Genomic DNA, 109,497 nt, shown 5'->3' with positions numbered 1-109,497 from the left:
TATCGCCGCGATCCGCAAGGCGGCGGAAGCCGCGCGTGGCGATTGGGTTTGAGATTTTTGGACTTGAGATAGCGGCCGTCATCCCGGCCGTAGCGAAGCGGAGTGCCGGGATCCATCGTAGGGCTCAGCGCCCTACGATGGATCCCGGAGCGACCTGCGGTCGTCCGGGATGACGGCGCGCATTGTGTGAAAGGCTTGCGATGATCCCGCGCTATTCCCGCCCCGAGATGGTCGCCATCTGGGAGCCGCAGACCAGGTTCCGCATCTGGTTCGAGATCGAGGCGCATGCGACCGACAAGCTCGCCGAGCTCGGCGTGGTGCCGAAGGAGGCCGCCGCCACGATCTGGGCCAAGGCGAAGGACGCCGTCTTCGACGTTGCGCGCATCGACGAGATCGAGCGCGTCACCAAGCATGACGTCATCGCCTTCCTGACACATCTGGCCGAGATCGTCGGGCCTGAGGCGCGCTTCGTCCACCAGGGCATGACCTCGTCGGACATCCTCGACACGACGCTTTCGGTGCAGTTGGCGCGGGCCACCGACCTGCTGATCGCCGATGTCGATGCGCTGCTCGCCGCGATCAAGCGCCGCGCCTTCGAGCACAAGATGACGCCGACGATCGGCCGCTCGCACGGCATCCATGCCGAGCCGGTGACCTTCGGCCTCAAGCTCGCGCAGGCCTATGCCGAGTTCGATCGCTGCCGGGCACGCCTCGTCGCGGCGCGGGCCGAGATCGCGACCTGCGCCATCTCCGGCGCGGTCGGCACCTTCGCCAATATCGACCCGCAGGTCGAAGCCTATGTGGCGCAGAAGATGGGGTTGGCCATCGAGCCCGTCTCGACGCAGGTGATCCCGCGTGACCGGCACGCGATGTATTTCGCGACGCTCGGCGTCGTCGCCTCCTGCATCGAGCGCCTCGCCATCGAGATCCGGCACCTTCAGCGCACCGAGGTCTACGAGGCGGAGGAGTATTTCTCGCCGGGCCAGAAGGGCTCCTCGGCGATGCCGCACAAGCGCAACCCGGTGCTGACCGAGAACCTGACGGGCCTCGCCCGGCTGGTGCGCGGCATGGCTGTGCCGGCGATGGAGAACGTGGCGCTCTGGCATGAGCGCGACATTTCGCACTCCTCGGTCGAGCGCATGATCGGCCCCGACGCCACCGTGACACTCGATTTCGCGCTGGCGCGCATCACCGGCGTCGTCGACAAGCTGCTGGTCTATCCGCAGAACATGCGCAAGAATCTGGACAAGCTCGGCGGCCTGCATAATTCGCAGCGGGTGCTGCTCGCGCTCACGCAGGCCGGCGCCAGCCGCGAGGACTCCTATTCGATGGTCCAGCGCAACGCGATGCGGACCTGGGAGCATGGCGAGGACTTCCTCACCAACCTGCTCGCCGACAAGGACGTGGCTGCCAAGCTTTCGGCGTCCGAGCTCAAGGCGATGTTCGACGAAGGCTACCACTTCAAGCATGTCGACACGATCTTCCGCCGAGTGTTCGGGGAGGCCTGAACGACGATGCGGATCGCGGTGCTCGCCGACATCCACGGCAATTTCGATGCGCTGTCGGCAGTTGTCGAGGATCTCGAGACCGTTCGGCCCGATCTCGTGGTCAATCTCGGGGATAGTCTCTCGGGACCGTTGAAGGCGCGCGAGACCGCGGATTTCCTGATGGCGCGGGACTGGCCGACGGTGCGCGGCAATCATGATCGCTACATCGTCGAGAAGGCGATCGACGAGATGGGGGCGTCGGACCGGGCCGCGGCGGGCGAACTCGAACAGCGCCATCGCGACTGGCTGGGCCGGCTGCCATTCAACGCACGCGTCGATGATGACGTCGCGATGTTCCATGCGACCCCGACCGACGACAACCGCTATCTCACCGAGTGCGTCGTCGATGGGCGCGTGGACATGCGGCCTGTGGATCTGGTGCAGGCCGAGACGGCCGGTATCGACGCCAGCCTGATCCTGTGTGGGCACTCGCATCTGGCGCGCGTGATGGAGCTGCCGGACGGGCGCTGCGTGTTCAATCCGGGCAGCGTCGGCCAGCCGGCCTATGACGACGTGCTGCCCTCGCCGCATGTGATGCAGGCCGAAAGCCCGCATGCCCGCTACGGCATCGCGGAGCGCTGCAGGGCAGGGTGGCGCTTTTCCTTTCGCGCACTACGTTACGACTGGCAGGCCGCCGCAGCGCTCGCCGCCTCGCGCGGCCGTGCCGACTGGGCGCATGCGCTCTCCACCGGTTTCGCGCTCAATCCCGACTGATCCAGCCATGAAATCCTCCGACACCGATATCCTCATCATTCCGGGATGGGGGGGCTCCGGGCCCGACCATTGGCAGAGCCGTTGGGAAGCCCGCCTGACGACCGCCCGGCGGGTCGAGCAGCCCGATTGGTACAAGCCCTCCCGCCATGTCTGGGCCGATCGCATCATCGCGGCGATCCGCGGCGCGACGCGGCCGGTCGTCCTCGTCGCCCATTCGGCGGGGGTGAGCGCGGTCGCCTATGCCGCCGAGCATCTGCACAAGGGGGAGGTGGCCGGGGCCTTCCTGGTCGCGCCGGCCTCGGAGCGAGCCAAGCGCGCCGTGCCCGGCATGGGGCCTGATTTCATCGAGCATCGGCGCGAGAAGCTGCCCTTTCCCTCGGTGCTGATCGCCAGCACGGACGATTCCTACTGCACGCAGGACGAGGCGCGGGAGCTGGCCGCGGCCTGGGGCTCGGAGTTCGTCGATGCCGGCGAAAGCGGCCACATCAACAGCGAATCCGGGCATGGCCCCTGGCCGGACGGGCTGCTGCGCTTCGGCGGGTTCCTCAAGGGGCTGACGGCGAGCTGAGCCGGGCGACGGCCTAGGCCGACAGCGCTTGGTGCTGCAGCCTTTAACGCTTTCATCGTGGGGTTCCCTTAGGATACCGGCGGTATCGTTCGGCTGGGGGGCCCAATGCCATGCTGACTCGTCGCCTGTTCTGCGGATGCCTGCCGCTCGCCGCCGGCTTCATCTCGTCCGAATGCGCTGCACAGGCCCAGCCGCCGGCCTGCGAGGTCTTTACGAAGAGCCGCCAGCAAGCGGAAACGACCGAGACGGCGCTCGCGCGGTTGCGCGAGGGCCATGCCCGCTTCCTCGCCGGCAAGACCGTGAATTGCGACCTGCTGGCACAGGTGAAGGCGACCGCACACGGCCAGGCGCCCTTCGCGGTTGTGGTGAGCTGCATCGACTCGCGCGTGCCGGTCGAGATCGTGTTCGACCAGCGGATCGGGGATGTCTTCGTCGCCCGTGTCGCCGGCAACTTCGTCAATACCGACATCATCGGCAGCCTCGAATTCGCGACCAAGGTCGCCGGGGCCAAGCTCATCGTGGTGCTGGGCCACAGCGAATGCGGCGCGGTCAAAGGCGCTATCGACGACGTCAGGCTCGGCAACCTCACGGCCACGCTGGCCCATATCAAGCCGGCGGTGAAGGCTGTGACGGCCGCCGGAGGCCCGCGCTCGTCGAAGAATGGCGGGTTCGTCCAGGCTGTTGCGGAAGAGAACGTCCGGCTCGCGGCGCGCCAGCTCGTCCGGCGCAGCGCCGTGATCAGCGAGATGGTCCGGAAGGGCGAGATCGGCATCGCCACCGCCATGCACGACATTGCGACTGGCCAGGTTTCCTTCGCCGCTCAGGCCTAGAGCGTCGATATTGCTCAAGAAAAACCCGCCCCGGATCGCTCCGGGGCGGGTTCCTCATGCAGGGCTGAGATCAGCCTTCGAGATCAGTTCTCGATATAGGTGATCTTGCCGTCGGCACCCTTCTTCCAGGTGTAGACGGTGTAGTCCGGGCGGGTGATGTCGCCCTTCTTGTCGAAGCCGATGTCGCCGATCACGGTCTTGACCGGAGCGCCACCCTGCAGGGCGGCGGCGATCTTCTTCGGATCGGTCGAGTTGGCGCGCTTGGCGCCTTCGGCCATGACCTGCACCGCGGCGTAGCTGTAGAGGGTGTAGGCCTCGGGCTTGAAGTTCTTGGACTCGAACTTCTTGACGATGGCGGCCGCCTCCGGGCGCTTCTGCGGGTCCGGCGGGAAGGTCATCAGCGTGCCTTCGACGCCGGGGCCTCCGATCGTGGCGAACTCGTCGGTGGTGATGCCGTCGCCCGAGATCAGCACGGTCTTGAGGCCCTGGTCGCGCATCTGGCGCACGATCAGGCCGCCCTCGGTGTGCAGGCCGCCCCAGTAGAGGTAGTCGGCGCCGGCAGCCTTGATCTTCGAGACGAGCGCCGAGAAGTCCTTCTCGCCGGCGTTCACGCCTTCATAGAGCACGTCCTTGATGCCGGCCTTGGTCAGGCCCTTGCGGGTCTCGTCGGCCAGGCCCTGGCCGTAGGTGGTCTTGTCGTGGACGATCGCGATCTTCTTGTCCTTGAAGTTCTTCGCGATGTAGGCCGCTGCGACCTCGCCCTGCTGATCATCACGGCCGCAGACGCGGAAGGTGTTCCAGAGCCCACGCTCCGTGATTTTCGGGTTGGTGGCGGAGGGCGAGATCATCAGGATGCCGTTCTCGGCATAGACCTCGGAAGCCGGCATGGTCACGCCGGAGTTGAAGTGTCCGACCACCCACTTGACGCCGTCGCCGACGAACTTGTTGGCGACCGAGACGCCCTGCTTCGGATCGGAGACGTCGTCGCCGACCGAGACGGTGAGCTTCTGGCCGAGAACGCCGCCGGCGGCGTTGATGTCCTCGACCGCCTGCTCCGTGCCGTTCTTGAGCTGCGCGCCGAAAGCAGCGTTCGGGCCCGTGATGGGGCCGCCGACGCCGACCTTGATCTGGGCATTGGCGGCGCCCGAAAGGGCGATGACCGCGCCCAGTGCAATGCCGCCCAACAGCAGTTTCTTCATGAGATGCAACTCCCCTCTATGGTTTGACAACGGGCTGGACGGACCGCCCGTCTCGGCGCGTTTTCGCCACCCTAAACCGCAGTCTTGCGCTTTTTCGGTGGTGTGTCACGCGACAAGCTCGTGAGCCTTTAGACCAGTTCGGGCCTGATGGCGGCGCCCTCGCGGGGCTTCCAGCCGAAGGGTCCGGCCCGCTCGAAAAGCCAGTGATACTGCCTCGTCATCTGCCTGGCGCGGTTGTAGCGCCAGCCGGCGAAGCCGAACGCCATGAGGATGACGGTGTCGACGATGTAGTAGTGCAACGTCAGCAAGGTCGCCTCGAACAGGGCGAAATGGATGAAGCGCACGAACAGGCCCAGCACCAGCATGTAGATGACGAGCTGCCAGTTCGGCCGCCAGGTCAGCGCGATGGCGCGCCCGGCCATCCAGGCGAGCCAGCCGCCCATCACGACGGTGACCAGCAGGAAGAGCCAGATGGTGCGTTCTTCGTGGAGGATGCCCTGCATCACGGAACTCCTAATGCTTCCCGCCTTCCAGATAGGCGGACTGCACCTGCGGATTGGCGAGCAACTCCTTGCCGGAGCCGCTCATGGTGATGACGCCGTTGACCATGACATAGCCGCGATGGGCGAGCTTGAGCGCATGGAAGGCGTTCTGCTCGACCAGGAAGACGGTCAGCCCCTGCGTCCTGTTGAGCTCGCGGATCGCCTCGAAGATCTGCTTCACGATCAACGGTGCAAGGCCGAGCGAGGGCTCGTCGAGCAGCAGCAGCTTCGGCCTTGCCATCAGCGCGCGTGCGATCGCGACCATCTGCTGCTCGCCGCCGGAGAGCGTGCCGCCGCGCTGCTGCAGGCGCTCCTTGATGCGGGGGAAGAGCACGCAGATCTTGTCCAGATCCTCGTCGAAATGCGCGAGGTTGCCGACGGCCGCGCCCATCTGCAGGTTCTCGAACACCGTCATGCGCGGGAAGATGCGGCGTCCTTCGGGCGACTGCGCTATCCCCAGGCGCGCGATCTGGTGGCTCGGCATCCGGGTGATGTCCCGGCCCTCATAGGTGATCGAGCCTTCGCGCGCCTGCGGGTTGCCGAAGATCGTCATCATCAGGGTGGATTTGCCGGCGCCGTTCGCGCCGATCATGGTGACGATCTCGCCGGCATTGACGTCCAGGTCGACGCCCTTCAGCGCGATGATCTTGCCGTAATAGGTCTTGACGCCGCGGACGGCGAGGAGAGGCTGGGCCACAGTCACGAGATGCCGACCTCCGCTTCAACCTTTTCGACCTCTTCGTCGTCGACGCCGAGATAGGCGGCGATGACCTTCGGGTCGGCCTGGATCTCGGCCGGCGTGCCGTCGGCGATCTTGGTGCCGTAGTCGAGCACCACGACGTGGTCGGAAATCTCCATGACCACCGACATGTCGTGCTCGATCAGGAGCAAGGCCGTGCCGATCTCCTTGCGGATCGAAAGCAGCAGCGTGTTGAGGTCATGGCTCTCGCGCGGGTTCAGGCCCGCGGCCGGCTCGTCGAGGCAGAGCAGGACGGGGTCGGTGCACATGGCCCGCGCAATCTCCAGCCTGCGCTGGTCGCCATAGGGCAGGTCGGCGGCGGGATCGTCGGCGCGGTCGATCAGGTTGATCTTGTCGAGCCAGAAGCGGGCCTTCTCGATCGCCGCCTTCTCGCTCTCCTTGTAGCCGCCGATGCCGAGTACGCCGAGAAAGGTGAAGCCTGAAGCCAGCATCAGCGGGTTGTGCTGGGCGATGAGCAGGTTCTCCAGAACGGTCATGCCGCCGAAAAGGCGGATGTTCTGGAAGGTGCGGGCGACCTTGGCCTTCCAGGAGATGCGGAAATCCGGCATGCGCTCGAGCAGGTAGCTCGCGCCGCCCTCGTGGTTCAGGGCGACCAGCCCCTGCGTCGGCTTGTAGAAGCCGGTGATGCAGTTGAAGACGGTGGTCTTGCCGGCGCCGTTGGGGCCGATGAGGGCGGTGATCTCGCCCTTGCGGGCCTGGAAGGAGAGGGCGTTGACGGCGGTCAGCCCGCCGAAGCGCATGGTGAGGTGCTCGACCTCGAGCAATGGCCGGGTCTGCGGAGAGGTCGCGGTCATCAGCCGTGCCCTTCCTGGACGAGATCCGAAGAGATCGCCTTCTTCTCCTTGAGGAAGGCGGTCGGCTCGCGCGTCGAGATCAGCCCGCGCGGCTTCCAGATCATGATGACCACCATGGCGAAGCCGAAGATCAGCATGCGGTATTTCGTCGGGTCGAAATCGTTGCCGAAGATCTGCTTCATCCATTCGAGCTCGCGCAGGAGCTCGGTGCCGCCGATCATCGCGACCGCGGCGATGGCTACGCCCCAGAGCGAACCCATGCCGCCCAGCACGACGATGGCGAGGATGACCGCCGATTCCATGAAGACGAAGGATTCAGGGGAGATGAAGCCCTGGCGTGCCGAGAAGAAGGCCCCGGCGAAGCCGCCGAACATGGCGCCGATCGAGAAGGCGGTGAGCTTGGTGTTGGTGGTGTTGATGCCGAGCGAGCGGCAGGCGATCTCGTCCTCGCGCAACGCTTCCCAGGCGCGCCCGACGGGCAGGCGCCGCAGCCGCAGCGTGACGAAGGCCGTCAGCAGGGCCAGGCACAGGATCAGGTAGTAGAGGAAGATCGTTCGGTAGATCGGCGAGAATTCGAGCCCGAAGACGGCCGCGAAGCCGTTGTCTGCCGCTGTGAAGGGGATGCCGAAGAAGGTGGGGCGCGGGATGCCGGAGATGCCGGCATAGCCGTTCGAGAACTCGGTCCAGTTGACGAGGACGAGGCGGATGATCTCGCCGAAGGCCAGCGTCACGATGGCGAGGTAGTCGCCGCGCAGGCGCAGCACGGGGAAGCCGAGCAGCATGCCCCAGAAAGCGGCGAGGATGCCGGCGAGCGGCAGCAGGACCCAGAAGGAGAGGCCAAAATTCTTCGCGAGCAGCGCGTAGGAATAGGCGCCGACCGCGTAGAAGGCGACATAGCCGAGGTCGAGCAGGCCGGCGAGGCCGACGACGATGTTCAGCCCCCAGCCGAGCATGACGTAGATCAGGATCTGGACGCCGAAATTGTCGATCCACTTCAGCGCGCCGCCCCAGCCGGCGAGGCCGATGGCGATGGCAGGGAAGGTGGCCAGGAAACCCAGGCCGAAGAGCGAGAACAGACGCGAATGGCGCTGGAAGAAGGCGAAGGTGCCGTGCGGAAGGATGCGCACCAGCGTCTTTTTCTCCGTGCGGTCCTGCTTGCGCAGCACGACGAGGAGCCGGCCGACGAAGACGATGGCCACTGCCCAGGCCACCGCGTCCCAGCGCGGATCGAGCACCAGGACGTTGTCCATGTTCTGGCGCGTGCCCCAGGCGACGATCGGGATGCACAGGCCGAGCGTGACGAGGGCGGCGAATCCGGCCTCCTTCAGCGCCGCCTTGATGTCGTAGCGGGCGGCCGCGGCGGGCGAGGCCGTTGCCGTGGTTGCGGTCGGGTTGCTCGCCATGCCCTCAGACCTTCTCGACCTCGGGCCGGCCCAGGATGCCGGATGGCATGAAGACCAGCACGATCGCCAGGATGCAGAAGGCGGCGACGTCCTTGTAGTCGATGGTGAAATAGGCCGACCACATGACCTCGATCAGGCCGATCAGCAGCCCGCCGATCACGGCGCCGGGCAGCGAGCCGATGCCGCCGAGGACGGCCGCAGTGAAGGCCTTGACGCCCGGCGTGAAGCCGTCGGCGAAGTTCACCACGCCGTAGAGGACGAGGTACATCACGCCGGCGACGGCAGCGAGGGCGGCGCCCATGACGAAGGTGATCGAGATGGTGCGATCGACGTCGATGCCGAGCAACGAGGCCATCTTCCGGTCCTGCTCACAGGCGCGCTGGGCGCGGCCGAGCGGCGTCTTCTGGACGATGTACCAGAAGGCGGCGAGCAGGATCGCCGTCGTGAAGATGATGACGATCTGCTTGTAGGAAATCTGGACCGAATAGGTCGTGCTTTCGATCAGCGTGATCGATTTGTTGAGCAGGGGCGGGATCGACTTGTTGCGCGGTCCCTGCACGACCTGCACGAAGTTCATCAGGAAGATCGACATGCCGATCGCCGAGATCAGGGGGGCGAGGCGGAAGGAGCCTCGCAGCGGCCGGTAGGCGACACGCTCGATCGCCCAGTTCCACAGCGAGGTGAAGAACATCGCCAGCCCCAACACCGCGATCAGCGCCAGCATGACCATGCCGGCGCCGGTGCCGACGACCGCCGTGATGAGCATGAAGAAGATCAGCGCGATGAAGGCGGAGAGCATGAAGATGTCGCCGTGGGCGAAGTTCACCATGCCGATGATGCCGAAGACCATCGTGTAGCCGATGGCGATGAGACCGTAGATCGATCCCAGTGTCAGCCCGTTGATGAGCTGCTGCAGGAAGACTTCCATTGACGACGCCGACCCCTCGAACCAGCTCCCGTTCTCGTCAACGGCATGACGCCGATGCATGCGGGATGCGATTGCCATGCAGAGCTACCAACGCCTTGCACCAGCGACAATCGCTCCGGGTCATTTTTCTGTCAAAAGCAATTCCGAACGAACTGCCTCGAAACTGTGCAGAATACTCTGCCAGGCAGCGCTCATTTCACGCATGATGATTGCGTTTTGCGCGGGTGATCCGGTCCTGTCGGGTTGTGGATTGCGCTCAGCACATGGCGAGTTGCGCCTTCCGTTCCCGCGGGCGGGAATAGGGCGCAGCCCACGCGCTGATGGATGAGGGCCTCGCGGTCTTCCCCGTCATGCTCGCTCTTTTGGCGAGCATCCACGCCTTGGGCGCCTCATCGATCAAGGAAGAAAGCCGTGGATGGTCGGGACAAGCCCGACCATGACGTTGGACAGGCGGCGCGCTCAGGCCTTGTCCGTCACCAGGAAGCCGTGCGCCAGGGGGTCGCGGTCGTCGATGAAGATGGTGTTGTAGCCGGTCATGCGGGCCCAGCCCTCGATCGAGGGGATGATCGCGTCGTGGTTGCCGACCTTCGCCGCCGCCTCGACCCGGCCTCGGAACATCGTCCCGATGATGCTCTCGTGGACGAAGTCGTCGCCGACCTTGAGCTTCCCCTTGGCGGCCCATTGGGCCATGCGCGAGGAGGTGCCGGTGCCGCAGGGCGAGCGGTCGATCGCCTTGTCGCCGTAGAAGACCGCATTTCGAGCGTGGGCTTCGGGCTTGGTTGCGGCCCCGGTCCAGAGGATGTGCGAGAGGCCGTTGATCGCCGGGTTCTCCGGGTGGACGAACTCGTATTTCGCATTAAGCGCGGCGCGCAGCTTGGGGCTCCAGCGCTGGATGTCCGAGGGGTTGATGTCGGCCACGTCCGAGAAAGCGGGCTGCGGATCGACGATCGCGTAGAAGTTGCCGCCGTAGGCGACGTCGACGGTAACCTCGCCGAGCTCGTCGATCTCCGCGCTAAGGCCGGTGGCGTGCAGGTAGGAGGCGATGTTGGTGATGCGGACCGCGTCGACATAATCGCCATTGCGGGTGTAGCGCGCTGTGACGAGGCCGGCGGGTGTGTCGATCTTGAGAACGCCTTCTTCACGCGGCTTCACCAGCCCGCGCTCCAGCGCCATGGTCACGGTGCCGATGGTGCCGTGGCCGCACATCGGCAGGCAGCCGGAGGTTTCGATGAAGAGGAAGGCGATGTCGGCATCGTCCCGCGTCGGCGGGTACAGAATCGAGCCGGACATGACGTCATGGCCGCGCGGTTCGAACATCAAGCCGGTGCGGATCCAGTCATATTCAGCGAGGAAATGCGCACGCTTCTCGATCATGTTGGCGCCTTTGAGCTGCGGAGCACCGCCCGCGACCATACGCACCGGATTGCCGCAGGTATGTCCGTCGACGCAGAAGAAAGTGTGTGTGGTCATGATGTTGGGCTCGGGGGCTTCGGATCTGATTCAAGCGCCGTGGCGATGTGCCGGCTGAGTATGCCGGCGGCCTCGGCAGGCGAGAGTTCGGAGACGTCAAGCTCGACCAATGGCAGGCCGGTGGCGCGCAGGAGCCGGTGATTGGCGCGCAGCGCGGCGAGGATCTTTGGGTTGGTCAGCTTGTGCCGTTCGGAGCGACCGACGGCCGTGAGGCGCTCGAGATTGCGTTCGGCATCGATGTCCAGCACCACCGCGACGAGGGGCGCCGCGCGGTCGCCTGCAAGCTGGCGATACTCGTCGAAGACGGCGACGTCATGCGCGTCTTCGGAGAGGGCATCGGTGAAGAGCAGGGCCGTCTGCGGCTGCATGCGGCGCAGATGGTCGAAGACCGCGGCGCGCAGGGAGCGCCGCAGCGAATGATGCAGCGGGTCGCGCCGGTCGAAGAGCGCATGGGCCGGGTCGAGGATGCTGTGGTTGTCGAGCAGCCGCGCGTCGAGCAGGCGAGCGAGTTCGCGCGCTATGGTCAGCTTTCCGGTTCCCGGCCAGCCGTTGATATGGACGATAGGGCCTGCCATGGCCGTATCAGAACCGCTTCGGGCTGAACGGCGCAAGATCGATGGCAGGCTCGCGGCCGGCGACGAGTGCGGCAACGAGATCGGCGGTCGCGTGGGACTGCGTCATGCCGTAGTGGCCATGGCCGAAGGCGTAGAGGACGTTGGGGTTGCGGCTGGCCCTGCCGATGACCGGCAGTGAATCGGGCAGCGAGGGGCGGAAGCCCATCCAGAGCCGGCCGCTCTCGAAGGGCGGGAGCCCGTCGATCAGGCTGGACGCCTTGTCGTAGAGCCGGCGCGTGCGCGCATGATTGGGCGGGGCATGCAGGCCGGCGAATTCGACCGCGCCGCCGATGCGGAAGCCTGAATCGAGGGGCGTGGCGACGAAGCCGTGCCCCTCGAAGGAGACGGGGCGGGCGAGGATGCCGGAGACATCCGGGAAGCTGACATTGTAGCCGCGCTCGGTGTCGAGCGGCACGGCGTCGCCCATCGCAGCCGCAAGCGGCTTGGCCCAGGCGCCGGCCGCGACCACGACACGGTCGGCGACGCGCTGCCAGCCGTCACGTCCGATGAGGGCAGGGCGGTCGCCCAGCGAGATGTTGCTCACCTCCGCCTTCTCGAAGACGGCGCCCCTCGCCAGAGCCGCCTCGAACAGCGCGAGCGTCAGCTGGTGCGGATCGCTGATATGGGCGGTGTCGGGATGCCAGGCCGCCCCGGCGAAGCGGGGCTTCAGGGCGGGCTCGAGCTCGCGCAGGGCGTCGGGACCGATGATCTCGACCCGGATGCCGAAGGAAGCCTGGCGCTTCGCAATCGACCGCGCGCCTTCCAGGACGTCGGTGTCGCCAAAGACGTAGAGGCCGCCATTATGATGGATGTGGCGGGTGAGGCCGGTTTTTTCGGCGCGCGCCTGCCAAGCGGGCAGGGCGCGTTGCTGGAGGGCGCCGAGCCCAGCGATCGAGCGCTCATAGGCATGGGGACGGGCGGCGAGGACGAAGCGGACGAGCCAGGGCAGGAGCTTCGGCAGATAGGCCGGGCGGATGCTGAGCGGGCCTAGCGGATCGGCCAGGAACTTCGGAACCTGCCGCAGGATCTTGGGGCTCGCGATCGGGAGAATGTCGGTATGCGCGATCCAGCCGGCATTGCCGCGCGAGGGGCCGAAGGCCGGCTCCCGACTCTCGACCAGCAGCACCTCGTGCCCCTCGTCGAGGAGCGCGTGAGCGACGGCAACCCCGACGATGCCAGCCCCGACGACCGCGACCTTCATGACAGGGACGATACCTCAATCTGCCGAGCAATTACCCAGCTTGATATATCTCAATTGATATATCAAGCTGGCTGAAGAGATGGTTGCCGCTGTGCGGACGGAGGGAGCATGAGCCGGAAGGGCGCGGCCGATCCGGTAAGGGCAGGCGATGGGGCGGGCACGGCCGGCCACAGCCTCGCCGAGATCGCCTATCGCCGGCTGGAAGAAGCGATCGTGACGCTCTCGCTGCCGCCTGGCGGGACGCTGACAGAAGCGCAGCTCATAGAACTCGTCGGATTGGGCCGCACGCCCGTGCGCGAGGCTTTGATCCGACTGGCGCAACACGGCATGGTCGAAATCCTGCCGCGCAAGGGCATCCTTGTCGCCGACATCAACGCCATCGACATCATGGCCGCGCTCGACGCGCGTCAGGTGCTGGAGCGGCTGGTCGTCAAGGAAGCCGCGTTGCGGGCCAGCCCGTCGGAGCGGATCGCCATCGTCGAGGCCTCACGGGAAATGCGGCTGGCGGCCGACTCGGGCGATGCGACTGCGTTCATGCGCGTCGACAAGGAGCTCGATGCCGCCGTGGCGGCGGCCGCGCGCAGCCCCTATGCGACGCGGGCTGTCGAGCCGCTGCAGGTCCTGATCCGCCGCGCCTGGTATCATTTCGAGCGCCGGGACGATTTGGGGCCGTCGGCGCTCCATCACGGAGCTCTGGCACAGGCGATTGGAGCTGCCGATCCGGAGGCCGCCGCGGCGGCCAGCGACACGCTTATGCTGCATTTGCGCAAGGGGCTGCTCGCCGTCGTGACAAGTTGAACGTCGATCTCGGGCAAATTGATATATCAGTGGGATATTGCAGTGCCGTGTTCGCGGCCGGTGGCCGCTGGCATTCGCCGCTGCGAGCCTCTACATGGTCGGATAAGCTGCGGAAGCCCGCCGACGTAGTCCGATCGAGCCGATGACCAAGACCGTTCACCCTCTGCCGCCGGTGCCCGAGCGCCCGGAGCCGCCCGCGTTTCGCGATGCGATGGCGCAGGTCGTCAGTGCCGTCCATGTCGTGACGACGCTGGGCCCTGCAGGGCGAACGGGGTTGACCGCGACGGCCGTGGCCTCTGTGTCGGACACGCCGCCGACCGTGCTGGCCTGCATCGCCAGGTCGAGCCGGACGCTGGCCGCCATCGAGGCGAGCGGCATCTTCTGCATCAACACCTTGCCCGGCGACGGCGCCGATCTCGCCGAGATCTTCGCCAGCCGGCGCGGCATCAATGGCGAGGCCCGTTTCGCGACGGCGCCCTGGGGCCAGCTTGCGACCGGTGCGCCGGTTCTACTCGATGCTGTGGCTGCCTTCGACTGCCGGCTCGTCGCGACGCATGACATCGCCAGCCATCGCATCCTCATCGGCGAGGTCGTCGGCCTCGGCGGGACGGGGCAGGGCGGCGGCCTGATCTATCGCCAGCGGGTTTTCGGGGCGGTCTAGGGGCCGGGCGTCATGGTCGGGCTTGACCCGACCATCTCTGAAACCAGCGCGCTCTGATCATGAGATTCTCGGGGCAAGCCCAAGAATGACGCCTGATGAATCGCTCACTCCGCCCGGATTACACCTTCCGCCGAGATCGAAAGCCTCTTCCCCGCGAGCTGCTTCTGCTCTGTCGCCGGCAGCCGATAGGCGGGTGGGGTCGGCCAGCCCATTTCGCGGGCGACGACGAGGCCGAGCAGCAGGATGGCGTCGGGTGCGTCCATCAGCAGCGCCGCCGGCGCCCGTCCGGCATGGACCAGCTCCAGCAGCACGGCTGAAGCCGAGGACGAGCCGATCGTGCCGGGAAGGGCGAGGATCGTCCCGGCAATGTCGCGGCCACGCTCGGGGTGGCGCGCATCGATGATGAGGCCGCTGCGGGGATCGACGCCGCCCCAGAAGCTGATCGGCGCTGTCAGAGCCAGGCACTCGCCGCCTATCGGGCCGCCGGGCAGGAGGATTTCAGCTTTCAGCTCCCACGTTGCCTTCAACGCCATGCCCGGGGCTCCCTGACGAGGCGGCCTGCCACGGCGCTCTCGACGCATTCGCCGAGCGAGCCGTAGGTCACCGCATAGCCGGTGTTGCCCGGTGCGTAATGGGCGAACTTGCCGGAGTTGGTCATCAGCACCGCACCCTCAAGCTCAGGGAGAATTGGCGTGACGACGATGCAGGTGTCGACGACGAAGACGATTCCGGCCTCTTCCAGCGCTCGCCTGCGGCCCTGCGCCTCCAACGGGCCGACGACGTGCCGGCCGGTATTGGCATAGAGCGGGATCTTCAGGCGCCGCCCCGCCATGCGCTGCTCGACCTCGTCGATCTCCGCCAGCGACAGATGCGGCGAGCCGACGGCGACCGCATCGACGCGCTCGGTCTCCCCCGCGGTCGACAGCCGGGCGAGGGCGGCTTCCACATCGGAGGCGGTGAGCGTGATGCGTTCGCGCGGTGGGGCGCCTCCGAGCGCGGTTGCCGCATCAGGCGCCTCCGGCGTCACGCCGGCGACGTGGAAGAGGCCGACGCCACCGGCCGAGGCCGCCGCGGCGCCCAGCGCCTTGAGCCTATCCTCAGTGGTGCAGCCCTGCAGGCCTTCGATCACGGCGACGGCGCCGCCGGCTGCGCGGCCGAGGATCGTGCCGAGCACGGGATAGAAGACGTCGCTGCGGCGCAGGCCCGGCGAGAGACCGCTCAGATCGATCAGCAGCGTTGCGAGACGGTTCTCGGGCCGATGCAGGCCGTAATCCGGCGCGCGGCCGGCGATGGCGCAGGCGATATCGAGGAAATCGCCATAGCGGTTGGTGCGCGCGCCGAGGACGGAATTGCAGAACACGACAGCATTCGACTCGCCCCAGGCGACATCCGTGCCCAGCGCAGGGCGGTGTCCGGCCTGATAGGGCGCGCAGGTCCAGCTCGGCTCGCAGCCCATCGCCTCATAGGCGCGCATCATGCGGCGCGCCATGTCCCGTTCATGCGGGGGCAGGCGGATCGCGGCGCAGCCGGCGGGCGCGAGCGAACCGACATTGAGGCTCGCACGCACTGCCACGCGGGCACCGCCCTCCACCAGCTTCTCGGCGAAGAGCGTGCCGGAATCGCCATGGTAGAGCGCGCCGTCGATATGGGCGGAGGCGACGGGAATCAGACGCGGCGCCCCCATCAGGCGGGCCGACTCGGCGACGATCCGCATCGCCATGGCCGCGCCTTCGCCGCTTTCCCCCGCCGCGGCGGCGCGTTCCTCGGCGGTGAGATCGAGCATCGGGTCTCCTTAGATCATCGCGCGTCCTATCGGACGCGATCACGATGATCGGCCACATTGATATCGCATCGGATTCTCCCGAAAAGTGGATTCCACTTTTCGGTCCGATGCTATAGCCGGCCGCATGAGACCGGGGCGCTTCCCCTCTTGTGCCGGCGGAAGCTTTGCGATCATGGATAGGGAATTGGATAGCCTTCGAGCCGCGCCGGCTGCAACCCGCGCCGTGCGGCCCTTCAGTGCGGGAGATGCCCATGGCGATGACGATGACGGGCGAGGCCACGCTGCCGGCCGCCAAGGAAGTGGTCTGGGCCAAGCTGAACGACCCCGAGGTGCTTAAGGCCTGCATCCCCGGTTGCGAGCAGCTCACCAAGGACGACGATACGCATTTGTCGGCGGTCGTTAAGGTCAAGCTCGGCCCGGTGAAGGCGACCTTCAAGGGAAAGGTCGAGCTCAGCGAAATCGACCCGCCGAATGGCTATCGCATCTCGGGCGAGGGCGAGGGTGGCATCGCGGGCTTCGCCAAGGGCGGGGCCAGGGTGGCCCTGAGTGACGCCGAGGGCGGCCAGACCCTGCTGCGCTACGATGTCGAGGCGCAGGTCGGCGGCAAGCTGATGCAACTCGGCGCGCGGTTGATCGATTCGGTCTCCAAGAAACTCGCCGACGAGTTCTTCGCCAATTTCGCCAAAGCGGTCAGCGAAGGCTGAGCCGCGTCTGCTCGCAACGGCCCGTCAGTAAGGGCTGAGTGCGCTCACGACGCCCGGCGCAGCGCGTCGAGGGCGTTGCCGACCGCGGCTTCGGCCGAGCCGACCTGAAGGGCGATGTCGGCAGCGGCTGCGTTCGCCCGCTCGAGCGCCATCTGGGTGCTGGTCAGGCTGTCGTTGACGGCGTTGGCGCTTTCGATCGCTGCATCGGAGGAGTCGGCCACCAGGGCGGCATCGTGAGCGATCATGGCCGTGACACGGCTCTGCTGCATCACGGCCTCCGAGATCGCCTCCGAATCGAGGCGGATGGCATCGACGGTCGCGGCGATGGCGGTTGCATGGCCACCACAGGCCTCGGTGCTGGCGGCGAGGTCGGCGATCTGGCCGCCGATGTCCTGCGTGGCACTGGCGGTCTGCGTCGCCAGCGATTTGACCTCCGCCGCGACGACGGCGAAGCCACGGCCGGCCTCACCCGCGCGGGCGGCCTCGATCGTGGCGTTGAGCGCCAGCAGGTTGGTCTGCGCCGCGATATCCGCGATCATGCCGACGACCTTGCCGATGCTGCCGGTCACCTCGCGCAGCCTGACGATTGCGTCGTTCATCTGCCCGGCATCGAGCACGGCCTGATGCGTGATCGTCAGGCTCTGCCGTGCACGCTGGCCGATGTCGGCGATGTTGGCGGACATTTCTTCCGTGGCCTGGGCCGTCTGCGCCGATTTTTCGCGCACGACGATCGAAGCGTTGGCGACCTTGCCGACGGTGTCCTTGATGAAATGCGTGGCGCGGCTGGTCTCGTCGGCGGTGGAGACGAACTGCTCGACGGCGCCGCTGATCCTCGAATCGAGCGTGCCGATCCGCGACTTCAGCATATGAGCGGCGGCGTCGAACGCTTCGCTGCGATGCCTCGCTTCGGCCGCCTCGAGCGCCTGGTCCAGCGTGATCGCGGTATTGATGTCCATGACGAGCACGTGCTCGACGATCTGCATGTCCTTGGCGAAACGGCGACGGAACACAAGAGAACTCAAGCGGGATTTCGTCGCGATGACCCTGAACAAGGCGGCCGCAATTGAAACGCGGGAGCGCGTGCCGACCTTGACCAAGCGCTCCAGCGTACACACCCGCTCCATCGACTTGACGTATGGCTCGTCGAAATCTCCCTCGAAGATCAATCTGAAATGCTGTTCGGTCGCTTCGCGCAGTTCATCTGTCAGCGACGCAAGCTGGTCCTTCAATCCAGTATGGATCTGGCGCCCGTAAGCGAATGACTCGGCGACGATGTCCTTGATGACGAGATTGACATCAATGCGATAGGACCGCAGCGCGCTGCGCTCCCGCGCGCCGTAACCTGTCGAGCGCAGGCGTCGCTCGACCTGATCGGGAATCGACGTCAACGACCGGCCTCCGCGCCGACAAAAGCGCTCTGTCGAGCCGGATGACTCTAGGGCAGCTCTGTTAAAATTCCGGCAACGGGACCCCGGCACGGCCTTCTCGGCACCAATCGGGTCGCCGATGCGGCGAAATCGGCCAGAAACAACGCCAAACGGCCGGTCTCATCCCGCCGTCTCTAGCTTGACCCCGCAAAACTGCGGGTCCACATTCGATTTTGAGCTTTTCCAAGGAAGGGCTGCCCGATGGGGCGGCGCATTCCGAAAGGGCTCGACCCGGCCGAAACCCAGGGAGGGCGGACGGGGGGATGGAGACGGGTCACAGGAGATGTGCTCATGACCACTGTTTCGCTGACAGTGAACGGCAAAGCCGTCACCGCCAATATCGATCCGCGCACCCTTCTGGTGCAGTTCCTGCGAGAGAATCTCCGACTGACCGGCACGCATGTCGGCTGCGACACCAGCCAGTGCGGCGCCTGCCTCGTCCATCTCGACGGCAAGGCGGTGAAGGCCTGTACGCTGCTCGCCGTCTCGGTGGACGGCGCCAACGTCACCACCATCGAGGGGCTGGCCCAGGACGGCAAGCTGCACCCGATGCAGGAGGCCTTCCGCGAGCATCACGGCCTGCAATGCGGCTTCTGCACACCGGGCATGATCATGTCGGCCGTCGATATGGTGAACCGGCGCGGCTACGAACTCGACGAGAAGACGATCCGCGAGGATCTCGACGGCAATATCTGCCGCTGCACGGGCTACCACAACATCGTCAAGGCGATCGCGGCCGGCGCCGAGGCCATGGCCGGCGGCTCTCTGAAGGACCGCGAGCCTCCTCGCCACGCGGCCGAGTGAGGCCGCGAATCCCGCGTGCCTGAGCAGCTTTTCGAACCAGGTTCCATGCAGTGAGGCGCCCGCCAGAGGCGCCGTGCGAGGGAGGAACATCATGTCCGCAACCGGAATCGGCGCCGCAGTCCGCCGCAAGGAAGATCATCGTTTCATCACGGGGCAGGGTCGCTACACCGACGACGTGAATCGTCCGGGGCAGGCCCACGCCTATTTCCTGCGCTCGCCCCATGCGCATGCAACGCTCAAATCGGTCGATACAAAGGCCGCCGCCGCCATGCCGGGCGTGCTCGGCGTCTTCACGGGGGCCGATCTCGCCACCGACAAGATCGGCGGGCTGATCTGCGGCTGGATGATCCACAACAAGGACGGCTCGCCGATGCGCGCCGGCCCGCATCCGGCGCTGGCGCAGGGCAAGGTGCGCTATGTCGGCGACCATGTCGCCGTCGTCGTGGCCGAGACGCTGGCGCAGGCGAAGGATGCGGCCGAGGCGATCGTCGTCGACTACCAGGAACTGCCGGCCGTGGTCGACACGGGCACGGCCGCAGGTGCCAAGACCGTCGTCCATGACGAGGCGCCGGACAATACGGTGTTCAACTGGCATCTGGGTGACAAGGACGCGACCGAGAAGGCGTTCAAGGCGGCCAAGCACATCACGAAACTCGACCTCGTCAACAACCGGCTCGTGCCCAACGCGATGGAGCCGCGCGCCGCGGTCGGCGACTACGATGCGGGCGAGGGCGTCTTCACGCTCTTCACCACGAGCCAGAACCCGCATGTGGCGCGGCTCGTGCTCTCGGCTTTCATCGGCATCGCGCCGGAGAACAAGCTCAGGGTGATCGCGCCTGATGTCGGCGGCGGCTTCGGCTCCAAGATCTTCATCTATGCAGAGGAGACGGTCTGCGTCTGGGCGGCGAAGAAGGTCGGGCGGCCGGTGAAATGGACCGCGGACCGCACCGAGGCCTTCCTGTCCGACGCGCATGGCCGCGACCATGTCACCCATGCCGAACTCGCGACCGACGCCGAGGGCAAGATCCTTGGGCTCAAGGTCCACACCACCGCCAATCTCGGCGCCTATCTGTCGACCTTCTCCTCGTCGGTGCCGACCTATCTCTACGCGCCGCTGCTCTCCGGCCAGTACGACATCCCGGCGATCTATTGCGAGGTCGACGCGGTCTACACCAACACCGCGCCGGTCGATGCCTATCGCGGCGCGGGCCGGCCGGAGGCTACGTTCGTGGTCGAGCGGCTGATCGAGGTCACGGCCCGGCAGCTCGGCAAGGACCCCGCCAAGTTCCGGCTGCAGAACTACATCCGGAAATTCCCGCACCAGACGCCGGTCATCATGGCCTATGACACCGGCAACTATGCCGCTTCCATGAAGAAGGCGCTGGAGATCATCGACTACAAGGGCTTCGGCAAGCGCAAGCGCGACTCCGCGCGGGCCGGCAAGCTGCGCGGCATCGGGTTCTCCTCCTATATCGAGGCCTGCGGCATCGCCCCTTCGGCGGCGGTGGGTTCGCTCGGCGCGGGCGTCGGCCTGTGGGAATCGGCAGAGGTGCGGGTCAATCCGATTGGCACCGTCGAGGTGCTGACCGGCTCGCACAGCCACGGGCAGGGCCATGAAACCACCTTCGCCCAGCTCGTCTCGGACCGGCTCGGCATCCCGATCGACAATGTCTCGATCATCCATGGCGACACCGACAAGGTGCAGATGGGCATGGGCACCTATGGCTCGCGCTCCGGCGCGGTGGGCATGTCGGCGATCTACAAGGCGATCGACAAGGTGATCGCCAAGGGCAAGAAGGTCGCGGCCTATGTGCTGGAGGCCGACGAGGCCGATATCGATTTCTCCGACGGCAATTTCACGGTGAAGGGCACGGACCGGAAGCTCGATTTCGGCTCCTGCGCGCTGCAGGCCTATGTCGCCCACAAGTTCAACGGGCAGGAGCTGGAGCCGGGGTTGAAGGAGGGGGCGTTCTATGACCCGACCAACTTCACCTTCCCGGCCGGCGTCCATATCTGTGAACTTGAGATCGACCCGCAGACCGGTGTGACCTCGATCGAACGCTGGGCGGCGGTGGATGATTTCGGCGTCGTCATCAACCCGATGATCGTCGAGGGGCAGGTCCATGGCGGTATCGCCCAGGGCGTCGGCCAGGCGCTGCTGGAAGGCGCGCGCTACAATGGCGATGGGCAGCTCGTGACCGCGAGCTTCATGGACTACACCATGCCGCGCGCGGACGATCTGCCATCCTTCGATGTCGGCATGACGGTGACGCCCTGCCCGTCGAACCCGCTTGGCATCAAGGGCTGCGGGGAGGCCGGCGCCATCGCCTCGCCGCCCGCCGTCATCAACGCCATCACCGACGCGCTCGGCCATGAGGACATCGCGATGCCGGCCACGCCGCAGGCGGTGTGGCGCGCGGCGCAGAAGTCGATCAGCCGCATGGCGGCAGAGTGAGCTGAAAGGAAGAGCACATGTACGCCTTCACCTATCACAAGCCCACGAGCGCCCGGCAGGCGGTGACGCTGCTCGCCAAGAAGGAGGACGCCAAGCTGCTCGCCGGCGGCCACACCCTGCTGCCGACGATGAAGCAGCGGCTGGCCTCGCCTACCGCGCTCGTCGATCTCGGCGCCTGCGCCGATCTCAAGGGCATCGCCGCAAAGGGCCGCAACATCGTCATCGGCGCGATGACGACCCATGCCGAGGTCGCCGATTCCGCCGTGGTCCAGGCGGCGATCCCGGCGCTCGCCTATCTCGCCAGCCATATCGGCGATCCGCATGTGCGCCATCGCGGCACGATCGGCGGCTCGGTCGCGAACAACGACCCGGCGGCGGACTATCCCGCGGCGCTGCTGGCGTTGGGGGCCACCGTCATCACCAACAAGCGCAAGCTCACGGCGGAAGAGTTCTTCACCGGGCTCTACGAGACGGCGCTGGAGGAGGGCGAGATCGTCACCAAGGTCTCCTTCCCGCTGGTCTCCAAGGCGGGTTACGCCAAGTTCCGCAACCCGGCCTCGCGCTATGCGATGGTCGGCGTCTTCGTCGCCAAGCGCGGATCGGAAGTCCGCGTCGCGGTGACCGGGGCAGGCGAGGGCGGCGTGTTCCGCTGGCCGGAGGCCGAGGCTGCGCTCAAGGTCCGCTTCTCGCCGAAGTCGCTCGAAGGCTTCAAGCATGGCTCGAAGGGCATCAACGGCGACATCCATGCCGACCCGGAATATCGCGCCCATCTGATCGGCGTGATGACCAGGCAGGCCGTCGCGCAGGCGACCGGGAAGTAAGTCTCCGGCGCATGGAAGGGACGTCATGGCCGGGCTTGACCCGGCCATCTCTTCCACGCCTAGCTCATGGCTCATTCCCAAGAGATGCCCGAGTCAAGCCCGGGCATGACGTGTGTCCTGATGTCCTCTCCCGTTCCGACCTCCATCGACGCCACGCTCGCCCTGCTGCAGGCGCAGGGTTATGTCTCCGACCGCGCGCTGGCGACGGTGCTCTTCCTGGCGCTCAGGATGAAGCGGCCGCTGCTGCTGGAGGGCGAGGCCGGCACCGGCAAGACCGAGATCGCCAAGGTGCTGGCGGCAGGCCTCGGGCGGCGGCTGATCCGGCTGCAATGCTATGAGGGGCTCGATCTCTCCTCGGCCGTCTACGAATGGAACTATGCCGGGCAGATGATGGCGATCCGCCTCGCCGAGGCGGGCGGGGCCGCGGCAGACCGCGAGCGGCTGGAAGCCGGCATCTTCTCCGAGAAATATCTGGTGAAGCGGCCGCTTCTGCAGGCGCTGGAGCCGCAGGAGGGCGGGGCGCCGATCCTGCTGATCGACGAGCTCGACCGTACGGATGAGGCCTTCGAGGCCTTCCTGCTCGAAGTGCTGGCCGATGCGCAGGTGACGATTCCCGAGCTTGGGACGATCAAGGCGGCTGAGCCGCCGATCGTGATCCTGACCTCGAACCGCACGCGCGAGATTCACGACGCGCTGAAGCGGCGCTGCCTCTATCATTGGGTCGGCTATCCCGACGCGCCGCGCGAACTCGCCATCCTGAAGGCCAAGGTGCCGGATGCGCCGGCCAAGCTCTCAAAGCAGGTCGTTGGCTTCGTGCAGGCGATCCGCAAGGAGGAGCTGTTCAAGGCGCCGGGCGTGGCCGAGACGCTCGACTGGGCGACGGCGCTGGTCGAGCTCGACGCCGTGGCGCTCGACCCGGCCATCGTCTCCGATACGCTGGGCGCGCTGCTCAAATATCAGGACGACATCCAGGCGATGCAGGGCTCGAAGGTGCGGGAGCTTTTGGAGCAGATCAAGGCGGACACCAGACTCTGACGATAGGTCATAAGGCGGGCGGCTCGAGGGCCGTGCCTAAATGACCCGGGAACAGGACGATCGAGCGATGAACAACGACATCAAGGCCATCGAGGCCGTGACGCGCACCTATCTTGACGGGCTCTATGAGGGCGACGTCGCCAAGCTGGCTCACGCCTTCCATCCGACCAGCGCGCTGACCACGGTCAAGGACGACGGCCTGATCCAGATCGTGCCGCGCGAGCAATGGCTGGACGCTGTGCGCAACCGGCCGTCGCCGAAGGCGGCCGGGATGGCGCGGGAGGATCATATCCTGACCATCGACCTGGTCGGGCCGACGCTGGCTCTGGTGAAGGTCAAATGCCAGATGCCGCCGCGCTACTTCACCGATCTGCTCTCGTTCCTGAAAGTCGAGAGCCAGTGGCAGATCGTGCAGAAGGTCTTCATGACCGATACGGCCGGAGCGTGACCGGCAAGCTCGCCGAGAACGTCGCCTATTTCGCGCGCGCCCTGCGCGCGGCGGGGCTGCCCGTGGGGCCGGGCGCGGTGGTCGAGGCGGTCGAGGCTCTTGCCGAAGGGGCGCTCGGCGGGCGCGACGACATCTATTGGGCGCTGCATGCGATCTTCGTGAAGAAGCATGAGGACAGCGCGGTCTATGATCAGGCCTTCCGGCTGTTCTGGCGCCGGCGCAACCTGATCGAGAAGATCATGGCGCAGATGTCGCCGGTCTCGCCCGGCGCCGACAGCCAGCCTGAGAAGGCCGAGGCTGGGGCGCTGCGCGTCGCGGAGGCCTTCCAGCCGCCTCCGCGCGAGGAGGAGCCTCCGGCCGAGCTCACGGAGCTGACCGCGCGTCTCACGGTTTCCGACCGCGAGACGCTGCAATCGCGCGACTTTGCCCAGATGACGGCGACAGAGATCGCCCGCGCCAAGCAGCTCATCGCGGAGCTGCGACTGCCGGACGACAGCGTTCCGACGCGGCGTTTCATCGCTGCGACGCGGGGCCTGCGCATCGATCCGCGCCGCACCTTCCGCCGTTCGCTCAGGGGTGGGGGCGGCTCGATCGACCTCGCCTTCCGCGAGCGGCGCGAGGTGCATCCGCCGATCGTCGCGCTCGTCGATATTTCGGGCTCGATGGCGGAATATTCGCGCATCTTCCTGCATTTCCTGCATGCGCTGACCGAGAGGCGGCGCCGCGTGCATTCCTTCGTCTTCGGCACGCGGCTCACGAATGTCTCGCGCATGCTGAAGGCGCGCGATCCGGACGAGGCGCTCGCGCTCGCCGGCAAGGCTGCGCCGGACTGGGAGGGTGGCACGCGGATCTCGACGGCACTGCACGAGTTCAACCGTGTCTGGTCGCGCCGGGTGCTGCCGGGCGGGGCGGTTGTGCTGCTCTTCACCGACGGGCTGGAGCGGCATCTCGACGACAGCCTCGGTTTCGAGATGGACCGTCTCCAGCGCTCCTGCCGCAAGCTCGTCTGGCTCAATCCGCTTTTGCGCTACGACGCCTTCGCGGCGCGCGCCAGCGGGATCAAGGCGATGCTGCCGCATGTCGACAGCTTCCGCCCGATCCACAACCTCGCGGCGATGACCGATCTCTGCGCCGCCCTTTCGCACGACGCAGGGCGGGAGAGCGATCCGCGCCTGTGGTTGAAGAAGGCGGGTTGAGGCATGATGTTTACCGCCAGCAACAGCGGTGATCGTCATTGCGAGGAGCGCAGCAATCCAGGGGGCTGGGTTGGATACTTCCGCCCAGCCCCCTGGATTGCTTCGCTCCGCTCGCAATGACGGCTATCATCCATTAGCAAGCGGAGCTTCGACCATGATCAGCACGGACACCGACATCCTGCGTGCGGCCGAGGAGTGGAGCCGCTCCGGGCGGCAGGTCGCGGTCGCGACGGTGGTCGAGACCTGGGGCTCGGCGCCGCGCCCGGTCGGCTCTCATCTCGTCATCGATGCGGATGGCAATTTCGTCGGCTCGGTCTCGGGCGGCTGCGTCGAGGGCGCGGTCGTGACGGAGGCCGCCGACGTGATCGCCGACGGCAAGGCGCGCATGCTCGAATTTGGCGTCGCCGACGAGACGGCCTGGAAGGTTGGGCTTTCCTGCGGCGGGCGGATCAAGGTCTATGTGGAGAAGGTGAGCTGACATGCCCTCCTGGGAGACGCTTGTCGCTTTCGCGACGGTCACGATGCTCGTTGCTTATTTTCCGGGGCCTGCGCTGCTCTACACTGCCGCCCAGACGATCAGCCATGGCCGCAAGGCCGGGCTGATGGCCATGCTCGGCATCCATCTCGGCTGCTATCTGCATGTCTTCGCCGCGGCTTTCGGCCTTTCGGCCGTGTTCAAGCATGTGCCGGAGCTCTATATGGCGGTGAAGATCGCCGGCTCGCTCTACCTGATCTGGATCGGCATCGGCATGATCCGCTCGCGCATGGTCACGACCGATCAGCCGCTTGCGCCGCACAAGACGGTGAAGCGCGCGCTGGTCGATTCCTTCATCGTCGAGGTGCTGAATCCGAAGGTCGCGTTGTTCTTCATCGCGCTGCTGCCGCAGTTCGTTGATCCAGCGGCGTCGCTGCCGGTCTGGGCGCAGTTCCTGATCCTCGGTACCATCGTGAACTTCGTGTTCTCCTCGGCCGATCTCATCACGGTGCTCGGCGCCTCCGCCATCGTCGGCGCGATGAAGAAGAGGGGCGCGAGCTTCGCCTTCGGCCGCTGGCTTGGCGGCTCGCTGATGATCGGGCTCGGCCTCAAGCTCGCGACCGACAAGGGCTGACCGCTATGGATCTTTCCGTTCTCGCGACGCTCAACGCCGAGCGCGAGGCCCGGCGGGCGACCGTGCTGGTGACGGATATCGCCGCCGGTACGCAGCGCCTCGTGAAGCAGCAGGACATCACCGCCGATCCGCTGTCGGAACTGCTCGAAAAGCAGCTCCGCATGGGCAAGAGCGGCATGGTCGAGGCGGCGGGCCAAGCCTGGTTCCTGACGGTGCAGGCGCCGCATCCGCGCGTGGTCGTGACCGGCGCGGTGCATATCTCGCAGGCGATGGCGCCGATGGCGAAGACGCTCGATCTCGACCTTGTCATCATCGATCCGCGCACCGCCTTCGCCACGCCGGAGCGCTTCCCGGAGGTGACGCTGCTGCCGGAATGGCCGGAGGAGGTGATCCCGCGCATCGGCCTCGACGGCTACACCGCCTTCGTCGCACTGACGCATGATCCGAAGATCGACGATCCTGGGCTCGATGCGGCGCTGCGCTCGAACTGCTTCTATATCGGCGCGCTCGGCAGCCGGAAGACGCATGCGAAGCGTGTCGAGCGGCTGACGGCGGCGGGCTTCGATGAAGAGGCCATCGCGCGCATCCACGCGCCCATCGGCCTCGACATCGGCGCCGTCTCGCCGGCCGAGATCGCACTGTCGATCCTCGCCGAGATCGTCAACACGCTGCGCGGCCCGCGCCGCAAGCCGGCCTGAGGCGACCATGAAGTTCGGACCGGTCGCCATCACCGAGGCGGTGGGTTGCATCGCGGCGCACAGCATCCGCGCCGGTGCGACTATCGTGAAGAAGGGCGCGACCGTGACGGCTGAACTCGCCGCCGGGCTGAAAGCGGCCGGCATCACCGAGATCGTCGCGGTTCGGCTCGAGCCGGACGATATCGGTGAGAACGAGGCGGCGAAGCAGCTCGCCGCCCGGATGACCGGAGAGGCGATCAGGGCCGAGGTGCCCTTCACCGGCCGGGTCAATCTCTTTTCGACCGCTGCGGGCGTCCTGAAGGTCGACGTGGCGGCGATCGACGCCTTCAACGCGATCGACGAGGCGATCACGGTCGCGACGCTGCCAGCACTCAAGGCGGTGGTGGCGGGCGAACTCGTCGCCACGGTCAAGATCATCCCCTATGCGGTGCCGGCGGCGCAGGTCGCCGAGGCGCTCGCAGCACTCGGACCGGACTCGCCGATCGCGGTCGCGCCCTACAAGCCCTCGCGAGTGGCCGTGATCTCGACGCTGCTGCCGGGGCTGAAGCCGAGCGTGGTCGACAAGACGTTGCGCATCATGGAGGAGCGGCTGGCGCCGGCCGAGGCGGTTCTCTCTTCCGACCGGCGCGTGCCGCACGAGCCGGAGCCGCTCGCGGCGGCGATCGCCGCCGAGGCGAAGGCGGAGGCCGACATCATCGTCGTCTTCGGCGCTTCCGCCATTACCGACCGGCGCGACGTCATCCCGCAGGCGCTGGTGGAGGCCGGCGGCACGGTCGAGCATCTCGGCATGCCGGTGGATCCGGGCAATCTCCTGATGCTCGGACGGCTTGGGGGCAGGCCGGTGATCGGTGCACCGGGCTGCGCCCGTTCGCCCAAGGAGAACAGTTTCGACTGGGTGCTGCAGCGCAGCCTCGCCCGCATCCCGGTCGGCAAGGCCGATGTCCAGCGCATGGGCGTCGGTGGGCTGCTGATGGAGATCGTTTCCCGACCGCAACCGCGCACGCCGGGGCATGAGGGTAGCGGGGCGGTCGCCGGCATCGTGCTGGCCGCCGGGCAATCGACGCGGATGGGCGCGCGCAACAAGCTCACCCAGCCGCTGCGCGGCAAGCCGATCCTGCGCCATGCCGTCGAGGCGCAGCTGGAAGCCGGACTCTTCCCCGTCATCGTCGTCACGGGCCACGAGCGGGCGGCCGTCGAGGCGGCGCTGGCGGAGTTGCCGGTCAGGATCGTTCACAACCCCGATTATGCGTCGGGGCTTGCCGGTTCGCTCAAGGTGGGCGTCGCCTCTTTGCCGCCGGATGCGCCTGGCGCCGTGGTCTCGCTCGGCGACATGCCGAATGTGACTCCAAAGGTGATCGGTGGGCTCGTCGAGGCTTTGAAGCGTCAGCCGGAAATGCTTGCCGTCGTGCCGACATTGTTCGGCCAGCGCGGCAATCCGGTTCTGCTGGCGCGGGAGATATTCCCGGCCGTTTCGCTGCTGACGGGCGACCGCGGCGCGCGCCGCCTGCTCGACGAGGCCGGTGAGCGCGTCGTCGAGGTGTCCTTCGAGGATCCCTCGATCGCCATCGACGTCGATACGCCGGAAGCGCTCAAGGCGCTGCAGGGGTAGGCGGATCAGGGCGCTCTCCAGCGTCATTGCGAGGAGCGAAGCGACGAAGCAATCCAGGAGGACCGGGCGAGCGGTGCGGCCCAGGCCTCCTGGATTGCTTCGCTGCGCTCGCAACGGCGATGCGGGGACACGCGTCAGCGAAGCCAGTGTAGGCCGAGCGTGCCGTAAGCCTCTGACGGGCGGTCGCTCGTCGTCTGCCAGCCGCCGGAAAGACGCCATTCGACGCCGAGCAGGCGCAGGCCTGTGAGATGCAGGCCGAGCCGGAGCTTGCTGTAGTCGCGCTCGCGATAGGCCTCCAGCTCCGGCCCGAGATAGAAACCCATCGGCGTCTGCCAGCCGTGCGCGACGCGACCCCAGAGCCGGCCGTTGATCGAGGAGGCGTAAGCGCTGGCCTGGAGCATCATGCCCTCGGCCGGCGTCATCCAGAGATCGCCCTGGAGGCGTGCGCCGTAGCGCGTCGACACACATGAGCAGAAGGGCCCGATCCGCTGCTCGCTTTCGGCATCGGAACCTGCGTAGACCGCAAGGAAGGTGTCGCCGATGCGCCACTCATAGCCGAGCATGGACTGGCTCTCGGCCTTGTACGTGGTGCCGTGCGGCTTGTGCACGCGCGTATCCTCGCGCGAGCCACCCGCCTTCAGGAGCAGCCGGAAGCCGCTTTGAGCCAACCCACCGCCGATGGCGCGCTTCATGCCGACGGCCGCGAAGCTCTTCGTCGGCCCGGCCTCCATCGAGCCGAAGATGACCATGGAGATAGGGGAGGGCTCGGTTTCCTCCGCCTCTTCGGCCAAAGCCATGGGGGAGTGAGCGGCGGCGACGACCATCGCCAGCCCGGCCAGACCGGACCTTCTCCACCCATACGCCACGCACGCCCCCCAGCGCCGGCCATGCCAACGAGCCCGCAGGCCCCGACATGTCTTGGGATTTCAGCAGTTTGGCGTTAGACTTGCAAGCTTTCGTTAACCAAGCAGGAGCAGCCTCAGCATATCCGGCAAAGCTTTCATTCCGTGACGGGAGAGGAGGTTTCGATGGTCTCGACAGACTTCATCAAGCAGCTGGAGGGCTACGGGCTGACCACGGCGACAATCCTGTACCGGATGCCGGATCACCTCAGCGTCCTGCAGACCTATATCTGGCAGCAATACGACCTGGCGCCACGCTTTCCGGTGCTGCACGATTTCCTGGAGTTCTGGAAGCGGGAGCTCGACGGGCCGCTTCATTCCGTGACGGTCGCCCATTCGCGGCTGATCCGCCCGGCGGAAATCCGCAGCCTGAACGGTGTGCTGACGCTGCACTGAGGTCTGGCTCCCGCCGCGACTGCCGCGGGGCGCCGGTCCCGAGCCCCGGACATCTTACGCCTGCGCCGGGCGCGCTTGTTGGTAGCTGTCCGGGCGTGCTAGGCGGGCGCTCCTGTTTCGGCTCGATCTGGCTCCCTTGTCATCGTCCCTGCGCACCTCCGGACTTCTGACGGCGCTCGCCGGCCTTCCCGGAGAGCGGCTCGCGGTCGGGACCATCATGGCCGCGCTGCAGGACAGGGCCTATGCGCTGCTGGTCGTCCTCCTCGGCCTGCCGAACTGCCTGCCGATGCCGCCGCCGATCCCGCTTGTCTGCGGTTTCGTGCTCGCCTTCGTGGCCTTGCAGATGCTGATGGGCCGCCGCATCCCATGGCTGCCGCAGGCGCTGCTGAAGCGCAGCATCGGAAAGCCGGAACTCAGCCGCGCCATCGGGAGGGCGCTGCCCGCGTTGACATGGCTGGAGCGCTTCTCGAAGCCGCGCCTGACCATGCTCGGCGGGTCCTATGCCGTTCCGATCCTCGGGCTTGTCATCCTGGTGCTGGCGCTGGGCCTGATCGTCGCGGCGCCCTTCATCGGGCAGATCCCACTCGGCCTCGCGGTGTGCCTCGTCGGGCTCGGGCTCGTCGAGCGCGATGGCGTATTGATCATCGTGGGAGCGGTCTTCGGCGCGGCAGGGCTCTTGCTCAGCGCGGGCTTCGCCTACGCGATCTTCAGCGGCATCCAGGAACTGTTCTTCTAGGTCGCTTCAGGCTGCCGAGAGCACTTCGGCGAAGGGGTTCTCCACCGAGAGCAGGCGGTCGATCTGCTCGGCCGGAACGCCGCGGGAGAAGAGGAAGCCCTGGAGTTCGTGGCAGCCGATCGCCTGCAGGAAGCGGTGCTGCTCGGCGGTCTCGACGCCCTCGGCGCAGACACGCAGGCCGAGCGCCCGGCCGAGATGCGCCATCGAATGCACGAGGATGGCGGATTCGCCCGTCGCCTCCATATATTCGAGGAAGGAGCGGTCGATCTTGATCTTGTCGAAGGCGAAGCGGCGCAGATAGATCAAGCTCGAATAGCCGGTGCCGAAATCATCCAGCGCCAGGCCGACGCCATGGGCGCGAATGTCCATCATCGCGGCCTCCGCCGCATCCGCATCCTCGATCAGGACGCCTTCGGTGAGCTCCAGCTCCAGCCGCGTCGGGTCGAAATCGGTTTCCTGGATGATGCGGATGACGTTTGCGACGAAATCCTTGTGGCGGAACTGGATCGGCGAGACGTTGACGGCCAGCCGCACGCCTTCCCAGCGCTTCGCCTCAGTGCAGGCGCGACGCAGCACCCATTCGCTCAGCGGCACGATCAGGCCGCGTTCCTCCGCGATGGCGATGAAGTCCGAGGGCGGGATCATGCCGTGCTCGGGATGCGGCCAGCGCACCAGCGCCTCGACGCCGACGATGGTCGAGCCATCGACCGAGACCTGCGGCTGATAGTGCAGGGTCAGCTCGTCGTTCTCGATGGCGCGACGCAGGTCGTCCTCGACCATCCGCTTGAGTTGCAGCGAGCGGTTCATCTGCGGCTCGAAGAAGGAATAGCGGTTGCGGCCGCCATTCTTGGCTTCGTAGAGAGCGGTGTCGGCGAGCTTGAGCAGGGTCAGGCGGTTCGTGGCGTCACGAGGGGCCATGGCGATGCCGATCGAGCAGCCGATCGTGACCTCGACGTCCATGACGATGAACGGCTCGGTCAGGCAGGCGAGGATGCACTCGCCGAGGGCAGCGCAACCGGCTGGCGTCGCCACATGCGTCCTGATGATGCCGAACTCGTCGCCGCCCAGGCGCGCGACCGTATCGCCAGGCTGTATCGCACTGGACAGGCGCGACGCGACCTGACGGATCAGCTCGTCGCCGGCGTTGTGTCCATAGGTGTCGTTGACGGCCTTGAAGCGGTCGAGGTCGATCAGCATGACCGCGAGTGACGAGTCGTTGCGTTCGAGCTCGGCGAGGCTCTGGTCGAGCGTCAGGTCGAAACTGCGGCGGTTGGGAAGCAGGGAAAGCTCGTCCTGGCCGGCGAGCCGCTGAATCTGCCGCTCGCGCAGTTCGATCTGCTCGGCGGCAGAGCGCAGCCGCTGGACGACGAAGACGAGTATCGCGGAGAACAGCAGGGCGACGAGAATCAGCGCCCAGAGGAAGCGGTGCAGCATGGCATCGCCCGGACGCGCCGGGGACCAGGTCAGCCAGCCGCCGACAGTGCCGTCCGGAGACCGCAGCGCCAGCGCCGAGGACGGATCGGCCGGAGCCGACGGGCCGAAGCGGATGTCGGCGACCTGATAGCGTTCGGCCAGCTCCGTGAGGAGGCTGGCCGTGATGTGCCGATAGGCCATGAGCCAAATCGGTTCGCCTACGTTCGCGATGTCGATCGGTGCGAGGCGCGAGAGGTCGGTGACCGTCAGCAGCACGCTCTCGCCGTCGTCGTTGAACATCATCGTGCGTGTCGGCCCGGTCTGGGGCAAGGCCTCCCCGCCGATCACGACCGAGACGGCGGAGCTCTTTGCGCCATGCAGGAAGACGTCCAGATGCCGATGCCCTTCGGGCCTTTCCGCGCCGACCGGCACCGTATTCTCGATGCTCGCGAAAACCGTCCCGTTCATCGAGACGATATGCGCGCCGTCGAATTCAAGCATCTGGCTGCGCAGGCGCTTGAGAGCATCCTGCAACGTCTGGTGCTGCTTGGGCTGATGGAGCGCGTCGGTGAAATCGCCGCCGGCCGCCAAACCTTCGAGCCTGAGCTCATTCAGCCTGATTTGTCCGTTGAAGGCCGCCTCGATGCGCTCAGTCTGGCGCTGGGCCTCGAGGCGGTTCGCCTCGCGCGTCAAGGCGATCACGACTGCGACGCCTGCCGCCATCAATACGACGAACGCGAAGCCGAGGGTCACCACCGTGCTCGCGAACATGCGAGCGGAGGAACCCGCGTTCGTCATCTTCGCGGCAAAAGGTTGCGACATCGGTTATCCAAGGCAATACCTAGAGACCCGACTTAACAGCGCAATTATTGACATCCCGTTGCATCGATCGAACACATGATCAATTGTGCGATCAGCTTTCGGCCGGTCCGTAGGGTGGGCGGGGGATCGCCATATGCGCGGCCCGAAGCGCCGCCGACCAGCGCTCGCGCAGGTCGTGGAAATAGGGCTCGCCGGCCTCGATCCGGCGGTTTAGCTCAGGCTCCGGGGCGTCGCGCCGCATCACCAGCAGGTCGATCGGCAGGCCGACGCCGAGATTGGAGCGCATCGTCGAATCCATCGAGATCAGCCCGACCTTGAGCGCATCGTAGAGATGAGTCTTGAAGGTCACGGCGCGGTCGAGAATCGGCTTTCCGTATTTGTGCTCGCCGATCTGCAGGAACGGCGCATCGACACCGCATTCGATGAAGTTTCCGGCGCTGTAGATCATGAAGAGCCGCATCGGCTCGCCCTTGATCTGCCCGCCGAACAGCATCGAGATGTCGAACTTCACTCGCGCTTCGTCCAGCGCCGGGCCGTCGATCTCCCGGACATGGCGGATGCAGCTTCCGACCAGTTGGGCGGCGCGGAACATGGTCGGCGCGTTGTGGAGCGTGTCGATCTCGCCCGTTTCAGGGTTGGGCAGCCCTTCGTGCAGGAAGCTCACGACCGACTGGGTGATCGAAAGATTCCCGGCCGTCATCAGGCCGAAATTGCGCTCTCCGGGCCAAGAGAAGACATGGAGCTTGCGGAAGGTGGAGATGTCGTCGAGCCCGGCATTGGTGCGGGTGTCGGCGATCATCACGAGCCCATCCTGCACGAGGATTCCGGCGCAATAGGTCACAGTTTCCGTCCCTTGTAAGTCTTGTCGTTTGTAAGTCTTGGCGTCCTCCCGCGGGGAGGCGCGGTCACTGGTTGGCGAAGCGATTTTCGCTCTCATGGGCGCTGACGGCGACGTTGAGGTTCTCGCCCTCTCCGCCCTGGCGCGAGCCGCGCACCGGCGCGGCGTCAGCATAGTCCAGTCCTATGGCAACGCGGACATGGGTGTCGATCGGGCACAGGCCATTGGCACAGTCGAAGCCGATCCAGCCATAGTCGTCCAGATGCACCTCCGCCCAGGCATGGGCGCCGTTGGCATGGGGCAGGCTGTTCGACTGCGCGACATAGCCGGAGACGTAGCGCGCCGGCAGGCCGAGATGCCGGGCACCGGCCATGAAGACATGGGCGATGTCCTGGGCAATCGCCTCGCCCGCCGCGAAGGCTGCGGCTGCGCCGACGCCTTGCCGGCCGCTCGCCTCGACGCAGTCCATGCGGTCGCTGACGGCGGCCATCAGCGCATGCATCTGCGACAGCGGCGTGCCTGCGCCCGCCACGGCCGCGTCGGTGAAGCCGCGCAGCGCGTCGTCCTGCGCCGTCAGCAGCGTATCGCGCAGATAGACGTCGCAGGGCACACGCTCGGTGCCGCCACGGACCGCGCCGGCGAGATCGAGCGTCTCGACCAGTCCGTCGATGCGGATGGAGAGCGTGGAGATCGGCCCCTCCACGTAGAAGCTATGGACGATATTGCCGTGGGCATCCTTCGAGGCGCGCAGGCGACCGTCGACGCTCGGCTCGATGCGCCAGGACATGACGTGCTGGCCGTCATGGTCGCGCGGGGTCAGCCGCAGGATCTGCGTGATGTGGCGCGCCGGCTCCGCATATTCGTAGCCGATGGCGTGAGAGATCCTGATCCGCATGGTCCGGTCCGGGCGGTTACGGCAGGGATGCTCGGCCGGCAGGCCGCTTCGCAAGCCAGCCGCTCATTGCAGATACTGCTCTATGATGGTGTTGCCGAGGCGGTTGTTCTCGGTGATGAACTCCTCGATGAACTCATGCAGGCCATGGACGAAGATGTCGTCGATCTTGGTGTTGCTGAGGCCGCCGAGCGTCTTGCGGGCCTGCCGCTGGGCAGGGCCTTGCCGGCCATAGGCATCGCCGAGCAGATCGAGAAAGCGCGAGATGTTCTCGTAGCAGGCGGCCAGCGAGCGCGGCATGCGCCGATTGAGGATCAAGAGGTCGGCGACGAGGATGGGCTTCACCGCCTCGCGATAGACCCAGTGATAGGCCGTCAGCGCCGAGACCTCGCGCAGCACCGTGGTCCATTGGAAATAGTCGAGCGAGCCGCCGACCTGTTCGTCGGCCGGCAGCAGCACATGGTATTTCACGTCGAGGATGCGCGCGGTGTTGTCGGCGCGTTCGAGATAGACGCCGAGCCGCGAGAACCAGTAGCCGTCGTCGCGTAGCATCGTCCGATAGGCCGAGCCGTCGAAGGCCAGCGAGACATTCTTCACCCAGTCGAGGAAACGGGCGAATTCCTCGCGATCCATGCGCTTCTTCTCGAAGCGCTGCAGCTCCAGCCAGGCGCTGTTCAGCGCGTCCCACATCTCCGAGGTCAGCGCGGTGCGCACGGCCCGCGCATTGGAGCGCGCCTGGGCGAGGCAGTTGCGGATGGAGGAGGGGTTGTCCGGGTTGAAGGTCAGGAAGTCGCAGACATTGCGCTCGTTGGCCTCGCTATAGGCCTGTGCGAAGCCCTCCTCGCAACCGGCGGTCGAGACCGCGCTATGCCATTCCGTGCCGGCGCCGCCATAGGTGGTCGGCAGGTTGGTGAGGCGCGTCGTGGCGTCGAGGATACGGGCGAGGTACTCCGCCCGTTCGACATAGCGGGAGACCCAGTAGAGGCTGTCGGCGGTACGCGAAAGCATGGTCAGCGAATGCCTTTCCGCGACAGGAGCAGTGATTTGGCGGGCAGCGGTTTCATGGGGGGCGATATCGAGGCCATCATGCGTCGAGCACCCAGGTGTCCTTGGTGCCGCCGCCCTGGCTGGAATTGACGACGAGGGAGCCCTCCTTCAGTGCCACGCGCGTCAGTCCGCCCGGCACACAGGAGATGCCGTTGGCGCCGGAGAGCACATAGGGCCTGAGGTCGACATGGCGTGGTGCGACGCCGGACGCGACGAAGGTCGGGCAGGTCGAGAGCGCCAGCGTCGGCTGGGCGATGAAGCCTTCGGGCTGGGCCTTGAGCTTGCGGCGGAAGGTCTCGATCTGCGCCTTGTTGGCGTGGGGGCCGACCAGCATGCCGTAGCCACCGGAGCCGTTCACTTCCTTGACGACGAGCTTCTCCAGATTGTCGAGCACATAGGCGTTGGCCTCGGGCTCGCGGCATCTGTAGGTCGGCACGTTCTTCAGGATCGGCTCCTCGCCGGTGAAGAACTTCACGATCTCCGGCATGTAGCTGTAGACCGCCTTGTCATCGGCGACACCGGTGCCGACTGCGTTGCAGAGCGTGACGTTGCCGGCCTTGTAGGCCCCGATGATGCCCGGCACACCCAGAACCGAGTCGCCGCGGAAGACCAGCGGGTCGATGAAATCGTCGTCGATGCGCCGGTAGATCACGTCGACGCGCTTCGGCCCCTGGGTCGTGCGCATGTAGACGACGTCGTCCTTGACCAGCAGGTCGGAACCCTCGACCAGCTCGATGCCGAGCTTGTCGGCCAAGAAGGAGTGCTCGTAGAAGGCCGAGTTGTACTGGCCGGGCGTCAGCAGGCAGATCGTCGGGTCGGAGGACGCGCTGCGCGGCGCCACCGAGCGCAGCGTCGCGAGCAACTGGTCAGGGTAGTTATCGACCGGGGCCACGCGATGCGTGGCGAAGAGCTCGGGGAAGAGCCTGAGCATCACCTCCCGGTTCTCCAGCATGTAGGAGACGCCGGACGGCGTGCGGGCATTGTCTTCCAGCACGTAGAAGGTGTCGGCGTCGACGCGGACCACATCGATGCCGGCGATATGGCAATAGATGCCGTGCGGCACCTTGAAATCGACCATTTCGAGCTGGTAGCAGGCGTTCCGGTAGACCAGATCGGGCGGAATGATGCCGGCCTTCAGGCATTCCTTCGGCCCGTAGACATCGGCCAGGAACATGTTGAGCGCGGTGACGCGCTGGCGCAGGCCCTTCTCCAGCTTCTCCCATTCCGGCTTGATGAGAACGCGCGGGATGATGTCGAAGGGAATCAGCCGCTCGGTCGATTCCTCGTCGCCATAGACCGCGAAGGTGATGCCGATCCGGCGGAAGAACAGCTCCGCCTGGCTGCGCCTGAGCGCCAGCGTCTCGGCCGGCGTTTCCTTCAGCCAGCGGTCGAGGGCGCTGTAGGCCGATCTGAGTTCGGCCCCCGAGCCGGTCATTTCATCGAACGCGACCATGCAGCCCTTTTCCCCTTTTCGGCAGCCTATGCGCATTCGCCAGCGTTCGGGAAGAGGGGAGATGGTCAGGGAAAAATACCCATGTGCCTCATTGTTGGGCAGTCGCTCGGGTTTGCCGCGGCATTCCGCTGCGAGCCCTGAGGAAGCGGCCTGCCTATGCGGCTCAGGCGCGGTGGTTCCGCTGCTCTTCAAGCCAGAGCCGGAGAGCCTCTGCATTGTTGCGCTCCTCGTCCTTGGCCGCATAGAGCAGTGTGACGGGGCCGGCTTCCATCTTCGTGTCGAGGACGGCTAGCGCTGCCTCCGCCGCGGCGTCGCCAAGCTCGGCGGCATAGGCTGCGCGAAATTCCTCCCAGCGATCCGGCTTGCCGTGGAACTCCCGCCGCAGCGCGTCGCTGGGCGCGATGTCCTTGAGCCAGAGCCCGATCCTGTCCTTCGAGACGCCGCGCGGCCAGAGTCGGTCGACGAGGATGCGCGTGCCGTCTTCGGGCGCGGGCGGATCGTAGACGCGCTTGGTCGAAAGCTGCGCCATGACCGGAGCTAGATCAGCCCGAGGCTGCGGAAGCTCGCATGGCCGTCGCGGCCGACGACGATGTGATCGTGGATCGCGATGCCGAGCGGCTTGGCGATGTCGACCAGCTCCCGCGTCATCCGCATGTCGGCGCCGGACGGGGTCGGGTCGCCGGAGGGGTGATTGTGGACGAGGATGATCGCCGAGGCCGAAAGCTCCAGCGCCCGGCGCATCACTTCGCGCGGATAGACGGGCGTGTGATCGACTGTGCCGGTCTGCTGCACCTCGTCGGCGATCAGCGCGTTCTTCTTGTCGAGGAAGAGGATGCGGAACTGCTCACGCTCGGCGAAGGCCATCGCCATGCGGCAATAATCCAGCACTGAGGACCATGAGGACAGCACGGTGCGCTTGGCGACGGCGCCCCTGGCCATGCGTTGCAGCGCGGCTTCGACGACCTTGAGATCCAGCGCCACGCCTTCGCCGATGCCCTTGACTTCGGTCAGGCGATGGATCGGCGCGGCCAGCACCTCCGCGAAGGAGCCGAAGCGCTGGAGGAGCTCCTTGGCGAGGGGCTTGACGTCGCGCTGCGGGATCGAGCGGAAAAGCAGCAGCTCCAGCAGCTCATAGTCAGGCAGAGCCTCGGCGCCAGCATCCAGGAAGCGGGCGCGCAGCCGGTCGCGATGGCCGTGGTAGTGGGGCTGAGGGACGGAGGCCTCGGCAAAAGCCGCGGGCGAGGGCGCTTTGCGCGTTCCCTTGCCCCCAGCCTTGCCGACGGCGTCGCTCATCTGGCGGCGAGCGGATTGAAGAGCCCGGCGGGCGAGGCGGTGAATATCTCACAGCCCGTCTCGGTGACGCCGATCTGATGCTCGAACTGGGCCGAGAGCGAACGGTCCCGCGTCACGGCCGTCCAGCCGTCGGAGAGCACTTTCACGCCCGGCTTGCCGAGGTTGATCATCGGCTCGATCGTGAAGACCATGCCGGGCTTGAGCTCGACGCCTTCGCCGGGGCTGCCGTAATGCAGGATGTTCGGCGCGTCGTGGAAGAGCTGGCCGATGCCATGGCCGCAGAAGTCCCGCACCACCGAGCAGCGTTCGGCCTCGGCATAGCGCTGGATGGCGAAGCCGATATCGCCGGTGGTGGCACCGGCGCGCACGGCCTTGATGCCGCGCATCAGGCTCTCATGGGTAATCTCGACCAGCCGCTCGGCCTTCCGCGAGACCTCGCCGACGCCGTACATCCGGCTGGAATCGCCGTGCCAGCCGTCGACGATCAGCGTGTAGTCGATATTGACGATGTCGCCTTCGCGCAGCGGCTTGTCGTCAGGGATGCCGTGACAGACGACATGGTTGATCGAGGTGCAGATCGACTTGGTGTAGCCGCGGTAGAACAGCGTCGCCGGGTAGGCGCCGTTGTCCATGGCGAACTGGAAGGCGAGGTCGTCGAGGCGCTGCGTGGTGACGCCGGGCTTGACGTAGGAGCCGAGCATGTCGAGGCCTTCGGCCGTGAGTCGACCGGCCTTGTGCAGGGCCGCAAAAGCCTCGGGACCATGAATCTTGATAGCGGGCTCGCGCGAGCGCGAACGCCCCAAAGTTTCTTCAAATGTCATTGTGCGCGGAAAACTCCTCCGGCCCCTTTATCTATTGTCTTTGGCCGCTCGCGCAAGCGGGTTGCGCGAGCGGCTGGCGCAGGGGCGCGGCGAGGTGTATCAGGCGGCTCATGGCCATCACAGAACAGTCCCAGGCGGAAGAACAGCCCTTTGGCAGCTTCGCGCCGAAAGCCTATCTCTCCCGCATCATCGGCTGGACGCGCTCGGCGTCAGACAGCTTTCTCGGGCGCAAGGTCGCCTATGCGCTGCGTCGGATCGGCCTGCGCGCGCTCGACGGCGCGCCGGTCGACATCGAGTCGCTGGGGGCCCGGATGCGGCTCTATCCGGATGGCAACGTCTGCGAGAAGCGCGTGCTGTTCACGCCGCAATATTTCGATGCGACCGAGCGCGAGATGCTGGCCGCGAGGCTGCGCGAGGGCTTCACCTTCATCGATGTCGGCGCGAATATCGGCGCCTACTCGCTTTTCGTCGCGGCCCGCGCCGGGCGCGGAGCCCGCATCCTGGCGGTGGAGCCGCAGCCGGAAATCTTCGCGCGGCTTGCCTTCAACATCGCCCAGAACCCGTTCGGCACGGTCAAGGCCGTCGCCTGTGCGCTCGCCGACAAGCCGGGCGAGCTGACCCTGTTCATCGACACGGCCAATCGCGGCGAGTCGAGCGTCCGCATCGTCAATTCGAGCACGGCCAAGCCTATCAAGGTTCCGGCGATGACGCTGCTGGCGCTGGTCCAGGGCGAGGGCTACCAGCGCATCGATGCGATCAAGCTCGATGTCGAAGGGGCGGAGGACATCATCCTCGAGCCCTTCCTGCGGGATGCGCCGGAGTCGCTCTGGCCGGGCTTCGTCATCATCGAAGATTCGCGCCAGCGCTGGCAGAGCGATCTCGTCGGTCTGCTCAAGCGCAACGGCTACGAGCTCATCAAGCAGACGCGGCTGAACCTCGTCTTCGAGCGCAAGAGCGCCTGACTATCGCCTGAGAGGGGCACCGCCAATGACCGCCACGAAAGACAGCCTCTCCACAGCCATCGTCACGGCCGCCATCCTGGTCATCGGCGACGAGATCCTGTCCGGGCGGACCAAGGACAAGAACATCGGCTACATCGCCGAATACCTGACCAATATCGGCATCGAGCTGCGCGAGGTCCGGGTTGTGCCGGACATCACCGATGAGATCGTCGCGGCCCTCAACGCGTTGCGCGCCCGCTACACCTATGTCTTCACCACAGGCGGCATCGGGCCGACGCATGACGACATCACGGCGGATGCGGTCGCCGCCGCCTTCGGCGTCAGCATCGACCACGATCCCAGGGCGGTGGCGATGCTGGCGGAGCGCTTCTCGCCGGCCGATCTGAATGAGGCGCGGATGCGGATGGCGCGCATTCCGGCCGGCGCCGACCTCATCGCCAATTCGGTGTCGAAGGCGCCCGGCTTCAATATCGGCAATGTCTATGTGATGGCGGGCGTGCCGGCGATCATGCAGGCGATGCTCGACGTGGTCGGGCCGACGCTCAAGACCGGCCGCAAGGTGTTGTCCGATACGGTCCGCGCCGGGTTGCGCGAAGGCGATATCGGCGGGCCGCTTGCGCTGATCGCCGAGGCGCATTCGGGCGTCTCGATCGGTTCCTACCCGTTCTGGTCGGAGACGGGGCCGGACACCAACATCGTCGTCCGGTCGCGCGATGCGCAGAAGCTCGAAGCCGCCATGGCCGACGTCAAGGTCATGGTCGAGGCCGAGCGGGCTAAGCTCCTGAGCTGACGCCATTGCCCTGCAGCAGGCTGCGCTGGGGATTGCGAGCGCGAATCCTCTTGCCAGCCGCGCGCCGATAGGGTTTTCCGACGCGAGCGGCGATGCCTGTGCCGCGAGCATTCCGGAGCGCAGCGCCATGGCCGAACCGACCTCCAACAAGGCCTTCCCGGTCTCCTGGGACCAGTTCCATCGTGATGCCCGCGCGCTCGCGTGGCGGCTCGCCGAGAAGGGGCCCTTCGAGGCGATGGTCTGCATCACGCGCGGCGGCCTGGTGCCGGCGGCGATCATCTGCCGGGAACTTGGTCTGCGACTGATCGAGACGGTCTGCGTCGCGAGCTATCACGACTACAAGAACCAGTCCGAGCTCAAGGTGCTCAAGGACGTCGCGCCGAACATCAAGGAGATCGGCGACGGCATGGGCAAGGGCGTGCTCGTGGTCGACGACCTGACCGACACCGGCAAGACCGCCCGCGTGGTGCGCGAGATGCTGCCGAACGCGCATTTCGCCACGGTCTATGCGAAGCCCGCCGGCGTGCCGATGGTGGACACCTTCATCACCGAAGTCAGCCAGGACACCTGGATCTATTTCCCCTGGGACATGGGGCTTTCCTATGTCGAGCCGATCGCCAAGGGGCATCAGGGCTGAGGCAACCGCCCAAGGGGCCGGCGTTCACCCCGCCGAGGGCGAGCGGAAGGCGATCGCCATGCCCGTCACAGCCACGGCCATCCCGATGAGTTCGGCCGGCGTCGGCGTTTCGGCCAGCAGCATTGCGCTTGCGGCCGTGGTGACAACCGGGACGAGAGGCAGAAAGAGCGTCGCTCTGGCGGCGCCGAGAAGTTCGATGGCGCGGGCATAGAGATAAAGCGCGACCACGCCGACGAGCACGCCCTGATAGGCCGCCTGCAGCGCGATCTCGGCCAAGGGTACCCGCAGCAGGTTGACCGGCAGGGCCAGCACGAGCAGAGGCAGCAAGGGCACCGAGAGCAGGCAGGAGGCCGCGGTGACCTCGACCGAGCTCACCTTCCAGCGTTTTGCCAGTAGCCCGAAGATCGACCACATCAGCGCCACGAGCACGAAGAGCAGATCTCCGATCCAGGCATCGGGCCGGGACGGAGCCGCGGCGAGCGCGTCGCGGGAGAAGATCGCGATGCCGAGGATGATGACGCCGAGGCCGACCATCCGCATGCGCCCGGCGCGCTCGCCCGTCACCAGGAACACCAGCACGGCCGTGAAGACCGGGATCAAGCCGGGCGAGATGACCGCGCTGTGCAGGGCCGGAGCGAAGACAGCGCCGCCGACGAGGACGAGGCTGTAGGGCGGCCCGACCAGCAGCACCACGACCCAGGCGCGCCGCCAGCCGAGAGAGCCTGTTGGGAATGGGCGCATGTTCCACAGGGCCCAGGGCAGCAGCGCGGCCGCCGCTGCGACAAAGCGCAGAATCGTCACGTCCGCTGGCGCGAGCCCGATCAGCATGGCGTGGCGCGTGACGACCGATTGCACCCCCCAGATGAGCGCGGTCGCGAGCCCACAGAGGAGCCCTAACCATTGCGTGCGGGAGGTCATGATGTCGTGAGGCTTTCGGAGGGCGATAAAGCGGGAGGGAAGAGGCCCGCCGCTATGCCCGTGCCGCGAAAGGCCGGCAACCCGCCTCGGAGACGAGGCCGGAATGCTTCTGCCGCAGGCGGCTCGCGCCTGAAAATGACGCAACGTCAACATTCGCGATGCTTGCCGGCCCGGCTTTCCGATGATGCAATGCAGCGAAGCCTTGCCGTGAAGGCGCGAGCCGCGGCCATGGCCGGGCGGAGCGTGGAGGCTGGCGATGACCGGAATGACCGCGAAGAACAAGGCTTCCGTCCCTGACATTGCTACGCTCGCCGAGGAGTTGCTGATCCGCATCGAGAAGGCGCGCCGCGATTCCCGCGACGACCCCTTCGGCAACCCGATCCTGCGGGTGACGCTCTGGCTGACCCGGTTGATGGATCGCGGCGAGCTGACGGCCGAGGGCGCGGGTGAGCTGGTCCGCCATCTCGGACGGCAGGCTCTGCGCCAGCGTGCGGGCCGCGTCTCGCGCTATGTCGGGCTCGACAGGAACGAGGCCGGCGTCTTCGCCACCTTGGCAGCCGAGGCGGCCTCGACGGCGGGCTCCTTCGAGGATTTCCGGCAGGCGACGGAGCGCACGCGTTTCGCCGCCGTGTTCACCGCCCATCCGACCTTCGGCATGACGCGCCAGCTCTGCCATGCGCTCGCCGATCTCGCTTCGGGAGGGACGCAAGGCGAGGCGGTCTTCGAAGCGCCGGAACTGACCTTCCGCCCCGATGGCCGGATCACCTTGCAGGACGAGTTCGAGCAGGCACGCTACGCCGTGCGCCATGCCCGCGATGCCATCGACCGGCTCAACGCGGCCATCTTCACCGAGGCGCGCGAGCGCTGGCCCAAGGAGTGGACCGCGTTCGCGCCGAAGCCGGTGACGCTCGCCTCCTGGGTCGGCTGCGACACGGACGGGCGCACCGATATCGGCTGGTGGGACACGTTGCGCTACCGGCTGGAATCGAAGCGCGGCCAGTTCGCCCGCATCCTCGAAAAGCTGCCGCAGGTGCCGGCCGCCGATGGCGTGCGCAGGCTGGTCGGTGAGGCGCTGGCGGCCGTGGAAAGCCAGTTGGCTTTGGCGCCAGCGATCGGCACGCAGCCTTCGCTGCCGGCTTTGCAGGCTTTCGCCCTGTCGCTGGTGAAGGAGCGCGCGACGGCGCTGCCGGAGGCCTCTGGCCTGATCGCGGCGCTCGACAAGGCGCTGGCGGAAGCCCCGGAGGATGCGAAGCTCGATCTGGCGCTGATCCGGGCGGGCTGCGTCGCCCATGGCGTCTCGATCGCGCTGCCGCATTTCCGGCTCAACGCTTCGCAGCTTCATAATGCGCTGCGCAGCGTGATCCCGCTCGAAGAGGAGCCGGAGCAGCCGGCGCAGCGGCGCGCTTTCCTGGCCGCTGCCAACAATGCACTGGCACAGGTCGAGCCGGTGGCGGTGGATTTCGGCGCGCTCGCGGCCGAGCGCGCCTCGGCCACGCGGATGATGATGACGATCGCGCAGATCGTGAAGCATCTCGACGGCTCGAAGCCGGTGCGCTTCCTGATCGCGGAGACCGAGACCGGCTACACGCTGCTCTGCGCGCTCTGGCTCGCGAGCCGCTTCGGCATCGCCGACCGGATCGAGATCTCGCCGCTGTTCGAGACCTCGGATGCGCTGGAGCAGGGGCCGCGCATCATCGACGAGGCGCTGCGCAGCCCGCATTTCCGCGAGTACCTGAAGCAGCACGGCCGGCTCTGCATCCAGTTCGGCTACTCCGATTCCGGCCGCTATATCGGGCAGGTGGCATCGACCTTCTGGGTCGAGCGGTTGCGCATCCGCATCTGCGAGCTGCTCGCCCGCTACAAGCTCCAGGATGTCGAGCTGGTCATCTTCGACACCCATGGCGAGTCGGTCGGGCGCGGGGCTCATCCCGGCAGCCTGGCGGATCGCTTCGCTTATCTCGACCCTGCCTTCGCGCGGCAGGCCTTCGCCAAGGCCGGTATCCGGACCGTGCGCGAGACGAGCTTCCAGGGCAGCGACGGCTATCTGCTGTTCGGCACGCCGCAGCTTGCGGGGGCCACCGTCGGGCGCATCGCGGAAGCTGTCTTCGCCTCGTCGGAGAGCGCGCCCGATCCGATCTATGACGAGCCGGATTTCGCGAGCGAGTTCTTCCAGACCGTGCGCGAAGAAATGAACGTCCTCGTCGACGATCCGGGCTATGCCGCGCTGATCGGCACCTTCGGCCCCTCGCTGCTCGACAAGACCGGCTCGCGCCCGGCGGCGCGGCAGAGCGATGCCGGCGGGCCGACGCGTATCCGCCACCCGCGCGAGCTGCGCGCCATCCCCAACAACGCCATCCTGCAGCAGCTCGGCTGGATGGCGAACAGCATGCACGGCATCGGCCATGCCGCCTCGCGCTCCCCCGACCTGTTCCGCCAGATGCGCGACCGCTCCGAGCGCTTCGACAGGGCCTATCGCCTCGCCGCCGCCGCCATGGCCAACAGCGACCTCGACGTGCTGCGCGCCTATCTCGACTCGCTCGACCCCGGAAGCTGGTTCGACCGGGCGCGGCGCACGGTGCGCGATGGACGGCGGGAGGAACTGCTGGCGGTGGCGGAGGCGCTCTCGCGGCTGGAGCTGGCGCCGGCGCTGCGCCGGCTGTTCTGGCGGCTTTCGGCCGATGCGCTGAAGCTCAAGGCCGTGGCGGAGGACGTGCCCGAGATGCCGGTCAGGCTCGCGGCGCTGCATGCGCTGCGGCTGGCGGCCATGCACCGCATCTGGCTCGCCTTCGCCCATATCCCGGATTTCCGCCCGCATGCGGGGCTGACGCGCGAGGCGCTGGTCGAGCGGCTGCTCAGGCTCGACGTGCCGGCCTGCCTCGCGCTGATGGCCGAAATCTTCCCGCAGGCGCCCGATCCGACCGTGGGGCTCGATTTCGGCGAGCCGCCCGGCCCGCGCGAGGGTGGCACCTATGAGGGGCTGCATCGCGACATCTTCGCGCCGATGCTGGCCCAGTTCGAGCTGATCCGCGAGATTTCCGGCGCGATCCAGCATGAGATCGGGGCGTTCGGGTAGGGGTGAAGCAGGTGTTCAGCGCGTCATGCTCGGGCTTGACCCGAGCATATCAGGCCGGAAGAGGCGCCTTATGCTGCAAGAGATTCTCGGGTCTACGCTTCGCTTCGCCCGAGAATGACGGCTGCTCTCCGTTGAAACCCGCGCCGATCTCATTAGGTTGACCCCCGAGGAAACGCCGACCCGGAAGGGGCACCGGACATGGCCGTCAACAGCTTCGACGCCGCAGCGTCGCGGATCACCGTCTTCCGCGCGCTGCTCCAGACCGTGGCGCGGCATGGCCGCGGGCGCATCGCGCTTGAAGATCCGGAGCGCAAGCCGGTCAGCTACGGCAATCTCGTGCTGGGCGCTCTGGTGCTCGGCCGCAAACTCGCGGCGCTGACGAAGCCGGGCGAGCATGTCGGCGTGCTGCTGCCGAACATGCAGGGCATGGCGGTGACGCTGTTTGCGCTCTTCGCCTACGGCCGCGTACCGGCCATGCTCAACTTCACGGCGGGCGTCCGCAATCTCAGGGCAGCGGGCGAGCTGGCGCAGCTCAAGATCATCCTGACCTCGCGCCGCTTCGTCGACCAGGGCAAGCTCGACGACGAGATCGCGGCGCTGGGGGAGGGGCGGCGGATCGTCTATCTCGAAGACATCCGCAAGCAGCTCACCAGCCTCGACAAGGCGCTCGGCGCCCTGATGAGCCTCGCGCCGGGGCTGGCGCACCGCGCCTATGAGGCAAAGCCCGACGATCCGGCTGTTGTCCTCTTCACCTCGGGCACGGAGGGCAGGCCGAAGGGCGTGGTGCTGAGCCATGCCAATCTCGTCTCGAACGCCAGGCAGGTCTTCGCCCATGCCGGCGGGGCGATCTCGGAGCGGGACGTGTTCATGAACCCACTGCCGGCGTTTCATTCCTTCGGCCTGACGGCGGGGATGATGGTGCCGCTGCTGCACGGGATGAAGGTCGTGCTCTATCCGAGCCCGCTGCACTACAAGCAGGTGCCGAAGCTGATCGGCGAGACGAAGGCGACCTTCCTGCTCGCGACCGACACGTTTTTGCAAGGTTATGCTCGCGCCGCGGATGCCAACGATCTCGGCAGCGTGCGCTACGTCGTGGCCGGGGCCGAGCGGGTGAAGCCCGATACGCGCCGGATGTGGGAGCCCTATGGCACCACCATCCTCGAAGGCTATGGCTGCACCGAATGCTCGCCGGTGCTGGCCGTCAACACGCCGGCTGCTATCCGTGAGGGAACCGTCGGCAAGCTCCTGCCGGCGATCGAGGCGAAGCTGGAACCGGTCGAGGGCATCCATGAGGGCGGGCGGCTCACCGTGCGCGGGCCGAACGTCATGCTCGGCTATCTCGACCCCGAGCAGCCCGGCCGCGTCGTCCCGCCCGAAGGCGGCTGGCACGATACCGGCGACATCGTCGTGCTCGACGATGGCTTCGTCGCGATCCGCGGCCGCGCCAAGCGCTTCGCCAAGCTCGGTGGCGAGATGGTCTCGCTGGCGGCGGTGGAGAGCATGGTCGCGAAGGTCTGGCCGGACCAGAACCATGTCGTCGTCGGTCTGCCCGATCCGCGCAAGGGCGAGCAGCTTGTCCTCGTCACCGAGAAGCCCGATGCCGATCGCGCGGCGCTGCAGGAGGCAGCGAAGGCGGAGGGCTTCCCTGAGCTCTGGGTGCCGCGCGCGATCCTGGTGACGCAGGCGATCCCAGTGCTGGGCAATGGCAAGATCGATTATGGCTCGACGCGGGAGTTGGCCGCATCACGCCGCGCGCTGCTCTAAAGCATAGGACCGAATACCGTATTCGGCCGATGCTTCAGCTCTTTGATTGTGCATCGATTTTATCCGAAAACCGCATTCCACCTTTCGGGGCGATGCTTTAAAGCCATAATCATCATGCTCTTACGCGCCATGATGATTCCGGCTTCGATCCTCGCCACGCTTCGCGTCGCCACGCTCGCGCCCGTCCTTTCTCTCGCAAACCCGGCCGATCTCGCCGCTCAATCGCCGGCTGCGACCTATGTGCGCCGCGACGAATGCATCGAGGCGGGGCGGCTGACCGCCGAGCAATGCGAGTTCGCCTATCGCAACGCCAGGGCCGAGTTCGAGCAGCGCGCGCCACGCTACGCCTCGCGGGCGGCCTGCGAGCGCAGCCACAAGCGCTGCGGGGCGCAGATCGTCTCCTCCGGCGGCTGGGAATCCTTCGGCAAGGGCGGGGCGAGCTATGTGCCGCGCTTCATCGGCGTGAGAGTGACGGGCGAGGGCGCCGCGCGGCGGGCGCTGCCCGTGGTCGAGGGCAGCGCCAAGGTCGCCTTCGTCGGGCGGCCGGTGACGGAGCTGCAGGACAAGGTCGCGGGGCGGGCGGGTGTCGTCGGGCTCGCCAGCAGCGCCGGGCGCGGCGGTCATCGCCATGCCGGCCAGCCCTCGGGCACCTATGTCAAGCGAGGCGACCGCGACGACACGGTGCCGGTGCCGATGGAACAGAAGGCGATCGGCTCCGACGTGGCGCCCGGCCTCTATGTCGATCCCGACGGGGTCGAGTGGTACAAGCCGGCGCATCGGCGCTGAGCTTTCGCTGACGACGCTCTGCGGCGCTTGCACGTCGGCCATCCGGCCGCTACCGCTCTCATCCACGCGGACGTGGCGAAACTGGTAGACGCAAGAGACTTAAAATCTCTCGCCCTTTGGGTATGCGGGTTCGATCCCCGCCGTCCGCACCATTGTCTGTCAGCGCTTTCTGAAAATCAGGCTGAGATTGTTCGCCGGCATCTCGATGACCTGCGCGGCATTGAAGCCGTTGTTGGCGGCGAGGGCTTCGACGGCTTCGAGATCGCGCAGGCCCCATTCGGCATTGCGGCTGCGCAGGCTTTCGTCGAATGCGGCGTTGCTCGGCTCGAGTGGCTGGCCGGGGCGGCGGTAGGGGCCGTAGAGGTAAAGCGGGCTTCCGGGCTTCAGCAAACGCCCTGCCTGGCGGAAGAGGCCCGCGGTCGCGCGCCAGGGCGAGATATGGACCATGTTGATGCAGAGAACGGCGTCGGCGGCTGCGATCGGCCATTGCGGCATTCCGGCGTCGAGCAGGAGCGGTGGCAGGATGTTGGGAAGCCCTGATTCCCCTATCCAGGCCGCGATGCTCTCGATCGCTTCGGGAGTGGGATCGCTCGGCTGAAAGGTCAGGGCCGGCAGGGCCGACGCGAAATGGACGGCATGTTCGCCGGAGCCGCTGGCGACCTCCAGCACGAGCCCGGCCGCCGGCAGAACGTCGCGCAGGACCGCCAGGATCGCATCGCGGTTGCGCAGGGCGGAAGGCGCGCGCAGGCGCGGATCGGCGGCGGATCGCTCGTCCTGCGTCGGCTGCCAGAAGCTCGGCTTGCTCATCATTCGCTCACGAAATCTTTCGCCCGCCCCATCGCGTTAGGGCAGCGATCCGCTATAAGGGGCCTGGAAGTGGGCTGCCATATGTCGCGGCTTCACAGCAAGCAGGCTGGTTTTGTTAACCGAAATCCTGATCGTCGTGGCGCTGACGATCGTCAATGGTCTCCTCGCCATGTCGGAACTCGCCGTGGTCTCTTCGCGCCCGGCGCGCCTCAAGGTTCTTAGCGATCAGGGAAGCAGGGGCGCCGCGACCGCGATGCGCCTCGCCAATGATCCCGGTCGCTTTCTCTCCAGTGTCCAGATCGGCATCACGCTCGTCGGCGTGCTCTCCGGCGCCTTCTCGGGCGCGACGCTCGGCACGCGCCTGTCCGAATGGCTCGGCACCCAAGGCCTTTCGCCTTCGGTCTCCGACACCCTCGGCGTCGGTCTCGTCGTGGTGGCGATCACCTATCTTTCGCTGATCCTCGGCGAACTGGTGCCCAAGCAGGTCGCGCTGCGCGATCCGGAGCGCGTTGCGGCGCGTGTGGCGCCGGCCATGTCGCTGGTGGCCAAGATCGGCGCGCCGGTCGTCTTCCTGCTCGATGTCTCGGGCAAGGCGGTGCTGGCGCTGCTCGGGCAGAAGGGCGAATCGGAGGAAAGGGTCACCGAAGAGGAGGTCCGTACCATCATCGCCGAGGCCGAGACGGCCGGCGTGCTGGAGCGCGACGAGCGCGAGATGATCGCCGGCGTCATGCGACTGGCCGATCGCTCGGCGCGCGCGCTGATGACGCCGCGCCGTGAGGTCGAGGTCATCGATCTTTCCGACAGCCTGGAGCAGATTCGCGAGGAGCTTCGCGCAACGCGCCGCTCGCGCCTGCCGGTCCAGGACGGCGAGGCGGACTCGATCACCGGCGTGGTCCTTGTGAAGGACCTGATCGATTTCCTCTCCGCCAGCGATGGCGACCTGCAGGGTCTGCGCGCGCATGTGCAGGAGGCGCCGATCGTGATGGACACCGCCGACTCGCTGCATGTGTTGCGCGAAATCCGCGCGAGCCGCGTCCACATGGCGCTGGTCTTCGACGAGTACGGCCATTTCGAGGGCATCATCACGCCGGGCGACGTTCTGGAGGCGATCATCGGCGCCTTCCAGGAGGAGGAGGAGAGCGAGCAGGCCATCGTCACGCGGGCAGACGGCTCCTATCTCGTCGCCGGCTGGATGCAGGTCGACGAGTTCTCGCATGAGCTCGGCATCCAGATCCCGCGCGATGCCGATTTCCAGACGGTCGCCGGCTTCGTGCTCGCCGAGATGAACCACCTGCCGAATGTCGGCGAGACTTTCGACAAGGGGCATTGGCGCTTCGAGATCGTGGATCTCGACGGCCGCCGCATTGACAAGATCCTGGTCAGCCGGATCGATTGAGCCAGAGCGCGCTGACGTTGCGCGGAAACACGACGTCATCCCGGATCTTCGCTTCGCTGCGTCCGGGATGACATGCGGTTCCGTGATGGGGCAGCAGCCTCTTGATCGCCGGTGTTGACGGCGGCGGATCACCCATGGTGTAAATCCCGCAAGGGGTTCATCGCGACAACCCCGTGAGGCCACGGCCAAACGATCGCGTCCAGCTTCCTAATCTTAGGATGGACGCCATGTCTTCCAACGAACAGATCACTGTTGCTCAGCTTGCGCGGCTCGTCGGATTGCCTGACGCGCCGACGATCATCGATGTCCGGATCGACGAGGATGTCGATGCCGATCCGACCTTCCTGCCGGCGTCACAGCGCCGCAGCCATCGCGACGTCGCCGACTGGGCGCCGCTCTACGGTGACCACAGGCGCGTGGTCGTCGTCTGCCATCGGGGGCAGAAGCTCAGCGAAGGGGTCGCGGCCTGGCTGCGGCACGCAGGCATTTCGGCCGAGACGCTTGAGGGCGGGCATGTCGCGTGGCGGCAGGCCGGGGGGCTCGTGTTCTCGCCGGCCCTTCTGCCGCCCCGCGGGCGATCCGGTGGCAGCGTCTGGGTCACGCGGGCGCGGCCGAAGGTCGACCGCATCGCCTGTCCCTGGCTCATCCGGCGCTTCGTCGACAGCGAGGCTGTCTTTCTCTTCGTCGCGTCTCCAGAGGTGCAGGCGGTTGCGGAGCGCTTCGATGCCACGCCCTTCGATGTCGAGGGCGTGTTCTGGAGTCATCGCGGGCCTCGTTGCACGTTCGACATCATGATCGAGGAGTTTGGGCTGAAATCGCCGGCGCTCGACGCGCTGGCTCTGATCGTCCGGGCGGCCGATACCGCGACGCTCGAGGCCGAGCCCCGCGCCGCAGGGCTGCTGGCCGCATCACTGGGACTTTCGCGGATGTTCAAGCACGATCTCGATCAGCTGGAAGCCGGGATGCTGCTCTATGACGCCTTCTATCGCTGGTGCCGGGATGCGAGCGAGGAGACGCATAACTGGCCGGCCGCACGCCCTACGGGGGAGGCCCGGTCATGAACATCGCAAGCAAGGTCGCCGTCGAGCGGGCGGACGAGCGCCTGCCGAGCTTCGGTGAGGCCACCCGCGTCTGGGCGCGCATCGGCCTTTTGTCCTTCGGTGGGCCTGCGGGGCAGATCGCGCTGATGCACCGGGAGCTGGTCGAGGAACGGCGCTGGATTGGCGAGGAGCGCTTCCTGCATGCGTTGAACTACTGCATGCTCCTGCCGGGACCGGAAGCGCAGCAGCTCGCCGTCTATATCGGCTGGCTGCTGCACCGCACGCTGGGCGGGCTGATCGCCGGCCTGCTGTTCGTCCTGCCCGGCGCGCTGGTGATGCTGGGGCTCAGCATTCTCTATGTCACGCTGCGCCATGTCCCGCTGGTCGACGGGTTGTTCTTCGGCGTGAAGGCGGCGGTGCTCGCCATCGTGATCGAGGCGGGTGTCAGGATCAGCCGCCGGGCGCTGCGCAACGGCGCGATGGTGGCGGTCGCGGCGGCCGCCTTCATTCTGCTCTTTCTGTTCAAGGTGCCGTTTCCGGCGATCATCCTGGGCGCCGGTTTCGTCGGCTGGCTCGGCCACCGCATCCGGCCGGACTGGTTCGGCAACGGCTCTCGCCACGGCGCGGCGGGGCCCGCGAGCGTCGGGCTCATCGACGGGCTGCTGGCGCGAGGCGAGCTGGCGCATGTCCGGCCGAGCGCGGCGAAGGCCATCGCGGTCCTCGCCGTCTGGCTGCCGCTCTGGCTTGGCCCCGTGGCGCTGCTGTGGCTCTTGACTGGGTCGGGCAGCGTCTGGACGCAGATCGGCAGCTTCTTCAGCACGATGGCGGTGGTGACCTTCGGAGGCGCCTATGCGGTACTGGCCTATGTCGCGCAGGCGGCGGTCGACGGTTTCGGCTGGCTGAAGCCCGGCGAGATGCTGGATGGGCTCGGCCTCGCCGAGACGACGCCGGGGCCGCTGATCCTCGTGCTGCAATTCGTCGGCTTCCTCGCCGGCTTCCGCGCTCCGGGGAGCCTGCCCCCGCTCCTGGCGGGCAGTTTCGGCGCATTGCTGACGCTCTGGGTCACCTTCGCGCCCTGCTTCCTCTGGATCTTCCTCGGTGCGCCTTACGTCGAGGCGCTACGCGGCAACCGTGGCCTTTCGGCTGCACTGGGGGCGATCACGGCGGCGGTGGTCGGCGTCATCGCCAACCTCGCGCTCTGGTTCGGCTTGCATGTGCTGTTCCACGAGGTCCGCAGCATGGCGATCCTCGGGCTCGAGCCGGACCTGCCGGTACTGGCCTCGCTGGACTGGCGCGCCGCGCTACTCTCGGCTGCGGCGGCCATCATGCTGCTGCGCTTCAAGCTGGGCATGATGCCGGTGCTGGCGGCCTGTGCGGTCGCTGGCGTCCTGCTCAAAGGCGGACTTGGCTGAGGTTCAACGACGCGGCGGCTCGCCGGGCTCGATGATGCGGTATTCGGCGTCGATGACCTCGACGCGCCCGGCCTGCTGCGGCTGACCGGCAAAGGGGTCGGCGGGATCGATGCCCGCTGCCTTGAGCTTGGCCTTGAACCGCCAGACCGCGATGGCGCCCGCCACCGCCACCACGGGGATCAGGATCAGCGCGAGGCTCGCGGCGACAAGGAACAGCGCGACGCCGACGACGAAGCTCGCCGCCATGGCAAGCCATGTCGCCCAGCGCGGCATGGTGCGGACGCGGCCGTTGAGCCCCAGCAGATTGACGCGGATCATATGGTCTCCATCCCTTCCCGGAGAGAAAGATAGGGACGCATTGCGGCGATCACCAGATCAGTTGTCGTCGCACCAATCATAGAGCCAGTCGTAACGCCTGCGCAGACCCTCGGCGCCCATCCGCTTCAGGGCGAGGTCGCGGGCGAGGCTGAGCGGCCAGCTCATATGGTAATTGCGGCCGTTGCCGCGGCTTTCGGCCTGCACGCGGGCGACACGGGCGGCGCGGAGCTTCGCATAGTCGGCCATGGCGGCCGGCACGCCGGAAGCCCCTTCGCTGCCGAGCTTTTCGGCCAGGAGCCGCGCCAGCACGGCGGCATCCTCGATGGCGAGCGATGCGCCTTGCGCGAGAAAGGGCAGGACGGGGTGGGCCGCATCGCCGATCAGCGCGATCCGGCCCTTCGCCATCGCGGCCGGCTTGCGGTCGAAGAGCGACCAGACCTGCCAGTCCGTGGCAGCGCCGGCGAGCTCCCGCAGGGCGGGGGAGGCGCCGGAGAGATGCTCGGTCACGATGGCGCGGTCGCCTTCGCGCGACCAGCCCTCACGGGCTTCCTTCGCCTGGCGCACGACAACGAGGTTGATCTCGCGGCCGGCCGCGACCGGATAATGGACCGCATGGCGGCCGGGGCCGAGATGGAGCGTCACGCCGGGCTTTTCGCCGGGGCGGGCGGGCACGGTGGTGCGCCAGGCCTCATAGCCGGTGAAGACGGGTGGCGAGGCATCGCCGGTCAGGTCCCGCACGCGCGACCTGACTCCGTCCGCTCCGATCAGGCCGAGCCCGGCGATGGTCTCGGCGCTGCCGCTTTGACCGGCGAGGCCGACTGTAACGCCGTTCTCGTCCGCGCTGAGGTCCTCGACGCCACGCCCGACCACGAGGCGGATATTCGGCATGGCGCGGACGGCGTCGAGCAGGACGGTGTGGAGGTCGTTGCGCTTCATCAGCCGGAAGGGCGTCGGCATGCGCTCAGGTTCGTAGCGCATCTCCAGCAGCTGCGAGCCGTTGCCCCAGCGCCTGACGACTAGCCCCTGCGAGGAGACGGCGACGCGCTTGAGCGGCAGGGTGAGGTCCAGCGCATCGAGGATGCGGCCGGAATTGGCGCTGATCTGGAGGCCTGCGCCCAGCTCGCCGAAGCTCGTGCGTTTTTCCACGACGGTGACGGCGATGCCCCGGCGGGCGAGGCTGAGCGCCATGGCCAGACCGCCGATGCCGGCGCCGGCGATGACGAGATGAGGAGCGGACACGCTGGATGCCTTCGATGAAGAACGGGGGCGCGGCGGCCCCTGATCACTCCGCCGGCGGGATGGCCTCGGATCGCTGCCGCATCGGATCAATCCGAAAAGCGGATTCCATTTTTCGGTCCGATGCTAGCCGTCGTCAGGCGGCCTTGGCGGCGTCCTGATAGGCGCATTCCGGCGGGTTGCACTGTGCGCCCTTCAGCGACGGCTCGTATTTGAACAGCGTCGAGCAATAGGGGCAGACGATCTCGTGATCCGAGCCCATGTCGAGGAAGACATGCGGATGATCGAAGGGCGGCTTGGCGCCGATGCACATGAATTCATGCGCGCCGACATGGATGACCGGAACGCCGGGCTCGTTGTGGAAATGCGGGATGGCGTGGTCGGCCATGATCTTCGTCGCTCTTCGCAGGTCTGAATTCGGGCGCAACCTATCCGGTCGGGCGGCCGGACGCCAGTGCGCTATTGCCGCTCCCGCTCGCGCAGGCAGCTTTGGGCCAGCTCCGTCATCCGGAGGGTTTCCTGCGGTGCGAGCAGCCCGTCGAGCGCTTTTTGCCAGAGCTTTTCGCGCTTGAGGCTTTCGACCGTGCAGGCGCAGACCGCGCGGCAGACCTGCTGGGGCAGGTTCGGGCTGGCGCAGCTCAGCTGGCAATCGGTCCGGAAGGTGCGCTCCTCGGGCGAAGGCGTCGGCACGACCAGGGTCGCGAGCATCAGGCCGCCGATGAAGAGCGGCTGGTGGAGCAGGTAGATCGGCAGGCTGTGGCGCCCGCCCCAGGCGATGATTCGCGCGGGGAGCAGGTGGGGCTGCCAGCTTGCGAGCCTGGTATCCGCGAGGCGCGGCAGCAGCAGCCGGGCCAATGCGATACCGCTCAGCACGAAGCCGAACCAGGGAAAGACCGGTACGAAATCGGCCGTCTGGAGCGGCACATGGGAGAGGCCGAGCCAGACCGCCCAGGGTTCGTCGAACGGCGGCAGGTCGACGAAGCGGGGCAGGGCGAAGGCGATGATTGCCGCCAGCGCGACAAGGACCACCGGCAGGCGCAGGAAGGGCAAAGCGAGCACGCTGGCGACCGCGATGTGATGCAGGATGCCGAAGAAGATGAAGTTCCCCGGCAGGGCGAACCATGTGCCGAGTGAAACCAGCGCGGCGGCCCCCGCGACCATGGCGAGGCGCTTCAGGTAAGCTTTGCGATTCAGGCCCTTGCGCGTCGCCAGCACGAGGCTGAAGCCGACGATGGTCAGGAACGAGCCGGCGATGCAGCGCGCAAAGAGCCGCCAGCCCGGCTCGATGACGACGTCGGTCTCGATCAGCCTGAAAAAGGAGAGGTCATAGGCGAAGTGGTAGACGAACATCGCCAGCAGCGCGAAGCCGCGGGCGAGGTCGACCAGCGCGAAGCGGGACGACGAGGGCGCGGTGGAGGCGGTCTGGCCGGCGAGAGTCTGGCTCATGGCCTCGGCTTCATCATGGCCGCGGCTCATAGGCAAGCTGCATGGCCGCAGCTATCCAAGGCGGCCCTGTCATGGCAGGGAAGGGCAACTCGTTCATTCCCTGCCTTTCGGGGCCTCGTTGCCAAGATCCGCATGAAGAGCTTCTCCTCCGACGGCGTGAGCCTCGCCTATACAGACCTCGCCCCGACCGGGGAGGTGGATCAGCACCGCGCCGTGGTTCTGGTCCATGGCTTCGCTTCCAGCATGGCGACGAACTGGATCAATACCCAGTGGACCAAGACGCTGACCCATGCGGGCTATCGTGTCGTCGCGCTCGATAATCGCGGCCATGGTCATAGCGAGAAGCTCTACGATCCCGCCGCGTATTCCTCCCATATCATGGCCGAGGATGTGCGTCGGCTGATGGACCATCTCGACATCCCGCGCGCCGCGGTGATGGGTTATTCGATGGGCGCGCGCATCTCGGCGCATCTGGCACTGGCGCATCCGCGCCGACTCGATGCGTTGCTGCTCGGCGGGCTCGGCATCCATCTGGTCGAGGGGGTGGGGCTGCCGCTCGGCATCGCTGACGCGATGGAGGCGCCCTCTCTCGAGGTGCTGACCGACCCGATGCAGCGGATGTTCCGGGCCTTCGCCGAGCAGACCAAGAGCGATCTAAAGGCGCTAGCCGCCTGCATCCGCGGCTCGCGCCAGACCCTCACCGCCGAGCAGGTCGGAGAGATTTCGATGCCGACGCTCATCAGCGTGGGCACGAAGGATGATGTCTCAGGCTCCGGCCCGGAGTTGGCGAAGCTCATCCCCGATGCGGAATCCTTCGACATCGAGGGGCGCGACCACAATCTCGCGGTCGGCGACAGGAGCCACAAACAGGCCGTGCTCGACTTTCTCGCGCGTTTGTGAGAACGATCTGGCTCCCGAGGGGCGCACTGGAAAAGCGGGCGACGCCAATGTGTTGTCGACGTTCTCTGAAAAACTGAGTCCGCCGCCTCCTCTTTCGATTCAAAATCCGTCCGCATGAAATTTTGGCGCGGCCGCCCGCTTCGGGCTAGGCTGTCCTTCCGCCGACGGTGATCTCCGGAGAACGAACATGCCTGCAGGGCGCTCCGCCGTGGAAGCACGCGCTAACGTCGCTGGCCTCGAGCTGGTCGATTCCGTCTGGTCCAGGCTGCGCCGGGAGGCCGAGGCCGCCGTCGCGGCCGAGCCTGCTCTGGGCACCCTCATCGTCTCCTCGGTGCTGAACCAGCCGAGCTTCGAAAGTGCGGTCGCACATCGCGTCGCCGTCCGGCTCGGCCATCCGGCCGTGACCTCGGACCTGATCGAGCAGGCCTTCACCGAGGCGATGGCCGATGACGAGACGATCGGGCCGGGCATGCGCGCCGATGTGCTGGCGGTGCTCGACCGCGACCCGGCCTGCTATCGCGTGCTGGAGCCGGTGCTCTTCTTCAAGGGCTTCCACGCCCTGCAGTGCCACCGGCTGGCGCACTGGCTCTGGCGGCGGGATCGGCGTGACTTCGCGCTCTACCTCCAGACGCGCTCTTCCGAGGTGTTCCAGACGGACATCAACCCGGCTGCGAAGATCGGCAAGGGCATCTTCCTCGACCATGCGACCGGCCTCGTCGTCGGCGAGACGGCCGTGATCGAGGACGACGTCTCGATGCTGCATGGCGTCACGCTGGGGGGCACGGGTAAGCAGGGCGGCGACCGCCATCCCAAGATCCGCAAGGGCGTGCTGATCGGCGCCGGTGCCAAGATCCTCGGCAATATCGAGGTGGGCCAGTGCAGCCGCGTCGCCGCCGGCTCTGTGGTGCTGCAGCCGGTGCCGCGCAACATGACGGTGGCAGGTGTGCCGGCGAAGGTCGTGGGCCAGGCCGGCTGCGCCGAGCCCTCGCGTTCGATGGACCAAATCCTCGAAGGCGATTGCGGCGCCTATATCTGATCGGACGCGCCGGTCGTCCCTCCAGGGTCGTCCTGCTCGCCCTTGTGGCGAGCATCCACGTCTTGAACACCGCGCTGGCCGAAGGGAGACGTGGATGGTCGGGACAAGCCCGACCATGACGCGAGGGGCTTTATCGTCTCAGGAGTCGCCCGCAGGGGCGAAGAAGCAGAGAAATCCGCCGAGGGCATCGATGCAGAGATGCCAGTGTCCGTCCGGTGAGGGCTGCACTCTCTGATGGGGAACTTCGATAACCAGCGGCTCGCGCCGGGTGGTCGGCCACATGGGATGCCCGCCGGGGACGATCGTGACGATGAAGCCGGCCGGGTTCTCGCGCACGTCCTCGGGCTCGATCTGCGCGCAGTCGATACCGGTACAGCACAGCGGCGGGTACTCCCAGCGGCTCGGTGCCTGATGGGAGTGGGCATTCGTCGCTCCCACGGCCAGCAAAGCCGCCATGGCGATTGAAGCGGTCAAGCGCATCGGCCAGCCCTCGGGAGGACGGTGCGGTGGGATCGAGGCGAATGCGTGGCGGGAGGGCGGAAACGGCAGGCGCGCCCGCTCCCCTTTTTCCGCAGTGGATTGAAGGTGAGCGGGCTTAGCGGTGCTTTCGCTACGATGCCGCTCCGCTGTAGCGCTCCAGCATCTCCCCCTTCATCTCCTCTTCGCCGACGAGCCGGGCGCCGCCAAGCTGGACCGAATTTACGGTGCCGGTGCCGTCGCGCTTAAGTTCGGCGGGCTCGCCAGGGCTGTTGAAGCCCGAGGCGCGGGTGATCTGGCCACGGTCGGGACTTTCCAGCGTGATCTCTGCGGCGTCCAGCAGGGGCGTGAAAAGGGCGGGGCTGGCGACGAGGACATGCTTGCCAGCCGGGACGAGATCGCTGGCGGACCAGATGGTCCACCAGCGGCCGGTCCAGTCCTTTGCCTCGGGTAGGGGCGCTCCGCGCTCCGAGAAGGCCTTGAGGATATGGGCGATGCCGTCGAGCCACTGATGGGCCAGGCCATCGATGCCGTTTGTCAGTACACAGACGGTGAGGCCATGCGCCGGGAAGACGGCGGTGCGGGTGATGAAGCCCTGGAAGCCGCCGGAATGGCCGAACCAGCGCCAGTCGCCTTCGCCGCCGGAGATGGTGCCGAGCCCGTAATGACGGCCGACGCTCGCCTCGTCGTCGGGCCAGAGCCGGCGCGTCATCTCCCGCCGGCTCAGCGGGGAGAGGACGCTCTTTTTCGCCTTTGGCGAGAGCTGTGCGAAGTAACGCGCGACATCCGCCGCCGTGGCGACGAAGCCGGCGGCCGAGATCATGGCGTTGCCGAGATTGTCGGCGGGGATGACAATGCGCCGGCCGAGCGGATGCATGCCGCTATGGCCCTTCGCCATCGGGCGCTCGCCCCAGAGATTGATATCGGGCTTGGTCTCCAGCAGGCCGACCTTGGAGACGACCTCGTCGGTGATCCATTCGCTGTAGCTCAGCCCCGTCACCGCCTCGATGACGAGGCCGAGCAGAGCAAAGCCGTGGTTGGAGTATTTGAAGCGCTGCGAGGCGGGATAGACCGGCGGCCTGGCGAGGTCGGCCAGCAGTTCGGCCTTGCCGCAATAGGGCTTGCGGTCGAGGAACTGGCCGTTGTCCGGCCCGTCCCGGGTGAGGCCGGCGCTGTTGGAGAGGACCTGGCCGATGGTGGCGGCGGCGATCTCGGGGTGCAGCCCATCGACGAACTGGCCGACCTTGTCGTCGAGCTTCAGGCGCCCGTCCTCGACGAGGCGCAGGATGCCGGCGCTGGTGAAACTCTTGGAATGGGAGGCGATGCGGAAGCCGTGGCGTGGCGTCAGCGCCTCGCCAGTCTCCAGATTCGCGCTGCCGAAGGCGGCTTCGAGCACGATCTCGCTGCCGTTTGCGATGGCGACGGCGCAGCCCGGCTGGCCGTGAAAGCGGCGCTGGAATTCGAGCCAGCTCGCGACATAGGCGAGGGCGGGGGCAAGCCACGGCTTCATCAGGGCGGTCCGTCACGTTCGAGGGGCGGAGAGCATCGCACGATTCCGCGGGCGACAGGCAAGCGGGATGAGAGGGGGGCCGTCATGTCTACCCGGCTGCTTTCGCTTGCCCTGATGGACGTGCCGTGGCATCGCTCCCGGCCAATCGAAAGGATCCCGATCGTGGACAAGCAAGAACTCGCCAAGCTCGAAGCCTATCTGCGCCGCACCTTCAACAACCACGCGATCAGCGTGCGCGCCCGCATGAAGAAGACCGACTCGGCCGAGGTTTATCTGGGCGAGGAGTTCATCGGCATCATCCATGTCGACGACGAGGACGGCGACCGCTCCTTCAACTTCACGATGGCGATCCTCGACGTCGATCTCGAGGATTGAACCTTCGTTCCGAGGCGCCTGCCGAAGCCGCGTGACAACCTCCTCTCCCCCTGAGGGAGAGGGTTGAGGGGAAGGTGCGCCGCCCTGAATCTGCGCATTTCAATCCACTCACGATTCCGACTTGAGCGACCCTCATCCGTCAGCACTTCGCGCTGCCGCCCTCTCCCGCAAGAGGAGAAGGGAAGCCAGCCCGAGAATGACGACCTGCCGTTAGCGGATGAGCCCGTCGATCGTCCGGCGCACGCCGCCGAGCATCAAAGCCCAGTCGGCGATGATGGCGCGGGGGAAGCGGATGTTCACGTCCATGCCGCGATGCTGGAAGGTGATGCGGCAAGGCTCGTCGAGATTGGCGGCGGTCTCGATCGGACAGCGGGCGGCGAAGCCCCTGCCATCCGGCACCGAGACATAGAACTCGTCGCCCTCGAAGGGCGAGCCCTTGCGGAAGCCGCGCACCACGAGCCCGCCGGGATTGGACCAGACGGTCGAGGTCAGGAAGCGGGCATAGGTGGCGAGTTGCCGCGCCGGCTCGTTGACCTTGTCGGGCGGGCTCAGCGTGATCAGCAGGCGCTTGCGGCTCTGCGGCTGCACGGGGCCGGGCTGAACCGGGCCGAGGCTCGGCCAGTCCAGCCGCAGCCGGGCCATGCCGACGAGACGGCTGGTGTCGTCTTGCTCGCTCGGTCCGGTCAGGTCCTTCGGGATCATCAGCGCGACATGGCCGACGCGGGCCGCCTGCAGCACCGAGGGCTGCTCTTCGCTGCCATGGGTAAGGTAGAGGGCAAGCGCCGTTGCCAGCATTCCCGCGATCATGATCCCGAGCGCGACCTTGAGCAGGGCGCCGTCGGCGCGCGGCAGCGGCGCCGGCACGCGCTGCTGCAGGCGCATCCGCACCATCGAGGCCAGATGGGCTGCTTGATGTCCGGGCCTGTGATGGGACAGCGACGCGGTCATTCCGGATACCTTCGCCAGACGGCCGGGGATGGGTTCCGCGCTACTGAATCACCGCCGCCTTAACGGTCCGTAAACCATAAGCCGGCGGATCGCCGTTGGTCTGTTCAACTCAGGTCACCTGGCCCGCCGAACACGGGAACGAGCGAGATACCCCAGCCCGAATCCCATCAGTGCGACGGCAAGACCTGAGCATACCAGCCCCGCCGGCGTGATCCGGGCCTTGCCCTCCAGGGTGATGGACTTGCCCACCCTCAATTGGAATTCCGATCTGATCTCTTCAGGGTGCGCTGGCGCGGCATCGAAGATCGCAGGCTTTGCCTCGGCGTCAGTCATGTCGCCCTCCGGAAATATTCGACGATCGTGCCATGAAGACCCTCTAAATCGCCAGCTCTGCCGAACTGTGCCGGATGGGGGCTTTAGCGATTTGGCGTTAACCATTTGTTAAGCCTGTCCTTCACAGGCGGCCCGTCCTGCGGCAGGTTCCGGGCGCGTCGTTCGGGGAGGATTGCGCCCGTGACCATTCAGCCCGCCGCGCTCGAGGCGCTCCAGTCGCTCTTTCTCGGCTTCGCGTTCGCGGGCCTGCTGGCCAGCGCCTATGAGCTGTTCACCACCCGCCGGGCCGACTTCAAGCTGCTGCAGGCGGGCGGGCTCGCCGCCGTCGCCAGCGTCCCGGTCGTCGTGTTCAGCGCTCCGTTCCTGATCCTGCGCAACACGGTGCGCGGCCGGCGGATCGAGGGGCGGCCGCTCGTCTTCGTGATGCTCGCCAGCATGATCGCGGCGGTCTGGAGCATGGCCTCTGGCCGGATCGTGCTCGACCTGCTGATGTTTCTCGGCGCTTGACGGGAGGCACCGCTCGTCTGCAATCCTCGGCTAGAGCGCGCGCCGATCGGAACACGCGTTCTCTATCAATAATCGAGAGGCGGATTCGCCGATCAGGTTGAAGCAACCTGATTGGATCCGGCTCCAGGGGAAGCCCAAGGATAGCGCGATGCCACTTTACATACTGGATGGGACGCGGCCCGAGACGCCGGACGCGGGGGCATGGTGGCTGGCGCCGGACGCGCATGTCATCGGCCGGGTGCGGCTCGGACGCGATGTCGGGATCTGGTTCGGTGCCGTGCTGCGCGGCGACAATGAATGGATCGAGATCGGCGAGGGCAGCAACATCCAGGAAGGGTGCGTGCTGCACACCGACATGGGCTCGCCGCTCACGGTCGGCGCCAACTGCACGATCGGCCATCGCGCCATCCTGCATGGCTGCACGATTGGCGAAAACAGCCTCGTCGGCATGGGGGCGACCGTGCTGAACGGCGCGAAGATCGGCCGCAACTGCCTCGTCGGCGCCAATGCGCTGGTCACGGAGGGCAAGGAGTTTCCCGACAATTCGCTGATCGTCGGCTCTCCCGCGCGCGCGGTCCGGACGCTGGACGAGCAGGCGGCAGCGGGCATCACCGCCTCGGCTCGGGGGTATGTGAAGCGCTGGCGGCAGTTCGCGGCCGGGCTCGAAAGGCTCGACTGAGCGCCTGGCCGGCCCGGCCCATTTCAAAAGAAGCGGGCCGACTCCCCGCTGGGAAGCCGGCCCTGGCGAAACCCGATCCTTTGGGGACGGGTGTGGGGACGTGACCGAGCCTCGCCTGTCCCGCCAGATTGTCGAAGGAGCCAGGCCTAGCGCTGCACCGAGGCGACCGTTGGCGTCTGCGCGCCGCCGAGCGAGGTCCAGCCCGTGCGGTACTGCGACTCACGCTTGACGTAGACGTAGCCGGTCTGGCTCCAGGGCAGGATCGCGTTGCGCTTGTTGTCGAGCACGAAGTCGCCGCGGTCGGTGCGGATCATCAGCACGGCGTGGCCGGCATTCTCCTCGTCGATCACCACGGTCATCAGCATGGCGCGGCGCGGCAGCCCGGCCTCGGCGAGGCGCTTGCGCTTCAGCAGAGCGTAGTCCTCGCAGTCGCCCTTGCCGTCGGTCGGCAGGTCCCAACGATCGACGACGCCCCAATGATCCTCGTCGGTGATGGCCGAAATCTCGCGGTTCACGCCGTTGTTGACGCCCAGGATGGTCTTCCAGAGCTTCGGCGTCAGCGCGACCTGATCCGGCTCGCGTGTATCCGTGCGGCACTCCGCCGGCGAACGCTTGCAGAAATCCGTCCAGGCATAGGGCGCCCGCGCATCGCCCGAGGCGTCGGCCGGGGCGCTCGCGACCGGAATGCCGGCCATGCTCTGGGCGTTGGCGGAAGAAGCGCCCGTCACGGCGACCAGCGCCACGAAAGCTATCCCGGTCAGACTGCGATGAATTTGGAGCATGTCGTCCCCTTTCTGTCCCGGGGAGACGATGCCGGCAGGTCGATGGATTCGACCTGAAATGGAAACGAACAAATTTATGTATTCGGGCGCCTAAGGCCCCAAGTAAATATCAAGATCAACCTTGATCAAACTGGACAGTAACGATTCGCAACGATTGCGGAACGATCGATTAACCATTGCTATTTCGTTATGCTGAAACGGGTGATTAACCTACGCGCGCGTTGCGCAAGGAAATCGCTCGAGCATGCAGGGGCTTCTCGAAGGTCTGCAGGCCCACCGGAGAAGCTCCGGCGGCGTGGGCAGTGAAGCCTCATCCGGGAAAGATGCTCGGATCAAGCCCGGGCATGACGAATCGACTGCGGCGGAGGGGGAGGTTCGACAGCGCGGCGGGCGCCGTCAGCCCGGCCTCAGAGTTCGATGTTCTCGTCGAGGACGTCGGGGGAGAGCGGGAAGCGGAACTCGGCCGCATAGCCGCCGTCGAAGCGGCGGATGAGCTGGGCCGGGGTGGAGCCGATCCGCACAGGCGTGCCGAGCGGGAGGTCGAGATCGCTCGAGAAGGCCGTTCCGGACAGCGAGATGTCGATGAGGCGGATCACATGCGCCGCGCCGTCATCCATCGTCAGCACCGCGCGCGGGTTGCGCGGCACGATGCGCTCGTGACGACGATCCTCGGGCAGGCCGAGTTCCTCGCGATTGGCGAGCCATGTCAGCTGTGCGGTGAATTTCTCGCGCTTGCGGCTGGTCGCGGTGATCGTCATCGCGAAGCCTTCCATCGTCGTGCGGACGCAGGTTCCTTCGATCCGGCCGAGATGGTCGAGATAGGTGATGACGCGGTCGCCGGGCTTCGCCTTCGCCGGCGCGGCGAGATGGAGGCCGCCCGGCGAGATGTCGATCGTCTGGCAGGGATATTCCATGCGGTTGGGCAGCATGTAGCGGCCCAGCAGCACGACCTTCATACGGTGATGCCGCCTGCGCTCGACAGGGAAAGCAGCCGTACGGGGCGTTTGGAGCGCGCTCAGCATTGAATGACCGACCTGGGAATTCCGGTCCGATCCTAGGTGGCGGCTGGTTAACGGACCGTTCCGGCCGGAGCGCGGACTTTAAGATTCAGGCGCGTCCGCCAGGCAGGACGATGAATCGCGGCGGATCGGCGCGCTGTGGCATCGGCGCCGGGCGCGCGGCCTCGGCGGGCCAAAGCATCCGGAGCGAGATCATTCGCATCGATTCGACCGTGTCGAGGCCGAGCCAATCCGGCGAGGCGGCGGGCGAAAGCGCGCCCAGAACGCGGGCGTGGGTGCGTCCGCGATAGCGCAGCGGCAGCAGCAGGAGTTCGAGATAGAGCGGCGTGCCTGTCGTCGATTCGCCGGATAATCCGGCGACGGCGCCGGCGCTCTCATCCATCACGGTCTGGACGAGGCGGCGCATGTCGCCCTGCGACTCGATATCGGGCCAGAGCGCGGAGAAGGCGCGGCCGCGCAACTCCTGGCCGACGAGGGCACAAAGCCTTGTGCCGGCCAGGCGAAACACCGGCCCGATCGGCTCGTTCTCCAGGATGAAAGTATCGGTCAGCGCAGGACGCAGCGCGCCGGGCTCGATCTCGCCACGCTCCGGCGCGGCCCGTTCGCCGCGCAGCGCGTCCCAATACTCGAAGACCAGACGGGTGCTTGCGTTCTTCATCCTGTGCCCTTGTAACCGGCTGCCTCCCTTTGGAACGTGCTTGCGTTCAGTGATGACGCATATCCGTTCAAGAAGGGGACGAATTGTTCTTCGGAATTTCCAAAACGCATTCGCCATGCCGTTTTGCCACTCCCGGTCCGGCGGGGGGAGGTAACGCGGGCCATTAGGGTTAACCAAGTGTTACCTTTGTGGATGACCGCTAAAATGCATATCAAATGCCACCGAATTCGCGAATGAGAGCCATCATTGGCCAGGCGAGGCGGGGGGGGCGTGACACGCCGCGCGGCATGGCTGCGCGGTGACACAGCCGGCGAAGGGAGGGGGCGAAAGCTCTCTCCCTTTTTCGTGCCAGGGAGGCTGCGGCGCTTGCGCCGCCCTGCCGCTTCGGCAAGTGTGGCGCCCACATGGCATACCCTGAATCCCATCCTCCGGCGCGCGAACCCGCCTTCAACCTGCCCTCAGCGGTCGTTTGGCTCCTGGGCATTCTGGCGTTGATCCAAGCCGGCCGCTCGCTGCTGTCGGACTATGACGACTATCTGCTGATGTCGTGGCTCGCCTTCGTGCCGGCGCGGCTGACGTTATGGATAAGCCCCGAGCGGATCGACGATGTCGTCGGCGCCCTGTCGCAGGCGGGCGGGTCGGATGTCGTCGAGCGGCTGCAGCTCGTCAGGCTGCTGCTGGCCGATGGCGGCGTCAGGCTCTGGACCGTGCTGACATACGGCTTCCTGCACGGCTCCTGGCTACATCTGGTTTCCAACGCCGTCTGGCTCGCCGCCTTTGGCAGTCCGGTCGCCCGGCGGCTCGGCAGCTGGAGCTTCCTCAACCTGATGGCGCTCTCGACGATCGGCGGGGCGCTGCTGCACTGGTGGTCGCGCGAGCTCGAGGTCCTGCCGCTGGTCGGCGCCTCGGCCGGTGTCTCGGGGGCGACGGCCGCGGCGGTCCGCTTCGTCTTCGCGCCCGGCATGCGCTTCGGCGAACTCGGCAACGATGCGGTCGTCCGGGCGATTCCCGCCGAGCCATTCGGGCAGCTGTGGCGCAATTCGCGGGCCCTGCTCTTCATTGCCATCTGGTTCGCGACGAACATCCTGTTCGGCGCCGGGATGGTACCGATCTTCGGCGAGGAGACCAGCATCGCCTGGGAGGCGCATATCGGCGGGTTCGTCGTCGGCCTGCTGCTCTTTCCGCTTCTCGACCGCGGCGCGCAGAGGCGCTGAGCGCTGGACGGCCAATTTGCCGGCCTTGCGCGCGCCCAACTCTTCCCACACACTCATTTCATCGCGAAGCACTCCTCGAGCCGCCCGGGCATCGTGCGTTTGCCGGCGGCCCGCGGGAGGCGCAAGCCAACCTGCGCGCCGGCCAAGGCGCGCCTTCGAGGAGGAGACGTCCATGAATGTCGAGCAGCTCCTGAGCGGCAAGGGACGCGAAGTCATCTCGGTGCTGCCGCACCGGACGCTCGCCGAAGCGATCCGTACGTTGAGCGAGAGGCGTATCGGCGCGGTCGTCGTGATGGGGGCTGACGGCGCTCTCGTCGGCATCCTGTCCGAGCGCGATATCATCAGGGCGCTGGGCGAGCAGGGCGGAGCGGCGCTGGAGAGCGCGGTCTCGCGCTCGATGACCTCGAAGGTCGTGACCTGCCGGCCGCAGACCAGCGTCGACGAACTGATGGAGATCATGACGATGGGCCGCTTCCGCCACGTTCCAGTGGTGGAGAATGGCCGCGTCACCGGCATCGTCTCGATCGGCGACGTCGTGAAGCATCGTGTCGCGGCCATCGAGGCGGAGAGCCAGGCGATGCGCGACTATATCGCCATGGCGTGAGAGGCCCATCATTCGGAAACGCGCCGTCATTCCGGGGCAGGCCTGAGCCCGGAATCCACGAACACTGACGGAATGAGAAAGGGCGGCATCACTGCCGCCCTTTCTTCAAAGGCCTGTATCCATGGGTTCAAGGCTCTTCGCGACGCGAAGCCCCGGAATGACGGCGCGTTTCCGCAGAAAATCAGCGCGCTCTAGTCTTCCGCTGCGGCCTGTTCCGCTGCGGCGAGGATGGTGATGTCGTCGAGGGAGCGCAGCGCCGCCTGCCGGCCGAGCTCGATGATCTCTTCCGCGCGGTGGAAATCGAACAGGCCGATGCGGCCGAGCTTCGGGCCGATCATCACGTCCGGCGGGTCACCCGCCAGGCGGGAGCGCGAGATGCGGTCCTGCGTGATGTTGAAGGCGTCCATCATCACGCCGGCGAGGCCCGGCCGGTTCTCGGCCGGGCGGCCGACGATGTTGCGGACGCGCTGGGCGGCGCCGCTGATGCCGTCATACCAGCGCGGCTCGGGCCGCACCTCGAGCTCGGGCACGAGCGGGCCAGGATCGGAGCCGTGGCTCTGGATGATCGTGCCGCGGCCGGCGAGATCGCTGTTGAGGTTCACGCAGATCACGATATCGGCCCCGAGCGCGCGCGCCGCCGTCACGGGGACGGGATTGACCAGTGCGCCGTCCATCAGCCAGCGCCCGCCGAGCTTCACGGGGTCGAAGACGCCGGGCAGCGCGTAGGAAGCGCGCAGCGCCTCGACCAGCGGGCCATGGGTCAGCCAGATCTCGTGGCCGGAGCCGAGTTCGGTTGCGATCGCTGCGAAGCGCTGCGGCAGTTCCTCGATGCGGATGCCGTTGAGGTGCTGGTCGAGCAGGCGCTTGAGCCGGCTGCCGCCGATCAGGCCGGCGCCGCCGATGTGGAAGTCCATCAACCCCACCAGGCGGCGCTTGGTCAGGCTGCGGGCGAATTCTGTGAGCTGGGTGATCTTTCCGGCGGCGAGACAGCCGCCGACGACCGCGCCGATCGAGGTCCCGGTGATCACATCGGGCTTGAACCCAGCGTCAGCCAGCACCTGGATCGCGCCGATATGGGCCCAGCCGCGGGCGGCGCCGCCACCGAGCGCAAGGCCGATCTTCGGCCTTGCCGATGCCGGCTGCTCTTCGGGCAGACGCATATCGGTCATGGCAGCACCGTCTCCGCCGAGTCCAAAGGCCCGCGCGATATCGTCCCGGAGCATGAAGCTGTTCCTCCGCAGGGGAGCAGCGTCTCAGATCGCGATGAGCGAAAGGTGAACGGCATGTCGAACAGCCATTATCGCCTGCATTTGACGGGACGGTGAAGGGGCGAAGGCGCGTCCGAAAGCCTCTGAAGTCCTTGATGCATTTTCTTCACGCGAACCGGTGTCGATTTCGCCCAAAAATGCTCTAGTCGCATAGGATGAGCGGCTTCGCGCCGTCGTCGCGCAGGGGTTGGACACGGTAGAAGCAGGAGCAGCGGCCGGTGTGGCAGCAGCCGCCGTCGCCGCCGACCTTGACCTTGAGCCAGATCGCGTCCTGGTCGCAGTCGATCCGCATCTCGACGATGGTCTGGATCTGCCCGGAGGTCGCGCCCTTGTGCCAGAGTTCCTGGCGCGAGCGGGACCAGTACCAGGCTTCCCCGGTCTCGATCGAGCGCTTCAGCGCCTCGGCGTTCATGTGCGCGACCATCAGAACGGCGCCGCTGTCGGCCTCGGTCGCGACCACGGTGACGAGGCCGTTAGCATCGAAGCGCGGGCTCAGCACCGTGCCCTCCTCGAGGGCGCGCTTGTCGGTGACGGCGGGAAAGGCAGTCATTGCGATACTCACGGGGCTGCCGCTTACAGGCCGGGCGACTTCACCATGGTGAAGAAGCGGACCTGCTCGGACGGATCGTCGCGGAAGACACCGCGATACTGGGTCGTCAGGGTCGTGGAGCCGTGCTTCTGCACGCCGCGCATCGTCATGCACATATGCTCGGCCTCGACCAGTATGGCGATGCCGCGCGGCTGCAGTGCCTGCTCGATCGCATCGGCGATCTGGGCCGTCATCGTCTCCTGCGTCTGGAGGCGTCGTGCGAAGACGTCGACGATGCGGGCGAGCTTGGAGAGGCCGACCACGCCGTTCGCGGGGTAGTAGCCGATATGCGCCTTGCCGAAGAAGGGCGCCATGTGGTGCTCGCAATGGGAGTGGAAGGGCACGTCCCGCACCAGCACCATGTCCCGGTAGCCCTCGACCTCCTCGAAGACGCGATCCAGGACCTCGTTCGGGTCCTCGGCATAGCCCTTGAAATATTCGCGATAGGCCTCGGCGACGCGGCGCGGGGTATCGGCCAGCCCCTCGCGCGACGGATTGTCGCCCGCCCATAGGATGAGCGTCCGCACCGCGGCCTCGGCCTCGGCCCGAGTGGGCTTGCGGACCAGAAACGGGTCTGCTGAGGGAACGCCCTCGACGGGTAAGGGCTTGACCACAGGGATCATGTGGAGCCTTTCATTGAGATAAGCTTCACGCTTTGCAGCCCCATGAAGGCTGCGTTGCTGCGAAAGGGCAGTCCATGCCCTCCCGCTTTGCAGCAATCAACCTTATATTGGTTGTCCGAGCCGGTCATTCCAGAGCCGCTAGAGACACAAGCCATGCTGGACGACGTCTACAACAAGCGCATTCTCGCCTTTGCCGCGAACATTCCCCTGCTGCAGCGCCTGGAAACGCCGGACGCCACCGCCAAGGCCCATTCGAAGCTGTGCGGCTCCACCGTGACGGTGGATGTCAACATGGATGGCGATGTCGTCACCGGCTTTGGCCATGACGTGAAGGCTTGTGCGCTCGGCCAGGCCTCCTCCTCGATCATGGCGCGGCATGTGATCGGCTCGACCGCCGAGGAGCTTCGGCAGGTGCGCGAGCAGGCCCGCGCCATCCTCAAGGAGAATGCCGAGCCGCCGGAGGGCAAATGGGCGGATCTCGCCGTGCTCGTGCCGGTGCGCGATTTCAAGGCGCGCCATGCCTCGACGATGCTGACTTTCGATGCCGTGGTCGACGCGATCGACCAGATTGAGGCGCGCCGGCGCGAGGCCGCGGCCTGACCGGCTCCCCGCTTACCTGACGCCGAAGGCCTGCTTGATCTCCGGCACGGTATCGTCGAAGCGAGCCTTGAAGGCGCGTTCCGCGAGCAGGGCCTTGGCCACGGCGCGGCCGGCCTTCTCGCCCGCGACGAGGTCGCTCGGGAAGTGAAAGCCGCAGATCAGGCGGCTCTCGTTGTAGCTCTTCACCCGCGCTTCCAGCTTCTCCTCCATCTGGGGAGCGGCCGCTTTCAGCAGCTCCGCGTAGAGCGCAGCGGTCGCGGCATGGGCCGAGGGGAACGAGGTGCCCTCGGGGCGCGCGCCAGGGCAAGGCTTGACGCGGACCTTGGCCCAGAGCTGGAACGGGCGCGTGCGGTTGGTCAGGCGGTGGACGCTCTTCAGCAGGATCGAGAGCTCGACCTGAGCCTCGCGGAAGAGCAGGCGGACCTCGCGGTGAGTACCGTCGACATAGCCCGTGTCCATGCCGTTCAGGAAATTCACAAGCGCCACGCGCTGGTCGGCGATGGCCTCCTTCTCGCGCTCCGGCGTACGGTTCAGCGAAATCTGCTGGACCTTTTCGAACTCGGCCTTGTCCTCGGGGCTGTTTTGCGCTGGAGGCAGGCCGATGATCTTGGCCATGTCGAGCTTGGCGCCATCCAGCCAGAGCAGGTAGGGGCGCTGCTGGGCGAGGCCCGGCGTCGCGAGCCCGAGCCCCAGCACCAATGCGAAGCCGGCGAGGGCCCCGCGCAAAGCGGGCTGGCGCAAGGGAGCCAGGCGAGGCAAGGCATGGCAAAAGCGGGCGGCGGACATCATGTTCCCGGATCGAGCGATGGAAGCGGTTCTGGTGGCGGCTGAAAAACGCGAAGCAGTTTCGTTATTTCACCGAGTCTTTGTTAAGCAAAGATGTTCGTGGGGTCGCATTGTCGCGCATTTGCCGCGCCGGGCCGCGCATGTCGCGATTCGCGGCTACCAGCTCAGCCTTTCCATGCTGGTCGGCCGCCATTGCCGGCACTGGCCGAGCTGCTCGGCTTATACCGACGAGGCGATTCAACGCCACGGGCTGTGGCGCGGCGGCTGGATGGGAACGGCGCGAATCTGCCGCTGCAATCCCTGGGGCACGAGCGGGATCGACCTTGTCTGCGAGGAGATACCGAGCGGTGCGCGCTGGTATCTGCCCTGGCGCTATGGCCGCTGGCGCGGCGTCAATGCCCCGCCGGACGAGGCCGCTTAGGTCTTCTGCTAGTTCTTCTGCCGGCTCGCCTGGGCGCTCTGCATGGCGGTCCTGCACCCCTCCGAGAACTGGGCCTGCTTTTCCTTGAAGCAGGCGATCAGCCGGCCGCCACCGGGGGATATGCCGGGGCAGTTGCGGGTGAAATCCGCCTTGCAGGCGTTGCGCACCGCGCCCTGGTCCTGGGCGAGGGCGGGCAGGGGGGCGACGAGGGTGGCGGCGATGATCGCTGTGCGCAGCATGGGCGAACCTCCGGATGGCGGGAGCCTGCCATGATGCAGAGGCGGCTTTGCGGCGGCATGGGCGCGAGATGACAAGATGGAAAGGTCGGCCTCGCACCAGCGTTGCGTGATTGCCTGCGCGCCGCGGCTCGTATAGGCCGTGGCGGCGCATGGACCGATCCGGTTGCGGGTCCATGCGTCCTTCCGACAGGCAACCGGCCTTGGCTTACGGGGCTCGTATCCCCGAGTGAGCAGGAGCGCGATCGATGACGATCTCCCTGACATTTCCCGATGGCGCCAAGCGCGAGTTCCCCTCCGGCATTACCGGCGCGGAGATCGCGGGCGGCATTTCTCCCTCCCTCCTGAAGCGCACGGTTGCCATGGCGCTCGACGGCACTGTCGTCGATCTCGCCGATCCGATCGACCGCGATGCCAAGATCGAGTTCCTCAACCGCGAGGACCCGCGCTCGCTGGAGCTGATCCGGCACGATGCCGCGCACGTCCTCGCCGAGGCGGTGCAGGAACTTTTCCCTGGCACGCAGGTCACGATCGGCCCCGTCATCGAGAACGGCTTCTATTACGACTTCGCCCGCAACGAGCCCTTCAGCTTGGAGGATTTCCCGGCGATCGAGAAGAAGATGCGGGAGATCGTGGCGCGCGACAAACCCTTTACCAAGGACGTCTGGAGCCGCGACAAGGCCAAGGATTTCTTCGCCAAGAAGGGCGAGGCCTACAAGGTCGAGCTGGTCGATGCGATCCCCGCCGACCAGACGCTCAAGATGTATGCGCAGGGGGAATGGATCGACCTCTGCCGCGGACCGCACATGACGTCCGTCGGCAAGGTGGGCACCGCCTTCAAGCTGATGAAGGTGGCCGGCGCCTATTGGCGCGGCGACAGCAACAACGCGATGCTGACCCGCATCTACGGCACGGCCTTCGCGAGGCAGGAAGAGCTCGATGCCTATCTGAAGCAGCTCGAGGAGGCGGAGAAGCGCGACCACCGCAAGCTCGGCCGGGAGATGGACCTGTTCCACTTCCAGGAGGAGGGGCCGGGCGTCGTGTTCTGGCACTCCAAGGGCTGGCGGATGTTCCAGGAGATCATCGCCTATATGCGCCGCCGGCTCGCCGCCGACTACGAGGAGGTGAATGCGCCGCAGATCCTCGACAAGTCGCTCTGGGAGACCTCGGGCCACTGGGGCTGGTACCAGGACAACATGTTCGCGGTGAAGTCCGCCTCGGCCTTCGAGAACCCGGAGGACAAGGAGCGCGACCACAAGGTCTTCGCCCTGAAGCCGATGAACTGCCCGGGCCATGTCCAGATCTTCAAGCATGGCCTGAAGAGCTATCGCGATCTGCCGATCCGGCTTGCCGAATTCGGCAACGTTCATCGCTACGAGCCGTCCGGCGCCCTGCACGGGCTGATGCGCGTGCGCGGCTTCACGCAGGACGACGCGCACATCTTCTGCACCGAGGAGCAGCTCGCCGCCGAGTGCCTGAAGATCAACGACCTCATCCTGTCGGTCTATGAGGATTTCGGCTTCACCGAGGAGCTCGTCATCAAGCTCTCGACCCGGCCCGAGAAGCGTGTCGGCTCCGACGCACTCTGGGACCATGCCGAGGAGGTGATGCAGTCCGTGCTGGAGACGATCGCGAAGCAGTCCGGCAATCGCATCAAGACCGAGATCAATCCGGGCGAGGGCGCCTTCTACGGGCCGAAGTTCGAATATGTGCTGCGCGACGCCATTGGCCGCGACTGGCAGTGCGGCACGACGCAGGTCGACTTCAACCTGCCGGAGCGGTTCGGCGCCTTCTATATCGGCGCCGATGGCGAGAAGAAGCAGCCGGTCATGGTCCATCGCGCCATCTGCGGCTCGCTGGAGCGCTTCACCGGCATCCTGATCGAGCACCATGCCGGGCATTTCCCGCTCTGGCTCGCGCCCGAGCAGATCATCGTCGCGCCTATCACCTCGGATGCGGATGGCTATGCCGAGGAGGTCGTCATGGCGTGCATGGCGGAAGGCCTGCGCGCCCGGGCTGATCTTCGCAACGAGAAGATCAGCTACAAGGTGCGTGAGCACTCGCTGGCCAAGGTTCCGGTGATTATCGCCGTCGGCAAGCGCGAGGCCGAGGAGAAGACCGTGACGATCCGCCGCCTCGGCAGCCAGGCCCAGACGGTGATGCCGCTCTCGGAGATGCTCGCCCTGCTGACGCAGGAAGCGCTGGCGCCGGATCTGGCGCGTCTGAAGGCCGTCAGGGCGGCGTGATCTGCCTTCATGCTCGGGCTCGACCCGGGCATCCCGGGACAAGAGGGCGCCCTATCCTTCAAGAGATTCTCGGGTCGAAGCCTTGCTTCGCCCGAGAATGACGGGGGTGGCCGGCGCCACTAGCTAATCCCCACCCCGTCATGCCAGATTGCCGGCCATGCTGGGGAGTTCCTATCGTAAGCGGCTCGAGGCCGACCTTACCCGTTGGGTAGCCGGAGGGCTGCTGAGCGCCGAGAGCGCCGGCGCGATCCGGCGCTCGGTCGCCCGCGAGCAGGGCGGGGTGCGCCTGCCGGCGCTGCTTGGGCTGCTCGGCGGCCTGCTGATCGCGGCCAGCGTCGCGGCCTTCGTCGCGGCGGGCTGGGAAGATATCCCGCGCCTCGTCAAGCTCGGCATGATCCTGGCGGCCATTGCGGCCTGCTTCGCATATGCCTTCCGGCTGGAACTCCGCGATTCGCCGCGAGGCGCCGATGCCGCCGCGACCTGCGGCGTGCTGATCTTCGGTGCCGGGCTCGCATTGATCGGCCAGATGTACCACCTGCCTGCCGACTGGCCGGGCGGGGCGCTGCTGGTCGCGCTGGGCGGCCTCATCGCCGCGTTCCTAATGCGCTCGAACGGCGCGCTGGCGATCGCGCTCATCGCGATCTGCGCCTGGAGCGGCGGGCGCTGGGAGGAGGCGCAAAGCGGCGTCCATCTCGGCTTCTTCATCCTCTACCTGCCGGCGCTCTGGCTCTCGCTGTCGCGCGATAACCGGCTGGTTCATCATCTCGTGGTGCTGGCGGCGGCGCTTTGGCTGGTCATGGCTCCGGGCTATGTGCTGTTCAACCGCTTCGACTACGGGCTCCTGGCCTATGGGCTGGCCATTGCCGTGTTCTATGTGGCGCTGGGGGCGCTGGCGCTCGACCGGGGCCTGCCATCGGTGCTGACCGCATGCCTGCCCTGGGGGCTGCTTGGGCTGGTTCTGGTGCTGAACGTCGAGTTGATCCGCATCCTCGACCGCGAGGAAGCGCGTGCCGGACATGCCTTCCGCTTCGTCTTCCTGGCCTATGCCGTCGCCGTCCCGCTCGTCGCCAGCCTGGCGGGGCTCGCCCGCGAGCGACGTTTCGCCTGGCCGCTGGCGGCTGCGCTCGCCTTCGCCCTACTGGTTCCGGCCGTGTTCTGGAGCGGCATCGTCACCGCCATGGCCGGCAAGATCATCGTTGCGAGCCTGGTCCTGCTCACGGCTACGGCGCTGGTGGCTGCGGGTGCGGCCGGAGGCGTGCGGAGATTGGTGATGGCGGGTTCGGTTCTGTTCGGCGTCGCGATCCTGATCCTGCTCTGGCAGACGATCGGCACGCTGCTCGACCAGTCGCTGTTCTTCCTCGTCGCGGGGGCCGCCTTGCTGGCGATCGCCTCCGGCGCGCGGCGCCTGTTCGCGCGCCTCAATCCGCCTGAGAAGGAGGCCTCGTGATGCGCGCGCTTTCTGCCGATGCGCTGATCGCAAAGGTGCCGCTGGCGTGGCGCGCGCTGGCGACTGTGTTGCTGCTGGCGCTCGTGCTGCTCGCGCTCGTCGAGCAGCGGGCGCGGATTCTGCGAAGCGGCGCGGAGATCCGGCTCAGGACCGTGCCGATCGATCCGCGCGATCTCTTCCGCGGCGACTATGTCGTGCTGGCCTATCCGATCAGCACGGTCGAGGCCGAGGCAGGTGGCGAACGGTACAGGCGTGGCGAGAAGGTCTATGTGGCGCTGCAGCGCGACGCGGAAGGCTTCGCGCAGGCCGCCAGCGTCTCGCGCGAATGGCCAAGGGCGAGCGGCGACGCCGTGGTGATCGCAGGGCAGGTGACCACGACCGGCGCCTGTGCCTTGAACCAGGATGGTACGACAGACTGCAACCGCAGACGCCTGCGCGTCACCTATGGGCTCGAAAGCTTCTTCGTGCCTCAGGGCGAGGGCAAGGTCATCGAGACCACCGATAAGGCCCGGATCGAAGTGGTTGCCTCAGTCTCGTCCTCCGGCGCGGCTGCGATCAAGCGCCTGCTGATCGACGGCAAGCCGGTCTATGCGGAGCCGCCTTACTAGGCCGGCTCGCCGTCATGCTCGGGCTCGACCCGAGCATCACATGCCGGAGGAAGCTCTGGCGTTTTCTTCTCCTGAGATTCTCGGGTCTGCGCTTCGCTTCGCCCGAGAATGACGGTTCTGCCCCGACCCGTGGCGCCCCTCCGGTTCACATTGACGTGCTGACGCCGCGCTCGTCCCGCTGCCGCCGCAATGCCTCGCGACCCTGCCTCACACGGGGTTGTGACAATCTGCTGCGTGACGTCGAGCGCTTCCAGTTTTATGAACGGCAGATGAACGGCGATTGCAGGATTCATTCATCCTCGTCGCCTCCATCGGGAACGACGACGGTTCAGCCGCGTTCCCTTGCCGATCTGCCCCAAGCCTGCCGGAGGAGCCTCTCCGTGTCGTCCATCGCCTCCTTCCGGCACTTTCTGCTCTTCGGCCGTCCGGCCGACGGTGCCGTGCGGCTGGAGAAAGTGCGGGATGCGCGGATCGATGTGCTGCGTGGGCTGGCGCTGATGATCATCTTCATCAACCACATGCCGGGGAATGTGGTTGCGGCCTATATGCCGCATAATTTCGGCTTCTCGGATGCGGCGGACATCTTCGTGCTGCTCGCCGGCGTCTCGGCGGCGCTGGCCTATGGCGGACTCATCGAGCAGCGCGGCCTGGCGCTTGCGGCCCTGAAACTCGGCGGGCGGCTCTGGACGCTCTACATTGCCCACATCGCCGTGTTCATCATCGTATGCGGCGTGGTCGCGACGGCCGTCACGCAGACGCAGAACCCGCTTTATATCGAGACCATCAACATCCAGCCTTTCTTCCGAGACACGGTCGAGGCGCTGATCGGCGCGCTGACGCTGACCTACCAGCCGTCCTATCTGGACATCCTGCCGCTCTACATCGTCCTGCTGGCGCTCTTCCCCGCGATCTATGCCGGTGTGCGGGCGAGCCCGCTGGGAACGCTGCTCTGCTCGCTGGCGATATGGCAGGCGGCGCTGGCCTTCGAGCTCAATCTGCCCAATGGAGAAGCGGGCTGGTTCTTCAACCCCTTCGCCTGGCAGGTCGTGTTCACGCTCGGCATCGTCATTGGCCGTGGCGCGCTGCTCGGCGTCGGCCTGCCGCGGCTGAGATGGCTCGATGTCGGGGCTGTCACTTTCATCGTCCTGGCCTGGTGGGCGAAGACCTCGACCGGCAACCCGACCGGCATCGGCGCCTTGAACGACTGGTTCGATTCCGTACAGCTCGGCTCCGACAAGACCAATCTCGCCTGGAGCCGGCTTCTGCACATCGCGGCGCTGAGCTGGCTGGCGATCCGCTGGCTGCCGGCGGGGTCGGCGATGGGCAGGCATGCGTTCGGGCGCGCCTTCGCCGCAGCCGGGCGGAACTCGCTGCATGTCTTCTGCGTCGGGATCGTGCTGTCGATCATCGGCCAGATCGTGCTGGCGGAAACATCCTTCGCGCCGGGCGTTCAGTTGCTGATCTGCGCTGGCGGGGTTACATTTCTGACAGGGCTAGGGATTTTCCTGTCGTGGTATCAAATCATCACGAATCGTGGCGCGAGCGCCGAGCCTACTGCTGGACGTGGCGCAGCGCTGCCGCGGCCCTCCTTGTCGTTGCGCTGAATTCTTCCGTTCATGCGGCTCCGACGCCAGCGGCGGCCGATGCACGTTGCCGGGCGGATGCGGTCAAATCACCCTTTCAGCCGAATCTGCCCGCCGCGCGCAAGGCGCTGCAGGAGACCGGCGCCCTGACGGTGGTGGCGCTCGGCTCCTCGACCACGGCGGGCTCCGGCGACCGCGCCGGAGACAAGAGCTACCCCGCCGTGCTGGAGGCCGAGCTCAGGCGGCGGCTGCCGGGCGCCGAGATCAAGGTGATCAACAAGGGCGTCGGGGGCCAGTCGGCCTATGATATGCTACTGCGCATGGAAGCGGACGTTGTGGCCGAGAAGCCCGCCGTCGTGATCTGGCAGACGGCGATCACGGAAGCCATCCGCGATATCGGCGAGGAAAAGCTCGCCAAGATCCTGCGCAAGGGCATCGGCATCAGCCGGGCCGCCGGGATCGACATGATCCTCATGGACCTGCCGTGGCTGCCGCGCGAGGGGCGCTATCCGCATTACGACGATTACCGCGCCGTGATGCGGAAGACGGCGCAGGAGCAGGGCGTCGCACTCTTCCCGCGCTATGCGATGATGAAGGGCTGGTCGAGCTCGCGCCAGTTCACACCGGAGGAACTCGTCGGCATGGACGGGCTGCATCTGGTCGATGCCGGGTATCGCTGCATGGCGCTGCGCCTCGCCGACGGCATCGTCGCAGGGGTCGGCACGATCAAGATCGAGACGGCGGGCGGCCGGGCGAAGCCGACCAATTGAATGTCGGGACAAGGAGCAACCGGGGCCTCATCCTGCCGGAGATGCTCGGGTCAGACCCGAGCATGACGGAGTCCTACTTCGCCAGGACCTCGATGTCGCGGTCGGCTCCGGACTCCACCTTGAAGTCGCGCGAATAGACCTGACCCTCCTGCCGGGCGATCAGGACATAGTCGCCTTCGGCCAGGATGACCTGCGGGAAAGCGCCGATCGCCTCCCGAATCACGTCGCCGCCCGGGGTCAGCACGCTGAAGGCGGTGCCGGCGAAAGCCTCGCCACCGGCCGCGGCGACGAGCTTCAACGTCACCTTGGCGGCGCGGTGATGCAGTGTGGCGTCCGTGACCTTGCCGGTCTCGACCTTCACGTCGGCGCGCTGGATGGCGTTCGAATCGCCGTAGGTCGAGACGATATGATAGGTGCCCTCGGGCAGGCGGACGATCTCGCCGGCCTTCGCGCCGCTCGTGACGAGCCGGCCTTCGGAGTTGCCCTGCAATGGCACGAAGACCGAGAAGGTGAGCTGTGCCGCCGGAATCGGCGCATCGCCGATGGAGCCCGCCAGAGAGAGCGCGCCGGCGCTGATCGCCACCTGGTCGCGCAGGCCCGCCATCCCGAGGTTGATCCGCTTGGTGCCGCTGGCGAAGCCATAGGCGGCATGGATGACGTAGACGCCCGGCGGCAGCGAGAAGGTGGCCTCGGCGTCGGTGGAGCGCGCCACGATTCGGGCGGGGGAGCCGTCGGCCATCTCGGTCAGGATGCGCCAGTTCAGGCCGGAGCGGATGGGCTGGCGGCTGCCGAAGAACTGGGCCGATACGGAGAGGCGCGCCTGGTTCAGCGAGGCGCCGAGCGGTGCCGGCCCGAGCGGGGCAGGCGCGCCCGTGCCGGGCGATTGGGCGGGGCTCTGGGGCTGGGTCGGCGCCGGAGTCTGGGCCGAAGCCGGGGCGAGCAGGACGGCGAACGCCAGGGCGACGCCGGCGAGGCGGCGGCCAGCTTCGAAACCATCCAGTTCAAGCATGCTTCCAGGTCCTCGGCGATCCTGCGGCGATGTATGAGCAGGCTCGCTTGTCCTCATCAAGGCGAAGGCATAGGTCAATGCGATCGCCATCTTCCGGATGCTTCATGACCGATACGCTCTCCCTGCTCAAGCTGCGTCGCTCGGTGCCGCCGCAGTTCCTCGCCACTCCGGGGCCGGAAGGCTCCCAGCTCGACGAATTGCTCGCCATTGCGGCGCGCGTCCCCGATCACGGAAAGTTGGTGCCCTGGCGTTTCATCGTGTTCAGCGGCGCGGCGCGTGAGAAGGCGGCCGAGGTCGTCGCCCGCGTCTTCCGCGAGCGCAACCCGCAGGCCAGCGAGGAGCAGGTGGAGTTCGAGCGCAAGCGCCTGCTGCATGCGCCCGTTATCGTGGCGGTGGTCTCGCGGGCCCGCGAACACGTCAAGATCCCGCTCTGGGAGCAGGAGCTCTCCTCCGGCGCGGTCTGCATGAACATGCTCGTCGCCGCCCATGCCATGGGCTATGCCGGCTCCTGGCTGACGAACTGGTTCGGCTTTGACCGCGAGGTGCTGTCGGCCTTCGGGCTCGGCGATGACGAGCGCATCGCCGGCTTCGTCCATATCGGGACGCCGACCGCGCCGATCACCGATCGCGACCGGCCCGTGATGGCCGAGATCGTCAGCCACTACGGAGCCTGAGCGTGACCTGCTATTCCGCAACGAAGGACGATCTCGGCTTCGCCCATGATCCGTTCAAGGCGATCGTGGCACCCCGGCCGATTGGCTGGATCACGGCTCTGAGCGCGAAGGGGGAGGTCAATCTCTCGCCCTACAGCTTCTTCAACGCCATCTCGGGGCGGCCGAACATTGTGATGTTCTCCTCCGAGCAGAAGAAGGATGCGGTTGCCTTCGTCGAGGAGACCGGCGAATTCACCTGTTCGCTGGTGACGAAGGCTCTCGCGGGGCCGATGAACCTGACCTCGGCGCCGCTGCCGCGGGGGACAAGCGAATATGCCCATGCCGGGCTTGAGATGGCGCCGTCGCGCTTCGTCAAGCCGCCGCGCGTCGCGGGCACGCCGGCCGCGCTCGAATGCAAGCTCATCTCGATCCAGCAACTGCAGGACATGAACGGCGAACTGGTGCCGCGCTGGATGGTGCTGGGGCAGGTCGTCGGCACCTTCATCGACGACGCCTTCGTCAAGGACGGGCGCTTCGATACTGCCGGGGCCAATCCGATCGCGCGCTGCGGCTATGCCGACTATGCCGAGGTGACGAGCCTGTTCTCGATCCAGCGACCGCCGGGCGGTTAGACACGGCAAGGCGTCATTCTCGGGAAGAGAGAGCGCCAGAGCCTCCTTCGGGCAGATATGCTCGGGTCAGGCCCGAGATGACGCGCTGTGGCGGACGTGTCTCAGCCCGCCAGCGGCTTGGCGCGATAGTCGCCGAGTTCGGCGAGCTTGCGGTTGATCGCTTCGGCATCGAGCTTCGCGCTGTCGGGCAGGGTCATGCGCGGCGGGTCGAGCGTCACGGTCGCGCCGGGCGCGAGCGCCGTCGCAGCTTGCTGGACGCGCGAGGCGCAGCCGCCGCAATGCATCCCCGAGATTTCAAAAACCTGAGTCATTCGAATCGCCTCCAGCCGCTTATTCAGCCAGCTTACGAGCGCGCGCGACCAGCCGCTGCGCCTTTGTCAGATGGGGACGATCCAGCATTTCGCCATCGAGCCCGATCACGCCCGCGCCCGGATTGGCCTCGAACAGCGCGATGATTTGCTCCGCCTTGGCGAGCGCCTCCGGCGATGGCGAGAAAATCTCGTTGATGGGGGCGACCTGCGCCGGATGGATCGCCATCTTGCCGGTGAAGCCGTCGCGCCGTGAGGCCAGGCATTCGGCACGGAAGGCCGCGTCGTCGCGGAAATTGGTGAAGACGGTATCGATCGCATCGACCTGCGCGGCGCTGGCGCCGAGAAGGGTCAGGGCGCGGGCGAGGCGATAGGGGTCGGTGTAGCTGCCGCTCTCCAGCCGGTTGGTCTCGGCGCCGAGATCGGCCGCGAGGTCCTCGGCGCCCCAGGTCAGCGCCATCAGCCGGTGCGAGGAGCGGGCATAGCTGCCGAGCCCGAAGATGCCCTTGCCGGTCTCGGTGGCGATGGGGATGATCCGTGTCGCACCGTCGGGCAGATCCGTTTCGGCTTCACGCACCGCGATCTGGGCGGCGAGATGGCCGACATCGGGGCCACCTTCCGATTTCGGCAGCATGATCGCATCCGGCGCGCCGGGCATGACGGCATCGAGATCGGTGTCGCTCATGCCGGTCGACATCGCGTTGATCCGCACGATCAGGAGGGGCCGGCGCGGCAGGGCGCGGGCGGATTCGAGGAAGGCGCGGGTGATCTCGCGCGCCTGCGGCTTCTGATTCAGAGCGACGGAATCCTCGAGGTCCAGGATCAGCGCGTCGGCGCCGCTCTCCAAGCCCTTCTGCTGCTTCTTCGGGCTGTCGCCCGGCACGAACAGGAGCGAGCGCATGCCGTCAGACCGCGACCGTGGCAGGGGCGGGCCGCTTCTTCATGAAGGCCTGCCGGCGGCACTGCGCGACCAGCGTGCCGTCCTGCTTGTAGGTCTTGTGCAGGAACTCGACGATGCCGGCATCGGGCCGCGAGCGCGACTCGCGCTTGGCGACGATCTCGGTGGTGCAGTTCACCGTGTCGCCCTCGAAGAGCGGGGCCGGGAAGGTGACGTCGGTCATGCCGAGATTGCCGATGGTGGTGCCGACCGTGGTGTCGTGGACCGAGATGCCGATCATCAGTCCCAGCGTGAACAGCGAGTTCATCAGCGGCTTGCCCCATTCGGTCTCGGTCGCACAGAAATGCGCGTCGATGTGAAGCGGCTGCGGGTTCAGCGTCATGTTGGAGAACAACATGTTGTCCATCTGGGTCACGGTCCGGGTCAGGCCGTGCTCGATGACCGTGCCGACGTGGAAATCCTCGAAATAGATTCCGCCGCGCTTGTGGCGCACCGCATCCGCCATTCGTCGTCCTCCGCATCGCCGTCCGGCCGATGAGCCGGCGGAAAGTCCTAGAACGCGATTTTGTGGCTGGAAAGCGGAAAGCGCGCCTCAGCTCTGTGCGGGACTGCGCTTAACGCTTCGCTTACCATAATCCTTCACTCTTCGGATCGTGCTTCCGCATTGCGCGGAGGCCGCCGCCGAAGGTTTCGATGTTCCTTTTCAGCACGCCGCAGAGCCGCGAGGCGCAGCCAGCCGCGAACCCGGTCGTCAGCGCCATCCGCCAGGGCGCCGAGAAGACGGGGACGGGCTTCGACTACCTGCTCAAGACGGCGCAGCGCGAATCCGCCCTGGAGCCGGACGCCAAGGCGAAGACATCGAGCGCCACCGGGCTCTTCCAGTTCATCGAGCAGACCTGGCTCGCGATGGTGAAGCAGGAGGGGCCGAAGCAGGGCCTCTCGCAATATGCCGCTGCCATCTCCGATAATGGCGGGCGCCTTAGCGTCGCCGACCCGGCGACGCGCGACAAGATCCTGCAGCTTCGCAACGATCCGCAGGTCTCGGCCGTGATGGCCGGGGCGCTGACCCAGAAGAACCGGGAGCAGCTCTCCTCCAGCCTCGGCCGGCAGCCGCAATCCGGCGAGCTCTACATGGCGCATGTGCTCGGCGCGCGCGGTGCCTCCGACCTGATCCGCGCCGCGGCCAGCGACCCGAACCGCGTGGCGGCCCGGGATTTCCCGGAGGCTGCGGCCTCGAACCGCTCGATCTTCTACGACAAGGCCGGCCGGGCGCGCAGCGCCCAGGAGGTCTATGGCGTGCTCTCCGCCAGCCATGCCGGCACTCAGTTCGCAGCCGCCGCGGCGACGCAGCAGGGGCAGGCCGTGCAGCCGGTGCAGGACGATACGCCGGTGGCCGAACTTGCCGTTGGCCTGCGCCCGGAGCGGGCGCGGGGGCTCGTTGGACTGTTCTCGACGGGCGGTTCTCGCGAGCCGGTCTCGCGGGCTGTCGCCAATCTGTGGACGACGCCGGTGCAGGGCGGCACGCGTACGGCTTCGCTCGATAGCGTCGAGCGCTTCTATCCGCGCATGCGGCAAGGCGATGCGGCTGCAGGTGCGGATGCTGGCAAGGCGGTGACCTCGCCGCTGCCGCCGTCGCGGCCGACCGATCTCTCCGGCTCGGGCGCCGCGCGCCCCGGGCCACTCGACCTGTCCTCCTTCATGACCCAGCGGGGCGGAGCATGATCGTTCGCCGTTTCCTCCTCTGGGCCCGGACCGCGCCCGCCGAGGCGCGAGCCACTGGAGCCGCCACGCTCGCCAGCGCCTATCTGCGCTCCGTCCTCTCGGAGGAAGAGCGGCATGAGGCCGAGACCGCGCTGATCGCGCTGGTCGACGATCCTTCGCCGCTGGTGCGCCGCGCCATCGCCGAGGAGATGGCCTCGTCGACCGACACGCCGCGCACGCTCGCGCTCGCGCTGATTGCCGAGCAGAGCGATGTCGCGGCGCTGATGCTGGCGCATTCTCCGGTGCTGACCGAGGCCGACCTCGTCGATGCCGCCGCCATCGGCGACAAGCTGGCGCAGCGCGCCATCGCCATGCGCCGCTGTCTTCCGGCCAGCGTCGGTGCGGCTCTGGCGGAGGTCGGCTGCGAGGACGCGCTCGTCACGCTCGCAGGCAATCGCACGGCACTCATCGCGGATTTCTCGCTCGAACGCATCGTCGAGCGCTGCGGCGACAGCGGCCCGCTGCGCGAGGCTCTGCTGGAGCGTCCTGACCTGCCGGCCGGGCTGCGCCAGACCATCGCGGCCCGGGTGTCGGATACTTTGGCGAATTTCGTCACTGGCTGCGGCTGGCTGACGCCGGAACGCAGCGCAAGGCTGGCGCGGGAGGCGACCGAGCGGGTCGCGGTCTCGCTCGCCGCCGGCGGAGAGGCGAGCGATGCGCCCTCGATCGTCGAGGTGCTGCGCGCGACCGGACGGCTGACGCCGGGACTGATGCTGCGCTCGCTGCTCAGCGGCGAGCCGGCGCTGGCGGAGGCCGCGTTCGTCTCGCTCTCCGAATTGCCGGCCGAGCGCGTCGCGGCGCTGTTGCGCGACAGGCGGGGCGCCGGCCTCAAGGCTCTCTGTCGCAAGGCCGGGCTGCCGGCCGCGCTGGAGCCCGCCTTCACGTCGGCCATCCTCGCCCTCAATGGGCGGGGCTTCGACGCCGGCAACGCTCGCCAGGGTATCGATCGGGGTCTGATGCGCGCGGTGCTGATCGCCTGCGAGGCGCTTCAAGGGCCGGAGACCAACGCGCTGATGGCGCTGCTGCGGCGGATGGACGCCGAGGCAGCGCGCGAGGAAGCGCGCGTATTGGCGGATTCGCTCGCCGACGATGCCGCACTCGCGCTGCTGATCGAGGCCGATCCATCCTTCCTGATCGAGCTCGAAGCGGGCGATCTGCGCGACGCGGCTTAACGGCAGTCAGTAGCCGAACTGCTCCCGCAGGATGCGCTCGTCCAGACTGTGGCCGGGATCGTGCAGCATGACGAGGTCGACATTGCGGTCGATCTCGATGGCCACCATGCTGACTTCGTCGATCTGCGTGTGATCGGCGACAGCACTGACCGGCCGCTTGTCCGCCTCCAGCACCTCGATCAGCACCTTGGCGTGGTCCGGCAGCAGCGCTCCGCGCCAGCGACGCGGCCGGAACGCCGAAATCGGGGTCAACGCGAGCAGCGGTGCGTCGAGAGGCAGGATCGGGCCATTGGCCGAGAGGTTGTAGGCCGAGGAGCCCGCGGGCGTGGCGAGCAGAACGCCGTCGGCAATCAGCTCCGGCAGACGCTCCTGCCCATCGACGGAAATGCGCAGCTTCGCGGCCTGATAGGAGCGGCGCAGCAGCGAAACCTCGTTGATGGCCTTGGCCTGCACCGTGCCGCCCTTGCGGTCGACCGCCAGCATCGAGAGCGGGTGCACGATGCTGCGTTGCGCGGCCTCCAGCCGCTTGCGCAGGCCACGCTCCTTGAATTCGTTCATCAGGAAGCCGACCGAGCCGCGGTTCATGCCGTAGATCGGTTTGCCGGTGCCGAGGAAGCGGTGGAGCGTCTGCAGCATCAGCCCGTCGCCGCCGAGCGCGACCACGACATCGGCCTCGGCCGGGTCCGGATTGCCATAGCGCTCGACCAGCTTGTCGAGCGCGGCCTGCGCTTCAGGGGTTTCGCTGGCGACGAAGGAAATCGCGCCGTATCGATCGGTCATGGCGTGTCCTGAACGCAGGCCCTGCAATAGCGCGCAGGCTTAGCACGCAAGGATGGCGCGTCGCGAGGTCACCGAACGAAAAAGGCCGGGCAGGGCGCCCGGCCTTCAATCGAGCGACAGAGGCTGTCGGTCAGAGAGCCGTGCTCCACTGCACCGGTACCATCTCGAAGCCGTTGCCGGCCTTGCCGATATGGCCGACGGCCGGGAAGGGCGCATGGTAGAAGGCGACCTGCATCCGCTCGGCGGTGACCATGTCCAGCAGCTTGCGGCGGGTGGCGGCAGCCTGCGGGCCGTCCATGTCGAAGACGGCCGACCAGTCCGGATTGCGGACGAAGAGAGCCGGGTGGTTGGTCGTGTCCGACATGATCATCAGCTTGCCGCTGCCGGAGGTGGCGGCGAAGACGGTGTGACCGGGCGTGTGGCCCGGAGCGGCGATCGCAGTAATGCCGGGCAAGATTTCCTTGCCGGCCTCGAACTGCTTCACATCCTTGGCGATCGGCGAGAAGACGCGACGGACACCGGCGAAGGCGCCCTTCATGGCTTCGGGCGCGGCGCTCGCCTTGGCGTCGTCCATCCAGAAGGCCCATTCGGCCGCCGGAACCATGACTTCGGCATTCGGGAAGACGGCCGTGCCGTCCTTGAGCCGGAAGCCGTTGATGTGGTCGCCGTGGAAATGGCTGAACACGACGGTGGAGACGTCCTTCGGATCGAAGCCGGCGGCCTTGAAGTTCGTCATCCAGGCGCCCGAGGTCGGCGCGCCCGAATCGCCGTTGCCGGTGTCGATCAGGGTGAGCTTGCCGCCGCTCTGGATCGCCAGGGTGGTGAAGGTGATGTTCAGCGCATCCTGGGGCAGGAAGGCCTGCTCCATCGCCTTCTTGACGTCGGCGAGTTCGGCATTGCGGACGAAGCCCTCGAGCGGGCGCCTGGCGAAGCCGTCATTGATCGCCGTCAGCGTGATGTCGCCGATCTTGTAGCGGTAGAAACCGGGAGCCTGATTCACGGGCGTTCCTTGTGCTTGGGCCGGGTAGGCGAGGCCGGGCAGATCGAGTGTCGTCGCAGCAACGAGGGCGCTGGCGCCCGCGAGAGCGGCGCGGCGCGAGATATAGGCTTCCTGCATGATTTTCCCCCTCGGAACCGGCAGCAGACTAGCCATGGCGTGCCAGCATTCAACTGCAAGCGATTGACCGATGGTCAAGTTTCCGTGAGGCGCGCATCGGAGCCGGCTTCCGATTCCTCTGTTTCGACGGGGGAGGGCGGATCGCGCCGGGCCAGCGCCCTCAGCATGGCGGCGCAGAGCGCGAGCGAACCCATCGCGCCCTGACCGGAGCATTCTGCGACGAGCGCCTGGAAGGCCATCGCCTCTTCGCCCGCCAGGCATTGCAGGCTCCAGCTCCAGCCGGGCGCCCTATGCCGCAGCAGTGAGATCGCGACGTCGATATCGGCGCTGACGGCGCCGAGCGTCTTCCAGAAGCCGCCGTGCTGGTAGATGCCGCCGGCGGGCGTCCGGCGCGTCGCGAGCCGCGTGGGCTTGCGCCGCACGGTGTAGCCGAGAGCCTCGTAGATATCGGCGTCCAGCATGCGGTCAGGCTTGCTCGAAGCCTCGCAGCGTGACGCGAGCAACAGAAGATGGGTTCGGTCGTTCATGCGAATCTGGCGCAGCCGCTCAATCTTCGAACCAGCGCGACTGCGACTTGCAGCGATAGCCCACGAAGCAGGCCTGCTGGTCCCGGCTGGGGACCCAGGCCGGGTCCAAGCCTTCATCGAACTGGCAGAAGCTGCGATTGGCGACGAAGCGATCATAGGTATAGCCGCCGGTGCCGAGCACGATGGCGCCATGCACCTGTACGTCGCGCTGGCTCGCCGCGCAGGGGCGGGAGACGGTGGACGGGCGTGTCTGGGCGTCGGCGGCCGTCGCGGCCGCCAGAGCGAGAAAAGCCGCTAGCGCGACATGTCTCATCGGGACCTCCATGAGACGCGATTGAAGCATCAAACCAAGCCGCATGCCGAACGTTCCCGACAGCGTCGCGCTTACGCCCGGGTCTGTGGTGGGCCGAGCCGGCCATGGCGCCGGTCGAGAGGGTCGAAATGGGAGCACGACGAGTTCCGAAACATCCGTGTCCCCATTTTCTAGTGGATGCCCGGCTTCGCGGCTAGGGCGGGCTGCGCCGGCGCAGCAAGCAATGCGGGCGCGGCCTGCTGAAGAGTCCGCGCCCGATCCGCCGGGACTAGCCGGAAGTTTGCCGTCTCAGGCCTCGTAAGCGAAGGGGTCATCGACCGTATGGGAGGGCTCGGTGAACCAGCGGGCGCCGTCCTCGGTCATATAGGCGATGTCCTCGAGGCGGACGCCGAACTCCCCGTAGATGCACATCATCGGCTCGATCGAGAAGCACATGCCGGCCTGGAGCGGGGTCTTGTTGCCCTTCACCATGAAGGATTCCTCATGGACGTCGAGGCCGAGCCCGTGGCCGGTGCGATGCGGCAGGCCGGGCACCTTGTAGCCGGGGCCGTAGCCGGCCGCCTCGATGACGCCGCGGGCGCCGAAGTCGACGTTCTCGCAGGGCGCGCCGAGCTTGGCCGCCGCGAAACCCGCGAGCTGCGCCCGCTTCTCCAGGTCCCAGATTTCGCGCTGGCGGTCGGTTGGCTCGCCGAAGACATAGGTTCGGGTGATGTCTGAGCGGTAGCCGCCGACCTTGGTGCCCATGTCGATCAGCACCATGTCGCCATCGGCCAGGGTCTGCTCATAGGGCACGCCGTGCGGATAGGCGGTCGCCTCGCCGAACTGGGCGGCGCCGCTGGTCCAGTTCATGCCGAGCTTGCGGTGCGCCTGATCCAGGAACTGCTTCAGCTGCGCGGTGGTGATGCCGACCTGCAGCGTGCGGGCCGCGGCGCGGTGCACCTCCATGGTGATGTCCATGGCGCGCTGGATCAGGGCGATCTCGGCTGCCGACTTCAGCTGGCGGCAGGCAGCCGTGATGGTGTTGCCATGGGTGAACGAGAAGCGGTTGCCGGCCTTGCGCAGCCCGTCGACGATGAAGAAGGGGGTGTGCGGGTCGAGCGCGACCTGGCCGCTCTCGTAGCCGAGACTGCGGATCGTATCGATGACCAGTTCGGTCGGGTCCTCGTGCTCTTCCCAGCAGCGGACGTCGTCGCCGAACTTCATGTATTCGCGGGTCTTGGGCTCCTCGAAGGTGGGGCTGAGATAGACCACCTCGCCCTCGACCGGGATGATGGCGCCGTGCAGGCGCTCGGTCAGGTTGAGCTGGATGCCCGTGTAGTAGGCCAGGCTCGTCGAGGTATCGAGATAGAGCGCCTGCAGGCCCTGCTCGCGCAGCAGCGCCTGCGCCTTGGCGATGCGCGCCTTGTATTCCTTGACCGTGATCGGCTCGATGCCGTCGGTCATCGGCTTCAGCTTGGCGAGCTCCGCCTCGAAGCTCGACCCACCCACTCCAATCGTCATATCTGTTCCGTCCTCATTGGTGCTGCGTAAAGGCGAGGGCGCCGGTCAGTCGGCCGGTGCCTGCGGAATGTCCGATGCGGGTTCCGGCGGCGCGAGAAGCCGCAGAAGGTCGTGCCTGACGGCGAGGACGTGCTCCAGCGTGAGCTGCGCCGCTCCGTCGGCGTCGCCGCTGCGGCAGAGATCGAGCAGGGCGGCGTGCTCGGCCTTGGCGCGGGCGGTGGCACCCTCGGACATGGCGAGCTGGACGCGGGTGTAGCGATCCGTATTGGCGAGCAGCATGCGGACGAGATCGAGCGTCTGGTGGCGGTCGGCGGCGCGGTAGAGCGCGAGGTGATATTCGGTGTTGAGTTCGCCCCAGGCGTCGAGATCGCCGACGCGGATCGCCTCGGCATATTCGGTGAGGATCTGCTCGGCGCGCAGGAAGTCGCCCTGCTGGAGGCGTGGCACGGCGCGGCGGATCAGGTCCGGCTCCAGCATGGCACGCAAGTCGAACAGCTCGGCGATGTCGGAGGCGGACAGCGCCGTCACCACCGCTCCGCGATGCGGGTGCAGCGTGACGAGGCCTTCCGCCGCGAGCTGGCGGAAAGCCTCGCGGATCGGGATGCGGCTGATGCCGAACTCGCGGGCGAGCGCGTCCTGCCGCAGCGCCTCGCCGGCCGCGACCGAGCCGGAGAGGATGCGCCGCCTGAGCTCCGTTACGGCCGCGCCGGTGACCGTCTGCCGGAATTGCGGAAGCGGGTTGCGCGGCTGAAGCTCGATCATGATGGGGCTGGATGTCTCAATGAGCGCGGTAGCGGCGCTGGACCAACAGGCTGGATGCCGCTGTGAGCGTCAACGTCGTCAGCATCAGGATGAAGGCGATCGCCGCGGCGAAAGGCCAGTTGTTGTTGACTGCGAACTCCCGATACAGCATCGGCGCCATCATCTGGAAGCGGGCGCCGCCGAGCAGGAAGGGCGTGGCATAGGCGTTCATCGCCAGGATGAAGACCAGGATGCCGCCGGTGCCGATACCGGGCAGGGCGAGCGGCAGCACGACATGCCAGAAGCGTCGCGGCGGCGAGGCGCCGAGGCTGTCGGCCGCCTCCTCAACGCGGGCGTCGATGCCCTCGATCACGCTCTGCAGCGTCAGGATCATATAGGGCAGGTTGATCGAGAGGATGCCGAGCGCGACGGCGAAGGAGGAGTTCAGCAGCGAGATGCCGCTGCCGCCGAGCGCGCCGTAGATTGCGTCGACGATGCCGCCGCGCCCGAGCACGCCCATCCAGCCCAGCGCGCGGACCGTACTGCCGATGAAGAGCGGCAGGATGACGAGCAGGACGCCGATCGACTTCCAGCGGCTCTGCGAGCGGGCGAGCTTGTAGGCGACCGGGAAGCCGAGGATGAGGCAGAGCAGCGTCGTGACGATGGCGATGCTGAAGGTGGTCCAGAGCACGCCCGTATAGAACGGGTCGGTGACGAAGCGCAGGTAGTTCTCGGGTGTGAACGCCTCCACCATGAAGGTGCGGCGGTCGTAGCGGTTCATGCTGTAGCGGGCGAGCAGCGCCAGCGGCAGGACGAGCGAGAGCAGGACGACCATGGTCGCCGGCCCGATGAGCAGCGTAGCGGTGAGCCCCTCGGGCCGGCGTTTCGTCATGGTCAGCGACGCTCCAGCAGGCGACGCCACCAGTCGTTCATGTCGTCGCGCACGGCGCTGAGTTGCGGGTAGGGGGCCGGGATCAGCTTGGGCGCCGGCTCGGGCAGGGCGAGGCGCTGGGCGACATCGCCTTCGAGCGCCGCGTTGGTGATGGTCGGATGGTAGCCCATGCTGTCGGCGAAGCCGCGCTGCGCGGCCGGCTCGAGCGCCGCATTGAGATAGGCGAAGGCGGCAGCCTTGTTCGGTGCGTTCTTGAGCACGGCCATGCTGGAGACATAGGTCAGGCAGCCTTCCGCCGGGAAGGCCGCCTTCATCTCGACGCCGCCCTTGGACCAGAACAGCACGCGCGCAAACCAGACCAGGCCGACATCGATCTCGCCCGACTTGATGCCGGGCGCGAAGGCTTCCGTGGAGGTGTAGGTCTTGGCGCCGCTCTTGATGAGCTTCTCCATGACCGCCTTGACCTCGGCGATCTTGCCGGCGTCACCCTGTTCCTTCAGCGCCGCCGCCATGGCGACCCAGATGTAGCTGTTGTCGAGGATGCCGACCTTGCCGACATAGCGTTCGCTGGTGAGGTCGGAGAAGCTTTTCGGCGGCTCCTTCACGCGCTCCGGGCTATAGGCGATGACCTGCGGGCTGTAGATATGGGGGATCGAGTAGGGCGTCGCGAAGGTCTTCTGGACGTACTTCAGGTTCGGGACCTTGCTCTCGTCGAGCGGCTCCAGCATGCCGGCTTCTTCGAGGTCGAAGGCGGCCGGCGCCTGGACCGAGATCACGTCGACGCTGCCGCGTGGCAGGCGGCGCTGGGCGATCGCCTTGGCGACGCGGGTCGGCTCCGTGCCGGCATCCTGCACAACCTCGATGCCCTTGGGCTTGAGCAGCGGATTGTCGATGTTCTGCGTCAGGAGCTTGGCGTAGTCGCCGCCCCAGGTGCTCATCACGACCGTTCCCGAGGCCTGCTGGGCGCGCAGGATTGCGGGGGCGAAAGGCGTGGCGGCGGCGCCTGCTGCCAGGGTGAGGATGGAACGTCGGCTGGGCTTGAACAGTTCGGTCATGGTCTGTGATCCCCTCGTTCTGGTTTTCTGATCGTCGCTTCGATTGGGCGCTTCAGGCAGCCTGAGCGGCGACAGCGGCATCATCGCTGCCGAAGAGACGCTCGCTGAGTCCGTCCCAGGTGATGGTGACGGTCTCGCCCGTCGCGCGGCGCGCGGAACCCGAGGCGCCGGTCGGTTCGTGCAAGGCGAGGCTGCCCCCGCCTGCGAAACCGAGCAGGTAATCGACGTGGCCGCCGACATAGGTCGCATCCTCGACCTGAACGGTGGCGCGGGGCGGGGCGTCGTCCGCAGGCCCGTGCAGGCGCACGCGCTCGGGCCGCAGCGCCAGCGTGTGCGGGCCTCTCTGCGTGTAGCGGCCGGCCAGTTTCAGCACGGCTCCGCCGGGCAGGCGGAAGGTGTCGGCATCGACCAACTCGCCCGCGACGAGGTTGCTGTGGCCGATGAAGCGGGCGACGAAGGGGTTGAGGGGCTGCTCGTAGAGCTCCTCCTGCGAGCCGATCTGCTGGACCTTGCCCTCGCTCATCAGCACCAGCCGGTCGGCCATGGTCATGGCCTCGTCCTGGTCGTGCGTGACCATCAGGGCGGTCAGGCCGGCCGCCTTCTGGAGCTGGCGGATTTCGCGCGCCACGGACTGGCGCAGATTGGCGTCAAGGTTGGAGAGTGGCTCGTCGAGCAGCAGCACCTTCGGGCGGATGGCTAGCGCACGAGACAGCGCCACTCGCTGCTGCTGGCCGCCGGAGAGCTGGCGGGGATAGCGGTCGGCCATCGGCGTCAGCTTGACCATCTCCAGCACCTCGTCGAGACGCCGGGCGATCTCGGCCTTGGGCAATTTGCGCATACGCAGGCCGAAGGTGATGTTCTGCGCCACCGTGAGATGCGGGAAGAGCGCATAGCTCTGGAACACCATGCCCATCTCGCGCCGGTAGGGCGGCAGCGCGGCATAGTCCTCGCCCTCGACGAGGATGCGCCCGCGCGTCGCCTCGACGAAGCCGGCGACGAGCCTGAGAGTGGTGGTCTTGCCGCAGCCGGAGGGGCCGAGCAGCACGATCATCTCGCCGCGGCTGACCTCGATGTTGACGTCCTGCACGGCCGTGGTCGCGCCATAGGCCTTGGTCAACCCCTCGATACGCAGATAGGCGTCCTGGCTCATTACACGACCTTGCTCAGCTTGACGTAACGATCGATCGCCAACAGCAGCAGCGCGATGACGGCGGTCTGGACCACCACCACCGAAGCGACGAGCGGATCGAAGCGGTATTCGAGATATTGCAGCACCGAGATCGGGAAGGTGATCGTGCCCGGGCTGATCAGGAACAGCGTCATCTCGATGTTCTCGAAGGAGACGATGAAGGCGAAAAGCGCCGCGGCGACGATGCCCTGGCGCATCATCGGCAGCGTCACGCTCCAGAGCACGCGGCCGGGCGGGGCACCGAGATTGGCCGCCGCCTCCTCGATCGAGCGGTCAAGCTGGATCAGATTGGCGACGCAGAGCCGAACCACCCAGGGCGTGGTGATGAGCAGATGGGCGAGGATCAGCACGCCGTCCGAGCCGGTCAAAGGAAGCTCGCTGCGGATCTCGACCTCGACCAGCAGCACATAGAGGCCGAGCCCGATGACGACGCCCGGCACGGTCAGCGGCGAGAGGAGCAGCACGTTGAGCAGGCCGCGACCGGGAAAGCTCAGGCGCACCAGCGCGATGCTCGCCGGCACACCGATCAGGAGGCTCAGCAGAGTCGCTGCGGCCGCAACCTTGAGGCTCGTCCCAAGCGCCTGCCCGAATTTCGGGAACTCGGCGAGCTTGCCGTACCAGGACAGGGTGTAGCCGCTCGGGGGGAAGGTCACCACACCGTCGGCGAAGACGCTCATATAGGCGGTCATCAGCAGCGGAACGGTCATCAGCGCGATGGCGACCACCATCAGCGCACCGACGATAAGGCGTGCCGAGAGCTGCGCTCCGTTCGCCTGGATCGCTGCCGAGCCGCTGCCTTTCGCCAAGTTTCGATCCCCTACCCAGACCGTCGGGACCCCTCCCGCGATGCCTACGAGAAGAGCGGGGCAAGGGCACGCCTGTCAATTGGATAAAATCGCCATTATGCAATTGCGTGGTGGATTGTTCTGTGGGACCACTTGTCTCCGGCCGTCAGAAAGCGCCGGGCGATCCGTCCGGGGATGGTCATTCTCCTCAGGCGTCGGAGCCCGATCATGTCCCAGCTCATCCTGGCCGGTGGCCGTTTTCTCGCGCCGGAGCATGACCGGCTGATCGATGGCATCGAGGTGCTGATCGAGGGCGACCGCGTCCGCGAAGTGTCCGAGAAGCCGATCGCCTCGGCCTCGGCCCAGCGCATCGACCTGCGCGGGCGGACCCTGATGCCGGGGCTGATCGACATGCATGTCCATGTCGTCTCGGCCGTGGTGAACGGCGTCGCCAATGCGATGACGCCGTCGTCGCTCGTCGCGCTGCGCACGGCGCGGACGATGAAGGCGATGCTGATGCGCGGCTTCACGACGGTACGCGACCTCGGCGGCGCTGATCTCGGCCTCGTCATGGCGGTTGAGGAGGGGCTGATCGAGGGGCCGCGGCTGATCATCTGCGGCAAGGCGCTGAGCCAGACCGGCGGCCATTCGGACCCGCGCGACCGCTCGGAGACGCGCCCGCTCTATACCGGGCGGCTCGGCCAGGTCGGCCAGCTCTGCGACGGCGTCGACGCGGTGCGTCTCGCCGCCCGCGAGCAGCTGCGCGCCGGCGCGACCTTCGTCAAGATCATGGCCAATGGCGGCGTCGCTTCACCCAACGACCCGATCCACGCGCTCGGCTTCTCGCGCGACGAGATCAAGGCGGCGGTGGAGGAGGCGGAGAATGCCGGCACCTATGTCGCCGCGCATCTCTATACCGACAAGGCGATCGCGCGAGCGGTCGAGTGCGGCGTCCTTTCTCTGGAGCATTGCAATCTGATCCAGCCGGACACCGCGAAGAAGGCCGCGGCGGCTGGCTGCTTCGCCGTCCCGACGCTCGCCGCCTATGAGGGTTTGGCGCGCGAGGGCACGGCTTTCGGGCTCAGGCCGGAATCCGCCGCAAAGATCGAGACGGTGCGCAAGGGCGGCATGGAATCGCTCTCCTATATGCGCGATGCCGGGCTGCCGATGGGCTATGGCTCGGACCTGCTCGGCCAGCTCCAGAAGTACCAGACGCTCGAATTCGAGCTGCGCGCGCAGGTGCTGCCGCTGCCGGAGGTGCTTGCCTCGGCGACGAGCGTTGCGGCGAAGCTCTGCCGGATGGAGGGTGAGATCGGCGCGCTCGTTCCGGGCGCCTATGCGGACCTGCTCGTGGTCGATGGCGATCCGACCCGCGACGCGACCCTGTTCCAGAATGACGGGCGGGCTCTGCGCGCGATCATGCGGGGGGGGCAGTTCTTCAAGAACGAGCTGCACTGAGCGGACCGGAAGACGGAGGGAATACCATGCGCGGAATGATCGTCGCGGCGCAGCCGGAGGCCGCCGAGGTTGGAGCGGAGATCCTGCGGCGCGGCGGCAACGCCGTCGATGCGGCCATCGCCTGCGCCTTCAGCCAGGGTGTCGTCGATCCGCAGATGTGCGGGATCGGCGGCTTCGGCGCGATGCAGATCAGCATGCCGAAGCGTGGTGTCCATACCGTGCTGGAATTCCTGGCGCGGGCGCCGCTCTCCGCGACCGCCGCGATGTGGGCCGACCGCTTCGTCGGCCAGACGCGCGACGGCTTCGTTTTCCTGCTGAGCGACCATGCCAACGAGCTCGGCCATCTCGCCGCCGGGACGCCAGGCAACGTCAAGGGCTATGCGGAGGCGCTGGCCCGCTTCGGCACGATGACGCTCAAGGATGTCGTTGCGCCGGCCATCCGGCAGGCGCGCGAGGGCTTCATGCTGCGGCCATACGTCCACTACTACTGGACCATCGACCAGCGCCCCACCGGACAGGTCAATACGGAGGACAAGCTGAGGCTCAGCGAGACCGGCCGGGCGATCTATTTCCATCCGGACGGCACGCTGAAGCGCCCCGGCGACATCGTCGCCAACCCCGATCTCGCCCGCACGCTGGAGCGCATCGCTGAGAGCGGCCCCGAGATCTTCTACACCGGCGAGATCGCGCAGGAGATCGCGGCCGACATGGCAGCCCATGGCGGGCTCGTCGGCATGGAGGACCTCGCCGGCTACAAGGTGCGCGAGAAGGAGCCGGTCTGGGGCTCCTACCGGGGTCTGCGGATCGCCGGCAATCCGCCGGCTGCCGGCGGTGTTTCGCTGATCGAACTCATGCATATCCTGCAGGAATTCGACCTCTCAGCGCTGGAGCACAATTCGACCGAGCATGTCCGCATTCTCGCCGAGGCGATGAAGTGGATGACGATCGACAAGGACGCTCATATGGGCGACCCCGATTTCGTCGAGGTGCCGATCGAGATGCTGCTGTCGCGGGAGCATGCGGCCGAGCGTGCCGCCCGCATTCGCGCCGGCGAGAGGGCGAGCGTGCCGCGTTCCGAGCTTGCAAAGGATCCGCCGGACACGACGGTGACCTGCGTCATGGATGAAGAAGGCAATGCGGTGACGATCACCCATACGCTCGGCCAGCCCTCGGGCGCGATCACGAACGGCCTTGGATTCATGTATAACGGCACGATGAGCGGCTTTGACCCGCGCCCCGGACGCGCCGCCTCGATCGCCCCGGGCAAGGCGCGCGGCAGCGCCATGGCGCCGACCATCGTTTTCAAGGACGACAAGCCGGTCATCGCCATCGGCGCGCCCGGCGGCACCTTCATCGTGCCGGCGCTGGCGCAGGCGCTGAGCAACGTGATCGATTTCGGGATGGGCATGGCCGAGGCGGTGGCCGCGCCGCGCGTCGTCTGCCTGAGCGACACGATCGACGTCTCGAACCGCGTAGAGCGCCGCGTCACCGGCGAGCTCGAGGCGATGGGCTATCCGGTCGCCCGCTCCTACCAGTCCTTCGCCTTCGGCGCGCCGCATGGCGTCGAGGTCGATGGGGAGGGGTGGTCGGGTGGCGCGGATCCGCAGCGCGACGGCATGGCGATCGCCGTCTCCTAGGGCCGCTTCGGCCTGATTTCTGCGAGATCGCTTTATTGCTGGTGGGATGGCGGGCGTTCTCGCCAGCTCTGGTTGTAGCGTCGTCGACTTCCCGCCCAATTGCTCGCCTGCCGGATAATTTTCGGTCGGCCGGGCGCTAAATAATAGGCGCTTGCCGTCTGCCCGGGAAATGCAGATTGTATAAAATCTATCGCTAGAGCTACTCGCACGGGATGCCGTGATGGTTTTTGGCGCGCCGATACCCATGGGAAGCGACCCGCTCGCGGGGATGGGCTGGCGCGTCGTCAAGGGGCTGCAGCACAAGACGATCTCCGGCGCCACCGCCGCCGAGCTCCGGCAACGCATCCTGGACGGCACGCTGGCTGCCGGGCGGGCGCTGCGACAGGCCGCGCTGGCGGAGGAGTTCGGCATCAGCCGCATCCCGCTGCGCGAGGCGTTGCTTCAGCTTGAGGCCGAGGGGCTGGTCAAGATCGTGCCGCATCGCGGCGCGGTCGTCTCGGAGATTTCGGGCGATGACGTCGACGAGGTCTTTGAGCTGCGGCTGTTGCTGGAGCCGCGCTTGCTGAAGCGCTCGGCGCCCCGGCTGACGGCGCATAACTATGTGCGCCTGCGCGCCATCCTGTCGGAATTCGGCGTTGCGCTGCGCTCGAACGATCCGAGCCGGTGGGGGGAGCTGAACAGCGCCTTCCACAGCGAACTCTACAGTCGCGCCGGCCGCGGCCGTTCGCTCGCCGTCGTCGCCAACCTGATGCAGGAGAGCGACCGGCTGACCCGCATGCAGCTGACCCTCACCGACGGGCGCGAACGAGCGGAGCACGAGCATGTGGCGCTCGTCGATCTCTGCGAGGCCGGCGAGTTCCAGAAGGCGGCGATCCTGCTCAGGTCGCATATCGAGAACGTGCACAAGACCCTGCAGGCCTTCCTCGGAAGCCGCCGGCGGGCCTCGGCCGCGGATTCACCCGTTCCATCACGCCCATCGAACGACTGACAACAAGGGGAACATGCGATGACCAGCCTGACGCGTTCCATCTCCCGCCGCTCGGCCCTCAAGGCCGGCTCTGCCGCGCTGCTGACGCTCGCCGCGCCCACGCTCGTTCGCGCACAGTCCGCTTCGCTCAAGCTCGGCGTTCTGACGCCGCTGACCGGGGCAGGGGGCTTCGACGGCCCGCGCATGCTGAAGGCGATGCAGGCCGTGGCCGAAGAGATCAACGGCGCGGGCGGCCTGCTCGGCAAGAAGATCGATCTCGTCGTCGAGGACGACCAGACCAACCCGGAGGCGGCGGTGCGCGCTGCCCGCAAGCTGATCGACGTCGACCGCGTGCCGGTGATCATGGGCACCTGGGCCTCGGCGGTGACGACCGCCGTCGCACCCGTCTGCTGGGAGAGCAAGACCTTCCTGACCACGGTCTCGGGCGCGGACAGCATCACCCTGCTGCCGCACCAGGGCTATCTGATCCGGACCCAGCCTAACAACGCGCTGCAGGCCGCCAAGCACGGCGAGTTCCTCCTCGGGCTCGGCAGCAAGCGCGTCTTCATCATGTCGATCCAGTCCCCCTTCGCCGCACCGACCCAGGCCAAGCTGAAGGAGACGGTGGAGAAGGCCGGGGCCGCCATGGCCGGCGCGCTGATCTACGAGAAGGACAAGACGACCTATCGCTCCGAGGTCGACCAGGTGCTCCGCGCCAAGCCGGACGTCGTCTATGTGAACGGCTATGCGCCGGATGTGAGCGTCATCCTGCGCGACCTCTACCGCGCCGGCTTCAACGGCCCGCGCTTCGCGCAATCCTATTCGGTGACCAGCAAGGTGCTGGAGGCGCTGCCGCCGGAGGTGACCGAGGGCGTCTACACCGTGGCCCCTTCGGCCGACATCCAGTCGCCCGCCTTCGCGCTGGCGGCGAAGCGCCTGAAGCTCGAAGCGCCGGATTCCTACGAGACCCAGGCGACCGACTGGATCAGCCTCGTGTCGCTCGCCATCGCCAAGGCCGGCCAGGCGGAAGGCACGGCGATCAAGGATGCGGTCCGCAAGATTTCGCAGGGCTCGGGCGAGAAGGTCTACACCGCCGTCGACGGGCTGAAGGCGATCGCTGCCGGCAAGGAGATCAATTACGAGGGCGCCAGCGGCCCCTGCGACTTCAACGAGATCGGCGACATCATCGACTGCAAGTTCCGCTTCCAGATCGTCGAGAAGGGCCAGTTCAAGTTCCTCAAGGTCGCCTGAGAGCAACACGCCCGACCGCAAACCCCGGGAGCGTGCGCTGGCCCGCTCCCGCCACTTCTGTCGTCCCGTGAGGTGAGATGTCCCTGCTGGAAGTCCGCGGCGTCACGCGCAGCTTCTATGGCGTCCATGCGTTGAACGGCGTCGATCTCGACGTCGAGCCCGGCAAGATCACCGGGCTGATCGGGCCGAACGGCGCCGGCAAGACGACGCTGTTCAACTGCATTTCCGGCCTGGTCCCTGCCGATGGCGGCTCGATCCGCTTCGACGGCACGGACATCACCCGTCTGCGGCCCGACCAGGTGACGCGGAGCGGGCTGGTGAAGACCTTCCAGATCGCTCGCGGCTTTCCGCGGCTGACCGTCCTGGAAAATCTCCTGCTCTACGCGCCCGATCAGCCGGGGGAGCATGTCGGCGCGGCGCTGCTGCGCTCCAGGGCTGCGGTCGCACGCGAGCGCGAAATCATGGCGAAGGCCGTGGAGATCGCAGCCATGCTCAACCTGAGCCATGTGCTCGCCAACAAGGCCTCGGACCTGTCGGGCGGCCAGAAGAAGTTGCTCGAGATCGGCCGTGCTCTCATGAGCGAACCCAAGCTCATCCTGCTCGACGAACCGGCCGCGGGCGTGAACCCGACGCTGGTGCGCGAGATCGGCGAGAAGCTGCGCGAGATCGTGGCGCGGGGTGTCACGCTCCTCCTGATCGAGCACCAGATGGATATGATCGCCCGCCTCTGCGACCACGTCATCGTGCTGGCCGAAGGCCGCCGCCTGCTCGAAGGCAGCTTCGAGGAGGTCGCCGGCAATCACGAGGTCCAGCAGGCCTATATGGGGCGCCGAGCATGAGCGTACTCAGCGTCTCCGGGCTCGTCGCCGGCTATTCTGCTGCCGACGAGATCCTCAAGCAGGTCGATTTCGACCTCGCGGCGGGCGAGATCGCCTGCATCATCGGCCCCAACGGCGCCGGCAAGTCGACCCTGCTGAAGGCCATCGCCGGGCTGATCCGGTCCTCGAAGGGCTCGATCACGCTGAACGGCGAGCCGATCGGCGGGCGGGCGCCGCGCGAGATCACCAGGCTCGGCCTCGCCTATGTGCCGCAGGAGCACAATGTCTTCCCGAGCATGAGCATCGTCGAGAACCTCGAGATGGGCGGCTATGTCGAGCCTGGCCGGGTCGCATCCCGCATGGACAATGTGATGCAGCGCTTCCCTGTCCTGCAACGCAAGCGGCGGCAGGCGGCGCGCACGCTTTCGGGCGGCGAACGCCAGATCCTCGCCATGGGCATGGCACTGATGGTGGAGCCCAAGGTGCTGCTGCTCGACGAGCCTTCCGCGGGTTTGTCTCCCGTCGCCGCGCATCGGCTGTTCGAGGACATCCGCGCCATCAACCGCGAGGGTGTCGCCATCGCCCTGGTCGAACAGAACGCCAGTGACGCGCTCGACATCTCCGACCGCGCCTACATCCTCGTCGACGGCCGCAACCACCGCACGGGCGTCGCCAGCCAGATCGCCAACGACGCCGAGATCCGGCGCGTCTTCCTCGGAGGCTGACGACGCCATGTCCCCCTTTCTCGCCGAATTCGTTCAACTCCTCCTCAACGGCGTCATGGCCGGTGCCATTTTGGCCGTGCCGGCGCTCGGCCTCACCGCCATGTTCGCGGTGCTGCGCTTCCCGAATTTCGCGCTCGCCTCGCATGCCACCGCAGGGGCCTTCGCAGGCTATGTCGCGAATGTCAGCTTCGGCCTGCCGCTGATCCCATCGCTGGTTTTCGCCTTCTTCTTCGCCGGCTTGCTCGGCCTCGTCAGCGACGAGGTCGTGCTCAAGCCGTTCCGCGCGATGGGCGCGATCACGACCGCGATCGGCTCGATCGCGCTCACCATCGCCATCGAAAATCTGATCCGCTTCGTCTTCGCCAACGAACTGCGCGGCTACGACCTGCCGATCGCGCGCGACATGATCGTCGGCGGCGTCCGCATCGGCCCGCAGCAGATGCAGAACCTCGCGATCTCCGTGGTGATCATGGGGCTCGTCTTCGCCTTCCTCACCTTCACGCGCATGGGCAAGGCGATGCGGGCCGTCGCGGACAATCCGATGCTCGCGGATATCAAGGGCATCAATGCCGACACGGTCGCCCGCATCGTCTCCTTCGGCGGCATGGGGCTGGCCGGCCTCGGCGGCATGCTGATCGGCCTCGACACCTCGATCGACCCGCTCACCGGCTTCCGCGCCATGCTCTCGGTCTTCGCCGCCGCCGTCGTCGGCGGGCTCGGCAGCCTTCCCGGGGCCATCGTCGGAGCGCTTGTCGTCGGCATCGGCGAAGAGCTCTGCCTGCTGGTGCTCTCGCCCAGCTATCGAAGCGCCGTCGGTTTCCTGGCGATCCTGCTCGTCCTGGTGCTGCGCCCGCGCGGCATCCTCGGCCAGCGGGCCTATTGAGGAGTTCGCGCCGTGGAGAACTACATTATCGCGATGGGCGTGTCGGCCGGCATCTATGCCCTGATGGCCCTCGGAATGAACATCATCTGGGGCATGGCGGGGCTGATCAACCTCGGCCTCGTCGGCTTCTTCGCCGTCGGCGCCTACACCTCGGCGCTGCTGACGGTGAAGTTCGGCCTTCCCATCGTCGTCGGGGTCATGGCGGGCGGTGCTGCGGCGGCTCTCGTGGGCGTCATCGTCTCGCTCGTAACGGTCCGGATGCGCGGAGACTATCTCGCCATCGTGACGCTCGGCTTCGCCGAGACGATCCGCGTCTTCGCCACCAACGAGATCTGGCTGACGAACGGCAGCGACGGCATCTCCGGCATACCCGGCCCTTTCCGCGGTGCCCTGACGCCGGTGGAGTTCAACTCCCTCTACCTCGCGATCATGGTCGTGGTGGTCGCGGTCGCCTATGTGCTGGTCGAGCGATTGAGCTATTCGCCCTTCGGCCGCGTGCTGCGCGCGATCCGCGACGATGAACAGGTCGCGGCGGTCGCCGGCAAGCAGGTGCTGCTCTACAAGGTGCAGGCCTTCGCTCTCGGCAGCGTCGCGCTCGGTGTCGCCGGTGCGCTCTACGGCCACTACACCTCATATATCGCGCCGGACATCTTCGTGCCGCTGCTGACGCTCTACATCAAGCTGGCGCTGCTTGCGGGCGGTGTCGGCAACAGCAAGGGCGCCGTGCTGGGTGCCTTCGTCGTCGTCTTCTTCCTGGAATGCACGCGCTTCATCGTGCCGCTGATCCCGGCGATCACGCCAGTGCAGGGCGCTGCGCTGCGCGAGCTGATCGTCAGCGTCTCGCTGCTCGTCATCCTGCGCTTCCGTTCGGGCGGGCTGATACCCGAGGCGCGCTCGCATCTCGTCGTGCCGGCAGCGCTGCCGGCGCCGACCCGCTCCTGATCCCCCAAGCAGAGGCCTTGCGTCCCATGTCCAGCTCCAAGCAGCCGATCACCGCCGCCGACATCGCCGAGGTGGCCGAACTCGTCGCCAAGGCCGAACCCAAGGTGGCGTACAGCGCGATCGACGCGCTGGTGCAGAAGGTCTGGGGGCACAAGCTCCTGACCGTGCTGGCCTACCGGGCTGAAACGGTTGAGGTCGAGCGGCTCTATTCCAGCAACGAGACGGCCTATCCTGTCGGCGGCCGCAAGCCGAAGCAGGGCACGGCCTGGGGCGCGCATGTGCTCGAAAAGGGCGAATTCCACATCTCGCACAATGCCGAGGACATCAAGGCGACGTTCTTCGACCACGAGCTGATCGCGAGCCTCGGCGCCAGCGGCATGATCAACATTCCGCTCCTGGTGAGCGGGCGCTGCGTGGGAACGCTCAACATCTCGAACGTGGCGGGCTTCTTCAGCGAGGCTGATTTCCCGACCGCGCGTATCTTCGGTGCGCTGACCGTGCCGCTTCTGCTGAACGAGGCGTGAGACGGGGCACCGTCCTGAACGGCGAAGGCCCAGCAGGCGAGGGGGCGGGGCGCTGCTGCGGTGATTGCGGCCGTCCCCGATCGCCCGACGCCCGTACCGTGCCTGCCGCTATCATCTCATAGCGGCAGGATCTTCGGCGCTACGTCTCTGAAATGACTACAGGACGGAAATCATTCCGCCGTCGACATAGATGATTTGCCCGTTGACGTAGTTCGATGCGGGGGCGGCGAGGAAGACCGCCGCTCCGATCAGTTCCTCGGGCTTGCCCCAGCGCTTCGCCGGCGTGCGGCCTTTGACCCAGGCGTCGAAGGTGGGGTTGTCGATCAGCGCCTGGTTCATGTCGGTGAGCATATAGCCGGGGCCGATGGCGTTGGACTGAATGCCATGCTCCGCCCACTCGGCCGCCATGGCCTGGGTCAGCATCTTGATGCCGCCCTTGGCGACCGTGTAGGGCGCGACGGTGGCGCGTGCGAGGGCGCTGGTCAGCGAGCCGATATTGATGATCTTGCCATGGCCGCGCGGGATCATGCGCTTTGCAGCTTCCCTGCCGATGACGAAAGCCGATGTCAGGTTCGTGTCGATCACGCGTTGCCAGTCGGCCGTCTCCAGCTCGACCATCGGCTTGCGGAGCTGGATGCCGGCATTGTTGACGAGGATGTCGACGGCGATGCCCGCCGCGTCGAAACCGGCGAAGGCCTTCTTGATCCGAGCTTCGTCGGTCACGTCGAAGGCGGCCGGGTCGGCCTGGAAGCCCGCGGCGCGCATTTCCGCGACGGCGACGTTCACGCGTGCCGGGTCCGTGCCGTTGACGAGAATGCGCGCGCCTGCGGCCGCGAGCCCTTCGGCCATGGCGCGGCCGAGGCCGCGCGAGGAACCGGTGACGAGAGCGGTGCGGCCCGTGAGATCGAAAAGGGGGTTGGTCATCACGGCGTCCTCACAGGCTCGTTTCGCGATGGTGCAAATCCGGGCGGGCGTAGACGGCCGGCAGCAGATCGACGCCGAGGCCGGGGCCTTCCATCGGGAAGACATAGCCATCCTTGATCACCGGCATCTCGGTGACGAGTTCCTTGTACCAGCCGGTGTAGAAGGCGCGGACCGATTCCTGAACCAGCGTGTTCGGCTGGCTGAAGGAGGCGTGGATCGCCGCGATGAACCCGACCGGGCCGATGCAGTCATGCGGCGCGAAGGGGCGGTGATAGGTGTCCGCCATCGAAGCGATCTTGCGCCCTTCGGTCAGACCGCCGGTCCAGCAGAGATCGGCCATCACGATGTGCATCGCGTCGCGGTCGAGCATGTCCTTGTAGGGGAAGCGCGAGCCCAGCGTCTCGCTCGCGGTCACGGACACCGTCGTGGAACGGGCGAATTCCGCCAGAGCCTGCGGCGAGTTCATCCGGATCGGGTCCTCGTACCAGGTCGGCTCATACTGCTCGAGGACCCGCGCGATCTTGATCGCGGTCGGCAGGTTCCAGAGCGAGTGGAACTCGACCATGATCTCCATCTTGTCGCCGACTGCCTTGCGGATCTTCTCGAAAGGCTCGCAGGCCTTGCGCATCTGATCGGGCGTGATGAAGAGGCCCTGGTTCTCGATCGCGGGGGGATCGAAGGGCCAGATCTTCATCGCCGTGATGCCACTTTCCAGAAGGCTTTCGGCGAGCGCGTCGGCTCGGTTCATGAAGCCGCCAAGATCCTCATAGGGGCCTTCGGTGGCGCCGAGATTCCAGGTCGAGACTGGCTTGATGTTCTGCGAGCGGACATAATTGTAGCCCGCGCAAGTGTTGTAGATGCGCTGCTTGTCGCGGCAGAGCCCACCGAGCATCTGGTGCACCGGCTGGCCGCAGACCTTGCCGAACAGATCCCAGAGCGCGATGTCGACAGCCGAGGTCGCACGCGACTCCACGCCGGTCGAGGCCTGCGCCATCGGCAGGTTGGTCATCTCGCGGTGCAGCGCCTCGATATGCAGCGGGTTCTTGCCGAGCAGGCGCATGGCGAGCGTGTCGTGCAGATGGGCCTCGACGGCGGCCGCGCCGTAGAAGGTCTCGCCGAGCCCGATCACACCGGCGTCGGTGTGGACGCGCACCCACAGCACATTGGCGAACTCGTCGGTCCGCAGTGTCTCGATCTTGGTGATTTTCAACAGAACCTCCCGGAGGCAACGCTCTTCTGCGAGCAAGGCTCGGGAGCGTCTTGATGGATGGCGGCCCGGTTTCGGCCGGTCGGGGAAGCCGGGCGCCTCGGCGAAGCTTAGAAGCGCTTGTAAAATTTCACAACATGTTTATCGTCGCTCGAAAGGATGCCGACACAAGAGCATCGCGACGGAGGAAATGCGGATGGCGAGGCGCGAACAGCGTCCCCAACTGGTAGAGGCCGAGGCGGCGCCGGCGCGGCGCAACCGCGTCAACCTGTTTGAGATCGCCTACCAGCGCATCGAGGAGATGCTCGTCACCTGCGAGCTGCCTCCTGGCCGCTTCCTCTCGCTGCAGGATATTCAGGCGATGACCGGGCTCGGCCGCACGCCGATCCATCACGCCGTCAATCAGCTGGCCGCGGATACGCTCATCGTCATCCGGCCGCGGCATGGCCTGCAGATCGCTCCGATCGACCTTGCGCGCGAGCGGCTCTTGTTGCGCCTGCGCCGTGACCTCGAACGTTTCGTCATCGGGCTGGCGGCGGAGAGGGCAGGGCCCTCGCATCGCAACCAGATGCTGCATATGGAGCGCCTGCTGCGCGAGCGCCGCGATACGCTGACGCTACCGGAATTCAACACGCTCGACCGGCGCATCGACGGGATGGTTCTGGCGGCTGCCGGAGAACCGTTCCTCGAGCATACGCTGCGCCCGCTGCACACGATCTTCCGGCGCATCGGCTTCATCTACCACAATCACATGCCCCGGCAGATCGGCCTAAGCGGCACGATCGACCATCATCTCGCCGTGCTGAACGCCATCGCGACCCGGCACGCCGAGCGTGCCACGGCGGCTTCGGACGCGCTGATCGGCTTCGTCGACGGCATGTTCGAGGAGATGGAGGCGGCCATCGACCCGTCCTTGCTGGATTGCAGCGTCGAGCCCTTGCTCGGCGCCTGACAGGAGAAACCTCGCACCATGCGCATTGTCTTCCATGGCGAGAACGCCGCTTCCTTCAGCCACGGTTTCGCAGCGGTTCTGGGCCGGGACGCGCAGGTCGACCTGCTGCCCGACGTGCTTTCCAGCGATGCGGATCGGCGCACCTATGCGGAGGCCGACGCCATCATCGGCGTGAAGTTCGACGCGACCCTGCCGCAGCCGCCTCAGCTCAAGCTGTTCCACGTGCCGGGCGCTGGCTACGACATGGTCGATCTCGGCTTGCTGCCGGCTTCCGCCGCCGTGTGCAATTGCTTCGGCCATGAGCAGGCCATAGCCGAATATGTGATGAGCGCGCTCCTGGCCCGGCAGATCCCGCTCGCGGATGCCGATCGTCGGCTGCGGAGCGGGGACTGGACCTACTGGGCCGGCGCTCCGGAGCGTGTCCATGGCGAGGTCGCCGGCACGACCATCGGCCTGCTCGGCTTCGGCCATATCGGCAAGGCGATCGCGGCCCGGGCCAAGGCCTTCGAAATGACGGTGCATGTCGCCAATCGCAGCCCTGTCGCGACTTCGGCGCTGGTGGACCGCGCCTTCACCCTCGACCAGCTCGCCGAGTTCTGCGGCTCGGTCGACGCCGTCGTCGTCTCGGTGCCATTCACGGAGGAGACCAAGGGCATCGTGGGCGCTGCCGCCTTCGCCGCGATGCGGCCGGATGCGGTGGTCGTCAATGTCGGGCGCGGCCCGACCATCGACGAGCAGGCGCTCTACGACGCCTTGAAGGGCGGGCGGATCGGCGGCGCGATCATCGATACGTGGTATCGTTATCCACAGCCCAACGATCCTGCGCCATTGCCGTCGAGACTGCCTTTTCAGGAGCTTTCAAACGTTTTAATGACGCCGCACATGTCCGGCTGGACCAACGGAACGATCCGTCGGCGCCAGGCGGTCATTGCAGCCAACATCAGGCGGCGCTTTTCCGGCGAGAAGCTGGAGAACGTCGTTCGAGAAGGACGCTAATTTTACCCACTCACCGGCCGCAAGAAGCCGGGCACCAATCAGCGCGAACGCCGCATAACGGGAGACGGCCAGTGAAGATTCTCAAGCATATCAAGATTGCCGGCACGCTGCTGGCTCTCGGCGCCGGCATGCTGGCGGCCAGCCAGGCTTCGGCCCAGTCTGTCACCGACATCATCAAGCGAGGCTCTGTGAAGATCGGCGTGCTGATCGGCGCACCGCCCTACGGCTCGGTCGATTCGCAGGGCAATGCGATCGGCTACGACGCCGACGTCATCGCGCTGATCGGCAAGTATCTCGGCGTGAAGGTCGAGATGGTGCAGCTCACCCCGCCGGCCCGCATCCCGGCGCTGGAGGCCAACAAGGTCGACTTCCTCGTCGCCACGCTGGCTCCGACGCCCGAGCGCGCCAAGGCGGTGATGTTCTCGATCCCCTACAGCGCCTTCCAGACCGGCATCTACGCCAAGAAGAACGTCCCGATCAAAACCTGGGCCGATCTCAAGGGCAAGAAGGTGGGCGTCAACCGCGGCTCCAGCGTCGAGCGCGAGTTCACCAGCCGCGAGAAGGAGCTGAACCTCACCATCCTGCGCTTCGAGGACGACGCCACCACTATGCAGGCGCTGTTCTCCGGCCAGGTCGAGGCCATCGCCGGCCCGGACGCGCAGGCCAATGCCGCCATGAAGGCGCGCGGCGAGACCGAGACCGAGCTGAAGTTCGTGTTCGGCATGCAGCCGAACTCGATGACCATGCGCAAGGACGCCTATGAGCTGCGCCAGTGGCTCAACAACTTCATCTACTACGTCAAGCAGAACGGCGAACTCGACGCGATCGCCCAGAAGTGGGTCGGCAGCCCGCTGCCGCCGCTGCCCACCTTCTGATCCGGCACCTGAGCGGCCTTCCGCTCGGATCGGCCAACGAGCCGGCGCGCCGCGTGCGCGCGCCGGCGACCATCCTCACCCCCTGAGGCCGAAGGAGCGCGCTGTTGCTCTTCCAAGATGTCTTTTCCAGATGGCCCATGATCCTGAACGGGGTCGGGCTCACCATTGCGCTGTCCTTCATCGCGATCGTGCTCGGCCTCGTGCTCGCAACGGGCATGACCGCGCTGCGCAGCCTCGCGGGTAGCTGGGCCGGCTATATCGTCGATGCCTATGTCGAGCTGATGCGCAACACGCCGTTCCTGGTGCAGCTCTTCATGATCTTCTTCGGGCTGCCGCAGATCGGCATTCGCCTCAACGGGCTCGAAGCCTCCATCCTTGCGATGACGCTCAATCTCGCCGCCTACGCCACCGAGATCATCCGCGCCGGTGTGGATTCGATCCACAGGTCCCAGATCGAGGCGGGCCTGGCCCTGGCGATGAGCCGCTGGCAGGTGCTGAAGCATGTCGTGCTGCAGCCGGCTTTCGCGCGCGTCTGGCCGGCGCTGTCGAGCCAGTTCGTGCTGATGATGCTGGCTTCCAGTATCTGTTCCTTCGTCTCGGTGCAGGAGCTGTCCGGCACGGCCGCGATCATCGAGCAGGACACCTTCCGCAGCTTCGAGACCTACATCGTCGTCACCGTGATCTATCTCGTGCTGGCGCTCTCGCTGAAGCTCTTCCTGAACTGGCTCGGCCACAGGCTATTCCCGCAGGTGTCGGGCCTCGCCCGCTTGACCGAAGCGCATGGGGAGGCCGCCTGATGCAGACCTTCGGTTGGCCCGAGGCCCTCTTCATCCTCCGTTCCGCCGGCTGGACGCTGGCGTTGACGGCAATCGCCTTCTTCATCGGCGGAGCGCTCGGCGGCGTTCTTGCGATCATGCGCCTTTCGCGGTCGAAATGGCTGAGCCGCTTCGCCTCCGGCTACATCCTGGTGATCCAGTCGATTCCGGTGCTCATGGTGCTGTTCATGAGCTATTATGGGCTCTCGGCTCTCGGCATCGAGTTGCCGCCCTTCCTGGCCGCGTCCGCCTCGCTGTCGATCTACGTCTCGGCCTATCTGGCAGAGATCTGGCGCGGGTCGATCGAATCCGTGCCGCGCCAGCAATGGGAGGCCTCGTCCTCGCTCGCGCTGACGACCGCCCAGCAATATCGCTACATCATCCTGCCGCAGGCGGTCCGGATCTCGCTGCCGCCGACGGTCGGCTTCCTGGTCCAGCTCGTGAAGAACACTTCGATCGTGCAGGTCGTCGGCTTCGTCGACCTGATGCGCGCCGGCATGCTGGTGAACAACGCGACCTATCAGGCCTTCCAGATCTTCACGCTGGTCGGCGCGATCTATTTCGCGATCTGCTTCCCGCTGTCCCGGCTCAGCCGCCATCTCGAAAAGGTGATGAATGCCAGCCGTTCTCATTGAAGACGTCCACAAGCGCTTCGGCTCCCTGGAGGTGCTGAAAGGTGTCTCGCTCAGCGTCGAACCGGGGCAGGTGATCGCGATCATCGGCCGCTCGGGCTCCGGCAAGTCGACGCTGCTGCGCTGCATCAACGGCCTCGAGACCTTCCACGCCGGCAAGATCGAGGTCGCGGGCCACACCATGACCCAGGACCCGAAGAAGCTGCGCGAGTTGCGCAAGGATGTCGGCATCGTCTTCCAGAGCTACAACCTGTTCCCGCACCTGACGGTCGGCCAGAACATCATGCTCTCGCCGCGCATCACCAAGAATGTGCCAGACGCCGAGGCGCTGGCGCTGGCGAAGGATGTGCTGGCGCAGGTCGGCTTGTCCGAGAAGTTTGACAGCTACCCGGACAACCTCTCCGGCGGCCAGCAGCAGCGCGTCGCCATCGCCCGCTCGCTGGCTATGCAGCCGAAGGTGATGCTTTTCGACGAAGTCACCTCGGCGCTCGATCCGGAACTGACCGGCGAAGTGCTGATCGTGATGGAGAAGCTCGCGAAGGCCGGCATGACCATGCTGCTCGTGACCCATGAAATGAACTTTGCCCGCACGGTCGCGGACACCACGGTGTTCATGCATCAGGGCAAGATCTGGGAGCAGGGGCCTTCAAAGGAGCTGTTCGCGAACCCGCAGACGCCCGAGCTCAGCAACTTCGTCAGGGCCGGCGCGTCGCATTGACCTTCGATCGTCTGCCTGGCGCTTTGCGCCAGCGCAGCCGGTAGGCGTTTCGACCTTATGGGGCCGGCGGGGGCAGGGCCTGCCGTCTCTACCACATTGATAGAGAACGCGTGATCCGATCCGATTGCTACGCAATCTGATCGGCGCGTGCTCTAGTCCTCGTCGTCTGTCATGCGCACGCCATCGACCAGGATTTCGCGCTTTCCTGCGTGGTTTGCGGGTCCGACGATGCCCTCGTGCTCCATGCGCTCCATGATCGAGGCGGCGCGGTTGTAGCCGATCTGCAGGCGGCGCTGGATGTAGGAG

General features: G+C 66.7%; 118 protein-coding genes and 1 tRNA gene (1 of these 119 only partly in view). 63 read left to right on the top strand and 56 right to left on the bottom strand.

Going from position 1 to position 109,497, the window contains the following annotated elements:
* From rpe to BoBH3_RS13335, 5 genes are all read left to right on the top strand, one after another.
* Positions 1–52, top strand: the final stretch of a protein-coding gene (gene rpe, locus BoBH3_RS13355; protein WP_262331312.1) for a ribulose-phosphate 3-epimerase. Its footprint begins 632 nt before the window's first position; only the last 52 of its 684 coding nucleotides appear in the window; its start codon lies off the left edge, out of view; it ends in the stop codon at positions 50–52.
* 148 nt (positions 53–200) lie between these two features.
* A complete protein-coding gene (gene purB / locus BoBH3_RS13350; protein ID WP_262331311.1) occupies positions 201–1,508 on the top strand; it encodes an adenylosuccinate lyase in 1,308 nt (435 codons plus the stop codon).
* 6 nt (positions 1,509–1,514) lie between these two features.
* Positions 1,515–2,261 (top strand): metallophosphoesterase family protein, encoded by a 747-nt coding sequence (locus BoBH3_RS13345; protein ID WP_262331310.1) that lies wholly within the window; start codon positions 1,515–1,517, stop codon positions 2,259–2,261.
* Positions 2,262–2,268: 7 nt separating this feature from the next.
* Positions 2,269–2,829 carry an RBBP9/YdeN family alpha/beta hydrolase gene (locus BoBH3_RS13340; RefSeq protein WP_262331309.1) on the top strand — a complete coding sequence of 187 codons (561 nt, stop codon included), beginning with the start codon at positions 2,269–2,271 and terminating at the stop codon, positions 2,827–2,829.
* Between the two features lie 110 nt (positions 2,830–2,939).
* Complete coding sequence (locus BoBH3_RS13335; RefSeq protein WP_262331308.1) at positions 2,940–3,659, top strand: carbonic anhydrase family protein; 720 nt, start codon at positions 2,940–2,942, stop codon at positions 3,657–3,659.
* A gap of 83 nt (positions 3,660–3,742) precedes the next feature.
* Here BoBH3_RS13335 and BoBH3_RS13330 read toward each other — a convergent pair whose 3' ends face one another.
* The 9 genes from BoBH3_RS13330 to BoBH3_RS13290 all read right to left on the bottom strand — a co-directional run bounded on the left by BoBH3_RS13330 (position 3,743) and on the right by BoBH3_RS13290 (position 12,570).
* A complete protein-coding gene (locus tag BoBH3_RS13330) occupies positions 3,743–4,858 on the bottom strand; it encodes a branched-chain amino acid ABC transporter substrate-binding protein (protein WP_262331307.1) in 1,116 nt (371 codons plus the stop codon).
* A 128-nt stretch (positions 4,859–4,986) separates the two neighbouring features.
* Positions 4,987–5,361: a DUF6867 family protein gene (locus BoBH3_RS13325; RefSeq protein ID WP_262331306.1), complete on the bottom strand. Its 375-nt coding sequence runs from the start codon at positions 5,359–5,361 to the stop codon at positions 4,987–4,989.
* Positions 5,362–5,371: 10 nt separating this feature from the next.
* Positions 5,372–6,103, bottom strand: coding sequence for an ABC transporter ATP-binding protein (locus BoBH3_RS13320; protein ID WP_262331305.1), 732 nt, complete (start codon positions 6,101–6,103; stop codon positions 5,372–5,374).
* The gene (locus BoBH3_RS13315; RefSeq protein WP_262331304.1) at positions 6,100–6,954 is read right to left on the bottom strand and encodes an ABC transporter ATP-binding protein; all 855 of its coding nucleotides are present in this window, start codon (positions 6,952–6,954) and stop codon (positions 6,100–6,102) included. The genes BoBH3_RS13320 and BoBH3_RS13315 overlap by 4 nt, the downstream gene beginning before the upstream one ends.
* Complete coding sequence (livM, locus tag BoBH3_RS13310; RefSeq protein WP_262331303.1) at positions 6,954–8,357, bottom strand: high-affinity branched-chain amino acid ABC transporter permease LivM; 1,404 nt, start codon at positions 8,355–8,357, stop codon at positions 6,954–6,956. Before livM ends, BoBH3_RS13315 begins: the two co-directional genes overlap by 1 nt.
* Before the next feature lie 4 nt (positions 8,358–8,361).
* A complete protein-coding gene (locus BoBH3_RS13305) occupies positions 8,362–9,285 on the bottom strand; it encodes an ABC transporter permease subunit (RefSeq protein ID WP_262331302.1) in 924 nt (307 codons plus the stop codon).
* Between the two features lie 459 nt (positions 9,286–9,744).
* A complete protein-coding gene (locus BoBH3_RS13300) occupies positions 9,745–10,755 on the bottom strand; it encodes a 4-hydroxyproline epimerase (RefSeq protein ID WP_262331301.1) in 1,011 nt (336 codons plus the stop codon).
* Positions 10,752–11,330, bottom strand: coding sequence for an AAA family ATPase (locus BoBH3_RS13295; protein WP_262331300.1), 579 nt, complete (start codon positions 11,328–11,330; stop codon positions 10,752–10,754). The genes BoBH3_RS13300 and BoBH3_RS13295 overlap by 4 nt, the downstream gene beginning before the upstream one ends.
* 7 nt (positions 11,331–11,337) lie before the next feature.
* Entirely contained in the window at positions 11,338–12,570 is a 1,233-nt protein-coding gene (locus BoBH3_RS13290; RefSeq protein WP_262331299.1) for an NAD(P)/FAD-dependent oxidoreductase, read from the bottom strand.
* A 108-nt stretch (positions 12,571–12,678) separates the two neighbouring features.
* Between BoBH3_RS13290 and BoBH3_RS13285 the strand changes: the two genes are divergently transcribed.
* Positions 12,679–13,368, top strand: a complete 690-nt coding sequence (locus tag BoBH3_RS13285; RefSeq protein ID WP_262331298.1) for a GntR family transcriptional regulator — start codon at positions 12,679–12,681, stop codon at positions 13,366–13,368.
* A gap of 142 nt (positions 13,369–13,510) precedes the next feature.
* Positions 13,511–14,029 (top strand): flavin reductase family protein, encoded by a 519-nt coding sequence (locus BoBH3_RS13280; protein WP_262331297.1) that lies wholly within the window; start codon positions 13,511–13,513, stop codon positions 14,027–14,029.
* Positions 14,030–14,133: 104 nt separating this feature from the next.
* Here the strand turns inward: BoBH3_RS13280 and BoBH3_RS13275 are convergent, their stop codons facing one another.
* Together BoBH3_RS13275 and BoBH3_RS13270 are read right to left on the bottom strand one after the other, a co-directional pair.
* Positions 14,134–14,562: an aconitase X swivel domain-containing protein gene (locus BoBH3_RS13275; RefSeq protein WP_262331296.1), complete on the bottom strand. Its 429-nt coding sequence runs from the start codon at positions 14,560–14,562 to the stop codon at positions 14,134–14,136.
* Positions 14,553–15,812, bottom strand: a complete 1,260-nt coding sequence (locus BoBH3_RS13270; RefSeq protein WP_262331295.1) for an aconitase X catalytic domain-containing protein — start codon at positions 15,810–15,812, stop codon at positions 14,553–14,555. The genes BoBH3_RS13275 and BoBH3_RS13270 overlap by 10 nt, the downstream gene beginning before the upstream one ends.
* Before the next feature lie 251 nt (positions 15,813–16,063).
* Here BoBH3_RS13270 and BoBH3_RS13265 point away from each other — a divergent pair, with 251 nt between their 5' ends.
* Positions 16,064–16,516, top strand: a complete 453-nt coding sequence (locus tag BoBH3_RS13265) for a CoxG family protein (RefSeq protein ID WP_262331294.1) — start codon at positions 16,064–16,066, stop codon at positions 16,514–16,516.
* Between the two features lie 44 nt (positions 16,517–16,560).
* Here the strand turns inward: BoBH3_RS13265 and BoBH3_RS13260 are convergent, their stop codons facing one another.
* Complete coding sequence (locus tag BoBH3_RS13260) at positions 16,561–17,904, bottom strand: methyl-accepting chemotaxis protein (protein ID WP_262331293.1); 1,344 nt, start codon at positions 17,902–17,904, stop codon at positions 16,561–16,563.
* Between the two features lie 330 nt (positions 17,905–18,234).
* Between BoBH3_RS13260 and BoBH3_RS13255 the strand changes: the two genes are divergently transcribed.
* From BoBH3_RS13255 to BoBH3_RS13210, 10 genes are all read left to right on the top strand, one after another.
* Entirely contained in the window at positions 18,235–18,747 is a 513-nt protein-coding gene (locus BoBH3_RS13255; protein ID WP_262331292.1) for a (2Fe-2S)-binding protein, read from the top strand.
* A gap of 91 nt (positions 18,748–18,838) precedes the next feature.
* The gene (locus tag BoBH3_RS13250) at positions 18,839–21,202 is read left to right on the top strand and encodes a xanthine dehydrogenase family protein molybdopterin-binding subunit (protein ID WP_262331291.1); all 2,364 of its coding nucleotides are present in this window, start codon (positions 18,839–18,841) and stop codon (positions 21,200–21,202) included.
* Positions 21,203–21,219: 17 nt separating this feature from the next.
* Entirely contained in the window at positions 21,220–22,023 is an 804-nt protein-coding gene (locus tag BoBH3_RS13245) for an FAD binding domain-containing protein (RefSeq protein WP_262331290.1), read from the top strand.
* A 120-nt stretch (positions 22,024–22,143) separates the two neighbouring features.
* Positions 22,144–23,058, top strand: coding sequence for an AAA family ATPase (locus BoBH3_RS13240; RefSeq protein WP_262331289.1), 915 nt, complete (start codon positions 22,144–22,146; stop codon positions 23,056–23,058).
* A 67-nt stretch (positions 23,059–23,125) separates the two neighbouring features.
* Positions 23,126–23,506, top strand: coding sequence for a nuclear transport factor 2 family protein (locus BoBH3_RS13235; RefSeq protein WP_262331288.1), 381 nt, complete (start codon positions 23,126–23,128; stop codon positions 23,504–23,506).
* Complete coding sequence (locus BoBH3_RS13230) at positions 23,503–24,702, top strand: vWA domain-containing protein (RefSeq protein WP_262331287.1); 1,200 nt, start codon at positions 23,503–23,505, stop codon at positions 24,700–24,702. The genes BoBH3_RS13235 and BoBH3_RS13230 overlap by 4 nt, the downstream gene beginning before the upstream one ends.
* A gap of 154 nt (positions 24,703–24,856) precedes the next feature.
* On the top strand, positions 24,857–25,180 hold the full coding sequence (locus BoBH3_RS13225; RefSeq protein ID WP_262331286.1) for an XdhC family protein: 324 nt from the start codon (positions 24,857–24,859) through the stop codon (positions 25,178–25,180).
* Position 25,181: 1 nt separating this feature from the next.
* The gene (locus tag BoBH3_RS13220) at positions 25,182–25,811 is read left to right on the top strand and encodes a LysE family translocator (protein WP_262331285.1); all 630 of its coding nucleotides are present in this window, start codon (positions 25,182–25,184) and stop codon (positions 25,809–25,811) included.
* Positions 25,812–25,816: 5 nt separating this feature from the next.
* Entirely contained in the window at positions 25,817–26,509 is a 693-nt protein-coding gene (locus BoBH3_RS13215; protein ID WP_262331284.1) for an XdhC family protein, read from the top strand.
* Positions 26,510–26,516: 7 nt separating this feature from the next.
* A complete protein-coding gene (locus BoBH3_RS13210; RefSeq protein ID WP_262331283.1) occupies positions 26,517–28,118 on the top strand; it encodes an NTP transferase domain-containing protein in 1,602 nt (533 codons plus the stop codon).
* 134 nt (positions 28,119–28,252) lie between these two features.
* On the opposite strand, the gene bcsS is transcribed toward BoBH3_RS13210, so the two are convergent.
* Complete coding sequence (gene bcsS, locus BoBH3_RS13205; RefSeq protein WP_262331282.1) at positions 28,253–28,915, bottom strand: cellulose biosynthesis protein BcsS; 663 nt, start codon at positions 28,913–28,915, stop codon at positions 28,253–28,255.
* A gap of 231 nt (positions 28,916–29,146) precedes the next feature.
* Between bcsS and BoBH3_RS13200 the strand changes: the two genes are divergently transcribed.
* Both BoBH3_RS13200 and BoBH3_RS13195 read left to right on the top strand, forming a co-directional pair.
* Positions 29,147–29,416, top strand: coding sequence for an usg protein (locus BoBH3_RS13200; RefSeq protein WP_262331281.1), 270 nt, complete (start codon positions 29,147–29,149; stop codon positions 29,414–29,416).
* Between the two features lie 136 nt (positions 29,417–29,552).
* The gene (locus tag BoBH3_RS13195; protein WP_262331280.1) at positions 29,553–30,152 is read left to right on the top strand and encodes an exopolysaccharide biosynthesis protein; all 600 of its coding nucleotides are present in this window, start codon (positions 29,553–29,555) and stop codon (positions 30,150–30,152) included.
* Positions 30,153–30,158: 6 nt separating this feature from the next.
* Here BoBH3_RS13195 and BoBH3_RS13190 read toward each other — a convergent pair whose 3' ends face one another.
* The 8 genes from BoBH3_RS13190 to map form a co-directional block, all read right to left on the bottom strand.
* Positions 30,159–32,387, bottom strand: coding sequence for a putative bifunctional diguanylate cyclase/phosphodiesterase (locus BoBH3_RS13190; RefSeq protein WP_262331279.1), 2,229 nt, complete (start codon positions 32,385–32,387; stop codon positions 30,159–30,161).
* Between the two features lie 91 nt (positions 32,388–32,478).
* Positions 32,479–33,228, bottom strand: coding sequence for a proteasome-type protease (locus BoBH3_RS13185; protein ID WP_262331278.1), 750 nt, complete (start codon positions 33,226–33,228; stop codon positions 32,479–32,481).
* A 64-nt stretch (positions 33,229–33,292) separates the two neighbouring features.
* Positions 33,293–34,120, bottom strand: coding sequence for a transglutaminase family protein (locus BoBH3_RS13180; RefSeq protein WP_262331277.1), 828 nt, complete (start codon positions 34,118–34,120; stop codon positions 33,293–33,295).
* A 63-nt stretch (positions 34,121–34,183) separates the two neighbouring features.
* Complete coding sequence (locus BoBH3_RS13175) at positions 34,184–35,125, bottom strand: alpha-E domain-containing protein (protein ID WP_262331276.1); 942 nt, start codon at positions 35,123–35,125, stop codon at positions 34,184–34,186.
* 76 nt (positions 35,126–35,201) lie between these two features.
* On the bottom strand, positions 35,202–36,617 hold the full coding sequence (locus BoBH3_RS13170) for a circularly permuted type 2 ATP-grasp protein (protein ID WP_262331275.1): 1,416 nt from the start codon (positions 36,615–36,617) through the stop codon (positions 35,202–35,204).
* 163 nt (positions 36,618–36,780) lie between these two features.
* Entirely contained in the window at positions 36,781–37,146 is a 366-nt protein-coding gene (locus BoBH3_RS13165; RefSeq protein WP_262331274.1) for a DUF488 domain-containing protein, read from the bottom strand.
* An 8-nt stretch (positions 37,147–37,154) separates the two neighbouring features.
* Positions 37,155–37,910 (bottom strand): RadC family protein, encoded by a 756-nt coding sequence (gene radC / locus BoBH3_RS13160; RefSeq protein WP_262331273.1) that lies wholly within the window; start codon positions 37,908–37,910, stop codon positions 37,155–37,157.
* Complete coding sequence (gene map / locus BoBH3_RS13155) at positions 37,907–38,731, bottom strand: type I methionyl aminopeptidase (RefSeq protein ID WP_262331272.1); 825 nt, start codon at positions 38,729–38,731, stop codon at positions 37,907–37,909. The genes radC and map overlap by 4 nt, the downstream gene beginning before the upstream one ends.
* 110 nt (positions 38,732–38,841) lie before the next feature.
* Between map and BoBH3_RS13150 the strand changes: the two genes are divergently transcribed.
* The 3 genes from BoBH3_RS13150 to gpt all read left to right on the top strand — a co-directional run bounded on the left by BoBH3_RS13150 (position 38,842) and on the right by gpt (position 41,120).
* Entirely contained in the window at positions 38,842–39,693 is an 852-nt protein-coding gene (locus BoBH3_RS13150) for an FkbM family methyltransferase (RefSeq protein ID WP_262331271.1), read from the top strand.
* 25 nt (positions 39,694–39,718) lie between these two features.
* Positions 39,719–40,483: a competence/damage-inducible protein A gene (locus BoBH3_RS13145; protein ID WP_262331270.1), complete on the top strand. Its 765-nt coding sequence runs from the start codon at positions 39,719–39,721 to the stop codon at positions 40,481–40,483.
* A 127-nt stretch (positions 40,484–40,610) separates the two neighbouring features.
* Entirely contained in the window at positions 40,611–41,120 is a 510-nt protein-coding gene (gene gpt / locus BoBH3_RS13140) for a xanthine phosphoribosyltransferase (RefSeq protein ID WP_262331269.1), read from the top strand.
* Positions 41,121–41,144: 24 nt separating this feature from the next.
* Here gpt and BoBH3_RS13135 read toward each other — a convergent pair whose 3' ends face one another.
* On the bottom strand, positions 41,145–42,038 hold the full coding sequence (locus BoBH3_RS13135; protein ID WP_262331268.1) for a DMT family transporter: 894 nt from the start codon (positions 42,036–42,038) through the stop codon (positions 41,145–41,147).
* Positions 42,039–42,294: 256 nt separating this feature from the next.
* Here BoBH3_RS13135 and BoBH3_RS13130 point away from each other — a divergent pair, with 256 nt between their 5' ends.
* The 4 genes from BoBH3_RS13130 (at position 42,295) to BoBH3_RS13115 (ending at position 47,813) form a co-directional block, all read left to right on the top strand.
* Positions 42,295–45,111, top strand: coding sequence for a phosphoenolpyruvate carboxylase (locus tag BoBH3_RS13130; RefSeq protein ID WP_410050598.1), 2,817 nt, complete (start codon positions 42,295–42,297; stop codon positions 45,109–45,111).
* Between the two features lie 198 nt (positions 45,112–45,309).
* Entirely contained in the window at positions 45,310–46,875 is a 1,566-nt protein-coding gene (locus BoBH3_RS13125) for an AMP-binding protein (RefSeq protein WP_262331267.1), read from the top strand.
* A gap of 129 nt (positions 46,876–47,004) precedes the next feature.
* A complete protein-coding gene (locus BoBH3_RS13120) occupies positions 47,005–47,661 on the top strand; it encodes a DUF1190 domain-containing protein (protein WP_262331266.1) in 657 nt (218 codons plus the stop codon).
* 66 nt (positions 47,662–47,727) lie between these two features.
* Positions 47,728–47,813, top strand: a tRNA-Leu gene (locus tag BoBH3_RS13115).
* A 7-nt stretch (positions 47,814–47,820) separates the two neighbouring features.
* Here the strand turns inward: BoBH3_RS13115 and BoBH3_RS13110 are convergent.
* Positions 47,821–48,468 carry a class I SAM-dependent methyltransferase gene (locus BoBH3_RS13110; RefSeq protein WP_262331265.1) on the bottom strand — a complete coding sequence of 216 codons (648 nt, stop codon included), beginning with the start codon at positions 48,466–48,468 and terminating at the stop codon, positions 47,821–47,823.
* Between the two features lie 112 nt (positions 48,469–48,580).
* Here BoBH3_RS13110 and BoBH3_RS13105 point away from each other — a divergent pair, with 112 nt between their 5' ends.
* The 3 genes from BoBH3_RS13105 to chrA all read left to right on the top strand — a co-directional run bounded on the left by BoBH3_RS13105 (position 48,581) and on the right by chrA (position 52,316).
* Positions 48,581–49,864 carry a hemolysin family protein gene (locus tag BoBH3_RS13105; RefSeq protein ID WP_262331264.1) on the top strand — a complete coding sequence of 428 codons (1,284 nt, stop codon included), beginning with the start codon at positions 48,581–48,583 and terminating at the stop codon, positions 49,862–49,864.
* A 227-nt stretch (positions 49,865–50,091) separates the two neighbouring features.
* Positions 50,092–50,925: a sulfurtransferase/chromate resistance protein gene (locus BoBH3_RS13100; RefSeq protein ID WP_262331263.1), complete on the top strand. Its 834-nt coding sequence runs from the start codon at positions 50,092–50,094 to the stop codon at positions 50,923–50,925.
* A complete protein-coding gene (gene chrA / locus BoBH3_RS13095) occupies positions 50,922–52,316 on the top strand; it encodes a chromate efflux transporter (RefSeq protein WP_262331262.1) in 1,395 nt (464 codons plus the stop codon). Before BoBH3_RS13100 ends, chrA begins: the two co-directional genes overlap by 4 nt.
* Before the next feature lie 3 nt (positions 52,317–52,319).
* Here the strand turns inward: chrA and BoBH3_RS13090 are convergent, their stop codons facing one another.
* The 4 genes from BoBH3_RS13090 to BoBH3_RS13075 all read right to left on the bottom strand — a co-directional run bounded on the left by BoBH3_RS13090 (position 52,320) and on the right by BoBH3_RS13075 (position 55,316).
* A complete protein-coding gene (locus tag BoBH3_RS13090; RefSeq protein ID WP_262331261.1) occupies positions 52,320–52,634 on the bottom strand; it encodes a hypothetical protein in 315 nt (104 codons plus the stop codon).
* Positions 52,635–52,691: 57 nt separating this feature from the next.
* Positions 52,692–53,873 (bottom strand): FAD-dependent oxidoreductase, encoded by a 1,182-nt coding sequence (locus BoBH3_RS13085; RefSeq protein WP_262331260.1) that lies wholly within the window; start codon positions 53,871–53,873, stop codon positions 52,692–52,694.
* Positions 53,874–54,006: 133 nt separating this feature from the next.
* On the bottom strand, positions 54,007–54,258 hold the full coding sequence (locus BoBH3_RS13080) for a zinc-finger domain-containing protein (RefSeq protein WP_262331259.1): 252 nt from the start codon (positions 54,256–54,258) through the stop codon (positions 54,007–54,009).
* A 71-nt stretch (positions 54,259–54,329) separates the two neighbouring features.
* Positions 54,330–55,316 carry an acetyltransferase domain-containing protein gene (locus tag BoBH3_RS13075; RefSeq protein ID WP_262331258.1) on the bottom strand — a complete coding sequence of 329 codons (987 nt, stop codon included), beginning with the start codon at positions 55,314–55,316 and terminating at the stop codon, positions 54,330–54,332.
* 132 nt (positions 55,317–55,448) lie between these two features.
* Between BoBH3_RS13075 and BoBH3_RS13070 the strand changes: the two genes are divergently transcribed.
* Complete coding sequence (locus BoBH3_RS13070) at positions 55,449–56,216, top strand: alpha/beta fold hydrolase (protein ID WP_262331257.1); 768 nt, start codon at positions 55,449–55,451, stop codon at positions 56,214–56,216.
* A 187-nt stretch (positions 56,217–56,403) separates the two neighbouring features.
* Positions 56,404–57,252 (top strand): serine O-acetyltransferase, encoded by an 849-nt coding sequence (gene cysE, locus BoBH3_RS13065; RefSeq protein WP_262331256.1) that lies wholly within the window; start codon positions 56,404–56,406, stop codon positions 57,250–57,252.
* A gap of 138 nt (positions 57,253–57,390) precedes the next feature.
* Here cysE and BoBH3_RS13060 read toward each other — a convergent pair whose 3' ends face one another.
* Together BoBH3_RS13060 and BoBH3_RS13055 are read right to left on the bottom strand one after the other, a co-directional pair.
* The gene (locus BoBH3_RS13060; protein ID WP_262331255.1) at positions 57,391–57,732 is read right to left on the bottom strand and encodes a hypothetical protein; all 342 of its coding nucleotides are present in this window, start codon (positions 57,730–57,732) and stop codon (positions 57,391–57,393) included.
* 130 nt (positions 57,733–57,862) lie between these two features.
* Entirely contained in the window at positions 57,863–59,239 is a 1,377-nt protein-coding gene (locus tag BoBH3_RS13055; RefSeq protein WP_262331254.1) for a serine hydrolase domain-containing protein, read from the bottom strand.
* Between the two features lie 159 nt (positions 59,240–59,398).
* On the opposite strand from BoBH3_RS13055, the gene BoBH3_RS13050 reads away from it, so the two are divergent.
* Complete coding sequence (locus BoBH3_RS13050; protein ID WP_410050611.1) at positions 59,399–59,614, top strand: DUF3126 family protein; 216 nt, start codon at positions 59,399–59,401, stop codon at positions 59,612–59,614.
* A gap of 210 nt (positions 59,615–59,824) precedes the next feature.
* Here the strand turns inward: BoBH3_RS13050 and BoBH3_RS13045 are convergent, their stop codons facing one another.
* Positions 59,825–60,562, bottom strand: coding sequence for a hypothetical protein (locus BoBH3_RS13045; protein WP_262331252.1), 738 nt, complete (start codon positions 60,560–60,562; stop codon positions 59,825–59,827).
* 114 nt (positions 60,563–60,676) lie between these two features.
* Complete coding sequence (locus BoBH3_RS13040) at positions 60,677–60,895, bottom strand: hypothetical protein (protein ID WP_262331251.1); 219 nt, start codon at positions 60,893–60,895, stop codon at positions 60,677–60,679.
* 180 nt (positions 60,896–61,075) lie between these two features.
* Here BoBH3_RS13040 and BoBH3_RS13035 point away from each other — a divergent pair, with 180 nt between their 5' ends.
* Positions 61,076–61,402: a DUF6949 family protein gene (locus tag BoBH3_RS13035; RefSeq protein ID WP_262331250.1), complete on the top strand. Its 327-nt coding sequence runs from the start codon at positions 61,076–61,078 to the stop codon at positions 61,400–61,402.
* Positions 61,403–61,550: 148 nt separating this feature from the next.
* Positions 61,551–62,081, top strand: coding sequence for a gamma carbonic anhydrase family protein (locus BoBH3_RS13030; protein ID WP_262331249.1), 531 nt, complete (start codon positions 61,551–61,553; stop codon positions 62,079–62,081).
* Positions 62,082–62,227: 146 nt separating this feature from the next.
* Here the strand turns inward: BoBH3_RS13030 and BoBH3_RS13025 are convergent, their stop codons facing one another.
* The 3 genes from BoBH3_RS13025 to BoBH3_RS13015 all read right to left on the bottom strand — a co-directional run bounded on the left by BoBH3_RS13025 (position 62,228) and on the right by BoBH3_RS13015 (position 64,540).
* The gene (locus BoBH3_RS13025; protein ID WP_410050597.1) at positions 62,228–62,863 is read right to left on the bottom strand and encodes a transglutaminase-like cysteine peptidase; all 636 of its coding nucleotides are present in this window, start codon (positions 62,861–62,863) and stop codon (positions 62,228–62,230) included.
* A 407-nt stretch (positions 62,864–63,270) separates the two neighbouring features.
* Positions 63,271–63,885, bottom strand: a complete 615-nt coding sequence (locus BoBH3_RS13020; RefSeq protein WP_262331248.1) for a PilZ domain-containing protein — start codon at positions 63,883–63,885, stop codon at positions 63,271–63,273.
* Positions 63,886–63,970: 85 nt separating this feature from the next.
* Positions 63,971–64,540: a PAS domain-containing protein gene (locus BoBH3_RS13015; protein ID WP_262331247.1), complete on the bottom strand. Its 570-nt coding sequence runs from the start codon at positions 64,538–64,540 to the stop codon at positions 63,971–63,973.
* Positions 64,541–64,944: 404 nt separating this feature from the next.
* Here BoBH3_RS13015 and BoBH3_RS13010 point away from each other — a divergent pair, with 404 nt between their 5' ends.
* Both BoBH3_RS13010 and BoBH3_RS13005 read left to right on the top strand, forming a co-directional pair.
* Positions 64,945–65,754: a rhomboid family intramembrane serine protease gene (locus BoBH3_RS13010; protein ID WP_262331246.1), complete on the top strand. Its 810-nt coding sequence runs from the start codon at positions 64,945–64,947 to the stop codon at positions 65,752–65,754.
* Between the two features lie 172 nt (positions 65,755–65,926).
* Positions 65,927–66,358 (top strand): CBS domain-containing protein, encoded by a 432-nt coding sequence (locus BoBH3_RS13005; protein ID WP_262331245.1) that lies wholly within the window; start codon positions 65,927–65,929, stop codon positions 66,356–66,358.
* A 191-nt stretch (positions 66,359–66,549) separates the two neighbouring features.
* On the opposite strand, the gene BoBH3_RS13000 is transcribed toward BoBH3_RS13005, so the two are convergent.
* From BoBH3_RS13000 to folE, 3 genes are all read right to left on the bottom strand, one after another.
* Entirely contained in the window at positions 66,550–67,527 is a 978-nt protein-coding gene (locus tag BoBH3_RS13000; RefSeq protein ID WP_262331244.1) for a patatin-like phospholipase family protein, read from the bottom strand.
* Between the two features lie 241 nt (positions 67,528–67,768).
* Positions 67,769–68,176, bottom strand: coding sequence for a phosphoribosyl-AMP cyclohydrolase (gene hisI, locus BoBH3_RS12995; RefSeq protein ID WP_262331243.1), 408 nt, complete (start codon positions 68,174–68,176; stop codon positions 67,769–67,771).
* A gap of 23 nt (positions 68,177–68,199) precedes the next feature.
* Entirely contained in the window at positions 68,200–68,838 is a 639-nt protein-coding gene (folE, locus tag BoBH3_RS12990; protein ID WP_262331242.1) for a GTP cyclohydrolase I FolE, read from the bottom strand.
* Positions 68,839–68,991: 153 nt separating this feature from the next.
* Here folE and BoBH3_RS12985 point away from each other — a divergent pair, with 153 nt between their 5' ends.
* A complete protein-coding gene (locus BoBH3_RS12985) occupies positions 68,992–69,438 on the top strand; it encodes an iron-sulfur cluster assembly scaffold protein (protein WP_262331241.1) in 447 nt (148 codons plus the stop codon).
* 12 nt (positions 69,439–69,450) lie between these two features.
* Here BoBH3_RS12985 and BoBH3_RS12980 read toward each other — a convergent pair whose 3' ends face one another.
* The gene (locus BoBH3_RS12980) at positions 69,451–70,227 is read right to left on the bottom strand and encodes a phosphatase PAP2 family protein (RefSeq protein WP_262331240.1); all 777 of its coding nucleotides are present in this window, start codon (positions 70,225–70,227) and stop codon (positions 69,451–69,453) included.
* Positions 70,228–70,345: 118 nt separating this feature from the next.
* Between BoBH3_RS12980 and yidD the strand changes: the two genes are divergently transcribed.
* Entirely contained in the window at positions 70,346–70,645 is a 300-nt protein-coding gene (yidD, locus tag BoBH3_RS12975; RefSeq protein ID WP_262331932.1) for a membrane protein insertion efficiency factor YidD, read from the top strand.
* Positions 70,646–70,653: 8 nt separating this feature from the next.
* Here the strand turns inward: yidD and BoBH3_RS12970 are convergent, their stop codons facing one another.
* A complete protein-coding gene (locus tag BoBH3_RS12970; protein ID WP_262331239.1) occupies positions 70,654–70,884 on the bottom strand; it encodes a hypothetical protein in 231 nt (76 codons plus the stop codon).
* Positions 70,885–71,129: 245 nt separating this feature from the next.
* On the opposite strand from BoBH3_RS12970, the gene thrS reads away from it, so the two are divergent.
* The 5 genes from thrS to BoBH3_RS12945 all read left to right on the top strand — a co-directional run bounded on the left by thrS (position 71,130) and on the right by BoBH3_RS12945 (position 77,535).
* Complete coding sequence (gene thrS, locus BoBH3_RS12965) at positions 71,130–73,127, top strand: threonine--tRNA ligase (RefSeq protein ID WP_262331238.1); 1,998 nt, start codon at positions 71,130–71,132, stop codon at positions 73,125–73,127.
* Between the two features lie 157 nt (positions 73,128–73,284).
* Positions 73,285–74,574, top strand: coding sequence for a DUF2157 domain-containing protein (locus tag BoBH3_RS12960; RefSeq protein ID WP_262331237.1), 1,290 nt, complete (start codon positions 73,285–73,287; stop codon positions 74,572–74,574).
* On the top strand, positions 74,574–75,182 hold the full coding sequence (locus BoBH3_RS12955) for a GDYXXLXY domain-containing protein (protein WP_262331236.1): 609 nt from the start codon (positions 74,574–74,576) through the stop codon (positions 75,180–75,182). The genes BoBH3_RS12960 and BoBH3_RS12955 overlap by 1 nt, the downstream gene beginning before the upstream one ends.
* A 380-nt stretch (positions 75,183–75,562) precedes the next feature.
* Entirely contained in the window at positions 75,563–76,786 is a 1,224-nt protein-coding gene (locus tag BoBH3_RS12950) for an OpgC family protein (protein ID WP_262331235.1), read from the top strand.
* Positions 76,693–77,535 (top strand): SGNH/GDSL hydrolase family protein, encoded by an 843-nt coding sequence (locus tag BoBH3_RS12945; protein ID WP_465247129.1) that lies wholly within the window; start codon positions 76,693–76,695, stop codon positions 77,533–77,535. Before BoBH3_RS12950 ends, BoBH3_RS12945 begins: the two co-directional genes overlap by 94 nt.
* Before the next feature lie 73 nt (positions 77,536–77,608).
* Here the strand turns inward: BoBH3_RS12945 and BoBH3_RS12940 are convergent, their stop codons facing one another.
* Positions 77,609–78,544: a hypothetical protein gene (locus tag BoBH3_RS12940; RefSeq protein ID WP_262331233.1), complete on the bottom strand. Its 936-nt coding sequence runs from the start codon at positions 78,542–78,544 to the stop codon at positions 77,609–77,611.
* Between the two features lie 104 nt (positions 78,545–78,648).
* Between BoBH3_RS12940 and BoBH3_RS12935 the strand changes: the two genes are divergently transcribed.
* Together BoBH3_RS12935 and BoBH3_RS12930 are read left to right on the top strand one after the other, a co-directional pair.
* Positions 78,649–79,218 carry a nitroreductase family protein gene (locus BoBH3_RS12935; protein ID WP_262331232.1) on the top strand — a complete coding sequence of 190 codons (570 nt, stop codon included), beginning with the start codon at positions 78,649–78,651 and terminating at the stop codon, positions 79,216–79,218.
* A gap of 2 nt (positions 79,219–79,220) precedes the next feature.
* Positions 79,221–79,829, top strand: a complete 609-nt coding sequence (locus tag BoBH3_RS12930) for a flavin reductase family protein (protein ID WP_262331231.1) — start codon at positions 79,221–79,223, stop codon at positions 79,827–79,829.
* Between the two features lie 101 nt (positions 79,830–79,930).
* Here BoBH3_RS12930 and BoBH3_RS12925 read toward each other — a convergent pair whose 3' ends face one another.
* From BoBH3_RS12925 to BoBH3_RS12915, 3 genes are read right to left on the bottom strand one after another with little or no spacing between them, the layout of a single operon-like run.
* On the bottom strand, positions 79,931–80,140 hold the full coding sequence (locus BoBH3_RS12925; protein WP_262331230.1) for a heavy-metal-associated domain-containing protein: 210 nt from the start codon (positions 80,138–80,140) through the stop codon (positions 79,931–79,933).
* A 19-nt stretch (positions 80,141–80,159) separates the two neighbouring features.
* Positions 80,160–81,038 carry an HpcH/HpaI aldolase/citrate lyase family protein gene (locus BoBH3_RS12920; protein ID WP_262331229.1) on the bottom strand — a complete coding sequence of 293 codons (879 nt, stop codon included), beginning with the start codon at positions 81,036–81,038 and terminating at the stop codon, positions 80,160–80,162.
* 4 nt (positions 81,039–81,042) lie between these two features.
* Positions 81,043–81,540 carry a MaoC family dehydratase gene (locus BoBH3_RS12915; protein WP_262331228.1) on the bottom strand — a complete coding sequence of 166 codons (498 nt, stop codon included), beginning with the start codon at positions 81,538–81,540 and terminating at the stop codon, positions 81,043–81,045.
* Positions 81,541–81,728: 188 nt separating this feature from the next.
* Between BoBH3_RS12915 and BoBH3_RS12910 the strand changes: the two genes are divergently transcribed.
* Together BoBH3_RS12910 and BoBH3_RS12905 are read left to right on the top strand one after the other, a co-directional pair.
* Positions 81,729–82,757, top strand: a complete 1,029-nt coding sequence (locus tag BoBH3_RS12910) for a lytic transglycosylase domain-containing protein (RefSeq protein ID WP_262331227.1) — start codon at positions 81,729–81,731, stop codon at positions 82,755–82,757.
* Positions 82,754–83,968 (top strand): DUF2336 domain-containing protein, encoded by a 1,215-nt coding sequence (locus BoBH3_RS12905; protein ID WP_262331226.1) that lies wholly within the window; start codon positions 82,754–82,756, stop codon positions 83,966–83,968. Before BoBH3_RS12910 ends, BoBH3_RS12905 begins: the two co-directional genes overlap by 4 nt.
* 6 nt (positions 83,969–83,974) lie before the next feature.
* Here BoBH3_RS12905 and BoBH3_RS12900 read toward each other — a convergent pair whose 3' ends face one another.
* The 10 genes from BoBH3_RS12900 to BoBH3_RS12855 all read right to left on the bottom strand — a co-directional run bounded on the left by BoBH3_RS12900 (position 83,975) and on the right by BoBH3_RS12855 (position 92,888).
* On the bottom strand, positions 83,975–84,748 hold the full coding sequence (locus BoBH3_RS12900; RefSeq protein ID WP_262331225.1) for an NAD kinase: 774 nt from the start codon (positions 84,746–84,748) through the stop codon (positions 83,975–83,977).
* A gap of 130 nt (positions 84,749–84,878) precedes the next feature.
* Positions 84,879–85,865 (bottom strand): MBL fold metallo-hydrolase, encoded by a 987-nt coding sequence (locus BoBH3_RS12895; protein ID WP_262331224.1) that lies wholly within the window; start codon positions 85,863–85,865, stop codon positions 84,879–84,881.
* Positions 85,866–85,939: 74 nt separating this feature from the next.
* A complete protein-coding gene (locus BoBH3_RS12890) occupies positions 85,940–86,326 on the bottom strand; it encodes a hypothetical protein (RefSeq protein WP_262331223.1) in 387 nt (128 codons plus the stop codon).
* A gap of 85 nt (positions 86,327–86,411) precedes the next feature.
* Positions 86,412–86,705 (bottom strand): hypothetical protein, encoded by a 294-nt coding sequence (locus BoBH3_RS12885; RefSeq protein WP_262331222.1) that lies wholly within the window; start codon positions 86,703–86,705, stop codon positions 86,412–86,414.
* Positions 86,706–86,993: 288 nt separating this feature from the next.
* The gene (locus tag BoBH3_RS12880; RefSeq protein ID WP_262331221.1) at positions 86,994–88,205 is read right to left on the bottom strand and encodes a M24 family metallopeptidase; all 1,212 of its coding nucleotides are present in this window, start codon (positions 88,203–88,205) and stop codon (positions 86,994–86,996) included.
* A 45-nt stretch (positions 88,206–88,250) separates the two neighbouring features.
* Positions 88,251–88,967, bottom strand: a complete 717-nt coding sequence (locus BoBH3_RS12875) for a GntR family transcriptional regulator (protein ID WP_262331220.1) — start codon at positions 88,965–88,967, stop codon at positions 88,251–88,253.
* 16 nt (positions 88,968–88,983) lie between these two features.
* Positions 88,984–89,838 carry an ABC transporter permease gene (locus tag BoBH3_RS12870; RefSeq protein WP_262331219.1) on the bottom strand — a complete coding sequence of 285 codons (855 nt, stop codon included), beginning with the start codon at positions 89,836–89,838 and terminating at the stop codon, positions 88,984–88,986.
* A gap of 2 nt (positions 89,839–89,840) precedes the next feature.
* Positions 89,841–90,893, bottom strand: a complete 1,053-nt coding sequence (locus BoBH3_RS12865) for an extracellular solute-binding protein (RefSeq protein ID WP_262331218.1) — start codon at positions 90,891–90,893, stop codon at positions 89,841–89,843.
* Positions 90,894–90,945: 52 nt separating this feature from the next.
* The gene (locus BoBH3_RS12860) at positions 90,946–92,043 is read right to left on the bottom strand and encodes an ABC transporter ATP-binding protein (RefSeq protein ID WP_262331217.1); all 1,098 of its coding nucleotides are present in this window, start codon (positions 92,041–92,043) and stop codon (positions 90,946–90,948) included.
* The gene (locus BoBH3_RS12855; protein ID WP_262331216.1) at positions 92,043–92,888 is read right to left on the bottom strand and encodes an ABC transporter permease; all 846 of its coding nucleotides are present in this window, start codon (positions 92,886–92,888) and stop codon (positions 92,043–92,045) included. The genes BoBH3_RS12860 and BoBH3_RS12855 overlap by 1 nt, the downstream gene beginning before the upstream one ends.
* A gap of 207 nt (positions 92,889–93,095) precedes the next feature.
* On the opposite strand from BoBH3_RS12855, the gene BoBH3_RS12850 reads away from it, so the two are divergent.
* From BoBH3_RS12850 to BoBH3_RS12810, 9 genes are all read left to right on the top strand, one after another.
* Positions 93,096–94,325 (top strand): metal-dependent hydrolase family protein, encoded by a 1,230-nt coding sequence (locus BoBH3_RS12850; protein WP_262331215.1) that lies wholly within the window; start codon positions 93,096–93,098, stop codon positions 94,323–94,325.
* Between the two features lie 26 nt (positions 94,326–94,351).
* Positions 94,352–95,962 carry a gamma-glutamyltransferase gene (gene ggt / locus BoBH3_RS12845; protein ID WP_262331214.1) on the top strand — a complete coding sequence of 537 codons (1,611 nt, stop codon included), beginning with the start codon at positions 94,352–94,354 and terminating at the stop codon, positions 95,960–95,962.
* Positions 95,963–96,182: 220 nt separating this feature from the next.
* Positions 96,183–96,950, top strand: coding sequence for a GntR family transcriptional regulator (locus tag BoBH3_RS12840; RefSeq protein WP_262331213.1), 768 nt, complete (start codon positions 96,183–96,185; stop codon positions 96,948–96,950).
* A gap of 18 nt (positions 96,951–96,968) precedes the next feature.
* Complete coding sequence (locus tag BoBH3_RS12835; protein WP_262331212.1) at positions 96,969–98,180, top strand: ABC transporter substrate-binding protein; 1,212 nt, start codon at positions 96,969–96,971, stop codon at positions 98,178–98,180.
* Positions 98,181–98,257: 77 nt separating this feature from the next.
* Positions 98,258–99,019 (top strand): ABC transporter ATP-binding protein, encoded by a 762-nt coding sequence (locus tag BoBH3_RS12830; protein ID WP_262331211.1) that lies wholly within the window; start codon positions 98,258–98,260, stop codon positions 99,017–99,019.
* Positions 99,016–99,723 carry an ABC transporter ATP-binding protein gene (locus BoBH3_RS12825; RefSeq protein WP_262331210.1) on the top strand — a complete coding sequence of 236 codons (708 nt, stop codon included), beginning with the start codon at positions 99,016–99,018 and terminating at the stop codon, positions 99,721–99,723. The genes BoBH3_RS12830 and BoBH3_RS12825 overlap by 4 nt, the downstream gene beginning before the upstream one ends.
* A 7-nt stretch (positions 99,724–99,730) precedes the next feature.
* Positions 99,731–100,606: a branched-chain amino acid ABC transporter permease gene (locus BoBH3_RS12820; protein WP_262331209.1), complete on the top strand. Its 876-nt coding sequence runs from the start codon at positions 99,731–99,733 to the stop codon at positions 100,604–100,606.
* Positions 100,607–100,618: 12 nt separating this feature from the next.
* Positions 100,619–101,548 carry a branched-chain amino acid ABC transporter permease gene (locus BoBH3_RS12815; RefSeq protein ID WP_262331208.1) on the top strand — a complete coding sequence of 310 codons (930 nt, stop codon included), beginning with the start codon at positions 100,619–100,621 and terminating at the stop codon, positions 101,546–101,548.
* A 26-nt stretch (positions 101,549–101,574) separates the two neighbouring features.
* Complete coding sequence (locus tag BoBH3_RS12810) at positions 101,575–102,072, top strand: GAF domain-containing protein (protein ID WP_262331207.1); 498 nt, start codon at positions 101,575–101,577, stop codon at positions 102,070–102,072.
* 156 nt (positions 102,073–102,228) lie between these two features.
* Here the strand turns inward: BoBH3_RS12810 and BoBH3_RS12805 are convergent, their stop codons facing one another.
* Together BoBH3_RS12805 and BoBH3_RS12800 are read right to left on the bottom strand one after the other, a co-directional pair.
* Positions 102,229–102,996 carry an SDR family oxidoreductase gene (locus tag BoBH3_RS12805; RefSeq protein ID WP_262331206.1) on the bottom strand — a complete coding sequence of 256 codons (768 nt, stop codon included), beginning with the start codon at positions 102,994–102,996 and terminating at the stop codon, positions 102,229–102,231.
* Positions 102,997–103,006: 10 nt separating this feature from the next.
* Positions 103,007–104,206 (bottom strand): mandelate racemase/muconate lactonizing enzyme family protein, encoded by a 1,200-nt coding sequence (locus BoBH3_RS12800; protein ID WP_262331205.1) that lies wholly within the window; start codon positions 104,204–104,206, stop codon positions 103,007–103,009.
* A 193-nt stretch (positions 104,207–104,399) separates the two neighbouring features.
* Between BoBH3_RS12800 and BoBH3_RS12795 the strand changes: the two genes are divergently transcribed.
* The 6 genes from BoBH3_RS12795 to BoBH3_RS12770 all read left to right on the top strand — a co-directional run bounded on the left by BoBH3_RS12795 (position 104,400) and on the right by BoBH3_RS12770 (position 109,191).
* A complete protein-coding gene (locus tag BoBH3_RS12795; RefSeq protein WP_262331931.1) occupies positions 104,400–105,155 on the top strand; it encodes a GntR family transcriptional regulator in 756 nt (251 codons plus the stop codon).
* Between the two features lie 18 nt (positions 105,156–105,173).
* Positions 105,174–106,151 (top strand): 2-hydroxyacid dehydrogenase, encoded by a 978-nt coding sequence (locus BoBH3_RS12790; protein WP_262331204.1) that lies wholly within the window; start codon positions 105,174–105,176, stop codon positions 106,149–106,151.
* Positions 106,152–106,222: 71 nt separating this feature from the next.
* On the top strand, positions 106,223–107,026 hold the full coding sequence (locus BoBH3_RS12785) for a transporter substrate-binding domain-containing protein (RefSeq protein WP_410050596.1): 804 nt from the start codon (positions 106,223–106,225) through the stop codon (positions 107,024–107,026).
* 137 nt (positions 107,027–107,163) lie between these two features.
* A complete protein-coding gene (locus tag BoBH3_RS12780; RefSeq protein ID WP_262331203.1) occupies positions 107,164–107,823 on the top strand; it encodes an amino acid ABC transporter permease in 660 nt (219 codons plus the stop codon).
* Entirely contained in the window at positions 107,823–108,476 is a 654-nt protein-coding gene (locus tag BoBH3_RS12775) for an amino acid ABC transporter permease (protein ID WP_262331202.1), read from the top strand. The genes BoBH3_RS12780 and BoBH3_RS12775 overlap by 1 nt, the downstream gene beginning before the upstream one ends.
* The gene (locus BoBH3_RS12770) at positions 108,457–109,191 is read left to right on the top strand and encodes an amino acid ABC transporter ATP-binding protein (protein ID WP_262331201.1); all 735 of its coding nucleotides are present in this window, start codon (positions 108,457–108,459) and stop codon (positions 109,189–109,191) included. The genes BoBH3_RS12775 and BoBH3_RS12770 overlap by 20 nt, the downstream gene beginning before the upstream one ends.
* Before the next feature lie 152 nt (positions 109,192–109,343).
* On the opposite strand, the gene BoBH3_RS12765 is transcribed toward BoBH3_RS12770, so the two are convergent.
* A partial coding sequence (locus BoBH3_RS12765) for a DNA translocase FtsK (RefSeq protein WP_410050610.1) occupies positions 109,344–109,497 on the bottom strand: 154 nt, incomplete at its 5' end.

The organism is Allobosea sp. BH3 (assembly GCF_025499465.1).
In the GTDB taxonomy this organism is placed as follows: Bacteria; Pseudomonadota; Alphaproteobacteria; order Rhizobiales; family Beijerinckiaceae; genus Allobosea.
The sequence above is the reverse complement of the archived record's forward strand: the minus strand, read 5'-3'. Positions and strand labels throughout refer to the sequence as shown.

Coding starts and splice junctions, on each gene's coding strand:
- purB (WP_262331311.1), top strand. CDS start 201: ATGATCCCGCGCTATTCCCGCCCCGAGATGGTCGCCATCTGGGAGCCG.
- BoBH3_RS13345 (WP_262331310.1), top strand. CDS start 1,515: ATGCGGATCGCGGTGCTCGCCGACATCCACGGCAATTTCGATGCGCTG.
- BoBH3_RS13340 (WP_262331309.1), top strand. CDS start 2,269: ATGAAATCCTCCGACACCGATATCCTCATCATTCCGGGATGGGGGGGC.
- BoBH3_RS13335 (WP_262331308.1), top strand. CDS start 2,940: ATGCTGACTCGTCGCCTGTTCTGCGGATGCCTGCCGCTCGCCGCCGGC.
- BoBH3_RS13330 (WP_262331307.1), bottom strand. CDS start 4,858: ATGAAGAAACTGCTGTTGGGCGGCATTGCACTGGGCGCGGTCATCGCC.
- BoBH3_RS13325 (WP_262331306.1), bottom strand. CDS start 5,361: ATGCAGGGCATCCTCCACGAAGAACGCACCATCTGGCTCTTCCTGCTG.
- BoBH3_RS13315 (WP_262331304.1), bottom strand. CDS start 6,954: ATGACCGCGACCTCTCCGCAGACCCGGCCATTGCTCGAGGTCGAGCAC.
- livM (WP_262331303.1), bottom strand. CDS start 8,357: ATGGCGAGCAACCCGACCGCAACCACGGCAACGGCCTCGCCCGCCGCG.
- BoBH3_RS13305 (WP_262331302.1), bottom strand. CDS start 9,285: ATGGAAGTCTTCCTGCAGCAGCTCATCAACGGGCTGACACTGGGATCG.
- BoBH3_RS13300 (WP_262331301.1), bottom strand. CDS start 10,755: ATGACCACACACACTTTCTTCTGCGTCGACGGACATACCTGCGGCAAT.
- BoBH3_RS13295 (WP_262331300.1), bottom strand. CDS start 11,330: ATGGCAGGCCCTATCGTCCATATCAACGGCTGGCCGGGAACCGGAAAG.
- BoBH3_RS13290 (WP_262331299.1), bottom strand. CDS start 12,570: ATGAAGGTCGCGGTCGTCGGGGCTGGCATCGTCGGGGTTGCCGTCGCT.
- BoBH3_RS13285 (WP_262331298.1), top strand. CDS start 12,679: ATGAGCCGGAAGGGCGCGGCCGATCCGGTAAGGGCAGGCGATGGGGCG.
- BoBH3_RS13280 (WP_262331297.1), top strand. CDS start 13,511: ATGACCAAGACCGTTCACCCTCTGCCGCCGGTGCCCGAGCGCCCGGAG.
- BoBH3_RS13275 (WP_262331296.1), bottom strand. CDS start 14,562: ATGGCGTTGAAGGCAACGTGGGAGCTGAAAGCTGAAATCCTCCTGCCC.
- BoBH3_RS13270 (WP_262331295.1), bottom strand. CDS start 15,812: ATGCTCGATCTCACCGCCGAGGAACGCGCCGCCGCGGCGGGGGAAAGC.
- BoBH3_RS13265 (WP_262331294.1), top strand. CDS start 16,064: ATGGCGATGACGATGACGGGCGAGGCCACGCTGCCGGCCGCCAAGGAA.
- BoBH3_RS13255 (WP_262331292.1), top strand. CDS start 18,235: ATGACCACTGTTTCGCTGACAGTGAACGGCAAAGCCGTCACCGCCAAT.
- BoBH3_RS13250 (WP_262331291.1), top strand. CDS start 18,839: ATGTCCGCAACCGGAATCGGCGCCGCAGTCCGCCGCAAGGAAGATCAT.
- BoBH3_RS13245 (WP_262331290.1), top strand. CDS start 21,220: ATGTACGCCTTCACCTATCACAAGCCCACGAGCGCCCGGCAGGCGGTG.
- BoBH3_RS13240 (WP_262331289.1), top strand. CDS start 22,144: ATGTCCTCTCCCGTTCCGACCTCCATCGACGCCACGCTCGCCCTGCTG.
- BoBH3_RS13235 (WP_262331288.1), top strand. CDS start 23,126: ATGAACAACGACATCAAGGCCATCGAGGCCGTGACGCGCACCTATCTT.
- BoBH3_RS13225 (WP_262331286.1), top strand. CDS start 24,857: ATGATCAGCACGGACACCGACATCCTGCGTGCGGCCGAGGAGTGGAGC.
- BoBH3_RS13220 (WP_262331285.1), top strand. CDS start 25,182: ATGCCCTCCTGGGAGACGCTTGTCGCTTTCGCGACGGTCACGATGCTC.
- BoBH3_RS13215 (WP_262331284.1), top strand. CDS start 25,817: ATGGATCTTTCCGTTCTCGCGACGCTCAACGCCGAGCGCGAGGCCCGG.
- BoBH3_RS13210 (WP_262331283.1), top strand. CDS start 26,517: ATGAAGTTCGGACCGGTCGCCATCACCGAGGCGGTGGGTTGCATCGCG.
- bcsS (WP_262331282.1), bottom strand. CDS start 28,915: ATGGCTTTGGCCGAAGAGGCGGAGGAAACCGAGCCCTCCCCTATCTCC.
- BoBH3_RS13200 (WP_262331281.1), top strand. CDS start 29,147: ATGGTCTCGACAGACTTCATCAAGCAGCTGGAGGGCTACGGGCTGACC.
- BoBH3_RS13190 (WP_262331279.1), bottom strand. CDS start 32,387: ATGTCGCAACCTTTTGCCGCGAAGATGACGAACGCGGGTTCCTCCGCT.
- BoBH3_RS13180 (WP_262331277.1), bottom strand. CDS start 34,120: ATGCGGATCAGGATCTCTCACGCCATCGGCTACGAATATGCGGAGCCG.
- BoBH3_RS13175 (WP_262331276.1), bottom strand. CDS start 35,125: ATGCTTTCGCGTACCGCCGACAGCCTCTACTGGGTCTCCCGCTATGTC.
- BoBH3_RS13170 (WP_262331275.1), bottom strand. CDS start 36,617: ATGGTCGCGTTCGATGAAATGACCGGCTCGGGGGCCGAACTCAGATCG.
- BoBH3_RS13165 (WP_262331274.1), bottom strand. CDS start 37,146: ATGGCGCAGCTTTCGACCAAGCGCGTCTACGATCCGCCCGCGCCCGAA.
- radC (WP_262331273.1), bottom strand. CDS start 37,910: ATGAGCGACGCCGTCGGCAAGGCTGGGGGCAAGGGAACGCGCAAAGCG.
- map (WP_262331272.1), bottom strand. CDS start 38,731: ATGACATTTGAAGAAACTTTGGGGCGTTCGCGCTCGCGCGAGCCCGCT.
- BoBH3_RS13150 (WP_262331271.1), top strand. CDS start 38,842: ATGGCCATCACAGAACAGTCCCAGGCGGAAGAACAGCCCTTTGGCAGC.
- BoBH3_RS13145 (WP_262331270.1), top strand. CDS start 39,719: ATGACCGCCACGAAAGACAGCCTCTCCACAGCCATCGTCACGGCCGCC.
- gpt (WP_262331269.1), top strand. CDS start 40,611: ATGGCCGAACCGACCTCCAACAAGGCCTTCCCGGTCTCCTGGGACCAG.
- BoBH3_RS13135 (WP_262331268.1), bottom strand. CDS start 42,038: ATGACCTCCCGCACGCAATGGTTAGGGCTCCTCTGTGGGCTCGCGACC.
- BoBH3_RS13130 (WP_410050598.1), top strand. CDS start 42,295: ATGACCGGAATGACCGCGAAGAACAAGGCTTCCGTCCCTGACATTGCT.
- BoBH3_RS13125 (WP_262331267.1), top strand. CDS start 45,310: ATGGCCGTCAACAGCTTCGACGCCGCAGCGTCGCGGATCACCGTCTTC.
- BoBH3_RS13120 (WP_262331266.1), top strand. CDS start 47,005: ATGATGATTCCGGCTTCGATCCTCGCCACGCTTCGCGTCGCCACGCTC.
- BoBH3_RS13110 (WP_262331265.1), bottom strand. CDS start 48,468: ATGAGCAAGCCGAGCTTCTGGCAGCCGACGCAGGACGAGCGATCCGCC.
- BoBH3_RS13100 (WP_262331263.1), top strand. CDS start 50,092: ATGTCTTCCAACGAACAGATCACTGTTGCTCAGCTTGCGCGGCTCGTC.
- chrA (WP_262331262.1), top strand. CDS start 50,922: ATGAACATCGCAAGCAAGGTCGCCGTCGAGCGGGCGGACGAGCGCCTG.
- BoBH3_RS13090 (WP_262331261.1), bottom strand. CDS start 52,634: ATGATCCGCGTCAATCTGCTGGGGCTCAACGGCCGCGTCCGCACCATG.
- BoBH3_RS13080 (WP_262331259.1), bottom strand. CDS start 54,258: ATGGCCGACCACGCCATCCCGCATTTCCACAACGAGCCCGGCGTTCCG.
- BoBH3_RS13075 (WP_262331258.1), bottom strand. CDS start 55,316: ATGAGCCAGACTCTCGCCGGCCAGACCGCCTCCACCGCGCCCTCGTCG.
- BoBH3_RS13070 (WP_262331257.1), top strand. CDS start 55,449: ATGAAGAGCTTCTCCTCCGACGGCGTGAGCCTCGCCTATACAGACCTC.
- cysE (WP_262331256.1), top strand. CDS start 56,404: ATGCCTGCAGGGCGCTCCGCCGTGGAAGCACGCGCTAACGTCGCTGGC.
- BoBH3_RS13060 (WP_262331255.1), bottom strand. CDS start 57,732: ATGCGCTTGACCGCTTCAATCGCCATGGCGGCTTTGCTGGCCGTGGGA.
- BoBH3_RS13055 (WP_262331254.1), bottom strand. CDS start 59,239: ATGAAGCCGTGGCTTGCCCCCGCCCTCGCCTATGTCGCGAGCTGGCTC.
- BoBH3_RS13045 (WP_262331252.1), bottom strand. CDS start 60,562: ATGACCGCGTCGCTGTCCCATCACAGGCCCGGACATCAAGCAGCCCAT.
- BoBH3_RS13040 (WP_262331251.1), bottom strand. CDS start 60,895: ATGACTGACGCCGAGGCAAAGCCTGCGATCTTCGATGCCGCGCCAGCG.
- BoBH3_RS13030 (WP_262331249.1), top strand. CDS start 61,551: ATGCCACTTTACATACTGGATGGGACGCGGCCCGAGACGCCGGACGCG.
- BoBH3_RS13025 (WP_410050597.1), bottom strand. CDS start 62,863: ATGCTCCAAATTCATCGCAGTCTGACCGGGATAGCTTTCGTGGCGCTG.
- BoBH3_RS13020 (WP_262331248.1), bottom strand. CDS start 63,885: ATGCTGAGCGCGCTCCAAACGCCCCGTACGGCTGCTTTCCCTGTCGAG.
- BoBH3_RS13015 (WP_262331247.1), bottom strand. CDS start 64,540: ATGAAGAACGCAAGCACCCGTCTGGTCTTCGAGTATTGGGACGCGCTG.
- BoBH3_RS13010 (WP_262331246.1), top strand. CDS start 64,945: ATGGCATACCCTGAATCCCATCCTCCGGCGCGCGAACCCGCCTTCAAC.
- BoBH3_RS13005 (WP_262331245.1), top strand. CDS start 65,927: ATGAATGTCGAGCAGCTCCTGAGCGGCAAGGGACGCGAAGTCATCTCG.
- BoBH3_RS13000 (WP_262331244.1), bottom strand. CDS start 67,527: ATGACCGATATGCGTCTGCCCGAAGAGCAGCCGGCATCGGCAAGGCCG.
- hisI (WP_262331243.1), bottom strand. CDS start 68,176: ATGACTGCCTTTCCCGCCGTCACCGACAAGCGCGCCCTCGAGGAGGGC.
- folE (WP_262331242.1), bottom strand. CDS start 68,838: ATGATCCCTGTGGTCAAGCCCTTACCCGTCGAGGGCGTTCCCTCAGCA.
- BoBH3_RS12985 (WP_262331241.1), top strand. CDS start 68,992: ATGCTGGACGACGTCTACAACAAGCGCATTCTCGCCTTTGCCGCGAAC.
- BoBH3_RS12980 (WP_262331240.1), bottom strand. CDS start 70,227: ATGATGTCCGCCGCCCGCTTTTGCCATGCCTTGCCTCGCCTGGCTCCC.
- BoBH3_RS12970 (WP_262331239.1), bottom strand. CDS start 70,884: ATGCTGCGCACAGCGATCATCGCCGCCACCCTCGTCGCCCCCCTGCCC.
- thrS (WP_262331238.1), top strand. CDS start 71,130: ATGACGATCTCCCTGACATTTCCCGATGGCGCCAAGCGCGAGTTCCCC.
- BoBH3_RS12960 (WP_262331237.1), top strand. CDS start 73,285: ATGCTGGGGAGTTCCTATCGTAAGCGGCTCGAGGCCGACCTTACCCGT.
- BoBH3_RS12955 (WP_262331236.1), top strand. CDS start 74,574: ATGCGCGCGCTTTCTGCCGATGCGCTGATCGCAAAGGTGCCGCTGGCG.
- BoBH3_RS12940 (WP_262331233.1), bottom strand. CDS start 78,544: ATGCTTGAACTGGATGGTTTCGAAGCTGGCCGCCGCCTCGCCGGCGTC.
- BoBH3_RS12935 (WP_262331232.1), top strand. CDS start 78,649: ATGACCGATACGCTCTCCCTGCTCAAGCTGCGTCGCTCGGTGCCGCCG.
- BoBH3_RS12925 (WP_262331230.1), bottom strand. CDS start 80,140: ATGACTCAGGTTTTTGAAATCTCGGGGATGCATTGCGGCGGCTGCGCC.
- BoBH3_RS12920 (WP_262331229.1), bottom strand. CDS start 81,038: ATGCGCTCGCTCCTGTTCGTGCCGGGCGACAGCCCGAAGAAGCAGCAG.
- BoBH3_RS12915 (WP_262331228.1), bottom strand. CDS start 81,540: ATGGCGGATGCGGTGCGCCACAAGCGCGGCGGAATCTATTTCGAGGAT.
- BoBH3_RS12910 (WP_262331227.1), top strand. CDS start 81,729: ATGTTCCTTTTCAGCACGCCGCAGAGCCGCGAGGCGCAGCCAGCCGCG.
- BoBH3_RS12905 (WP_262331226.1), top strand. CDS start 82,754: ATGATCGTTCGCCGTTTCCTCCTCTGGGCCCGGACCGCGCCCGCCGAG.
- BoBH3_RS12900 (WP_262331225.1), bottom strand. CDS start 84,748: ATGACCGATCGATACGGCGCGATTTCCTTCGTCGCCAGCGAAACCCCT.
- BoBH3_RS12895 (WP_262331224.1), bottom strand. CDS start 85,865: ATGCAGGAAGCCTATATCTCGCGCCGCGCCGCTCTCGCGGGCGCCAGC.
- BoBH3_RS12890 (WP_262331223.1), bottom strand. CDS start 86,326: ATGCTGGACGCCGATATCTACGAGGCTCTCGGCTACACCGTGCGGCGC.
- BoBH3_RS12885 (WP_262331222.1), bottom strand. CDS start 86,705: ATGAGACATGTCGCGCTAGCGGCTTTTCTCGCTCTGGCGGCCGCGACG.
- BoBH3_RS12880 (WP_262331221.1), bottom strand. CDS start 88,205: ATGACGATTGGAGTGGGTGGGTCGAGCTTCGAGGCGGAGCTCGCCAAG.
- BoBH3_RS12875 (WP_262331220.1), bottom strand. CDS start 88,967: ATGATCGAGCTTCAGCCGCGCAACCCGCTTCCGCAATTCCGGCAGACG.
- BoBH3_RS12870 (WP_262331219.1), bottom strand. CDS start 89,838: ATGACGAAACGCCGGCCCGAGGGGCTCACCGCTACGCTGCTCATCGGG.
- BoBH3_RS12865 (WP_262331218.1), bottom strand. CDS start 90,893: ATGACCGAACTGTTCAAGCCCAGCCGACGTTCCATCCTCACCCTGGCA.
- BoBH3_RS12860 (WP_262331217.1), bottom strand. CDS start 92,043: ATGAGCCAGGACGCCTATCTGCGTATCGAGGGGTTGACCAAGGCCTAT.
- BoBH3_RS12850 (WP_262331215.1), top strand. CDS start 93,096: ATGTCCCAGCTCATCCTGGCCGGTGGCCGTTTTCTCGCGCCGGAGCAT.
- ggt (WP_262331214.1), top strand. CDS start 94,352: ATGCGCGGAATGATCGTCGCGGCGCAGCCGGAGGCCGCCGAGGTTGGA.
- BoBH3_RS12840 (WP_262331213.1), top strand. CDS start 96,183: ATGGTTTTTGGCGCGCCGATACCCATGGGAAGCGACCCGCTCGCGGGG.
- BoBH3_RS12835 (WP_262331212.1), top strand. CDS start 96,969: ATGACCAGCCTGACGCGTTCCATCTCCCGCCGCTCGGCCCTCAAGGCC.
- BoBH3_RS12830 (WP_262331211.1), top strand. CDS start 98,258: ATGTCCCTGCTGGAAGTCCGCGGCGTCACGCGCAGCTTCTATGGCGTC.
- BoBH3_RS12825 (WP_262331210.1), top strand. CDS start 99,016: ATGAGCGTACTCAGCGTCTCCGGGCTCGTCGCCGGCTATTCTGCTGCC.
- BoBH3_RS12820 (WP_262331209.1), top strand. CDS start 99,731: ATGTCCCCCTTTCTCGCCGAATTCGTTCAACTCCTCCTCAACGGCGTC.
- BoBH3_RS12810 (WP_262331207.1), top strand. CDS start 101,575: ATGTCCAGCTCCAAGCAGCCGATCACCGCCGCCGACATCGCCGAGGTG.
- BoBH3_RS12805 (WP_262331206.1), bottom strand. CDS start 102,996: ATGACCAACCCCCTTTTCGATCTCACGGGCCGCACCGCTCTCGTCACC.
- BoBH3_RS12795 (WP_262331931.1), top strand. CDS start 104,400: ATGGCGAGGCGCGAACAGCGTCCCCAACTGGTAGAGGCCGAGGCGGCG.
- BoBH3_RS12790 (WP_262331204.1), top strand. CDS start 105,174: ATGCGCATTGTCTTCCATGGCGAGAACGCCGCTTCCTTCAGCCACGGT.
- BoBH3_RS12780 (WP_262331203.1), top strand. CDS start 107,164: ATGATCCTGAACGGGGTCGGGCTCACCATTGCGCTGTCCTTCATCGCG.
- BoBH3_RS12775 (WP_262331202.1), top strand. CDS start 107,823: ATGCAGACCTTCGGTTGGCCCGAGGCCCTCTTCATCCTCCGTTCCGCC.
- BoBH3_RS12770 (WP_262331201.1), top strand. CDS start 108,457: ATGCCAGCCGTTCTCATTGAAGACGTCCACAAGCGCTTCGGCTCCCTG.